Annotated in this window: 107 protein-coding genes, 2 tRNA genes, 1 pseudogene and 1 riboswitch (2 of these 111 running past the window's edge); of the genes and pseudogenes, 65 read left to right on the top strand and 45 right to left on the bottom strand. The window is 47.1% G+C overall.

Annotated elements, in window-relative coordinates; translation table 11 throughout:
- The 4 genes in view from ACESON_RS10440 to ACESON_RS10455 are tightly spaced (at most 15 nt apart) and all read right to left on the bottom strand, a layout consistent with a single transcriptional unit that may run on beyond the window.
- Window positions 1-390: the start of a TRAP transporter large permease subunit gene (locus tag ACESON_RS10440; protein ID WP_177958078.1), read on the bottom strand. Its footprint begins 912 nt before the window's first position; 390 of the gene's 1,302 nt are visible here — the first part of the coding sequence; it begins with the start codon at window positions 388-390; its stop codon lies off the left edge, out of view.
- Entirely contained in the window at window positions 387-890 is a 504-nt protein-coding gene (locus ACESON_RS10445; protein WP_177958079.1) for a TRAP transporter small permease subunit, read from the bottom strand. The genes ACESON_RS10440 and ACESON_RS10445 overlap by 4 nt, the downstream gene beginning before the upstream one ends.
- A 15-nt stretch (window positions 891-905) precedes the next feature.
- Window positions 906-1,928: a TRAP transporter substrate-binding protein DctP gene (locus ACESON_RS10450; protein ID WP_177958080.1), complete on the bottom strand. Its 1,023-nt coding sequence runs from the start codon at window positions 1,926-1,928 to the stop codon at window positions 906-908.
- Window positions 1,929-1,943: 15 nt separating this feature from the next.
- On the bottom strand, window positions 1,944-4,445 hold the full coding sequence (locus ACESON_RS10455) for a TIM-barrel domain-containing protein (RefSeq protein WP_373109721.1): 2,502 nt from the start codon (window positions 4,443-4,445) through the stop codon (window positions 1,944-1,946).
- 184 nt (window positions 4,446-4,629) lie between these two features.
- Between ACESON_RS10455 and ACESON_RS10460 the strand changes: the two genes are divergently transcribed.
- From ACESON_RS10460 to ACESON_RS10470, 3 genes are all read left to right on the top strand, one after another.
- On the top strand, window positions 4,630-5,502 hold the full coding sequence (locus tag ACESON_RS10460; protein WP_177958082.1) for a helix-turn-helix domain-containing protein: 873 nt from the start codon (window positions 4,630-4,632) through the stop codon (window positions 5,500-5,502).
- Between the two features lie 93 nt (window positions 5,503-5,595).
- Complete coding sequence (locus tag ACESON_RS10465; RefSeq protein WP_373109723.1) at window positions 5,596-6,762, top strand: DHHA1 domain-containing protein; 1,167 nt, start codon at window positions 5,596-5,598, stop codon at window positions 6,760-6,762.
- Between the two features lie 14 nt (window positions 6,763-6,776).
- On the top strand, window positions 6,777-7,832 hold the full coding sequence (locus ACESON_RS10470) for an exonuclease domain-containing protein (protein WP_373109725.1): 1,056 nt from the start codon (window positions 6,777-6,779) through the stop codon (window positions 7,830-7,832).
- Between the two features lie 23 nt (window positions 7,833-7,855).
- Here the strand turns inward: ACESON_RS10470 and ACESON_RS10475 are convergent, their stop codons facing one another.
- Genes ACESON_RS10475 through ACESON_RS10485 form a run of 3 tightly spaced genes read right to left on the bottom strand, consistent with a single transcriptional unit; the run spans window position 7,856 to window position 11,272 of the window.
- Window positions 7,856-9,433: a D-alanyl-D-alanine carboxypeptidase family protein gene (locus ACESON_RS10475; protein ID WP_373109727.1), complete on the bottom strand. Its 1,578-nt coding sequence runs from the start codon at window positions 9,431-9,433 to the stop codon at window positions 7,856-7,858.
- 42 nt (window positions 9,434-9,475) lie between these two features.
- Window positions 9,476-10,546, bottom strand: coding sequence for an NADH:flavin oxidoreductase (locus ACESON_RS10480; RefSeq protein ID WP_373109729.1), 1,071 nt, complete (start codon window positions 10,544-10,546; stop codon window positions 9,476-9,478).
- Between the two features lie 36 nt (window positions 10,547-10,582).
- Window positions 10,583-11,272 carry a TIGR01906 family membrane protein gene (locus tag ACESON_RS10485; protein WP_177958087.1) on the bottom strand — a complete coding sequence of 230 codons (690 nt, stop codon included), beginning with the start codon at window positions 11,270-11,272 and terminating at the stop codon, window positions 10,583-10,585.
- Window positions 11,273-11,469: 197 nt separating this feature from the next.
- Between ACESON_RS10485 and ACESON_RS10490 the strand changes: the two genes are divergently transcribed.
- Together ACESON_RS10490 and ACESON_RS10495 are read left to right on the top strand one after the other, a co-directional pair.
- Window positions 11,470-12,111: a trimeric intracellular cation channel family protein gene (locus ACESON_RS10490; protein WP_373109732.1), complete on the top strand. Its 642-nt coding sequence runs from the start codon at window positions 11,470-11,472 to the stop codon at window positions 12,109-12,111.
- Between the two features lie 92 nt (window positions 12,112-12,203).
- Entirely contained in the window at window positions 12,204-13,418 is a 1,215-nt protein-coding gene (locus tag ACESON_RS10495; protein WP_177958924.1) for an aminotransferase class I/II-fold pyridoxal phosphate-dependent enzyme, read from the top strand.
- Window positions 13,419-13,472: 54 nt separating this feature from the next.
- Here ACESON_RS10495 and ACESON_RS10500 read toward each other — a convergent pair whose 3' ends face one another.
- From ACESON_RS10500 to ACESON_RS10545, 10 genes are all read right to left on the bottom strand, one after another.
- Window positions 13,473-14,096 (bottom strand): V-type ATP synthase subunit D, encoded by a 624-nt coding sequence (locus tag ACESON_RS10500; protein WP_373109734.1) that lies wholly within the window; start codon window positions 14,094-14,096, stop codon window positions 13,473-13,475.
- A 15-nt stretch (window positions 14,097-14,111) separates the two neighbouring features.
- Window positions 14,112-15,524 carry a V-type ATP synthase subunit B gene (locus tag ACESON_RS10505; protein ID WP_373109736.1) on the bottom strand — a complete coding sequence of 471 codons (1,413 nt, stop codon included), beginning with the start codon at window positions 15,522-15,524 and terminating at the stop codon, window positions 14,112-14,114.
- A 13-nt stretch (window positions 15,525-15,537) separates the two neighbouring features.
- Window positions 15,538-17,304: a V-type ATP synthase subunit A gene (locus ACESON_RS10510; RefSeq protein WP_177958647.1), complete on the bottom strand. Its 1,767-nt coding sequence runs from the start codon at window positions 17,302-17,304 to the stop codon at window positions 15,538-15,540.
- Window positions 17,297-17,902, bottom strand: coding sequence for an ORF6C domain-containing protein (locus ACESON_RS10515; RefSeq protein ID WP_177958646.1), 606 nt, complete (start codon window positions 17,900-17,902; stop codon window positions 17,297-17,299). The genes ACESON_RS10510 and ACESON_RS10515 overlap by 8 nt, the downstream gene beginning before the upstream one ends.
- A 26-nt stretch (window positions 17,903-17,928) precedes the next feature.
- On the bottom strand, window positions 17,929-18,237 hold the full coding sequence (locus tag ACESON_RS10520; protein WP_177958645.1) for a V-type ATP synthase subunit F: 309 nt from the start codon (window positions 18,235-18,237) through the stop codon (window positions 17,929-17,931).
- A 3-nt stretch (window positions 18,238-18,240) separates the two neighbouring features.
- Window positions 18,241-18,669, bottom strand: a complete 429-nt coding sequence (locus ACESON_RS10525) for an ATPase (protein ID WP_177958644.1) — start codon at window positions 18,667-18,669, stop codon at window positions 18,241-18,243.
- Between the two features lie 42 nt (window positions 18,670-18,711).
- Complete coding sequence (locus tag ACESON_RS10530) at window positions 18,712-20,649, bottom strand: V-type ATP synthase subunit I (RefSeq protein WP_373109739.1); 1,938 nt, start codon at window positions 20,647-20,649, stop codon at window positions 18,712-18,714.
- 13 nt (window positions 20,650-20,662) lie between these two features.
- Window positions 20,663-21,706: a V-type ATPase subunit gene (locus tag ACESON_RS10535; protein ID WP_177958642.1), complete on the bottom strand. Its 1,044-nt coding sequence runs from the start codon at window positions 21,704-21,706 to the stop codon at window positions 20,663-20,665.
- 2 nt (window positions 21,707-21,708) lie between these two features.
- Window positions 21,709-22,020, bottom strand: coding sequence for an ATPase (locus tag ACESON_RS10540; RefSeq protein WP_177958641.1), 312 nt, complete (start codon window positions 22,018-22,020; stop codon window positions 21,709-21,711).
- A 320-nt stretch (window positions 22,021-22,340) separates the two neighbouring features.
- Complete coding sequence (locus tag ACESON_RS10545; protein ID WP_177958640.1) at window positions 22,341-23,435, bottom strand: SH3 domain-containing protein; 1,095 nt, start codon at window positions 23,433-23,435, stop codon at window positions 22,341-22,343.
- Between the two features lie 274 nt (window positions 23,436-23,709).
- Between ACESON_RS10545 and trmB the strand changes: the two genes are divergently transcribed.
- The 6 genes from trmB to ACESON_RS10575 all read left to right on the top strand — a co-directional run bounded on the left by trmB (window position 23,710) and on the right by ACESON_RS10575 (window position 25,515).
- Window positions 23,710-24,345, top strand: coding sequence for a tRNA (guanosine(46)-N7)-methyltransferase TrmB (gene trmB, locus ACESON_RS10550; protein ID WP_177958639.1), 636 nt, complete (start codon window positions 23,710-23,712; stop codon window positions 24,343-24,345).
- 41 nt (window positions 24,346-24,386) lie between these two features.
- Entirely contained in the window at window positions 24,387-24,524 is a 138-nt protein-coding gene (locus ACESON_RS10555; protein WP_177958638.1) for a hypothetical protein, read from the top strand.
- Between the two features lie 22 nt (window positions 24,525-24,546).
- A complete protein-coding gene (gene trxA / locus ACESON_RS10560; protein WP_177958637.1) occupies window positions 24,547-24,861 on the top strand; it encodes a thioredoxin in 315 nt (104 codons plus the stop codon).
- Between the two features lie 35 nt (window positions 24,862-24,896).
- Complete coding sequence (locus tag ACESON_RS10565) at window positions 24,897-25,019, top strand: hypothetical protein (protein WP_373109742.1); 123 nt, start codon at window positions 24,897-24,899, stop codon at window positions 25,017-25,019.
- A gap of 101 nt (window positions 25,020-25,120) precedes the next feature.
- A tRNA-Lys gene (locus ACESON_RS10570) sits at window positions 25,121-25,193 on the top strand.
- A gap of 249 nt (window positions 25,194-25,442) precedes the next feature.
- A tRNA-Lys gene (locus tag ACESON_RS10575) sits at window positions 25,443-25,515 on the top strand.
- 176 nt (window positions 25,516-25,691) lie between these two features.
- On the opposite strand, the gene ACESON_RS10580 is transcribed toward ACESON_RS10575, so the two are convergent.
- Entirely contained in the window at window positions 25,692-26,408 is a 717-nt protein-coding gene (locus ACESON_RS10580; protein ID WP_373109744.1) for a FadR/GntR family transcriptional regulator, read from the bottom strand.
- A gap of 319 nt (window positions 26,409-26,727) precedes the next feature.
- On the opposite strand from ACESON_RS10580, the gene ilvD reads away from it, so the two are divergent.
- The 4 genes and pseudogenes from ilvD (at window position 26,728) to ACESON_RS10600 (ending at window position 31,029) form a co-directional block, all read left to right on the top strand.
- The gene (gene ilvD, locus ACESON_RS10585; protein ID WP_373109746.1) at window positions 26,728-28,515 is read left to right on the top strand and encodes a dihydroxy-acid dehydratase; all 1,788 of its coding nucleotides are present in this window, start codon (window positions 26,728-26,730) and stop codon (window positions 28,513-28,515) included.
- Window positions 28,516-28,713: 198 nt separating this feature from the next.
- A pseudogene (locus tag ACESON_RS10590) lies at window positions 28,714-29,054 on the top strand (gluconate permease); the annotation flags it as partial.
- A gap of 19 nt (window positions 29,055-29,073) precedes the next feature.
- Window positions 29,074-29,172, top strand: coding sequence for a hypothetical protein (locus tag ACESON_RS10595; RefSeq protein WP_373109748.1), 99 nt, complete (start codon window positions 29,074-29,076; stop codon window positions 29,170-29,172).
- Window positions 29,173-29,394: 222 nt separating this feature from the next.
- The gene (locus ACESON_RS10600) at window positions 29,395-31,029 is read left to right on the top strand and encodes a peptidoglycan-binding protein (RefSeq protein ID WP_373109831.1); all 1,635 of its coding nucleotides are present in this window, start codon (window positions 29,395-29,397) and stop codon (window positions 31,027-31,029) included.
- A 57-nt stretch (window positions 31,030-31,086) separates the two neighbouring features.
- Here ACESON_RS10600 and ACESON_RS10605 read toward each other — a convergent pair whose 3' ends face one another.
- From ACESON_RS10605 to nagE, 8 genes are all read right to left on the bottom strand, one after another.
- Window positions 31,087-33,390 (bottom strand): histidine kinase dimerization/phospho-acceptor domain-containing protein, encoded by a 2,304-nt coding sequence (locus ACESON_RS10605; protein ID WP_177959812.1) that lies wholly within the window; start codon window positions 33,388-33,390, stop codon window positions 31,087-31,089.
- 8 nt (window positions 33,391-33,398) lie between these two features.
- Window positions 33,399-34,094, bottom strand: coding sequence for a response regulator (locus ACESON_RS10610; protein ID WP_177959811.1), 696 nt, complete (start codon window positions 34,092-34,094; stop codon window positions 33,399-33,401).
- A gap of 114 nt (window positions 34,095-34,208) precedes the next feature.
- Entirely contained in the window at window positions 34,209-34,961 is a 753-nt protein-coding gene (locus ACESON_RS10615; RefSeq protein WP_177959810.1) for a phosphotransferase, read from the bottom strand.
- A gap of 180 nt (window positions 34,962-35,141) precedes the next feature.
- Complete coding sequence (gene glgB / locus ACESON_RS10620) at window positions 35,142-37,058, bottom strand: 1,4-alpha-glucan branching protein GlgB (protein WP_373109750.1); 1,917 nt, start codon at window positions 37,056-37,058, stop codon at window positions 35,142-35,144.
- 4 nt (window positions 37,059-37,062) lie between these two features.
- Window positions 37,063-38,400, bottom strand: coding sequence for an alpha-amylase family glycosyl hydrolase (locus ACESON_RS10625; RefSeq protein WP_373109752.1), 1,338 nt, complete (start codon window positions 38,398-38,400; stop codon window positions 37,063-37,065).
- Window positions 38,401-38,441: 41 nt separating this feature from the next.
- Window positions 38,442-38,678, bottom strand: coding sequence for a DUF2508 family protein (locus tag ACESON_RS10630; RefSeq protein WP_177959807.1), 237 nt, complete (start codon window positions 38,676-38,678; stop codon window positions 38,442-38,444).
- A gap of 96 nt (window positions 38,679-38,774) precedes the next feature.
- On the bottom strand, window positions 38,775-39,107 hold the full coding sequence (locus ACESON_RS10635; protein WP_373109753.1) for an ArsR/SmtB family transcription factor: 333 nt from the start codon (window positions 39,105-39,107) through the stop codon (window positions 38,775-38,777).
- 201 nt (window positions 39,108-39,308) lie between these two features.
- The gene (gene nagE / locus ACESON_RS10640) at window positions 39,309-40,778 is read right to left on the bottom strand and encodes an N-acetylglucosamine-specific PTS transporter subunit IIBC (protein ID WP_373109754.1); all 1,470 of its coding nucleotides are present in this window, start codon (window positions 40,776-40,778) and stop codon (window positions 39,309-39,311) included.
- A 556-nt stretch (window positions 40,779-41,334) separates the two neighbouring features.
- Between nagE and ACESON_RS10645 the strand changes: the two genes are divergently transcribed.
- The 14 genes from ACESON_RS10645 (at window position 41,335) to ACESON_RS10710 (ending at window position 53,282) form a co-directional block, all read left to right on the top strand.
- A complete protein-coding gene (locus ACESON_RS10645) occupies window positions 41,335-41,832 on the top strand; it encodes a prepilin peptidase (RefSeq protein ID WP_373109756.1) in 498 nt (165 codons plus the stop codon).
- Window positions 41,829-42,836 (top strand): hypothetical protein, encoded by a 1,008-nt coding sequence (locus tag ACESON_RS10650; protein ID WP_373109757.1) that lies wholly within the window; start codon window positions 41,829-41,831, stop codon window positions 42,834-42,836. The genes ACESON_RS10645 and ACESON_RS10650 overlap by 4 nt, the downstream gene beginning before the upstream one ends.
- 18 nt (window positions 42,837-42,854) lie before the next feature.
- The gene (locus ACESON_RS10655; protein ID WP_373109758.1) at window positions 42,855-44,105 is read left to right on the top strand and encodes a CpaF family protein; all 1,251 of its coding nucleotides are present in this window, start codon (window positions 42,855-42,857) and stop codon (window positions 44,103-44,105) included.
- Window positions 44,106-44,115: 10 nt separating this feature from the next.
- On the top strand, window positions 44,116-44,835 hold the full coding sequence (locus ACESON_RS10660; protein WP_177959803.1) for a type II secretion system F family protein: 720 nt from the start codon (window positions 44,116-44,118) through the stop codon (window positions 44,833-44,835).
- Between the two features lie 29 nt (window positions 44,836-44,864).
- Window positions 44,865-46,088 (top strand): hypothetical protein, encoded by a 1,224-nt coding sequence (locus ACESON_RS10665; protein ID WP_373109759.1) that lies wholly within the window; start codon window positions 44,865-44,867, stop codon window positions 46,086-46,088.
- A 13-nt stretch (window positions 46,089-46,101) separates the two neighbouring features.
- Window positions 46,102-46,278 carry a Flp1 family type IVb pilin gene (locus tag ACESON_RS10670; RefSeq protein ID WP_177959801.1) on the top strand — a complete coding sequence of 59 codons (177 nt, stop codon included), beginning with the start codon at window positions 46,102-46,104 and terminating at the stop codon, window positions 46,276-46,278.
- 30 nt (window positions 46,279-46,308) lie between these two features.
- The gene (locus ACESON_RS10675; protein ID WP_373109761.1) at window positions 46,309-48,246 is read left to right on the top strand and encodes a DUF5702 domain-containing protein; all 1,938 of its coding nucleotides are present in this window, start codon (window positions 46,309-46,311) and stop codon (window positions 48,244-48,246) included.
- 48 nt (window positions 48,247-48,294) lie between these two features.
- Window positions 48,295-49,275: a hypothetical protein gene (locus ACESON_RS10680; RefSeq protein ID WP_373109763.1), complete on the top strand. Its 981-nt coding sequence runs from the start codon at window positions 48,295-48,297 to the stop codon at window positions 49,273-49,275.
- Window positions 49,276-49,306: 31 nt separating this feature from the next.
- Entirely contained in the window at window positions 49,307-49,786 is a 480-nt protein-coding gene (locus tag ACESON_RS10685; protein ID WP_373109764.1) for a pilus assembly protein CpaA, read from the top strand.
- 6 nt (window positions 49,787-49,792) lie between these two features.
- On the top strand, window positions 49,793-50,119 hold the full coding sequence (locus ACESON_RS10690; protein ID WP_373109765.1) for a hypothetical protein: 327 nt from the start codon (window positions 49,793-49,795) through the stop codon (window positions 50,117-50,119).
- Window positions 50,116-51,444: a DUF6382 domain-containing protein gene (locus tag ACESON_RS10695; protein ID WP_373109767.1), complete on the top strand. Its 1,329-nt coding sequence runs from the start codon at window positions 50,116-50,118 to the stop codon at window positions 51,442-51,444. Before ACESON_RS10690 ends, ACESON_RS10695 begins: the two co-directional genes overlap by 4 nt.
- 137 nt (window positions 51,445-51,581) lie before the next feature.
- On the top strand, window positions 51,582-52,217 hold the full coding sequence (locus ACESON_RS10700; RefSeq protein ID WP_373109832.1) for a rhomboid family intramembrane serine protease: 636 nt from the start codon (window positions 51,582-51,584) through the stop codon (window positions 52,215-52,217).
- Between the two features lie 28 nt (window positions 52,218-52,245).
- Window positions 52,246-52,689, top strand: a complete 444-nt coding sequence (locus tag ACESON_RS10705) for an HIT family protein (RefSeq protein WP_373109768.1) — start codon at window positions 52,246-52,248, stop codon at window positions 52,687-52,689.
- Window positions 52,686-53,282 carry an RNA polymerase sigma factor gene (locus tag ACESON_RS10710; RefSeq protein WP_373109770.1) on the top strand — a complete coding sequence of 199 codons (597 nt, stop codon included), beginning with the start codon at window positions 52,686-52,688 and terminating at the stop codon, window positions 53,280-53,282. The genes ACESON_RS10705 and ACESON_RS10710 overlap by 4 nt, the downstream gene beginning before the upstream one ends.
- Window positions 53,283-53,343: 61 nt before the next feature.
- Here the strand turns inward: ACESON_RS10710 and ACESON_RS10715 are convergent, their stop codons facing one another.
- Window positions 53,344-54,417 carry an undecaprenyldiphospho-muramoylpentapeptide beta-N-acetylglucosaminyltransferase gene (locus tag ACESON_RS10715; protein ID WP_177959793.1) on the bottom strand — a complete coding sequence of 358 codons (1,074 nt, stop codon included), beginning with the start codon at window positions 54,415-54,417 and terminating at the stop codon, window positions 53,344-53,346.
- A 168-nt stretch (window positions 54,418-54,585) separates the two neighbouring features.
- Between ACESON_RS10715 and ACESON_RS10720 the strand changes: the two genes are divergently transcribed.
- The 5 genes from ACESON_RS10720 to ACESON_RS10740 all read left to right on the top strand — a co-directional run bounded on the left by ACESON_RS10720 (window position 54,586) and on the right by ACESON_RS10740 (window position 58,899).
- Window positions 54,586-54,957: a hypothetical protein gene (locus ACESON_RS10720; RefSeq protein ID WP_177959792.1), complete on the top strand. Its 372-nt coding sequence runs from the start codon at window positions 54,586-54,588 to the stop codon at window positions 54,955-54,957.
- Window positions 54,958-55,003: 46 nt separating this feature from the next.
- Entirely contained in the window at window positions 55,004-55,165 is a 162-nt protein-coding gene (gene rd, locus ACESON_RS10725; RefSeq protein ID WP_177959815.1) for a rubredoxin, read from the top strand.
- 212 nt (window positions 55,166-55,377) lie between these two features.
- Window positions 55,378-56,070: a 5'-methylthioadenosine/adenosylhomocysteine nucleosidase gene (locus ACESON_RS10730; RefSeq protein ID WP_373109772.1), complete on the top strand. Its 693-nt coding sequence runs from the start codon at window positions 55,378-55,380 to the stop codon at window positions 56,068-56,070.
- Between the two features lie 157 nt (window positions 56,071-56,227).
- A complete protein-coding gene (locus ACESON_RS10735) occupies window positions 56,228-57,439 on the top strand; it encodes a hypothetical protein (protein WP_177960038.1) in 1,212 nt (403 codons plus the stop codon).
- Window positions 57,440-57,549: 110 nt separating this feature from the next.
- Window positions 57,550-58,899, top strand: a complete 1,350-nt coding sequence (locus tag ACESON_RS10740) for a glucose-6-phosphate isomerase (protein ID WP_177960037.1) — start codon at window positions 57,550-57,552, stop codon at window positions 58,897-58,899.
- A gap of 175 nt (window positions 58,900-59,074) precedes the next feature.
- Here the strand turns inward: ACESON_RS10740 and ACESON_RS10745 are convergent, their stop codons facing one another.
- Window positions 59,075-59,341: a hypothetical protein gene (locus tag ACESON_RS10745; protein ID WP_373109774.1), complete on the bottom strand. Its 267-nt coding sequence runs from the start codon at window positions 59,339-59,341 to the stop codon at window positions 59,075-59,077.
- Window positions 59,342-59,550: 209 nt separating this feature from the next.
- On the opposite strand from ACESON_RS10745, the gene ACESON_RS10750 reads away from it, so the two are divergent.
- A complete protein-coding gene (locus ACESON_RS10750; protein WP_373109776.1) occupies window positions 59,551-60,891 on the top strand; it encodes an MATE family efflux transporter in 1,341 nt (446 codons plus the stop codon).
- Here ACESON_RS10750 and ACESON_RS10755 read toward each other — a convergent pair.
- Complete coding sequence (locus tag ACESON_RS10755; protein WP_373109778.1) at window positions 60,839-61,987, bottom strand: DUF4317 domain-containing protein; 1,149 nt, start codon at window positions 61,985-61,987, stop codon at window positions 60,839-60,841. The genes ACESON_RS10750 and ACESON_RS10755 overlap by 53 nt on opposite strands.
- A 270-nt stretch (window positions 61,988-62,257) precedes the next feature.
- On the opposite strand from ACESON_RS10755, the gene ACESON_RS10760 reads away from it, so the two are divergent.
- From ACESON_RS10760 to dnaB, 3 genes are all read left to right on the top strand, one after another.
- The gene (locus ACESON_RS10760; protein ID WP_177960034.1) at window positions 62,258-64,300 is read left to right on the top strand and encodes a DHH family phosphoesterase; all 2,043 of its coding nucleotides are present in this window, start codon (window positions 62,258-62,260) and stop codon (window positions 64,298-64,300) included.
- Complete coding sequence (rplI, locus tag ACESON_RS10765; RefSeq protein WP_177960033.1) at window positions 64,300-64,746, top strand: 50S ribosomal protein L9; 447 nt, start codon at window positions 64,300-64,302, stop codon at window positions 64,744-64,746. Before ACESON_RS10760 ends, rplI begins: the two co-directional genes overlap by 1 nt.
- Before the next feature lie 76 nt (window positions 64,747-64,822).
- Window positions 64,823-66,157 (top strand): replicative DNA helicase, encoded by a 1,335-nt coding sequence (gene dnaB / locus ACESON_RS10770; RefSeq protein WP_177990217.1) that lies wholly within the window; start codon window positions 64,823-64,825, stop codon window positions 66,155-66,157.
- Between the two features lie 31 nt (window positions 66,158-66,188).
- On the opposite strand, the gene ACESON_RS10775 is transcribed toward dnaB, so the two are convergent.
- The gene (locus ACESON_RS10775) at window positions 66,189-67,100 is read right to left on the bottom strand and encodes a LysR substrate-binding domain-containing protein (RefSeq protein ID WP_373109781.1); all 912 of its coding nucleotides are present in this window, start codon (window positions 67,098-67,100) and stop codon (window positions 66,189-66,191) included.
- A 156-nt stretch (window positions 67,101-67,256) separates the two neighbouring features.
- Between ACESON_RS10775 and ACESON_RS10780 the strand changes: the two genes are divergently transcribed.
- The 3 genes from ACESON_RS10780 to ACESON_RS10790 all read left to right on the top strand — a co-directional run bounded on the left by ACESON_RS10780 (window position 67,257) and on the right by ACESON_RS10790 (window position 70,193).
- Entirely contained in the window at window positions 67,257-68,114 is an 858-nt protein-coding gene (locus ACESON_RS10780) for a DUF6282 family protein (protein ID WP_177960030.1), read from the top strand.
- A gap of 18 nt (window positions 68,115-68,132) precedes the next feature.
- A complete protein-coding gene (locus ACESON_RS10785; RefSeq protein WP_373109783.1) occupies window positions 68,133-69,428 on the top strand; it encodes an SLC13 family permease in 1,296 nt (431 codons plus the stop codon).
- A gap of 93 nt (window positions 69,429-69,521) precedes the next feature.
- Complete coding sequence (locus ACESON_RS10790; RefSeq protein ID WP_177960028.1) at window positions 69,522-70,193, top strand: MerR family transcriptional regulator; 672 nt, start codon at window positions 69,522-69,524, stop codon at window positions 70,191-70,193.
- Between the two features lie 60 nt (window positions 70,194-70,253).
- Here ACESON_RS10790 and ACESON_RS10795 read toward each other — a convergent pair whose 3' ends face one another.
- The 5 genes from ACESON_RS10795 to pflB all read right to left on the bottom strand — a co-directional run bounded on the left by ACESON_RS10795 (window position 70,254) and on the right by pflB (window position 74,631).
- Entirely contained in the window at window positions 70,254-70,982 is a 729-nt protein-coding gene (locus tag ACESON_RS10795) for a gamma-glutamyl-gamma-aminobutyrate hydrolase family protein (protein ID WP_373109786.1), read from the bottom strand.
- A gap of 88 nt (window positions 70,983-71,070) precedes the next feature.
- Window positions 71,071-71,241, bottom strand: a complete 171-nt coding sequence (locus ACESON_RS10800; protein WP_177960026.1) for a 4Fe-4S binding protein — start codon at window positions 71,239-71,241, stop codon at window positions 71,071-71,073.
- Window positions 71,242-71,364: 123 nt separating this feature from the next.
- Entirely contained in the window at window positions 71,365-72,126 is a 762-nt protein-coding gene (pflA, locus tag ACESON_RS10805; RefSeq protein WP_373109787.1) for a pyruvate formate-lyase-activating protein, read from the bottom strand.
- Window positions 72,127-72,218: 92 nt separating this feature from the next.
- Entirely contained in the window at window positions 72,219-72,464 is a 246-nt protein-coding gene (gene grcA3, locus ACESON_RS10810; RefSeq protein WP_177960024.1) for an autonomous glycyl radical cofactor GrcA3, read from the bottom strand.
- 70 nt (window positions 72,465-72,534) lie between these two features.
- The gene (gene pflB, locus ACESON_RS10815) at window positions 72,535-74,631 is read right to left on the bottom strand and encodes a formate C-acetyltransferase (RefSeq protein WP_177960023.1); all 2,097 of its coding nucleotides are present in this window, start codon (window positions 74,629-74,631) and stop codon (window positions 72,535-72,537) included.
- A gap of 573 nt (window positions 74,632-75,204) precedes the next feature.
- On the opposite strand from pflB, the gene ACESON_RS10820 reads away from it, so the two are divergent.
- Window positions 75,205-75,405 carry a DUF1858 domain-containing protein gene (locus tag ACESON_RS10820; protein WP_177960022.1) on the top strand — a complete coding sequence of 67 codons (201 nt, stop codon included), beginning with the start codon at window positions 75,205-75,207 and terminating at the stop codon, window positions 75,403-75,405.
- Between the two features lie 126 nt (window positions 75,406-75,531).
- Here the strand turns inward: ACESON_RS10820 and ACESON_RS10825 are convergent, their stop codons facing one another.
- The gene (locus ACESON_RS10825; RefSeq protein WP_177960021.1) at window positions 75,532-76,308 is read right to left on the bottom strand and encodes an adaptor protein MecA; all 777 of its coding nucleotides are present in this window, start codon (window positions 76,306-76,308) and stop codon (window positions 75,532-75,534) included.
- A gap of 285 nt (window positions 76,309-76,593) precedes the next feature.
- On the opposite strand from ACESON_RS10825, the gene ACESON_RS10830 reads away from it, so the two are divergent.
- From ACESON_RS10830 to ACESON_RS10865, 8 genes are all read left to right on the top strand, one after another.
- On the top strand, window positions 76,594-78,057 hold the full coding sequence (locus ACESON_RS10830) for a serine/threonine protein kinase (protein ID WP_373109788.1): 1,464 nt from the start codon (window positions 76,594-76,596) through the stop codon (window positions 78,055-78,057).
- 128 nt (window positions 78,058-78,185) lie between these two features.
- A complete protein-coding gene (locus ACESON_RS10835) occupies window positions 78,186-78,689 on the top strand; it encodes a hypothetical protein (RefSeq protein WP_373109789.1) in 504 nt (167 codons plus the stop codon).
- 116 nt (window positions 78,690-78,805) lie between these two features.
- A complete protein-coding gene (locus ACESON_RS10840; RefSeq protein ID WP_373109791.1) occupies window positions 78,806-79,120 on the top strand; it encodes a hypothetical protein in 315 nt (104 codons plus the stop codon).
- A 210-nt stretch (window positions 79,121-79,330) separates the two neighbouring features.
- Window positions 79,331-80,992, top strand: a complete 1,662-nt coding sequence (locus ACESON_RS10845) for a glycosyl hydrolase family 18 protein (protein ID WP_177960017.1) — start codon at window positions 79,331-79,333, stop codon at window positions 80,990-80,992.
- A 20-nt stretch (window positions 80,993-81,012) separates the two neighbouring features.
- Window positions 81,013-82,530 carry a metallophosphoesterase gene (locus ACESON_RS10850; protein ID WP_373109793.1) on the top strand — a complete coding sequence of 506 codons (1,518 nt, stop codon included), beginning with the start codon at window positions 81,013-81,015 and terminating at the stop codon, window positions 82,528-82,530.
- 62 nt (window positions 82,531-82,592) lie between these two features.
- A complete protein-coding gene (locus ACESON_RS10855; protein WP_177960015.1) occupies window positions 82,593-83,291 on the top strand; it encodes an N-acetylmuramoyl-L-alanine amidase in 699 nt (232 codons plus the stop codon).
- A gap of 91 nt (window positions 83,292-83,382) precedes the next feature.
- Complete coding sequence (gene nrdI / locus ACESON_RS10860; protein ID WP_177960014.1) at window positions 83,383-83,745, top strand: class Ib ribonucleoside-diphosphate reductase assembly flavoprotein NrdI; 363 nt, start codon at window positions 83,383-83,385, stop codon at window positions 83,743-83,745.
- A gap of 82 nt (window positions 83,746-83,827) precedes the next feature.
- A riboswitch (FMN riboswitch) is annotated at window positions 83,828-83,946 on the top strand.
- A 182-nt stretch (window positions 83,947-84,128) separates the two neighbouring features.
- Window positions 84,129-84,770: an ECF transporter S component gene (locus tag ACESON_RS10865; protein ID WP_177960013.1), complete on the top strand. Its 642-nt coding sequence runs from the start codon at window positions 84,129-84,131 to the stop codon at window positions 84,768-84,770.
- A 203-nt stretch (window positions 84,771-84,973) separates the two neighbouring features.
- Here ACESON_RS10865 and ACESON_RS10870 read toward each other — a convergent pair whose 3' ends face one another.
- Window positions 84,974-86,527 carry a BCCT family transporter gene (locus ACESON_RS10870; protein WP_177960012.1) on the bottom strand — a complete coding sequence of 518 codons (1,554 nt, stop codon included), beginning with the start codon at window positions 86,525-86,527 and terminating at the stop codon, window positions 84,974-84,976.
- Between the two features lie 194 nt (window positions 86,528-86,721).
- Here ACESON_RS10870 and ACESON_RS10875 point away from each other — a divergent pair, with 194 nt between their 5' ends.
- A complete protein-coding gene (locus ACESON_RS10875) occupies window positions 86,722-87,813 on the top strand; it encodes a ComEC/Rec2 family competence protein (RefSeq protein ID WP_373109796.1) in 1,092 nt (363 codons plus the stop codon).
- 74 nt (window positions 87,814-87,887) lie between these two features.
- On the opposite strand, the gene ACESON_RS10880 is transcribed toward ACESON_RS10875, so the two are convergent.
- Window positions 87,888-88,868, bottom strand: coding sequence for a zinc dependent phospholipase C family protein (locus ACESON_RS10880; RefSeq protein WP_177960010.1), 981 nt, complete (start codon window positions 88,866-88,868; stop codon window positions 87,888-87,890).
- A 212-nt stretch (window positions 88,869-89,080) separates the two neighbouring features.
- On the opposite strand from ACESON_RS10880, the gene ACESON_RS10885 reads away from it, so the two are divergent.
- The 4 genes from ACESON_RS10885 to ACESON_RS10900 all read left to right on the top strand — a co-directional run bounded on the left by ACESON_RS10885 (window position 89,081) and on the right by ACESON_RS10900 (window position 93,576).
- The gene (locus ACESON_RS10885) at window positions 89,081-90,493 is read left to right on the top strand and encodes an alanine/glycine:cation symporter family protein (protein WP_373109798.1); all 1,413 of its coding nucleotides are present in this window, start codon (window positions 89,081-89,083) and stop codon (window positions 90,491-90,493) included.
- A gap of 394 nt (window positions 90,494-90,887) precedes the next feature.
- Complete coding sequence (locus tag ACESON_RS10890) at window positions 90,888-91,808, top strand: calcium/sodium antiporter (protein WP_373109799.1); 921 nt, start codon at window positions 90,888-90,890, stop codon at window positions 91,806-91,808.
- A gap of 362 nt (window positions 91,809-92,170) precedes the next feature.
- Entirely contained in the window at window positions 92,171-92,689 is a 519-nt protein-coding gene (locus ACESON_RS10895) for a peptidylprolyl isomerase (RefSeq protein ID WP_373109801.1), read from the top strand.
- 68 nt (window positions 92,690-92,757) lie between these two features.
- A complete protein-coding gene (locus ACESON_RS10900; protein ID WP_373109802.1) occupies window positions 92,758-93,576 on the top strand; it encodes a GNAT family N-acetyltransferase in 819 nt (272 codons plus the stop codon).
- On the opposite strand, the gene ACESON_RS10905 is transcribed toward ACESON_RS10900, so the two are convergent.
- On the bottom strand, window positions 93,546-94,301 hold the full coding sequence (locus ACESON_RS10905; RefSeq protein WP_373109805.1) for a hypothetical protein: 756 nt from the start codon (window positions 94,299-94,301) through the stop codon (window positions 93,546-93,548). The genes ACESON_RS10900 and ACESON_RS10905 overlap by 31 nt on opposite strands.
- 221 nt (window positions 94,302-94,522) lie before the next feature.
- Between ACESON_RS10905 and ACESON_RS10910 the strand changes: the two genes are divergently transcribed.
- Window positions 94,523-95,218 (top strand): YesL family protein, encoded by a 696-nt coding sequence (locus ACESON_RS10910; protein WP_373109806.1) that lies wholly within the window; start codon window positions 94,523-94,525, stop codon window positions 95,216-95,218.
- A gap of 65 nt (window positions 95,219-95,283) precedes the next feature.
- On the opposite strand, the gene ACESON_RS10915 is transcribed toward ACESON_RS10910, so the two are convergent.
- The 4 genes from ACESON_RS10915 to ACESON_RS10930 all read right to left on the bottom strand — a co-directional run bounded on the left by ACESON_RS10915 (window position 95,284) and on the right by ACESON_RS10930 (window position 99,739).
- Window positions 95,284-95,958, bottom strand: coding sequence for an FCD domain-containing protein (locus ACESON_RS10915; protein ID WP_177958554.1), 675 nt, complete (start codon window positions 95,956-95,958; stop codon window positions 95,284-95,286).
- Window positions 95,936-96,856: a 4-(cytidine 5'-diphospho)-2-C-methyl-D-erythritol kinase gene (gene ispE, locus ACESON_RS10920; protein ID WP_177958555.1), complete on the bottom strand. Its 921-nt coding sequence runs from the start codon at window positions 96,854-96,856 to the stop codon at window positions 95,936-95,938. Before ispE ends, ACESON_RS10915 begins: the two co-directional genes overlap by 23 nt.
- Before the next feature lie 193 nt (window positions 96,857-97,049).
- Window positions 97,050-98,318, bottom strand: coding sequence for a diaminopimelate decarboxylase (gene lysA / locus ACESON_RS10925; protein ID WP_373109808.1), 1,269 nt, complete (start codon window positions 98,316-98,318; stop codon window positions 97,050-97,052).
- Between the two features lie 140 nt (window positions 98,319-98,458).
- Entirely contained in the window at window positions 98,459-99,739 is a 1,281-nt protein-coding gene (locus ACESON_RS10930; protein ID WP_373109810.1) for a serine dehydratase subunit alpha family protein, read from the bottom strand.
- Window positions 99,740-99,862: 123 nt separating this feature from the next.
- On the opposite strand from ACESON_RS10930, the gene ACESON_RS10935 reads away from it, so the two are divergent.
- The 9 genes from ACESON_RS10935 to ACESON_RS10975 all read left to right on the top strand — a co-directional run bounded on the left by ACESON_RS10935 (window position 99,863) and on the right by ACESON_RS10975 (window position 113,123).
- Window positions 99,863-100,822 carry a LysR family transcriptional regulator gene (locus tag ACESON_RS10935; RefSeq protein WP_373109812.1) on the top strand — a complete coding sequence of 320 codons (960 nt, stop codon included), beginning with the start codon at window positions 99,863-99,865 and terminating at the stop codon, window positions 100,820-100,822.
- On the top strand, window positions 100,819-101,958 hold the full coding sequence (locus tag ACESON_RS10940; protein WP_373109814.1) for an exonuclease SbcCD subunit D: 1,140 nt from the start codon (window positions 100,819-100,821) through the stop codon (window positions 101,956-101,958). Before ACESON_RS10935 ends, ACESON_RS10940 begins: the two co-directional genes overlap by 4 nt.
- Window positions 101,955-105,266, top strand: a complete 3,312-nt coding sequence (locus tag ACESON_RS10945; RefSeq protein WP_373109815.1) for an SbcC/MukB-like Walker B domain-containing protein — start codon at window positions 101,955-101,957, stop codon at window positions 105,264-105,266. The genes ACESON_RS10940 and ACESON_RS10945 overlap by 4 nt, the downstream gene beginning before the upstream one ends.
- Before the next feature lie 32 nt (window positions 105,267-105,298).
- Window positions 105,299-107,194 (top strand): PrpR N-terminal domain-containing protein, encoded by a 1,896-nt coding sequence (locus tag ACESON_RS10950; RefSeq protein ID WP_177958559.1) that lies wholly within the window; start codon window positions 105,299-105,301, stop codon window positions 107,192-107,194.
- A 177-nt stretch (window positions 107,195-107,371) separates the two neighbouring features.
- Window positions 107,372-108,256 (top strand): 2-hydroxy-3-oxopropionate reductase, encoded by an 885-nt coding sequence (gene garR / locus ACESON_RS10955; protein ID WP_373109818.1) that lies wholly within the window; start codon window positions 107,372-107,374, stop codon window positions 108,254-108,256.
- A gap of 24 nt (window positions 108,257-108,280) precedes the next feature.
- On the top strand, window positions 108,281-109,180 hold the full coding sequence (locus ACESON_RS10960; protein WP_373109819.1) for a dihydrodipicolinate synthase family protein: 900 nt from the start codon (window positions 108,281-108,283) through the stop codon (window positions 109,178-109,180).
- 121 nt (window positions 109,181-109,301) lie between these two features.
- The gene (locus ACESON_RS10965; protein WP_177958562.1) at window positions 109,302-110,450 is read left to right on the top strand and encodes a glycerate kinase; all 1,149 of its coding nucleotides are present in this window, start codon (window positions 109,302-109,304) and stop codon (window positions 110,448-110,450) included.
- Between the two features lie 28 nt (window positions 110,451-110,478).
- Window positions 110,479-111,333 carry an aldo/keto reductase gene (locus ACESON_RS10970; RefSeq protein WP_373109822.1) on the top strand — a complete coding sequence of 285 codons (855 nt, stop codon included), beginning with the start codon at window positions 110,479-110,481 and terminating at the stop codon, window positions 111,331-111,333.
- A gap of 131 nt (window positions 111,334-111,464) precedes the next feature.
- Window positions 111,465-113,123: an SEC-C metal-binding domain-containing protein gene (locus ACESON_RS10975; RefSeq protein ID WP_373109824.1), complete on the top strand. Its 1,659-nt coding sequence runs from the start codon at window positions 111,465-111,467 to the stop codon at window positions 113,121-113,123.
- Between the two features lie 86 nt (window positions 113,124-113,209).
- Here the strand turns inward: ACESON_RS10975 and ACESON_RS10980 are convergent, their stop codons facing one another.
- Window positions 113,210-114,364, bottom strand: coding sequence for a DHHW family protein (locus ACESON_RS10980; RefSeq protein WP_373109826.1), 1,155 nt, complete (start codon window positions 114,362-114,364; stop codon window positions 113,210-113,212).
- Window positions 114,365-114,387: 23 nt separating this feature from the next.
- Window positions 114,388-115,343, bottom strand: partial view of an MBOAT family protein gene (locus ACESON_RS10985; RefSeq protein WP_177958565.1) — the 3' portion only. It continues 448 nt past the right edge of the window; only the last 956 of its 1,404 coding nucleotides appear in the window; its start codon lies off the right edge, out of view — the gene reads right to left on this strand; it ends in the stop codon at window positions 114,388-114,390.

Consider the following 115,343-nt stretch of genomic DNA (forward strand, 5'->3'; position numbering starts at 1 on the left):
AGGGTAAATGCAGCCGCCCATAGCGGAGGCTGCGGCAACAGAGGAGCCGGACAGAGCGCCGAAAAGCATGTTTCCCACAATGTTGGCCTGAGCCAGAGAGCCGGGAATCCAGCCAACGAAGAGCTTGGCAAAGTTTACGAGACGTCTGGCAATACCGCCGTTATTCATAATGTTGCCGGCCAGAATAAACAGAGGAATGGCCAGCAGGGAAAAACTCTCCACACCGCTGTTCATTTTCTGCATGGTAATAAAGGTAATCTGATCCCAGGACAGGGAGGAGATTGCGGCAACAATGGAAGAAATTACAATACTTACGGAAATAGGGCAGCTTGCAAACAAAAGCAGTGCAAAAACTGCAAACAGGATAATGGCAGTTACTCCGATACTCATGCTTCATTCCCTCCTTCAATGGTAATTCCGGTAATATCTTCGTACAGATTGATAATCTGTGCGGCAATCATGAACAGGCCGGAGACAGGGGCCATGGCATAAACCAGACTTCTGGGAATACCCAGCAGAGCGGAATATACCTTTTCAGCGCTCAGCGCCAGTTTAAAGCCGCCGATGGTAATAACAAACAGTGCAAACAGAAGAATCAGCAGATCCACAAGGGTCATAAGAATCCTCCGGCCCGCAGGATTTAGGCTGTCACGAACCAGTACCAGGCACATATGCTGTCTGGTAAAAAACGCGTAGGCTGCGCCGATAAATCCGGTCCAGATCAGGAAGTAGCGCACCAGTTCTTCTGTAAAAGCAGCCGGACTGTTCAGGACATATCTGGTAAATACCTGATACAGAACCAGGAGAGTCATGGCAGACAAAAGGACAGTGGCAATACCGGCAAGAAGCTTTATCATGAATTTTTTTACAGTAGTTAACAGTTCTTTCATGGAAATCCTCCCCCTTTATTTAACGGAATTGATAATATCGATCAGGTTCTGAACACCCGGATATTCCTGGCAGTATTCATTTACCATGCCGCTTGTTGCATTTCGGAAAGCGTCTTTATCTACATCATTGACAAATTCCACATTCATCTGAGTGGATGCTTCCTGAATGGCTTCCTCAATGGCTGCATCCCAGGCGATCTTGTGGCTTTCTGTGGATGCATAGGCTGCATCCAGAATGACCTTCTGATCCTCAGGGCTGATGGAAGTCCATGTTTTGGCGCTCATAACCAGAACATCAGGAATCATGGCATGCTGATCGGTAGAATACACCTTGCAGATTTCGCCGTGCTTTCCTGTAGTCAGGGCAGTTTCATTATTTTCAGTTCCGTCAATAATTCCTGTCTGAAGAGAGGTATAAACATCTCCGTAGGACATGGCAACAGGAATGCCGCCCAGAGCCTTTAACATATCAGTCTGGGATTTCATATCCTGAACACGGATTTTTAATCCCTTTAAATCCTCCGGAGTCCGGATTGGCTTATTAATAGTATAAAAAGAACGGGCGCCGGAGGTGTAGTAGGTCAGAGTAACAAAGCCGTCATCGGCAGTGGACAGGAAAAAGTCACGCATGGGCTGGGAATCCATGACATGATAGAAATTTTCCGTATCGTCAAAAATATAGGGAAGGCCAAAGGTGTGATAGGCCTCGTTGTAGGTAGCCAGACCAGGGGCAGATACCTTAGTCATGGAAATAACGCCAGCCATAAGCTGCTCCATATTTTCATTTTCAGATCCCAGCTGGCCGTTGGGAAGAATCCGAATCTGGATTCTTCCGTCTGTGCCTTCTTCTACTTTTTCTGCAAACTCGGTCATGGCAATATGTACGGTATGGGTTTCACTTAGGCCGTGAGCCAGAGTCAGAACCATGGGATTTTCTGCGGTTGCCTGGGCGCTTGTGGCGGCTCCGCCAGAGGCGCAGCCTGTGAGGGAAGCTGCTGCAAGGCTCAGTGTCAGTGCAAATGCTGCTAATTTTTTCATAAAACAAGTACCCCCTTACATTCCAATTAAATCAAACTGTTCAAAGGAAACCAGAAGACGGTAATCCTTTTTCGGGTTTTTGTATTTGATCTGAACGGATTTCAGCCGCTGGCTGTAGTACCATCCGCATTCTGCCTCTTCAAATTTTCTTCTGTGAAGGAAATGAGGAAGCTCTTTGCCGTCAAGGGTTACCCAGTAGGGCGCTTTTTCTCTGTGAATCATGTCAATGGCCATGGTTTCCACAGCTGTCTCATAATGTCCTTCCTGCGTAAAGTCCAGACAGGTTCTTTCGCCGGTTTTCATGGAAATATGAGTTCTCAGACAGCCGCCCTGTTCGTAATCCATGGAAACACCGTCATCCTCGTAAAGCTCAAATTCGCCGTCCTTATCTGCCGCGCAGAGAATGGTCAGACCGGTGGCCTGCTGAGTGGCAAGATTGGTCATGGGATTCGTTGCCATGGGCAGGATGGCTCCGCTTTTTACAAAGAGAGGAATGCTGCTTAAGGTAACAGGAATTTCGATAGTCTGTCCGCCTTCATAGGGGGTTCTGGTATAAAAATCGTAAAAGGTATTGCCCTCCGGAAGATAGATGCTTCTGGAAGACGCGCCTTTTTCTACTACGTTTGCAACCAGGAGGGAATCTCCCAGCATAAAGTCAACGCCTTCATCATAGCAGTTAGGATCATTCTGGAATGCGCTGCACATGGCTTCCATAATGGGAAGTCCGATTCTGTGGGCCCGGTCTGTCAGAGAATACAGATAGGGGCTTAACTGATAACGGAATTCAATGGCGCGGCGGATCTCATCTTTGTAATCACTATACATCCAGGGCTCTGTTACGGTGTTGTCCGTATTGGTAGAGTGGATGGAGAAGCGGGGCTGGAAAATTCCGTTCTGAACCCAGCGCAGGAAGAGCTCGCCTTCCGGAGCCGGACCGTAAAAGCCGCCGATGTCGCAGCCCTGACTGGCTACGCCGGACAGACCCATGCCAAGAATAGTGGCAATGTTGTATTTCAGGGAATCCCAGCAGGTCAGGTTATCGCCTGCCCAGGTCTGGGCATACCGCTGGATTCCGCAGTGGCCGGAACGGCAGACAATATAGGGTCTGGTATTTTCAAAGGTCTCGTGAATGGCTTCGTCTGTAACGTGGCACATAATATTGGACATAACGGATTTCAGCTGTCCGATGGTGCCTCCCTTGCCCTCGAAATCACAGCGGCAGTCCTTATCTACCATACTGTCATATTCACAGTTATCATTCCAGATAGAGCAGGTTCCGTAATCCAGCACATTTTCCTTCAGCAGAGACTTCCAGTCTTCGCGGGCAGATTCTTTGGTAAAATCCACAAACACACCCTGTCCGCCCCACCAGGTTCCTACGCCTGGTTCTTCACTGGTGCTGGACTTGACAAACATGTTTTTCTTCTTCATTTCTTCCAGCATGGGGTGAATCAGAAGAATACCGGGTTTTATGTTGGGGGTTACGGTAACACCCCGGATCTTCATCTGATGGAAGAAATCCTTAGGATCCTTAAATCTTTTTTTATTCCAGGTAAATACACAGCGTTTTACGCCTTTGTCCGTTTCTACAGTACAGTATCCGGAGGAAAGCTGGAATCCATCTACGGGAATGCCCTCTTCTCTGGTTGTATCAATGAATTCTGTGATAGCGTCATCACAGTCCTTTTCCAGTTCCGGGTAGTACATGGAGGAACCAAGATAACCCAGGGCATAGCGGGGGAGCAGAGCGGATTTTCCGGTCAGGTCGGTATAGCGTTCCACAACCTGACGGACAGAGGGACCGGCGATTAAAAAGAGATCAATGTCACCGCCGTCTGTACGGTAGCGGCTGTGCATTTTCCAGTAATTGCTTTTTTCACGTCCCATGTCAAAATCGCATTCGCAGGTATTGTGGTAAAAATAGCCGACAGCCTTTCTGGTATCCCGGTTCAGTTTAATATAAAAGGGAATGTGCTTGTAAAGGGAGTCGGTTTCCTTCGGGTTGTAGCCCATAGCGTCCTTGGGGCTCATGCCCATGAATTTTTGCGCTTTATTGAAGTCACCGCTTTTTTCGCCAAATCCATAGAAGCAGTCCTGGGGGGTGATTTCGCTGGTATGAATACGGCGGCGGTTGGAGTCTTCCTGGTAGGCCAGATCCACAATATCGGCATGAAGCAGAGTATTGTCCTGATCATATACGCAGATGCGGAATGGGGATTTTTCGATAACTACGGTCAGTTCTTTTCCGCGGATGACTGCTTTTTCTTCTCCGTCCTCCAGAATTGCGTCAGCAGGCTGGATCCGCTTTCTGTAATTTTTCAGAAAACCATCCATGCGATCTTCCCATGCAGTCATAACAAGACTGTAGGATTCTTCTGCAAAATCTCCTTCAAAACCGGCCCGGATCCGCAGAATGGAATCTGTCAGAAACAGCAGGCGGATTTCCACACAGTTGGTTGCGATGGAAAAGCCGGAGCCCTGTTTTGTTACGGCAAATGCAGTAGTGCAAACTTTCATTTTGTAAACCTCCTTGGTAAATCTTTTGAAGTCGATGTGCCTGTATTATAAGAAATTGAAAGCATCAAAACTAGACAGATTTTGCGTAGAATAGTATAATATTTTACATATCTTGCTTTTGCATTGACAGAAATTACAAATTTTAACAGTGTTTTTATGCAGATACTGCTGAGGAGAAAGGGCTATGATTGATCAGGCGGGAATTATGATGGCGCAGGGGGCGGAGATTGCCTGTGAGCGGATTGCAGGGGTCAATGACAATATGACCCAGCCCCATTATCACAATTATTATGAGCTGTATTATCTGGAAAAAGGAGAGAGGTATCAGCGTCTTCAGGATGAGCTCTATGTGCTTAAGCCGGGGGAGCTGATGTTGTTTTCTCCCTACATTATGCATTATTCTTATGGAAAAAAGGATATGCCTTTCCGGAGAATTGTGCTGTATTTTCGCAGGGAGGACGTGGATGTACCGGAGCTGGCCTCGTTGCTGGATCAGGCCAACGGCATGTACAGTATGGGGCTCAGAGACAGCCAGATGATACACCGAATTCTCGGAGAGCTTTTGCGGGAACAGGAGGAGGAAGCGGATTTCAAAAGAGAATGTCAGCACTCTCTTTTGAATCTTCTTCTGTATCTGTTGGCCCGTCAAAAGCGGGTGGCGGAACCGGTAAAAACAGAGCAGAAAACAAGAATGGGGCAGGTAATGCATTATATTCACCGCCATTTTGATGAGAATATTACTCTGGAAAGTCTGGCGGAACGCTTTTATGTGAGCAGCTATTATCTCTGCCGGGAATTTAAGGCATATACCAACAGTACGGTGATTCAGTATGTGAATGTTACCAGAATCATGAATGCTCAGAGAAGGATTATGGAGACAGATAAGAGTATTACGGAGATCAGCAGAGAAATGGGGTTTTCTAATCTGACGCATTTTAACCGGGTGTTTAAAGCTGTGACGGGAATGACGCCTTCCGGATACCGCAAGAGCCATAAAAATCTGGAGATTTATGTCGGAGGCATCAGGAAGCGTAAGGGAGGGCAGGATAACCGTTAAGGGATAGGTCTGGACGGAACGGCTCCTGCCTGCTACAATAGAAAGAAGCGATTCTGCAGAAGCAGAGGCATGGCGAGATATGGAGAAAAGATTATGACAGAGAAATTATATTATCAGGACAGCCACAGAAAAGAATTTGAGGCTCAGGTGGTATCCTGTCAGTGGAATGAAAAAAAGGAATGGTATGAGGTGATTCTGGACCGGACGGTATTTTTTCCGGAGGGCGGAGGCCAGTATGCGGATCCCGGTGTAATTGACGGTATTCCCGTAGAGGATGTAAAGGAGCGGGAGGGTGAGGTGATTCATATGATGAAGAAGCCTCTGATGCCGGGACAAACGGTACATGGCGAAATCGACTACAAGGAAAGATTTTCCAGAATGCAGCAGCACTCCGGCGAGCATATTGTATCTGGTCTGGTGCACCGGTATTTTGGATATGACAATGTGGGCTTTCATCTGGGCAATGAAGCGGTGACTCTGGATTTTAACGGAACTTTTGAGCCGGGGCAGCTGCGCCGCATTGAGACAGAGGCCAATGAGGCTGTGGCTGCCAATCTGGAGATCCGGGTGGAGTATCCCACTAGGGAAGAGCTGGCGGCTCTGGAGTACAGGAGTAAAAAAGAACTGGCCGGACAGGTGCGGATTGTGACGGTACCTGGATACGATGTATGCGCCTGCTGTGCACCCCACGTATCCCGAACCGGTGAAATTGGCCTGATTAAGCTGGTGGATGCAGTCAATTACAAGGGCGGAACCCGTGTGACAATGGTATGCGGTTTCCGGTCTCTGGAGGATTACCGGATGAAGGAGGACAATGTGCGGGAGATTTCCCGGCTTTTGTCTGCAAAGCCCTATGAGGCGGCGGAAGCGGTTGAACGTCTCCGGGAGGAGGCGCTTCTCTGGAAGGGAAGGGCAATTCAGATGCAGACCCGGTATCTGGAGAAAAAGCTGGAGGATCTTCCGGAAGGAACCGTCAACTATTTTGTATTTGAAGAGGATCTGGACAAGAATGCGGTCCGCCGTTTTGTAGATGCAGGAAAAGAAAAATGCAGCGGCGTCTGCGGGATTTTCCTGGGAAAGGAAGAGGGCGGATACCAGTTTACTCTGGGAAGCAATTCCATAGATTTAAAGCAGGTTTTAAAGGAGTTTTACAGCCATTTTGAAGGAAGAGGAGGCGGCAAGGGACCAATGGTTCAGGGTACGGTTCAGGGAGATCCGAAAGCCATTGAGGACTGCCTATGCAAAATCATTTCTTTATGATATAATCGTCCATTATGAAGAATTATATTATATTTGATTTAGAGTGGAATCAGAGTCCCCGGGGACGGGAGGATTCGGTAGCAGATTTCCCTTTTGAGATTATTGAGATTGGTGCAGTAAAGCTGGATGAGAATTTTCAGATGGTGGATGAGTTTCACCGACTGATTCGGCCTCAGGTCTATGGCCAGATGCATCATATGATATCAGAAGTGACTCATATGAATATGGAGGAGCTGAAGGCCCGGGGGATGGATTTTCCCGAGGCAGCCAGACAGTTTCTCTGCTGGTGCGGTGAAGAGCCGGTATATGGTACCTGGGGTTCCATGGATCTGACAGAGCTGCAGAGAAATATGGCATATTACGGAATGGAAGCTCCCTTTCCCTTCCCTTTGTTTTATTATGATGTGCAGAAGCTGTACGGACTATTTACAGCAGAGGGAGCTAGACTGTCTCTGGATGCGGCAGTGGAACAGGAGGGGCTTTTAGAGAAACGGCCGTTTCACAGGGCTTTGGATGATGCCTATTACACCGGTCGGGTTCTGGCCTGTCTGGTGGAAAAAACAGGGGCAGAAGCTCTCCTTCCTTTTCAGTCGGTTGATTATTACCGGCTTCCGGGAAACAAAAAAGAGGAGATCCAGGTAACATTTCCCGGCTATTCCAAATATGTGTCCCGTGTGTTTGAGTCCCGTGAGGATGCCATGAAGGATCGGGGAGTCACCTCCACGAAATGTTATCTCTGCGGCAAAAGCCTGCGAAAAAAGATCCGGTGGTTTACGGCCAACCAGAAAATGTATTTTTCTCTGGCAGTCTGTCCGGAGCATGGATATTTGAAAGGAAAAATCCGCATCAAAAAGGCAGACAGGGATCGGGTGTTTGTAGTAAAGACTCTGAAGCTGACAGATGAGGAAGGCGCAGCCTTTGTTATCAATAAAAAAGAGGAGCTGAAAAAGAAGCGGGCTGAGCGCAGCAGGGCAAAGCGTCAGCGTCAGCGCCAGGAGGCGGCGGCCAATAAAACAAGAAAGAAAAAAGGTAAAAAAGCAAAAAAAGAAAGAGGAATTCCGAATCAGTAACAGGTTTGGAATTCCTCTTTCTTTTAATTTTTTCTGTCCAGAAAGGACGGATGATTTCGTGGTCTTTTCTTTGGCTGACTTTGTTTCAGAGCTGAATCAGTCCGCTTTTTTTCCATGAGAAGATCAAATTCTGCAGTGGACATGCCAATATCCTCCAGGCGTTTCTGACGGCGCTGATAGCGGGTGGCCCGTTCAACGGCTTCCTGTTTTTCAATATGGAATTTCAGAACAAGAAGTCCTCCGCCCACAATTCCCAGAACGACAAACAGAATCAGCCCGGTTTTCATGCCCTGAGGAATGTACAGCTGGAAAGCGGGAGTGTCCGGCGGTTCGGTACTGCCGGATTCCTCTTCTTCGGAAGATACGGGAAGATCTCCAGAAAGAGCTGCCGGAGCGTTGTCTTCGCCTGTTGGAGAAAGGGCGGCAGTTTCATCAAAGGTCATGGCTCTTGCCATGGCGATATCAGCTTCCCGTGCAGCAGTATCCGGCTCCTGGCGGATTAGATAGGCGGCGCCAACGGCGTGTCCTCCGTATTCGTAGGAAATCTGTGCTACTGCATCCTGAGGCGCTGCAGGAGGAAGCTCGTAGGAGATGGAGGAGGTAATATCAGCCGGATCGGCAAGCTTCGGAAGGGAAATCCGGCAGTCTTTCTGAATAGAGAGTACGGACAGATCCGTAGTAGGCAGTCCGGCAATCGTCATATCATTAGCCACGGATGAATGGGCAGTATCTATTTCTGCGGCTTTCAGAGACTGAAAGCTGGAAAATCCAAAATCCAGCAGTGCCTTGGTATCTGTATAGTGAGTCTGATGTCCATTTAAAACAACAGCAATCAGGCGAGTGTTGTTTTTTTCCGCGCAGGTGACCAGAGTATTTCCTGCCAGAGAGGTGTAGCCAGTTTTCCCGCCAATGATTCCGGGATAATACTGAGGCGCATTTTTTTTCATCATCCGGTGTCCCGGATAAATACGAAAGCCGTCAGGATTCCGCTTGGTGGGCGGAAGATCATAGTACAATGTGGAATCAATGGTGACAAAGGCCTCATTCTGAAAGGCGGCCTGAGCAATCAGAGCCATGTCATAGGCCGATGTATAGTGATTTGGGTTATTTAGTCCGCTGGGGTTACAGAAATGGGAATCTGTGCAGCCTAAGGAGGCGGCACGTTCATTCATCATATCAGCAAAGGCTTCTATGGAACCGGCAGTGTGCTCTGCCAGGGCATTGGCCACTTCATTGGCAGAGCGGAGAACCAGGGCATACAGACAGTCACGGACAGTCAGCTGATCGCCCACATCCATACCGGCGCTGGTGCTTCCCGGCTCTACATTGTGAACCGCATTGCGGGAAAAGGTTACAATATCGTCCATATCGCAGTTTTCAATCACAATCAGCGCAGTCAGTATTTTCGTAATACTGGCGGGAAAATAGGCGGTATGGATATTTTTCCCGTAGAGGACAGCGCCGGAGCCGGCGTCCATAACAATTCCGCCCTCTGCGGAAATGGAAATATTGTCCGGCCATTCTGCCGCGGCAAAGGCTGTGCTGCAGAAGGAACTGCACAGAAGGACCAGACTCAGAAAAAAGGCTGTAAATCGTTTCATCGTTATTCTCCATAAGACAAACCGGAGACAGCAGCGATTCTATCAGGAATGAAGGACACATCCCACTGTCTGTCCGGTTTTTAAAGCCCCTACACATTTTTTGTTGCAATAGAGGCAGCGGGTAATCTCTCCGGCGCGGCCGGTGCGGACCTTTTCCGGCCACTGAGGATCTGCAATCAGCTGACGGCACATGCCAATCAGCTCAATTCCTTCCTCGCAGAGGGCCTCGGCAGTTTCCGGGGACTGGATTTTTCCAACACAGCAGACCGGCTTTTCGGTGTGCTTTTTAACCAGACGGGCAAGGAAGGAAAAGCAGGCTTCGCCCTGGAAATACGGATGCTTTGCCGGGGGAATGGTATCCTCGGTGACTGTATGATTAGCCAGAGAAACATGGAAGCAGTCAATGGATGCTTCCTCCAGGCTGCGGACAAATTCAGGCACCTGGGCCATGGATATTCCGCCGCGCCCATAAGCCGGATCCTCAGTGCGGACAGTCAGCTTGTAGTCCAGCGGAAGCGCCGGAGCGCCGCGCCGCACAGCCCGGACTGCTTCCAGGGCAAACCGATCCCAGGCGCCCCATTCATCAGTCCGGTGATTGAAATTGGGGGAGGTAAAGCTTCCGGTCAGCCGATCGCCGTGAATCTGAATCATATCAAAGCCCAGGTCCGCTGCCCGACGGGCAGCAGCCTCGTAGGCAGCGAGGATATCCTGAATATGTTCCGGGGAAACCGTATCACAGAAGGTCTTAGTGCTGAGAGCCAGCTCGGCCCGTACCTTCTGCGGGTTTGTCCGCCCTTCCAGGCGATAGAGCTCTCGGATTTTTATAACGTCATACTCGGGATGAAACAGCTGGGCGGAAATTTTGCAGCCATACTGGTGACAGATTTCTATGGCCTTTCGGAGAGGTGCAGCTGAGGCGTCGCTGTCCAGAGCAATTCCCCCAAACATAGAGGGGACTACGGACAGATCTGCTGCAACAATCATGCCGCAGCCGCCTTTCGCCAGAGCTTCGTACCACTCTGCACCGCCGGGGCCAAAACTGGAGGGGGCAAAAACAATTCTGTTCTTTAAGGTAGTATTGCCAATGGTAATCGGGTCAAACAAATGGGTCATAACAGCACCTCCTTGGTGAAAACAGGTTTTTCTTTCTTATTTTTGTTTTTTCTGTTTTTTCAGCCAAATAACGCAGGCAGAAAAAACGGCAATGACGGAAATTCCGTAAGTTACGGCAATCCGTACTGCAGTATCCACAAAAAACGGCTCCGGAACAATGTTTATCAACAAATCTGTAGCGGGATCCAGAATCCACAGGTCATTGGTGAAGAAGATTTTGTGGAAAATAATAAAATATTTACTGAAATCTGTGGATATGATGCCTGCCAACAGCGCCAGGATGGTAAAAAAAAGAACGGTACCTCCACAGATCATCCGCGGCAGAATCCGCTTTGTCTCTGCCTTCAGAACAATCAGAAGAGCTGCACAGGCGGCCATAACCAGAAAACAGATGCGGCGGATGGTAATGGCCGCAAGAAAAAGTCCCCGAACGTCTTCCATATGGGCAATTTCCCGTTCATTGAAAAATTCCCGGGGCTGGCCAGCTACAATCGTGGGAACATGGAGATCCTTTCGGTCTCCCCGCAGGTAGGCCATCATTTCATCGGTAACCTCCAGCAGATCGTCCATTTCCATGTCAACAGCTTCTAAAACCTGATATTTTGTGTATTCTTTCTCATAATAGCCAGGAGTCCAGTAGGTAACTGCCTCAATGGAGGTAATCAGAAGAACCGCCATGAGAGCAAAGGAAAAGATCAGTCCCAGCAGATTGTGGAAAAGCTTCATGAGCAAGTATTCCTTTCCTAATTTTCATTCCAAGTATACTATATTTTTTAATCATCGTCTACCAAAACGGCGGCAGGGGACCTTAAGGATCCATGAAGAAAAACGAACAATATCGGCAAAAGCCGGGTTGACTTTTCAGAAAGGGAACTATATATTGAACAGAGAGATGGGAAATTAATACATCAGGAGAGTATGAGATGGAAACAATTACAGTATTTTTTATTGTTGAGATTATCGGAACTGTGGCCTTTGCCTGTTCCGGAGCAATGGTGGCAATTAAGAAAAATCTGGATTTGCTTGGAATTATTGTGCTGGGTGTGACAACAGCAGTAGGGGGAGGCATGATCCGCGATATTCTGATAGGGATTCATCCGCCGGCTCTGTTTACGAATCCGGTTTATGTGATGGCCGCGTTTGTTGCTGTCCTTTGCCTGTTTCTGATTATTAAGTGCCGCCGTATTACCATAGAGGCGTTAAGCTCTCTCTGGTATGAGCGGGTTATGAATATTCTGGATGCTGTTGGCCTGGGAGCTTTTACGGTAGTGGGAATTGATACAGCAATTACGGCAGGCTTTGGGGAATATAACTTCTTGATGATTTTCCTGGGAGTGATTACCGGTGTGGGCGGAGGCGTTCTCCGTGATATTATGGCGGGAGAAACTCCGGCTGTGCTGCGCCGCCATGTGTATGCCTGCGCGTCTCTGGCAGGGGCGGTCAGCTATATGCTTTTGCAGAAGGTTCTGGAAAGCGAATGGGATCTGATTCTCAGTGCATCCCTGGTGGTGGTGATCCGAGTTCTGGCCCGCCATTATAAGTGGAATCTGCCGCGGGCGCTATGAAAAATAGCTGCGGGAGAAGTGGTCCCCTCTCCTATCTGTTGACAGCTGCAAAAGGGACATTTATCATATAGACATATGAGGAGGACGCGAGGATGAAGTACGATTTTACATCAATTATGGATCGCCACGGAAAAGATGCAATCGCAGTGGACGGGCTGGGAACAAGAGATGGATTTGCACCGGAAAAGCCGGAGGAAGGCTTTGATGTAATCCCCATGTGGGTAGCAGATATGAATTTCCCGACTGTACCGACGGTTCCAGAGGCAATTATCAGGAGGGCAGAGCATCCGGCATACGGATATTTTGATCCGACAGACGAATATTTTGATGCAATTATTCAATGGCAGGAGAAACGAAATGGAGTAACCGGCCTGAGACCGGAGCATATTGGCTATGAAAATGGCGTGTTAGGAGGCGTTATCAGCGCTCTGAATGTATTCTGTTCCAGAGGCGACAATGTGTTGGTTCATCAGCCGACCTATATTGGTTTTACCAAATCTCTCAAAAATAACGGCTACAACATTGTTCACAGCCCGCTGGTTCAGGATGAAAACGGCGTATGGCGCATGGACTATGCGGACATGGAGAAAAAGATTGTTGAGAACAGAATCCATGCGGCAATTTTGTGTAGCCCTCATAATCCATGCGGCCGTGTATGGGAGAGATGGGAACTGGAACGGGCAATGGAACTGTATCAGAAGCACGATGTTTACGTTGTTTCTGACGAGATCTGGTCTGACTTGATTCTGGACGGACATAGACATATTCCAACTCAGTCGGTCAGTGAGGATGCCCGCAGCCGTACTGTCGCTGTGTATGCGCCTTCAAAGACCTTCAATCTGGCAGGTCTGGTAGGAAGCTATCATATTATTTATAATCCGTGGATTCGAGAGCGTGTGGAGAAGGAGTCTTCTTTGAGTCATTACAACAGCATGAACGTGCTTTCCATGCATGCGCTGCTGGGGGCTTACCAGCCAGAAGGATATGAGTGGGTTGATGAGCTTCGTCAGGTGCTGGCAGAAAATGTAGACTATGCCTGTAATTATATCAAAGAGCATTTTGAGGGACTGGAGGTCAGCAGGCCGGAGGGAACCTATATGCTGTTTATCGATTGTACCAGGTGGTGTGAAGCTCATGGCAAGACCATTGATGAGGTTGAGCAGGCGGCCTGGAAGGTGGGAGTAGCGGTTCAGGATGGACGGATGTTCCATGGTCCCTTCCATCTGCGTATGAATCTGGCTCTGCCTCTTTCTCGTGTTAAAGAAGCTTTTGAACGTCTGGATAAGTATGTGTTCAATGCAGGATAAAATCTGAGGGCGAAGCCCAATCAACCGTGAATTGATTGGGCTTCGCCCTCATTTTTAATTATCTGAAGACTTGCTTCTTTTAATGACCTTCAGTCTGGTAAATTCCTCTCTGTCCTTTTCCTCCAGCGCATTGCTGATGGTAGTGACAAGATTCTGATAGGTCGGAATGGTAATGTTTTTCAGAGCATTGGCCCGTTTCTGGGTTTTGCGGATACTGCTGGCAAGCCGGTAGGCGGAATTTTCTACCATAGACAGCTTGATAGTCAGTTCCTTTACCTTTTCAAAATTCATCCGGGCCCGATCCAGAGCCTCCGATGAACTGTAAAAGGCATAGGTCAGATTGGGCCAGTCAGACTGGGACTGAACCAGGGGAATTTCAGTGCCCATAATACTGCGGGTTTTGATGCGGATAGACTGTTCTAAGGGAACAGAGGCCGCAATATCCTGCACATAATGAATTCCCAGTTCAATATTGGCCTTCTGAAGAGCCTGATAGGCTTCGCGGAAGGTAGAGTCGATCTCAGACTGGATGTCCTTTGCCTGATCGATTAAGCCCATCAGCTCCCGCAGAAGAATATTTCTCTTCTTGTCCATCAGTTCATATCCCTGGCTGGCAAGAGCCAGGGAATTTTTTGCAAGAATCAGATTTCCTTTTGTTGGAAATGTATTCGGATTCATGGCGATCCCTCCTGCTTACCGGACATCGGAAGAACCGTCCTGTTCCTCCGGGGAAGCCGGCTGATAATACTGATCCAGAATCTTGGTGTCAATCCGGTCAAGCTCTTCTCTGGGAAGGAGGCCTAAAAGCTTCCAGCCAATATCCAGAGTTTTGATAATATTCCGGTTGTCATGGGGATCCTGTCCCACAAACTGTTCCTCAAAGGCTTTTCCGAAAACAAGGTATTTTTTATCCAGAGGCGACAGCTCATCCTCACCGATAACGGAAGCCAGAGCACGGGCATCGCCTACCTTGGCGTAGCAGGAAAAGAGCTGGTTGGCTACAGCCTGATGATCGGCTCTGGTAAAGCCCTCGCCGATACCGTCCTTCATCAGACGGGACAGGCTGGGCAGTACGTTAATGGGCGGATAGATGGACTGTCCATTTAAGGAGCGATCCAGAACAATCTGTCCTTCTGTAATGTAACCGGTCAGGTCCGGAATAGGATGGGTAATATCATCATTGGGCATGGTCAGAATGGGGATCTGGGTGACAGAGCCGTTGATGCCCTTTACAATTCCGGCACGCTCGTACAGAGCGGCCAGCTCACTGTAGAGATATCCGGGGAAGCCCTTTCGGGAAGGAATCTCTCCCTTGGAGGAGGAAACCTCACGCATGGCTTCGGCAAAGGAGGTCATATCCGTCAGGATTACCAGAATGTGCATATTCTTTTCAAAGGCCAGATATTCAGCCAGGGTCAGGGCAACCTTGGGAGTAATCAGACGCTCTACCACCGGGTCGTTGGCCAGGTTTAAAAACATGGCTACATGGGAGGAAACACCGCTTTCCTCAAAGGTCCGGCGGAAGAAATCCGCCACATCATGCTTAACACCCATGGCGGCAAAGACAATGGCAAATTCCTCGTCAGAGTCATCGCCCAGAGAAGCCTGCTGCACAATCTGGGCAGCCAGCTGATCATGGGGCAGACCGTTTCCGGAGAAAATCGGAAGCTTCTGTCCCCGGATCAGAGTCATCAGTCCGTCAATCGCAGAGATACCGGTCCGGATATAGTTTCTGGGATATTCCCGCGTAACCGGGTTTAAGGGCTGGCCATTTACATCCAGCATTTTCTCCGGAACAATTTCACCCAGTCCGTCAATGGGAACGCCGATTCCGTTCATGGTGCGGCCCAGCATATCCTCGGAAACGCCCAGAACCATAGGATGTCCGGTCAGGCGGGTGTGAACATTGCGCAGTCCCAGTCCCTCTGTGCCTTCAAATACCTGAATGATGGCCTTGTCCTCATAAACCTCAATGACACGGCCCAGCTTCTTTTTGTTTCCGTCTACGACCATTTCCACAATTTCATCGTAGGCGGCGCCGGAAACGCCTTCCAGCACTACCATGGGGCCGTTAATTGCACTTAAACCTAAATATTCAATTGCCATTTCTAACCCCTCCTTACGCATTCCTCTCTACGACATCATCGTAGAAGGCGTCAATCTGTTTTTTATAATCATCCAGCATAGCCAGATTGTCATTGGGAACATCATATTTGATGGCAATGACTTTATCGAAAATCGGATTCTCCTTTAATACAGACATGGGCATTCCCATGGAAATCAGAGAACGTGATTTCTTGTACAGGTACAGAATCACTTCCATCATTTTAAACTGCTTTTCCATAGGGACGCAGGTATCATCTTTGTGGAAGGCATTCTGCTGAAGGAAGCCGACACGGATCACTTTTGCAATTTCCAGAATCAGTTTCTGGTCATCTGGAAGTACGTCTCCGCCGATCAGCTTTACAATTTCCATCAGGCTGCTTTCCTGGGAAAGAAGATAGACAATCCGGTTGCGGTAATCCACAAACTTTTTATCCACATGCTCAGTGTACCAGGGCCCCAGATCGTTTAAATACTCTGAATAACTGGTAAGCCAGGAAATAGCCGGGAAATGTCTGGCATAAGCCAGGCTCTTGTCCAGACCCCAGAAGCAGCGGACAAAACGCTTGGTGTTCTGGGTTACAGGCTCGGAGAAGTCTCCGCCCTGGGGAGATACGGCGCCGATGATAGTAACGCTGCCCTCGGTTCCGTTTAAGTTCTGCATCATTCCGGCTCTCTCATAGAAAGCGGAAAGCTTGGAGGCCAGGTAAGCCGGGAAGCCTTCCTCAGCAGGCATTTCCTCCAGACGTCCGGAAAGCTCACGGAGGGCCTCTGCCCATCGGGAGGTGGAGTCAGCCATAATGGCAACATGGTAACCCATGTCCCGGTAATACTCAGCCAGGGTCAGACCAGCATACAGACTGGCTTCACGGGCAGCTACCGGCATATTGGAGGTATTGGCAATCAGGGTGGTTCGATCCATCAGAGGCCGTCCTGTTTTCGGGTCGATCAGCTCTGAGAATTCTTCCAGAACCTGAGTCATCTCATTGCCTCGCTCGCCGCAGCCGATGTAGATAATGATATTTGCATCAGACCACTTGGCAATCTGGTGCTGGGTCATGGTTTTTCCTGTACCGAAGCCGCCGGGAATAGCAGCGGTACCGCCCTTTGCCAGGGGGAACAGGGTATCCAGGATTCTCTGTCCGGTAATCAACGGCTGGGAAGCTGGAAAACGCCGGCTGGTGGGACGGGCCACACGGATGGGCCATTTTTGAGTCATAGTAAGCTTTGTCTCTGTACCGTCCGGTTCCTGAATGGTAACCAGAGGCTCGTTGATTGTATATTCCCCGTCAGAAACTACATCCAGTACATAGCCCTCCTTGTCCGGAGGAACCATTACCTTGTGTACAATGGCGGGAGTTTCTGGTACCTCGGCAATGATGGTGCCGCCGTATACAAGGTCGCCTTTTTTGACTGTCATGTGAGCCTGCCATTTTTTCTCTGTATCCAGGGAATCTACGCTGACGCCGCGGTTAATGTAAGCGCCGCCTGTTTTTGCAATTTCACTTAAAGGACGCTCGATGCCGTCAAAAATGTTGGTCAGGATACCAGGGGCCAGGGTAACAGATACCGGCGCACCGGTTCCGGTCACGATCTCTCCCGGCTTGATTCCTGTAGTCTCCTCATAAACCTGAATGGTAGTACCCTTGGAGGTCAGGCCGATTACCTCACCTACCAGGTTTTCTTTGCCGACATAGACCATTTCATTCATGGTAAATCCGGGATCGCCCTTCAAATAGACAATGGGGCCGTTGATTCCGTAGATAACACCGGTCTTAGTCATGAACCGTACCTCCCTCCGCAAGACTTAAATCAAAATGAAAGTTTTCCCGGGCCTCTTCCAGCTTGGTCCGGAATGAATTGTCAATCAGAATATGACGGCTGGGAATTACTGCCCGGCAGCCGCCGGAAAAGGAATATTCACTGATCTGGATATCAGCTGCTCCGTGGTGAAGGGCCAGACGGTTCAGCTTGTCGCTGTCAGCCGGATCCAGATAAATCGTAATGGGAGCGCCGTCTGCAAACTCTACAGCTGCCTGAATCTGTTTTTCCAAAAGCTTTTGATAATCTGGAGTTTCCATAAAGGAAGCCAGTTTATCTTTTAATTCCACAAAGAGCTTATCTTTTAACTCTTCCTGTTTCATACCCAATGTGCGCTTAATTCCTATCTGCTCGAAGGAAAGCTTTTTGTTGATTTCCCGCTGGTTTTTTTCCGTTTCCTGACGCAGAAGCATGTCTGCATGGCGGCGGGCATCGGCCTTGTGTTCCTCAAAGGTCTGCTCCAGCGCGGTCATATATTCATCCAGCATCCGGTTACTTCTGGTTCTGGCATCCTCCATACAGGTATCCAGAAAATGCTGTAATTTTTCCTCAGTTGTCAAAACAGTCACCTGCTTTCTGTCAATAATCAGAGCTTCAGCCCAATGGCTTCGTTTACATAGGAGGTGATAAAATCCGGCTTGCGGCCGGTGCCATGGCGATCGGGAATTTCTACAAATAACGGCTGACGGTGATTTAACCGGACTTCGTTTACCAGATCCGGGAAATCCCGTCCGAATTTTTCCGTCAGAAGAACAATTCCGATGTCCCTGTCGGCCAGAACCTTATCTAACTCCTGCTTCAGTTCTTCTTTTTCATGGACAACAGCGCCATCCACCCCGGCCAGCTTCATGCCGGTCCAGGTGTCGATGTTGTCGCTGATGAGATACATTTTCATAAATTACAGTTTACCAAGGATCATAAAGGAAATGATCAGTCCGTACAGACAAACACCTTCGGCAAGACCTACGAAGATGAGGGATTTACCAAGAATGGAACCGTCCTCGCTGATAGCGCCCAGAGCTGCGGAAGCTGCTGCAGATACGGCAATACCGCCGCCGATACAGGACATTCCAGTAGAAAGAGCGGCTGCCAGATAACCCCAGCCGGCTGCATTAGAGGCAGTGGAAGCAGTTTCTGCTGCAAATGCATTTCCGGTAAACATCAGGGTACCGGCTGTAACCAGAGTGCCTACAAACAGAAGTGCGTTGATGCCAAGAGCGGTTTTATAGCGTCCCTTTGTTTTTTCCCCTGCGGCAAAGGCGCCAAAGGGAATGGCAATGCTTAAAAGTAATGCGGCTGCTAATGTAATTTTTGCTAATAAGGTCATGATTTTAATCTCCTTTACTATGTGTAAAATAAATAAGTGCAGTTACTGTGCCTGTTCTTTTTTGCCGTAGGGGCGGAACTCCCGTCCGGTTCCCTTGTAGAAACGGCTGAACAGCTCGTAATATTCCAGACGAAGAACCTGAATTCCTACAATCAGGCCCTCCATGCCGCAGACAAACAGGTTGCCCAGAATGACAATCAGCCAGTTGGGATTGCCTGCTTCAGCGCCTGACAGCATTAAAACAACCTCCATCATGGCGGCGTGGCTGACAGCGAAAGCGCCTACACGGACAAAGGACAGGGTGTTGGAGAAGTAGCTTAAGCATACCTCAAACAGTTCAAAAAATCCCTGAACAAAAAACATTCCCTTTTCTTTCGGCATAACCTGCGCCTTCTTTTCTATCAGAGCGGCCAGAGGCTCCTTGAAGAAAATGACAGCCAGAGGCAGTACAAACATTACCACCAGAACAGCAGTGGCAGGCAGGGCGTGACCGGTCATATAAAGGGTCACAGTAGCGGCCAGGGCCCCGTAAAAGACGATTCCGGCAACGCCGTTGGTATCAAACCAGGCGTTTTCTGTGTCGTGGCACCGGAGACGGTTAATAACATTGATGATCATGGTCATCAGCACAATGCCCATACCCATAGCTACGGCAACCACAAATACAGTATTCAGATTGCCGATAAAGGGCAGCTTCGTCATAGCTGTTTTGGGATGGAGCCACAATGGTTCCAGAATGGTTTCAAATCCAAATAAACTGCCGAACATGAAGCCAAAAATTGTGGAAAAGAAGCCACAGCAGGAAATAATCGCTGCCAGATTCATTTTCTTTGCCCGATATAACAGAAAACCGCCAATCATCAGGCAGAGTCCCTGTCCGACATCTCCAAACATGAATCCGAAAAGGAAGGAATAGGTCAGTCCCAGAATGATCGTTGGATCGATTTCGTCATAGGAGGGAAGACCATACATTCGAATAAACATTTCGAAAGGCTTGAAGAGCTTTGGATTTTTCAGCTTAGTCGGTGGCTTGCTGACAATATTTTCATGCTGATCCTCTACGAAGCAGAAGGTATCCTCATCCTGCTCCACCTCCTGCTGAAAGGCGTTTGCGTCGGACTGGCTCATCCACCCGCAGAGAATGTAGAAGGTGTGGTTATCCTGCTTGGTGCAGGCTGCCATCTTTCTTACATCAAAGTTGGTGGAATAGGTACTGAGCTTTTCGTAGGCAGCTGCCAGCTGCTCCTTCTGCTCATCAATGGCAGAGACAATCTGCTGCTCCACAGAGCGGATGCTTTCACAGATGTCGGACAGGCGGCTTTCCAGGGTGTGGGTGGCAACCTCAGGTGTACCTTCATATTCATCGGCCAAAAAGAAGCGCTCAAAGTGCATGGAAGCATAGATGGCGTCGATTTTGTCGCAGAGGGCCTGGGGAACAAAATAAACGGCCCAGATGTAATCGGCATCTTCCATACAGGGATGAATCACCGTGTCTATAGTGTTGTAAATATAGGTCATAAATTTGTTGTAATAATCCCGGGGCATTCTGCCGAAGCGGAATTTTACATACTTAAAGTGAAGAATATCTTTTAAATTGTAGTTTAAATTGGCAAACGGGATGACATTGTTGATGGAGTTGCGGATAACATCAGCTTCTTTTTCCAGCTCCTCCTTCTGTTTTGTCAGCGTCTGCAATTTTCCGTCCAGGCTGTGAACCGTTTCCACGGCTTCCTTCAGAGAAAGCTTTTTGGAAGAGGTCTGAGTCAGATGGCTGTGATAGCTTTCCATAAGCCCGGCTGCCGTCTGAAGTTCAGCCTTGTACGGATTGGTTTCCGTGTAGGGTCTTAAGCTGGCGACGGTCTTTAACTCAGACAGGGCATTTTCCAGATGAATTTCATATTTGGAAAGATATTGCTCAACAACCCTGTCAATATCGTCCTTGGGACCGGCGATGCTTAAAAACTTCATTTTTTCAATCACAGGTAAAACCTCCTTATTGTTTTGCTGCAAGCCCTTCTATTTCGCTGGCGCTCAGCCCATAGCGGATTCCCTCCAGAATGGTAATGATTCTGTGCATTTCCCGTTCCTTAAAGAAAAGATAGGAATTGAGAATAGCAATAGAATAGGGATTTTTTCTTCCTGCCGTACTGTAAATCCGCGCCATGATTTGGCGGTAGAGCCCATCGGCATCCGGATTTTTCTGAAGAAAGGTATTGGCCAGATTTCCGTAAACGGTCTGACTGGCTGCTGCCAGAAATTCTTCTCTTGTGGATGCCTCCGCCATCCGGTTGATCTGTTCCGGCTTCAGCCGGTAACGAATGGGAATCAGCAGAGAATAAATATCTGCTGCCGGAAGGTGATAATACTGAGTGGATCGATACATCCACTGAATGTTCAGCAGATCAATTTTAGAGCCAAAGCACTCGTCCAGAATTTTCAATTCTTTTTTCGATAAAATCTTATTTTTGATTTTCCAGAGAGATTTAAAGTAGAACAAATCAAGCTGAAGCTCATAGTCAAAGCTGCTGCATTTTCCGTTTTCCGCCAGTCCGGCAAGCAGGTCATAATAAATAGAACCTTTCAGACTGCTTAAAAATTCTTCCAGACTTTCTGACTGGGAAAGGGCAACCAGATCAATCGAGGAATGCTTTTCAAAGAATTCCCGGAATTCGGATAAATCCATTTCTGCAGGCTGTTTACTGTACACATGCCGCAGAGCCCGTTTCATAATATCAATTTCGTAATGCATGAAGTAGAGATCCAGGAAACGCCGTTGTTTCAGGCTGCCGAACCGGTAAAGGCTGGCAAAATCCCGGTAGAGGGAAAGGGTCAGAAGCCGCTCGATATTGCCCCTGTGCAGCATGGAGTCGTCAAGACCGGAAAATATACCGGCATAGGCGGGCTGCTGCTTCAAATAATCGGCGGCGCTGTGAACGTCCTCCAGGGCAGCCATTTCACGAAACTGTTCTTCTGTGAAAAGGCGGCTTTCCATGGCTCGTACTTTTGTGGTAATTCCACTGTAGGTCAGCAGACTCATAGCTACTCCTTTATCATGGACTGAAACAGCTGTATGACATATTCTGTGTGATGGTTTTCATAATTTTTTTCCATCCATGCCAATACCTTCTTTGCATCGGATTTTTGTTTTGACAACTTGGAATCCATTTCAACTTCCATTTCTGCCCGAATTTTTTGCAGCTTGGCTTCGGTTTCCGAATCCAGTTCCCGGTCAAAGGCAGCAGTTTTTTCCGCCATTTCTTCGGCAAAGGCTTTTTTTCGCCCATTGGCCGCATCCATGACAGCGGCGGCTGCGGACTCAATTTCCGATATTTGCTTAATGACAGTGTCCATCGCAATCCTCCTTGTCTTATTATTGTTTTCCTGCAGAGAGACATTCTCTATCTAAAAGAAGCGCTATAGATCTGTCCCTATACAGGGTATTATGTAGTACACGTATCATCATACTCGTTTTTCTTTGAATTACCATAGTGAAAACGAAAGAAAAACAAAATTTTAACAAGGCATTTTCATTCATTATGTATAAGGAAAGAAAATACGGTGAAAGACCGCGGAGAATTGGAAGAAAGATAAAGGGGCCGCGGCGCCGGAATATGACGGCCGCGGCCCAGAAGGAAATTGTGCAGCTTATTAAGCTGCGGGGGGAGCAAATCCTATTCTGCTGACAGATACTGGCTGGCAACATAGGCTTCCTGTCCGTTGTAAAGAATTACTGCCCATTCGGCATCATGCGCCCTGATATACTCGACTGTGGTTCCGGCAGCCAGCTGGCCGATTCGCTCTCCGTCGGTATTGGGCTGGGAGCGGACGTTCAGAGTGTCGGTGGTTTTGTATACAGGAGCAGCGTTGTCTGCTGCAGTAGTGTCAGGAACTGCATCTGCAGAGGTGGACTCTGTCATATACTCTACGGGAGGAGTGGTTGCTGCGGTGGTATCCTTTGTATCTTCACCTGGTTTAAACAGACGGATAACAAAAAACAGGAGAATGATACAGAGAACAGGGACCAGAAGCTTTAATAAATCGTATAGAGTAATGGTCTGACGTTTCTGTGGGGTGCGCCGCCTGCTTGGAGAAGAGCTTCGCCTGTTGTTTTGCGAAGAGCGAGCATTCTGGGAAGAACGGGCTGGCTGAGTGCTTCGGGAGGAAGCAGAGCGTCCCGCCTGAGTGGAGCTGGCGCCGGATAAAATCTGTGCGCCGCCCTGGGCGGAAGCGGAGCCGTAGCGCCCAGCCGAAGGGCTCTGAGAGGGCCTAGAGCCATAGCGTCCAGTTGAAGAACTCTGGCCGGAGCCGTAACGAGCAGCCGAGTTGTTCTGAGAAGAGCCGGAGCTGTAACGGCCAGAGGCAGGGGCAGCTTTCGATGGCTGGAAAGAACGTCCCGTTGTACGTCCGGCATTTTTACTGTCTGTAAAAGCATAAACTTCCTGAGAAAGCATATGATATGCCTGGTTGGCACTGTATGCATTGGAATCGCCGTCGTGAACGGCGGCATTGCCGATAATCCGTATTTTATGGTAGTGCTCGCAGGCAGACTTGCTGATCCAGCGGTTTTGGTAGAGCAGATCAATTTGGGTTTTCAGATCGCAGCCATCATCCAGTCCGGCCCGTTCACTAAGCAGCTTAACCATAAATTCCAGAGTCTGGCGAGCTTTGATCATAGAAGCGTTGTATTCCTTCTGACCAATCAGCCGCTCTGTATCACTGACACCCTGCTGGATTCTCTCCCAGCTAGTATTGGTATTGTTTGCCATGGGAACCTCCTTTGTATGGGAATGTGCTGTGGGAACACATTTTTTTGATTCTTTATATAAGCGGTCGTGCTTTTGTGAATATTATACTACATTAGTTAGAATTGCGCACTCAAAAAATGAAAAACTATTGAATTTTAAAGATATTGTAACATTTTAAGGATTTTTAACTTGTGATAGGGAGAAAGTTCTTCAGTTTTCTTTCTGCTTGCAAAGAATATTTTCGTCTGGTAGAATAAAACCACAGCATGAAAGCAGGTTTGGAGGAAACACAGATATGAGATTACGTCACATTCCCGGGGCAGAAGAAGCCATTGCTTCCAGTCCCTATGTGATTCAGCAGCCGGCAGAGTACCGCGGCCGGTTTCATGAATTATTTGGCAACCACAATCCCATCCGCATTGAGGTAGGCATGGGAAAAGGCCGTTTTATTATGGAAATGGCTGCCAGAAATCCCCAGGTGAATTTTATCGGGATCGAGCGGTATTCCAGCGTATTGCTGCGGGCGCTGCAGAAACGGGCAGAGCTGGAGCTTCCAAATATTTTCTTTATGTGTGTGGATGCAAAGGAGCTGGCAGAAATTTTTGAACCAGGGGAGATAGAAAAGATCTATCTGAACTTTTCTGATCCATGGCCAAAGGATCGCCATGCAAAACGCCGTCTGACATCGCCGGATTTTATGAAGGTGTATGATCAGGTTCTCTGTGGAGATGGAACTGTAGAGTTTAAAACGGATAATCAGGGACTGTTCGCTTATTCCCTGGAGGCAATTCCGGAAGCAGGCTGGAGAATTGATGCATTTACAGAGGATCTTCATCACAGCCCTATGGCAGAGGGAAATGTGATGACAGAATATGAAATGAAGTTTTCTGCCATGGGAAATCCTATCTGCAAGCTGATAGCCAGCCGTTAAACTGCATATAATGATAGTAAAAGGATTTCCCGGAGCCGCAGATGGACTTCAAAACAAAGATAACCCGCAGCCTGCAAAGCGCTACCTGTGATAAGGAAGCCTTAAACCGGAAGATTTTAAACTGGTGCCGGTGCTTCCGAGAGGTGGAAAGGATTCTGAATCGGGGACGGTGCAGGTAAGGGGCTGAAAGGAGTAGAAAATATGGAAAAGACATTTACAACTGCGAATTTTGACAACGAGGTGCTGCAGGCAGATAAACCGGTGCTGGTAGATTTTTATGCAGACTGGTGTGGCCCTTGTAAAATGATGGCTCCGGTTGTGGAGCAGCTGGCTGGCGAATTAGACGGCATTGCCTATGTTGGAAAGCTGAATGTAGATGACAATGAAGAGATTGCCATGAAGTATGGGGTTATGACAATTCCCACGCTGATGGTATTTAAAAATGGACTTCCGGCAGGCAAGCTGATTGGCGTACAGCCGAAGGATACAGTAGCAAAGCTGGTGAAGGAGGCGTAAGCCTGTTATTCCGAAAAATGGAGGGCTGCAGCCTTTTGGAATGCAGCATGGATTCTGGACTGCGGCAGGGAAAGGCGTTTTCGCCGGAATTCCCTGCTGCAGCCAGCCTGAAAGAGGCAGAGCGTCCGGGAAAATATACAAAAAAGAAGAAAATATAAAAATAATTAAAAAAACATGAAAATAAGTGTTGACATTTAAAAAAATTAGATGTAAAATAATATTCGTCTTGTTGATGAGGACATCAAACAATTATAGACATGCGCCCTTAGCTCAGTTGGTAGAGCAGTAGACTCTTAATCTATTTGTCCGGGGTTCGAGCCCCCGAGGGCGCATTTTAAAGTACTGGTTTTGCAGATAGAAAGCTGTGGGGCCGGTGCTTTTTTGTTTCATAGAAAATTACGTCCTATGAAACAAAAATGCTTCGCAAGGATCGCTATGGGTTGGAAGAAAATTTTGGAATGGTATAAACGTTGTGAATTTAAAAAAAGTGAATTTTATAGTTGACTTTTGTCGAAGAATGAGGTATGATATTAATCGTGCCGGTAATACAGGAAGTTATCCGGTAAAAGAAAATAGGATATGCGCCCTTAGCTCAGTTGGTAGAGCAGTAGACTCTTAATCTATTTGTCCGGGGTTCGAGCCCCCGAGGGCGCATGATAAGGTACTGGTTTTGCAGACAAGAAGCTGCGGGGCTGGTACTTTTTTTATTCCATAGGAAATTACGTCCTATAAAATAAAAACGCTCTGCGGGGATCGCCATGGGTTGGAAGAGAATTTTGTCGCAGAAGCGACCCGCTGCAAGCGGAGAAGCTCGCGAGCTTCTTTCTTTTTTAGGCAAGAGGCGGCTGAGCTTTCTCCTTCATTAGCTTTCGGATCATGTTTCGGTTAAAGGTCATGTGCATCATCATGGCAGACCGGGCTCCGATGGAATCGTGATCTGCAATGGCGTCAACAACAGCCCGGTGGGTCATAATAGTTTCTTCTTTTAATCGAGTGTGAGTGACGTTGACAAACATCAGTACAGCCGTATCAATAATAGGAATCAGCTGTTCCACCACTTTGTTTTTGGCACATTCTGCCACACAGGTGTGGAAGGCGATATCTTCCTTGATGTAGCTGGAACCATTTTTTATGCGGATTTCTACCTGATCGCAGAGGTCGCGAAGCTTTTTGATATCCTCTGGAGTGGCGTTTAAGGCAGCCATTTCTGCAATGCCTGGTTCCAGCATAATGCGTACATTTACCAGATCCAGGGCCAGAGCCATTTTGTCTTCGATCTTCTGAAGGCCCAGAGGATCCAGATCAGCAGGGGTTGTGCTGATGACGTAGGTTCCGGAGCCTCGCCGCACCTCCAGCACGCCTTTAGATATAAGAAGCTTTACAGCTTCCCGGATGGTGCTTCTTCCTACTCCAAAATATCTTGCCAGTTCAAATTCGTTGGGGATTTTCGTCCCGATTTCATAATGATTATCAAGAATATATTGATACAGCTGTTCCTGTACCTGCTCTGCCAGGAGTGTGCTTTTGATATTGGACAGTTCGCTCATAAAAGGTGTCTCCGTTTCTCTGTGATGTAGTAAGATGTCTATAAATTCAGTATACGCATTTCCCTGGGAAAATCAAGTCGAAGATAAGACGTCTGATGTATTTATGCCAAAAATAAGACATCAGACAATTAAAAAGAGGATAAAAGACGGAAAAACACACGATATTTGTAAGATATACACAATAGAAATAGAGAAAACCTGTAAATATAGTAGAAATAATGTCTGATGGCTTGTAATAAAAACAAAGAAATGGTAGAATCTAGGCATAAGACATCAGATGATTTTGGAGAAGTTTTTACTTAATCGAGGAGGTTTACGAATGGAACTGCACAGCCAGAAAATCAGAGTACTTGCACCGGAAAATGACCCGCTGAAAATCGGTATGGGATGGACGGTAGAGGATTTGTTCAAGCCGCAGATTCTTGTGGAAAGCACATTTGGAGACAGTCATCCGGGAAGCGCCCACCTGGATCAGTTTGTGGAAGAGGGAATGCGGGCAATTGCCGATAACGGAGGAAAAGGAGCACGCAATTATGTAACCGATATCTGCGATGGAATCGCCCAGGGCCATGACGGAATCAATTATTCCCTGGCTCATCGGGATATGATGGCGAATATGGTGGAAATTCATGGAAATGCAACCGGTTATGACGGCGGTCTGTTTATTGCAAGCTGCGATAAATCCATGCCGGCCATGTTGATGGGAATCGGAAAATTAAAGGATATGAGCGCGATTGTAGTAACCGGCGGAGTTATGGAGGCGCATACCATTCCGGCTAAATATGTGGAACAGGATCCCTCATGCGCCATTAATGAGCTGTTGACTCTGGAGCAAATTGGAAAGTTTGACGCGCAGGAAAAGAGAGGAGAGATTCCCAAGGAGCAGCTGGATTATTACAAACAGCATGCATGTCCCAGCTGCGGAGCATGTTCCTTTATGGGAACTGCTTCTACGATGCAGATTATGGCAGAAGCGCTGGGCCTGATGCTTCCGGGAACGGCTCTGATGCCGGCAACAGCTCCGGAACTGAAGCAGGCAGCTTATGATGCCGGCGTGCAGCTGATGAAGCTGGTGGAGCAGGGAATCAAGGCGAAGGACATTGTGACAATGAAGAGTTTTGAAAATGCCATTATGGTTCATGCAGCGATTTCCGGCTCAACCAATGCTACCATGCATATTCCGGCCATTGCCCATGAGTTTGGATTTGAGATTGATGCAGATACCTTTGATCGGATGCACAGAGGCGCTCACTATCTGCTGAATATCCGTCCCTCCGGTGACTGGCCTGCTCAGTATTTCTACTATGCAGGAGGCGTCCCCAGAGTAATGGAGGAGATTAAGGGAATGCTTCATCTGGATGTTATGACAGTAACCGGAAAGACCCTGGGAGAGAATCTGGAGGAGTTAAAGCACAATGGCTTTTATGAGCACTGTGATGCCATCCTGAAAGAAAAGGCGAAGCTGCTGGGTCGCGAGATTAAACGGACAGAGATTATCCATGATTTTGACGATGCGAAGGGAACGGACGGAAGCATTGCTATTCTGAAGGGAAATCTGGCTCCAGAGGGATGCGTAATCAAGCATACGGCATGTCCGAATAATATGTTTGAGGCAACTCTGAATGCAAAACCCTTTGACAGTGAGGAGGAGTGTATTGACGCAGTCCTGAAGGGACGGGTGAAACCGGGCGACGCTATCTTTATCCGTTATGAAGGCCCCAAGGGAAGCGGTATGCCGGAAATGTTCTATACTGGTGAGGCAATCTGCTCAGATCCGGAGCTGGCTTCCAGCGTAGCGCTGATTACAGACGGCCGTTTCTCAGGCGCATCCCGGGGACCGGTTATCGGCCATGTCAGCCCGGAGGCGGCAGCAGGCGGCCCCATTGCTCTGGTTGAGGATGGAGATCTGATTCATATTGATGTGGTAAACAGAAAGCTGGAAATTGTAGGCGTGAAGGGCGAGAAGCTGTCAGAGGCTGAGATGGAAAAGGTTCTGGCGGAGAGAAAGGCGAAATGGCAGCCAAAGCCGGCTAAGTATACCAGGGGCGTGATGAAGATTTATTCTCAGCACGCAGTATCTCCCATGAAGGGCGGATATATGGAATAAATCCTTCAGCCGCCCGGAGCTTCTTGTCCGCTGTAGGCGGCAAGAAGAACCATGGCGGAACTATTACAATAAATAATAAGGCTTTTGAAAACGGTCCGCCGGATTCTGATAAAAGGCAGTTGTCCGGCGGAAGGGGAAAACGGGAAAACGAATAAGGAAAGGGGTACACAAATGGAAACAGCATTAAATCCGACAAGGCTGGTTGGTCTTGGTTCCATGTTTGGAGCGATACTGGAAACCTCAGGCGGTGTCCAGAGTATCGCTGTAACTATGGTAAAGAAATTTGGAGATGAAAAAGCGGTCTGGGCTCTTGGAATTACTGGTCTGGTCATTGCTATGCCGGTATTCTGTGCGGTACGGTTGCCATGATTGTGGCAGGCCCTGTGTTTGGCGCTTTCTGCGGGAAAAAATATAACATTGCGATTCCGGAGCATGTAGCAAATCAGGCAGATTTTGATGAGTCTAAGCTGCCGTCCTTTGGAACGATTGTAGGCATTATTATGATTCCTCTGGTACTGATTATTCTGGACTCCCTGGCTGGTGAAGTCTCTGATTGGCATGGATGAGAAGACAACTCTGAAAACCTGGACCATTATGGAGACACTGGTAGGAGGAACCGGCTTCATCGCAGCATTGATTATTTCATTTTTCGCATAAAAAGGAAACAGAGATTTCCGAAGCCCTTTTAGCAGCTGGCGCTGAAGGGGCTTTTTTCATACAAGCTTTCAATGTATTTTCCTGCCTGAAGTTTCCCATATCTGAACGAAGATGGAAAGTTCTTTCAATTTTCCTTCACACGTTGAAACGAAATGTGAAATGTGCTAAAATGTTGTTTATTCGACAAAGGAAGTGAGGAATCAGGCCTTTATGACATTACATATGAATATGAAAAAAAGGAGAAAACACAGAGACAGCCTGCGTCGGTTCTTTCTTGCCGGCGCAGTCCTTTTGAGTGCCGGAGCGCTGTCAGCCTGCGGCAGCAAGGAAGCTGCGTTAAATGAGTCAACGTCCTTGGCTCCTCCAGTGGTTCTGATGGAAGAGACTCTGCCTCAGACAGCTGCAGATGAAACAGTTATGGCGCTGACGCCGGATGGACCGCTGCTGCCCTCTGTAGCAGGAGTGGATGCAGAGTATACGGATCCGATTCCTGATTATCTGCGGATTGGCGAGCACCATCCGATTGTGGCAAAGCTGCAGCAGAGATTGATGGATCTGGGATTTATGGACAACGATGAACCAACGGATTTTTACGGTGAGGTAACACAGAGTGCCGTGAAGATTTATCAGCGGCAGAATAAGCTGGCTCAGGACGGGATTATCGGTCCGGAGACGCTGGAGGCCATTCTGTCGCCGGATGCCAAATATTACGCAGCTCAGATGGGAGATGTGGGCGATGATATTAAGCGGATTCAGGATCGTCTGTATCAGATGGGATATCTGGCTTATGGAAACCAGGTAACTGGCAATTTTGGAGAAGCCACAGAGGCTGCTGTGAAAAAGATGCAGAGTGTCAATGGGCTGGAGCAGGACGGCAAGGTAGGCCGGAAAACTATGAACCTGCTGTACAGCGATGAGGTAAAGCCCAACCTGCTTTCCTACGGTGAGAAAAGTGATGTGGTGCTGGAAGCGCAGAAACGTCTGAAGCTTTTGGGGTATATGACAACAGAGCCGGACGGAACCTATGGAAATGATACAATTATGGCAGTGAAGCAGTTCCAGTCAAGAAATGACCAGGTTGTAGACGGCTTCCTGGGACCAGATACCCGTATTGCCTTAAACAGTGATTCCGCAGTACCAAACGGCATAAGCCTTGGTGACAGCGGCGAGAGTGTTCAGAGAGTCCAGAGCCTTCTGAGCGGACTTGGATACTTAAATTCAGGAAATGCAACTGGCTATTATGGTGAGATTACGGAGGATGCAGTAAAATCCTTCCAGCGGACCAACGGCCTCAGCGCAGACGGAACCGTAGGCGCCATGACGATGGCAAAGCTGACCAGCAGCGATGCCAAGAAAGCGCCGTCTGGCTCCAGGGGAGGAAGCACCTCCAGCGGAGGAAACAGAAGACCCAGCACAGGCGGTTCCAGCCAGAGCGGCAATTCCGGCGGAGGCTCCTCCGGAGGCGGTGGAGTTCCCAGTACAGGAACAGCCAGCGGAAGTGCCAGCGCTTTGATTTCTGTAGCCAGCTCCAAGCTGGGCTGTCCTTATGTATGGGGCGCTAAGGGGCCAAATGCATTTGACTGTTCCGGTTTTGTATACTGGTGTCTGAATCAGGTTGGAGTCCGTCAGAGTTATCTGACCTCCTCCGGCTGGCGCAGTGTTGGAAAGTATCAGAAGATTACCAGTTTTTCCAATCTGCGGGCAGGAGATATTATTGTAGTAAGCGGCCATGTAGGTATTGTTGCCAATGGCGGAACGGTGATTGACGCATCTTCCGGTAACGGCAAGGTGGTACATCGTTCTTTAAGTTCCTGGTGGGCCAATAATTTTATCTGCGGCTGGCGTATTTTTGGATAAAGAAAAAAGAATCGTCCCATTTTCCGGTGCTGAACCGGAGCTGGACGATTCTTTTTTTTAGGATTGTTTTTCCACTACCTCAAAGCCGATTTGAACTTTAAACAGATCTCCGTCAATAAGAATTTCAAAGGTTCCGCCTTGAAGTCTTGTCAGACTTTGAGCGATAGAGAGACCAAGTCCGCTTCCCTCGGTGGTTCGGGATACATCACCCCGGACAAAACGTTCTGTCAGTTCGGAGCCCTGTACGTTTAAGGGAGATTCGGAAACATTTTTTATAGTGAAAAACACATGATTTTCTTTCTGAATCACTTCTGTGTATACACGGCTGTGTTCCATAGCATACTTAAATGCATTGTTATATACATTTTCCAGAACGCGCCACAGATGGCGCCCGTCAGCGTGAATCAGAATGCTCTGAGCCGGGAGGGCGGCAATCAGCTCCAGCTGGCGCTGGGCAAATTTTTCTTCAAATTCTCCGTTGGTCTGCCAGATCATTTCCACCAGATCCAGGGTTGCCATTTCCAGCTTGACATTGCCGGAGCTGGCCTTAGAGGCCTCTACCAGATCCTCTGTCAGGTTTTTCAGCCGCTGGGACTTCTGATCCAGGACATTCAGATATTCCTGAACCTTTTCACCAGGCAGCTTTTCCCGTTTCAGCAAATCTACATAGTTTATAATTGAGGTGAGAGGCGTTTTGATATCATGCGATACATTGGTAATCAGATCCGCCTTCAGCCGTTCACTTTTTACCTGTTCCTGAAGCGCCTGTTCCAGACCGGTTCCGATGCTGTTAATCATTTTTCCCATCTGGAGCTCCTTGCCGGAAAGCCCCTGCAGATCCATCTGATAAGACGTATCTCCGCCTGCAATTTTTGCAATGGCATCGGCAATTCGGTCATGCTGTCCGGAAATGCAGAACAGCTTGTGAAAGACCAGGTAATCCAGAATACAAAGTCCTGCAAGAAGAAGCAGGAGAGCGGCTTTTGCAGCCGCATAAATACGGAAGTGAAAGGCTGCGGCCATCAATCCCAGAAGGAGTAAGTGAGCTCCAATAAAGCCAGAATAAACACATAACAGACGCCAGGAAAAGCTTCTGTCTGTGAAATAAAGCTCCAGGTTTTTCTTTAACTGGCAGGCCGTGCTGCCGCTCCAGAGAGTTCTGCATTTGTAGCGCCGCAGCAGGCTGAAAGCGCTGATCATACAGCAGCCATAAATAAGAACTGCCCGCAGCATCCGTTCCAGAAAACTCCAGCTTGCCTCTGCTGTAACAAGATGAATCAGCCGGTATCCGATTTTTTCGCCGAGAAACAGGGCGAATAAAGTGGAAACCCCAGTCATAATCAGGCACGCCTCTGTAGAGATTCCATCAAAGCCGTGGAGATAGGGAATCGCTTTGTCTGCAGTCCTGTAACCTGAGTTAATAACCAGATAGTAGAGGGTTGCAAGGCATCCGATGATGCCAAGGGCCAGTCCCAGAAGAGATTCTGCAAATCGGCTTCTAAGATGGCGGTAGGCAATAGACTGATCAGAATAAAGATCATCAGCCAGATAATCGGTATCTACCGCAACAGTAATATAATAGCGATCCGAATTGGAGGTATTATTCTGCTCCATAGAGGTAGCAATGTTTTTTGGAATTTCTGACAGGTTGGTATCAATAATAATGGACTCGCTGGTCAGGGAACAGTAGCGGCCCAGCTCCATCAGCTCTTCGGGCGTAATGCCGGAGGCATTGGTATAAAGAGCATCTGGGGTATCTCCGTCCAGATAGGCAATGGAATAGTACAGGTTGGACGGATTAGCCATAAACCGATAGGTGGCCGTATAGTAGTCGCTTAAACAGTCCAGAACCTCTCTGGACAGATCCAGCAGGGAGGAGTAAGCATCTCCCGGCTCTGTCAAAATCGGATTGGGCTCGTAGGCCCGCCAGATCACGCGCTGATCCCGGGTGGTGGAGACGTTGTCATAAATGAAAAGATCATTGACTACTTCAAACTGATCGTTTAAGTAAAAGCCCTGACTTTTGGCGTAGCGGAGTACTTCCTCCAGGGTATAGGTGATTTCCGGGCCGTCGCCGTGAGATACGGCAAACATTTCTTTGGATAAATCCAGAGAGCCGTCTGTCTCAAAAATGTCACGGTAAGATACGTACTTGAATATCAGATCCAGATCTGACTGAAACTGCTGCTGAAACTGAGGTGTGTCCTCATACTGTCGTTCCAGGATCCAGCCAAGGCCGCTTCCGATTCGGGTATGCAGATACATAAAACTGATGCTGGATACGGTCAGAGTCAGAAATATCAGATGGAGCAGCACAGCAAGAGTTTTGCGGATCTGCAGAGAATAGGTTTTCCGCTTCATAATTTCTCCTATTGTTTTTCGATTTTATAGCCAACGCCCCAGACAACCTTCAGGTAGCGTGGTTCCCGCGGGTTGATTTCAATTTTTTCGCGGATATGCCGGATGTGGACAGCTACGGTATTATCTGCGCCAATAGCCTCCTCATTCCAGATCTGTTCATAAATCTCATCAATGGAAAATACTTTTCCTGCATTTTTTACCAGAAGCAGCAGGATGTTGTACTCAATAGGAGTCAGGCGGATAGGCTCTTCGTCTACCCAGACCTCCTTGGTATCATCATTGATCATCAGTCCGCCGCATTTGAAAACCTGATCGCTGGTCTGCTGGTTAAGATTGCCCAGCTGAGTGTAGCGGCGCAGCTGGGATTTGACTCTGGCTACCAGCTCCAGGGGATTGAAGGGCTTGGAAATATAATCATCTGCGCCAATATTCAGTCCCAGAATCTTATCCGTGTCTTCGGATTTTGCAGAGAGGATAATAATGGGAACGCTGCTGGTTTCTCTTATCTTCAGTGTGGTTCGTATTCCGTCCAGTCCTGGCATCATAACATCCATAATAACCAGATCTACATGATTTTTTTCCAGAAGAGCCAGGGCATCATAGCCGTCATATGCCTTGATCACCTGAAAGCCTTCTCCGGTCAGGTAAATATCTATGGCATCTACAATTTCCTTATCATCGTCACAAACTAAAATGGTCTGCATAAGTTCCTCCTTTTCTAATGTTTATACAGCAGGAAAACAATCCCCTGCTGGTATCAGTATACAACAAAAGAGGCCCTGCCGCAATCGGCAAGACCTCGAATTGTAACAACCTGGTTATTGATAATCGCAGACATTCAGCCAGCTGTGAAGCAGCTCTGCCTCTTCTGGCCGTTTCTTTGTAAGCTGAGCGGCAGCTACCAGAGGAAGCCACTGCTGTACATATCGTTTGTCGGTACCTGTTTTTTTGCAGAACAGATCCATGTATTTGTCTGCCGCCTCCTGGTTGTCCAGGCAGAACAGCAGATAGGTTCTGGCCACATCCGCACTGGCATTACCCTGGGTTGCATGAACCCAGTCCAGAACGTACATGGTGCCGTCTTCCTTCACGATAATGTTTTCAGGCTGGAAATCACCATGACACAGCTTTATATGCTTGGGGGTGCTGTCCAGCCGGGTGAGAAGATCGTAGCGGTTGACAGGGTTCAATTCCTCAATCTCAGAGATCTGCCGCGCCATTTTGTCTTTTAACTTGTTCAGTAATGGACAGGTCTTAGAATGAATCGTCAACTGTAAGTCAACCATTTGATTCAGATACTCGTCCAGCTTGTCAGGATTCTCATCCATCAGCTGTTTGAGGGTCTTGCCGTTGATGAATTCCTTGTAAATAGCCCAACAGCCATCATCATCTACTTCTACCTTCAGAGTAGCAGGGATATTGATACCGCCGATTTCTTCGATACGGGCACTGACAAGTGCTTCGTTCAGTACTTCTGCTTTAGGAAAACCCTTACAGAAAACCTTAATTGCCATATCACCATCACGGTAGACACTTTTGGTCGCGTTCTTGGATATTAACTCTCTTGCCATACGAAACTCTCCTTCCTTTTTTTGGTGTTGATTACTCAACCAGGTCGATCCTTATTCTACTACAAAAGTTTCAGAATGTCATCCACTTTTTGATAATTTTTTAACAATTCTTTTTTCTCATTAAATTCCATGCTTTTGCGAATACCAATGCCTGCGTTCGGCGGCGTCTGCTTAGAAGCTTCAGGAAAAACGCAGAATTGCGGTTCCGTAGGCTGAGAGAGGCAGGCTGATGGAGAAGGGCTGTCCGTCGCATTCCTTTTTGACTGCCCGGAAAACAGGACATTCTGATGGGGCATAAGCTCCGTGGCCGTTATCTAACAGCAGAGTATAATTTCCGCGTTTGGGAACACCGACCCGGTACTCAGGTCTCTCCATGGGCGTAAAGTTGCAGACAAAGAGCAGGCTTTTCCGCTTGTTTTTTGCGTAGCGGACAAAGCTGAAAATACTCCGATCCCCGTCGTTGGCATTGATCCACTGGAAACCGTCCCAGTCATCATCAGACTCATAGAGTGCAGGATATTTCTGGTAAATATGAAGCAGATCACGGACATAGTGCTGGAGATCGCTGTGGAGCTCTTCTTCGGTCAGATACCAGTCCAGACTGACCTTTTCATCCCATTCGTGGAGCTGTCCGAAGTCCTGTCCCATAAACAGAAGTTTTTTTCCGGGATGTCCCATCATATAGGTGTAGCCTGCTTTCAGGTTGGCAAATTTATCAGGGAAATATCCGGGCATCTTGTTGATCATGGAGCATTTTAAGTGAACCACCTCATCATGGGAAAGCACCAGAATAAAGTTTTCACTGTTAAAGTATGTAAGTCCAAAGGTCATCTTGTTGTGATTGAATTTGCGGAAATAGGGATCCAGCTTCATATATTCTAGGAAATCATGCATCCATCCCATGTTCCACTTAAAGGTAAAGCCAAGGCCGCCGTCTTTGGGATCGTGTGTTACCAGAGGCCATGCGGTAGATTCCTCGGCAATTACCATGGCTCCCTGTCCGCGAGAGGCCATGATGCTGTTCAGATGGCGGAAAAATTCAATGGCTTCCAGATTCTGATTGCCGCCGTATTGGTTGGCAATCCACTCGCCGTCTTTGCGGCCATAGTCCAGATATAGCATGGAGGCAACGGCATCGACACGAAGTCCGTCTACATGGAATTTGTCTACCCAGTACAGGGCGTTGGCAATGAGGAAGTTGGAAACCTCATGCTTTCCATAATCAAATACCTTGGTTCCCCAGTCCGGATGTTCCCCTTTGCGCGGATCCGCGTATTCATACAAAGCCTGTCCGTCAAAATCAGCCAGTCCGTGGGCATCTCGGGGGAAATGAGCCGGAACCCAGTCCAGAATTACGCCAATGCCTTTTTTATGAAGGTAGTTAACAAAATACTGGAAGTCTTCGGGGGTACCGTAACGGGAGGTGGGAGCGTAATAGCCGGTGACCTGGTAGCCCCAGGAGCCGTCAAAGGGATGCTCAGCAATACCCATCAGCTCTACATGGGTATAGCCCATGTCCTTCACATATTCAGCCAGCTCAACAGCAGCCTCCCGGTATGTATAAAATCCATTTTTTTCTTCTCTGTCTTTTTTTCTCCAGGAGCCCAGATGAACCTCATAAATACTCATGGCAGCTTCTCTGGGATTGGTGGTCCGGCGTTTTTGCAGCCAGGCGGAATCAGACCATTTATACGGGGTGTCAGAAGCGACAGCCGAGGCGGTTCCGGGGCGGAATTCGGCGCTTCTGGCGTAGGGATCCGCTTTAAACAGGAGCTTTCCGGTCTGGGTAACAATGGCAAATTTGTAGAGATTGCCTTCTTTCAAACCTGGTACAAAGATTTCATAAATTCCGGAGGTTTCCAGAAGGGTCATGGGATGAGATTCCGGCTCCCAGTTGTTAAAATCGCCTACCAGGCTGACAGAAGCAGCGTGGGGGGCCCAGACAGCAAAATAAACGCCTCTTTTTCCATCCAGTGTCATGGGGTGAGCGCCCAGTTTTTCATAGATCTCATAGTGTGTTCCCTGTCCGAACAGGTATCGATCCATCTCTGAAATGATACCTGTGGCAGAGGTTCCTTTTTTGGTATTGGCAGCCATAATCCTAATCCTCCCTGATTTCCAGGACAGCGCCGCTGTTGCCCGGTAATGTAAGTGTGAGTCTTCCGTTCTCAAAAGGAATGCTTGTGCCGTCTATCAGATTGACAGCTTGACCGGCAGAGACCCCAACTGGTATGGAAAGCGTGCTTTCTCCGTCATCACTGTTGGCGGCGGTGATTGTAAGCGAATTTTCGCTGCTCCTGGAAAATGCATACTGGCGATTGGTCAGAAGCAGCTCCTGATACTGTCCGCCGTGAAAGCATTCGTGCTCTGTGTGGATCTGGCCCAGCTGGCGAATCAGCTCTGTCAGCTCACAGTCCAGCTTCTGACCGTTTTCCATGGAAATAGCCGGACGCAGCGCTCTGTCGCTGTCTCTGGTGCGGACTCCTTCTATGGCCCACTCATCTCCGTAATAAACAGAGGGAATGCCCGGAAGCGTGTAAAGCAGCAGCCATGCCAGAGGAAGGTGAGCTTTTTCTTTTAATTTGCTGGCGATCCGGTTTTCATCGTGATTGTCTAAAAAGGTATAAAGTCTGGCGCCGATATTCTGAAGGCGTCGTACATTGTGGGCAATTTCAAAAAAGTTGTGATCATTCAGACCGGAATAGAGGCTTTTGTGCAGCTCGTAATTGGTCACAGAATGAAGCATTTCATCATTGACCCATCGAGAGTATTCTCCGTGAATAACTTCTCCCATCAGCCAGAAATCTTTTTTCATGGGAGCAGTGGCTGCACGCATCTCCTTCATAAACTGGAAATCCATTACATTGGCGCAGTCCAGACGGATTCCGTCAATATCAAAGGTATCAATCCAATAACGAATCACATCAAATAAATACTGTTTTACCTCCGGATTCTGCAGATTCAAACAGGGAAGCTCATAGTGGCCCTGCCAGGCTTCGTAGCTGAAGCCATCGTGGAAGGGATTGTCCCAGCCGAAATTTACACCCCTGTACCATCCGCAGTAGGGGGAGTGTTCCCGTTTTTCCTGAATATCGCGGAAAGCAAAAAATTCACGTCCTGTATGATTGAAGACTCCGTCTACTACAACGCGGATGCCGGCCTGATGGCATAGTTTGACAAAATGGATAAAATCTTCATTATCCCCCAGGCGGCGATCGGTCAGGCGGTAATCCCGGGTGTCATAGCCGTGGGAAGAGGATTCGAACAGCGGCCCAATATAGAGGGCGGTGCAGCCTAAATCCTTCATATGGGGAACCCATTTGTTCAGCTCTTCAAAACGGTGAACAACGGGAGTATTCGGGCTGTTTTCAAGGGGAGCCCCTGTCATCCCCAGAGGATACATGTGATAAAATACCGCTTTTTCATACCAAGTAACCATAGCTTCAGTAAAGTCCTCCTGATGTATTGATTTTGCGGTGTTTAAGAGTTTTCCAGAAGCTTAAACCGCCGCAGAAGAAACTGATACCGCAGCTGAACGGCTTTCAGTTCATAAATATAACAGTCGATTAAGGTGGGATCCACCACCTCCTCAAACTGGTTCCGAACCGATTCCAGCCGGTGTCTGGTCCGGTCGATTTCCGCTTTCAGTTCCAGATTTTCCAGTGTGTCGGTCGATTTTGTGCGCTGTCGCTTCTGATAACCTGATTTTGTTTTCATAAAATGCTGCCTCCAAAGACGTAGATTGCAGATAATATCTGGCTTTGGTTTCAGTATCACCGGAAACTGGAAAACTATACAGAAAGAGGAAATGCTTCAGTCCTGCCTGAAAAAATCCTCCACGAGAGCGCCCATCTGCATCAGCCTGCGGGTGGCGCTTAAAAGTCTTGGACTGTAGTAGTTGGAGGTGCCTCTGCGGCGAACCTCCACAAGCCCGGAGTCTTTTAATATTTTCAGGTGATGGGAGATTGCAGGCCGGGACAGGCTTGTCTGGCGTGTAATCTCGTTGACATTCAGTCCCTCCGGATGATCCGTCCGGACGGCATGGGCCAGTGTCTTTATGATGGTAAGCCGCATCTCATCGCCAAGAGCAATGAAAAGGGGCATACAGTCATGAAACTGCTGTTCCAGATCCTTGCCGCCTGCCATAATAATCCTCCTTGGTTTAAAAATTTAAACTAATGCCATTCTAGCACGGTTTTCTGAACATGTCAACGAAAAATAGGGGGATTAAAAGGATAAAATCAGACATTATTCACAAAAGAAAAGGGAAATAAATGGGAGAAAACAAAAACAGGAGGACCGTTTCTGCAGTCCTCCTGTTTTAAAAAGATAGAAAAAGGATATGTATTAAAGCATTTTCTTCATGGCATCAGCTACAAACTGTACCTTGGTGCCTACAATAACCTGAACGGCAGTCTTGCTGGGACGGATAACGCCTGCAATGCCTGCAGATTTAATCTTTTTCTCATTTACCTGAGTATGATCTTTTACCTCCAGACGGAGACGGGTAATGCAGTTGTCCAGAGAAACAACGTTTTCTTTACCGCCAAGACCCTCCAGGATAATAGCTGCTACACCGTCAAAATCGCTGGTGTCCAGAACAGCCTTTGCATCCAACTCGTCATCATCGTCCTCACGACCCGGGGTTTTTAAGTCAAATGCAGTAATAGCAAAGCGGAATACCAGGTAGAATACTACAAATGCTGCTGCGCCCAGAGGAAGAATCAGCCAGGTTTTCTGTGCTGCCGGAAGGGAAGCAGAGAATACCAGGTCGGTTAAACCAGCGGAGAAGGAGAAGCCTGCCCGGAAGCCCAGGAGTACAGTGATGGTGGTGAAAATACCGTACAGCAGAGCGTAAATAACGTACAGAATCGGAGCAAGGAACATAAAGCCAAACTCGAAGGGCTCGGTAACACCGCAGATAAAGGAGCAGACTGCTGCGGAAGCTACAAGACCAACGGCAATTTTTTTCTTATTGTCCTTTGCGGTCTGAATCATTGCCAGTGCAGCGCCAGGGATACCGAACATCATACAGGGGAAGAATCCGGACATGTACATACCAAGATCCCAGGTAACATCAGCAGAGGTTTTGCCTGCCCAGAAGTTAGACAGATCGCCCAGACCGATGGTATCAAACCAGAATACGTTGTTCAGTGCGTGGTGCAGACCAGTAGGAATCAGAAGTCTGTTTAAGAATGCGTAGATACCTGCACCTACAGCTCCCATGCCTACGATACCCTTGCCCAGTGCAACCAGTCCGCCGAAAATAAGCGGCCAAGCAAAGAGCAGGATTGCTGCAGCTGCGATGGAAACAACAGCAGTGATAATTGCGACAGAACGCTTGCCGGAGAAGAAGGAAAGCGCATCGGGAAGACGGGTGTTCTTAAATCTGTTGTAGCAGGAAGCACCAATCAGACCGGCAATAATACCGATAAATGCGTTTTCAATTTTTCCGAAAGCCAGCATGGAGTTGGCATTGTCTGCGATAGACGGCATGATGGTGGTTACTACGCCGGGATTTAACAGCTTGGTAATCATCAGCCAGGAAACAAGACCTGCCAGTCCGGCAGTACCATCGTGGTCATCCGTCATGCCGACGGCAACACCAATAACAAACAGCCAGTGCATGTTGTCAATCAGAGCTCCGCCTGCTTTTACAAGAAAGAAGCCAATAATCTCTACAAGACCATTTACTTCACCACCCTGCATGGTAGACGGACAGAGTGCATATCCAATACCCATCAGAATACCGCAGATGGGAAGACATGCCACTGGAAGCATCAATGCTTTACCAAGTTTTTGCAGATACTTCATCATAAAAAATTCCTCCTTTTTTCTTTCCTTTTCTTGATAAAAGGTATTATTTTTGGAAAATTAATGTGAGAAAGGATAAAAGCAAGAATAAAAAACAAAATTTCCCATTTCGTGGTACGAACATAAAATAATTTTCCATTTGTCTTCATGATACGTTGTTTATGTACAAAAGTCAATACAATTTTTTTATAAAAAGTTTATGATTTTTTTATATTGTTTAAGATTTTGTTGATTTTGTGAAGAAATTTGCAGTATTGATATCAGGTAACTGAACTGTTACGATATCAGAGGATTGATTCCTGGAGGGGTGTCGAAATTTGACGATCGAAAAACGGTTTGATAGAATTGACATCCGGGTTATTTTTGGGTATGATTAGTGTACAGTCAACGCCAGTTCAGGCGGTGTGATTCAATTTCATTTATGCTTCTGTGTCGGATCTGTTGATTCGAAAAAGAAAGCATCAGCCAATCGGCAAAATATTTTCAACACAGTTTTATGAGAAAGATTTAGAAGAGAGGAGGGGAAGGTCTGTCTGAGGAATTATTTTCCAGATGCATCTTGTGTATCGTTCTGACAGGCACAGGAATTACGGATCTGAGGGACGGAAAGGTGTATAACTGGTGGCTTGTTTTAGGCCTGGCTGCAGGTGTTTTATGCAGAGGGGCTGTATTTTTTACCGGAGCTGTATTTTTTCTGATACCATCCTTTTTGCTGTTTTGTTTCCGCATGATTGGAGCTGGAGACGGAAAACTGGCAGCTGTTACAGGAGGGTTTCTGGGAATTCAGGACGGTCTGTTCGTGATAATGATCGGGCTGTTTCTGGGAGCTTTGTGGTCAGTGGGGCGTATGTGGAGAGACAGAAGCTTTGGACTGCGTATGGGGTATTTGCTTCACTATGCAGAGAGTCTGATGGGACAGAGAACCTGTTTCAGTTACGATGATTTAACAGGGCTGGAGGCCAGACACAGAATTCCTCTGGCAGCGTGTCTGTCAGCTGGGGGATATTTGTATCTGCTTGGTTCAGCGGCAGTCAGATTGGGAGGATGTGTTTTATGAAACGGATTATGGCAGTGTATGATGCAGATCCATTTTATGCAGATCGTTTTGCAGAATTTGTAAATCAGAAGGAGGCGGCGTTTCATGCTGTGGCATTTACCAGTCTGGCCCGTCTTCGGGCATTTTCTGAACAGCAGAGAATAGAGATGCTTCTGGTTGGTGATGAGGTGGAGGAGGAAGCTTTGGAAGGAATACGGGCGGAGCAGCTTATTCGTCTCGGAGAAACAGGGTTTCCGGGAAAGGAGGCGAAAACAGTTTACAAATATCAGGCCACAGACAGTGTCCTGAGAGAGGTTATGTCCTGCTATCAGGTGAAGGAACAGCCGGTACGGATGGTAACTGGAAGCCAGAAGAGCAGGATAATCGGCGTTTATTCTCCTGTAGGCAGATGCGGCAAGACAGCGTTTGCATTTACACTGGGACAGGATTTGTCTCGAAGCAGCAAGACGCTTTTTTTGACACTGGAGGAGTGCTGTGCATTGTCTGTGCTTACAGGAACGGAATATGAAGCTGGTCTGTCGGAGCTGCTTTATTATTACCGGCAGGGAGAATACAGCCATCTTCGCCTGCGGGGAGTAACATACAGCTGGGGAGAGCTGGATTATGTTCCTCCTGCAGAATATCCAGAAGATTTGGCGCAGATGAAAGGAGAGGAACTGGCTAGTTTGATTGATTTGATTGCTTCAGAAGGGCTTTATGAGACGATTGTTGTAGATCTAGGACATTTTTTCTGGGGGACGGAACTGTTTTTGTCCTTGTGCGATGTGGTTTACACACCAGTCCAGGAGGATCCGGTATCCCTGGTAAAGCTGGAGCAATGGCAAAAATATATAGAAGTCTCTGGATATGGAGGGCTTTTGGAGCGGATTCGAAGGATTCGCCTGCCATATCAGAAAAATCTCGTCCAGCAGGGACATTATCTGGAGCAATTGTTATGGGGAGAGATGGGGGACTTTGTGCGGAGTCTCACCGGACGGGGAGAATCAGGAAAGGAGGAAGCTTAACTGCAGATATTACCAAGAATGGAAAAAGACGGGCAGAGAGAAAGCAGGACAGTGCAGGAGCGTCTGAAGCAGGAGATTCGTATGGAGCTTCAGGGGATCAGCCAGATAGAGGAGGAAAATCTGCAGGAGTGTATTGATCGGGCAATTCGCAGGGAAGGCCAGAGACAATATCTGCCTTTGCAGCGGCGGCTGGAATTAAAAACACGGCTGTACGACAGCTTTCGCCGGCTTGATATTCTTCAGGAGCTGGTAGATGATCCAGAAGTGACGGAGATTATGGTCAATGGAAAAGATCGGATTTTTGTGGAGAAAAAAGGGAGAATCAGCCAATGGGAACGGACATTTGACCAGGTGGAGGAGCTGGAGGATTTGATTCAGCAGATTGTCAGCCGTATTAACCGGTCTGTGAATGTTGCGCATCCTATTGCAGATGCAAGACTGGAGGATGGTTCCAGAGTTCATGTGGTCTTGCCGCCGGTTGCCCTGGATGGTCCGGTTGTGACAATCCGAAAATTTCCGGATCCGATTACAGCAGAGAAGCTGGTTTCCATAGGTTCTTTAACAGAGGAAGCTGCACAGTTTTTGAAAAATCTGGTACAGGCAGGATACAATCTGTTTATCTGCGGCGGAACTGGTTCCGGCAAGACAACCTTTCTCAATGCTATGTCAGGATTTATTCCGAACACAGAGCGTGTCATTACGATAGAGGATTCAGCGGAGCTGCAGATTCGCCAGGTTCCGAATCTGGTTCGCCTGGAAACTCGTAACGCCAATGGAGAGGGAGAGGGGGCCATTGAAATCAGCGATTTGATTCGGGCAGCTTTGCGGATGAGGCCGGATCGGATTATTGTAGGAGAGGTGAGGGGGAAGGAGTGTCTCGATATGCTTCAGGCGTTAAATACCGGACATGCAGGCAGTTTGTCTACAGGACATGGAAACAGTCCCAGAGATATGCTTTCCAGGCTGGAAACTATGACGCTTATGGGGGCGGATTTGCCCTTAGCAGCAGTGCGGAGCCAAATTTCCTCAGCGATTGATATTCTGGTGCATTTGGGACGTCTGCGGGATAAAAGCCGTCGGGTTCTGGAGATTGCTGAAGTAGGGGCAGTGGAAGAAGGAATCATCCAGTTGAATTCTCTGTTCCGTTTTCAGGAAGAGGAGGGAAGTGTCGATGAGGAAAGGAAAACAGGGCGGGTCAGGGGGCATCTTATCAAAACAGGAACTCTGCAGTCAGTGGAAAAACTCAAAGCAGCAGGTTATCCAGTATGAGAAATACAGGATGACGACGGCAGAACTGCTTCAGGCAGTGGGAAAGGGGGTGGCTGCCTGCGGACTGTTTGCGACAGTGTTTTACAGAAGCATGAAGGCATTCTGGATGATGATTCCTGTTGGGGTGACGGTGGCTCTTGTTTCGGAAAGAAAAAGACTGAAAAACAGGAGATGGAATCTTTTGGCTGTTCAGTTTAAGGAGAGCATGGTGATTCTGGCATCGGCTTTAAGTTCTGGATATGCCATGGAAAACGCATTGGCAGTGAGCAGGGAGGAACTGTCTATGCTTTATGGGGAAGATGGACTGATTACAAGAGAATTTTCCTATATGATCGCTCAGCTGAAAACAAACAGAACCGTAGAGGAGGTGCTGAATGATTTTGCAGAGAGAAGCGGTTTGGAGGATGTGAAAAATTTTTCTGAGGTATTTTCTGTAGCCAAGCGCAGCGGTGGAGATTTAAGCGGGATTATGCGTCATACGGCAGAAGTGATTCGGGACAAAATGCAGGTGAGGGAGGAAATCCGGACAATGACAGCATCGCGGCAGTTCGAACAGAAAATTATGGGAATGATACCATTTCTGATTGCATTTTATGTGGAAGGTTCTTCACCAGGTTTTTTTTCACAGATGTATGAAACAGGACTGGGAAGAATTTTGATGACCGGATGTATGGCAGGATATCTGATCTCAGTGGTTTTATCCAGAAGAATTCTGGATATCCGCATATAGGCTGCCTGAAAAAGGAGGGATGGGGACTTTTGATTACTAGAAAAAGTCAGTGGATTTTGCCGGCAGTTTGTATAGTCGGAAGTATGACGCTTTATGGAGTCCTGGAAATTTCTAACAGCAGTTCATCAGAAAGCCTGCCGGGAAACAGAATTCTTCGAGATGGATATGCAGGACTTGAGGAGCAGTATGAGTTGCTGGTAGACGGAGTGGCTCAGAAAGCGGTTCCTGTTACGGTACAGGTCAGTCCCAGAGCGTATACTCAGGAAGAAGCTATGGAGGCCTTTTATCATCTGATGGATGATATTGAAAACAGAATCCGGGGAGAAAACCGTTCTCTGACGGAGGTGGAATCGGATTTGGAATTGATTTCCAGGGATAAAGAAACAGGGATTTCTATTCGGTGGCAGTCCTCAGAACCGGAACTGCTTTCTTCTATGGGAAAAATTATGAAATCAACAGAAACGCCCAGACAGGTGATTCTCTCTGCAAGATTGACTGTGGATGGTTATCATGCAGATTTCCAGATTCCTATTCGTCTGGTTCCCAGAACGCTTTCTCCAGATGAGCAGCTTTTGGCAGGACTTCAGCAGGAGATAGAGAAAAGGAATGAGGAACAGAAGACGGATGAGTATCTGGTTCTTCCGGAGCGTGTGGATGGCAGAACAATTTCCTACCGCAGGGAAAAGAAAGAGAATTATTTTGCGCTGCCTTTTTTAGGAATTTTTCTTGCATTCTTACTGGTAATCCGGGAGAGGGAGGCAGAAAAGGTAAGGGAGAAACGTCGGGAGAAGGAATTGCTTCTGGACTATGCAGAACTGGTATCAAAGCTGATGATCCTGGTTGGAGCAGGAATGACGATTCGCAGCGCGTGGGAACGAATGGTAAAGGACTATGAACACGCAAGAGAAATGGGAAAGCAGAAGCAGCAGGCGGCAGGAGAGGAAATGTGCCGTACATATTACCAGCTGGTAAATGGAATGCCGGAGGGGACTGCTTACCGGGAATTTGGCCGCAGATGTAAGCTTCAGCCTTACCTGAAGCTGAGCAGCGTATTGGAGCAGAACAGAAAGGCGGGAACAAAAAATTTAAGAGCCATACTCAGAACAGAGATGGAGGATGCTTTTGAAATGAGAAAAAACCTGGCCCGCCGTATGGGAGAGGAGGCAGGAACAAAGCTGCTTGCGCCGCTGTTTTTGATGCTTGGCATTGTAATGGTAATGATCATGGCTCCGGCCATGATGACGATGGGATAAGGAGGATATCGATATGTTGAGAAATGAAATCTGTGAATTTTTCCATCAGGAGGATGGAGTTGGCGTAATTGAGATCGTTTTGATTCTGGTGGTTCTGATTGGACTGGTGATTATTTTCAAGTCCCAGATTACGGAACTGTTAAATAATATTTTTAGTGAAATAAGCAAGCAGTCAAAAGAGGTTTACTGATGAAGATGCAACAGGAAGAGCAGGGACAGAATGAGAAGAACGGCAGACGGGCAGATAACGGTATTTTTTAGTCTGATCATGATGTGTATGTTTGCTTTTTTCTGCGTGATTCTGGAGTCTGCAAGGACAGCAGGAGCCCGCTTGTATCTGCAGACGGCAGCTTCATCAGCGATGGATTCTGTATTCAGTCAGTATCATCGAAAGCTTTGGGACACTTACCGGGTTCTGTTTGCAGAGTATGATACTCCGGAAGATATTACAGATGCCTTTGGCGGATTTATTCTTCCATATTTGGAAATGGAAAACTGGTATCCGATTCAGTATACAGGGGCGCAGACAGAGGAAATTATAAGAGCAACGGAAGGACAGGGGGCTTATTTTGAGAAAGAGGTTCTTGACTATATGAAGTTTGGAATCTGGCATATGGATTTTGATGTGGATACTGTTCAGAATCTGTGGGACAGTGCAAAGGAAGCAGCATCTGTAAAGAACATGGCAGAGAGCTATCGGGGACATGCCCGGGAGGCCCTGAAGCTGGAAAAAGCCCTGGAAGCAATCAGTGAAAATCTGGATGAACAGCAGAAGCTGAAAAATAGCGGAATGTCTGCATTAAACAGTTATGACGGAGCTGATTTTCGGAGGAATGCAGAGAAGATGATTGGAAAGCTGGAGCAGATACCCGGGCTGGTAAAGAGTTACCGGAGAAAGGCAGATGCTCTGGCCAAGGGAATGGAAATCAGCAGGGCAAAATATGAGAAGGAAAGCGGAGACTGCAGGGATGAGATCCAGGGACTTCTGGAGCAGGAAATCCAACAGTATGAATCTTACGTAAATGCCGACGGAGAAAGGCGGCAGGAGATAGAGTCTCTGGAACCCTGGTCAAAGCAAATGCTTGTGGAACTGAAGCAACTCATTGAGGAATCTTTTGAGGTAGAAGAAATTATTGATGAGTGGGAGGATGATGAGGAAGAGGGCGGTGAAGGTCCGGATTTAGATGCTTTGTGGTCACCGCTGGAGCACAGATTAGGCTCTCTTTCTATTCATAAGCTTTCCTTTGTTCATGGAGTAAAAGATAAGAAAAAGGAGGGCTGGCTGGAGCAGGTATCATCTATGTATCAGGAGGGATTTTTAGAACTGGTGGTTCCGGAAGGAAGAGAAGTTTCTAATAGGGCTTCTGGACTGGAAGATGTGCCATCACACCAGGATATGGAGCCGGATGCAGTTAGAACAGTGAATTTTTTAGATCATCTTTTGATTGATGAATACTGCGGAATGAATTTTGGAAATTTTCTGGAAGAGGAGGAGCAGAAAGAAGGCGAAACCGTTCTTGCCTATGAAATGGAATATTTTCTGGGAGGAAAGGAATCTGACCGTGAAAATCTTTCGGATGCAGTTCACAGACTCCTGGCTGTTCGGGAAGGGCTGAATTTGGTACACATTCTGACAGATTCTCAGAAAAGGACGGAGGCAAGAGGTTTGGCAATGGCCATTACAGGAGCAGGGGCTTTGACTCCACTTCTTATGATAACAACATTTTTTGTAATGTCTGTGTGGGCATTAGGAGAATCTCTGATGGATGTTCGGGGACTTTTGGCCGGAAAGAAAATTCCTCTGCTAAAAGCAAAAGCAGACTGGCAGCTGGAGCTGGAACAGCTTTTGTCAATGGGGAAGGAACGGATTGTTGGGGCCGGAGAATGTGATACAGGGCTCTCCTATTTGTCCTGGCTGAAAATACTTTTATTTATGAGTAATATTGTACTTCAGGAGTTTCGCATGATGGACCTGATTCAGATGAATCTGAGGCAGGGACAGGACAGCTTTCGAATGCGCCGCTGCGTTTATCAGATACGGATCCAGGGAGACTTTTATGGAAAGCATGTATTTTTTTCTCCTGGCTTTGTAGGAAATCTGACGGGCGGCTCTGATCTCGTATATCCGATGACGGTGTCTGTGGAGAGGAGATATTAAGGCGAAGACGGCAAACTGAAAAAATAAGAAGAAAGGAGGCGGACAGGAATGCCTTTTTCCATGGCAGCTGTGCAGAAGCATAATCGAAGTATTCTGCAGTTCTACAAAAAAATCCCTTATAAAAAAATGAAAAAAATCGTGACTCTCCAAGTACGAATCCTCGCTGTTTATTTACATGAATGTGTACACTGTCATGGCAGAAAGGCATTCCTGTCCGTCCCCGCCGGGATGACGCTGGAAGCTGCGCTTGTACTCCCGCTGTTTATTTTTGCGTCAGTCAGTCTGATTCTTCCAATGAAAATTATGAATACAGAGAGGAAAATACAGGCAGGTTTGGAGACAGCAGGAGAAGAATTAAGTCAGTATGCATACCTTCAGGATGTAATATTAAAGGGGGAAGAAGAACAGATTCCAGGAGCGGATAATTACGCGAAGGACTTCTGTAAAAATCTTGCAGGTGCTGCTGCCGGGATTTATGCACAGCTTCGGGTGCAGGATCATGTGGATACGAGGCAGGTGATTTTTATGAATGCCTTACAGTCCTCTGTACTGGAGGATGGAGAAATGCTGGATCTGGTTTTGAATTATCAGATACAGATGCCGTTTCCAGTTCTGGGGCTGGAGCATATCAGCCGTACTGCAAGGAGCCGCAGAAGAGCATGGATTGGAAGAGAGGGGCATGATGGAACGGCAGGGGGAGGAGAAAACGGGACCGATGAGGATGAGATTGTTTATGTAGGAAGAAACAGTACACGCTATCACAGAAGCCGTTCCTGTCACTATCTGGTAAATAATTTAAGCCCTGTAGCATTTTCGGAGATAGAAGGTTTGAGGAATAAAAGTGGAGGAAAATATTATGCCTGTAAGGTTTGCGGAGACGGTGCAGCAGCTGGTTCCACAGTTTATATTATGCCAGAAGGAAGCAGTTATCACAGAACGAAAAACTGCAGCGCCATTGTATCCTATGTGCGGGCAGTTAAGCTCAGAGAAGTGGCCCACCTTGGTCCCTGCTCTTATTGTGGAAAATAGAAGATAATTAAGAAAGAAAGGCGGGGGAGGAATGAAGCTGGAGACAGCAGTGCTTGCAGGTTTTACCGCTTTGGCAGCAGGACAGGATCTGCGAAAAAAGCAGGTCGATATCAATCTTTATCGGATATTTGGAATGATAGCCGGGGCAGTCTTGGTTTTTCGGATGTGGGAGAATCAAAATATAATGTGGGAGAAGGCTGCAGAAGGACTTTTTGGTTTTTTGCCGGGACTGGTGCTGCTGGGATTGGGAAAGGTCAGCAGAGGAAGCATAGGAGCCGGAGACGGATGCTATTTTCTGATCAGCGGTCTTTTGCTGGGATTCTGGAGAAATCTGGCAGTGCTGTTTTATGGAACCTTATGCTGCGGTCTGTTCTGTCTGGTATATTTTGTCTGGGGAAATTTTAAGAAGAAAGATAATCTGAGGAAACAGACAGTTCCATTTCTTCCTTTTGCTGCTGTGCCTGTTTTCTGGATGATCATAGGAGAAGCAGCAGGAGGATGGAAAGGGTGAAATGGGATGAGGAAGAAAGGACGCAGAGGAAAGCAGGAGACACGAGGGGCTCTGCCGGCTGCATATACAGTAGAGGCTGCCGGAGTTATGGCTGTTGTGCTTTTTACGATTATGACGCTGATTGGTCAGGCCTTTCGTATACAGGCGGAAACTCTTGGAAATTTTGGACTCCACCTACAGGTTGAAACAGAGCGGCACAAAATTGAAAACTCTGAAGAGTTTAAAATTATAGAGGTTGTAGAAGGAAATGGATGGAGTCTGGAAATTTCTGCTCCGGTATATCGGCCGGAAAAATTTCTGAGGATGTGGAGTCTGACGGAGGGATTGTCATGAAGATTAGTTATCGGAGAGAGATGAAGCATAACTATATGATTGTGGAACCGAAGGAGTCAGACTGGTGCAGCTATGAATGTCGGATGCTGGAAGTTAATGCAGTAGAAGGAATTTTAGAGTTTAAGCTGAATCAGACCGATGGGCAGCCAAGATTTTATTATGAAATTTCTTCTAAACAGCCGTTGGCACGGCTTTTAGAAAATCAGAAGCTCCGGGAAGTACAGCTGCGTCGTCTGATTCTTTCCCTAATTCAGGTACTTGACAGAATGGAACGGTATCTTCTTCCAGAGGGAAGTATTCTTCTGGATCCGGAGTATGTATATATTGAACCGGAAACTTTTTCTGTCTGGCTTTGCCTGATTCCTGGACGTAAAGCGCTATTTTCAGAGGATTTTGGAAAATTGCTTGAGTATTTGTTGGGAAAGGTGGATCACCAGGACAAAGACGGTGTCGTTCTTGCCTATGGACTGTTTCAAGAAAGCCGCAGAGAAAACTATGGAATGAGGGATATTTTGCGTCTGCTGGAACGAGGCGGACAAAATAATGAGGAATGCAGACTTGAGAAGCCGGATGAAAAGCGGATTCTGAAACGCAGCGAAGAACAATCAGAAACTGGGACTGCCGCAGCGGAAGGTGTTCCGAGTGTGCGGGAAGAAGGCAGCCAGGGGGAAAGAAATTATCTGGGCAGCCGAAAAACTCAAAATTCACGAGAGAAGCTGGAGCGGGCAAAATCAAAAACTATGTTTTGGGGGCTTTGGGAGGCAATAAGAGAACTTTGGGGTAAGTTGATTCAACTAAGGGAAGTACCTGGAAGAAAGAGACAGGCAGAACAGGAAAAAAGTCCGGTTCAGGTTTCCTGGGAGAATATGTTTGGTTCTGAGGAATATGAGGATTCGAAGGATGACGAAGACAGTGAGGGGATTTTAAAAGAAAATCGGCAAAAGACAGAAATACCAGCCTTTGATGGTACAAAAGAGCCGGAAGAAGGGCGGGATACGGTATTGCTGACAGATCTGGGAACAGAAGAAAGCAAAAATTTACACAGACTATGTTCTCTGGACGGAGAGTCTGAGGATATTGTTCTTTCATATTATCCATTTATAATCGGCAAACAGGAAAATCTGGTAGATTACATTTTGCAGAAAGAAACCGTAAGCAGGCTTCACCTTAAAATTGAACAGATAGAAGAGGAGTATTTCATCCAGGATTTAAACTCAACAAACGGTACCTCTGTGGCAGGCCGTATGCTGGAGAATAATGAGGCAGCACGGCTGCATCCGGGAGATGAGGTTTGTATTGCCCGATATCGATACCGATTTGAGTAAAAAGCCCGTTATAAAAGACAAAAATCGTGAAAAAAGCTGGAAAAAACAGGAAAGAGACAATAGAATACCTTAACAAACGGGGCGGACTATGCTAAAATAGCCGTGAAACAGATACATAAGGAAAAGAATTCATGGAAATGAAAAGAATGGAAAATTACGGACAAAGGCAGCAGAAGGCCTGGATAACAATGACTTTGATCGTATTGAATATCCTTTATTTTGTGTACCTGGAAGCGGTCGGTTCCAGTGAGGACGTTTTGTTTATGCTGGAACACGGAGCGATGTTTGGTCCTCTGGTTTTGGATGGTCATGAGTATTACCGGCTTTTGACTGCTGTATTTATGCATTTTGGAATTAATCATATTGTCAATAATATGCTGGTGCTGTTTGTGCTGGGAGATAATTTGGAAAGGGCGCTTGGAAAAATCAAGTATCTGCTTTTCTATTTATTATGTGGTGTGGGAGCGAATGCTGTGTCAATGCTTTTTGATATGGGGCAGCAGACCCATGCAGTCAGTGTAGGTGCATCAGGAGCTATTTTTGGCGTTATAGGCGGTTTGCTTTATGCAGTACTGGTAAACCGTGGAAGACTGGAGGATTTAAGCAGCAGTCAGTTAATTATTATGATTATATTTTCCCTGTATTTTGGTTTTACAAGTACGGGTGTCGATAACGTGGCTCATGTGGCCGGTCTGGTTATCGGAATTGTGCTGGCGATGTTGTTGTATCGAAAGCCGAAAGCACACTGTACTTCTGAATATTGGGAAATATAATAAACATTAAGAAAGGGGGGGATTGGGAATGAGAGATGAAAACTGTATTTTCTGTAAAATTGCGAATGGGGAGATTCCATCATCCACAGTTTATGAGGACGATGATTTTCGGGTTATTCTGGATTTGGGGCCTGCTTCAAAGGGGCACGCTCTGATTCTGCCCAAACAACATTACAAGGACATCTGTGAAGCAGACATGGCAGTGACGGGAAAGATTTTACCTCTGGCAGCAAAAATTGGCAGTGCCATGAAAAAAGGACTGGGAGCCAGTGGATTTAATGTAGTTCAGAACAATGGAACAAGCGCAGGACAGACAGTATTCCATCTGCATGTACATGTAATTCCGCGATATGAGAATGGTCCAGTCATGGTGGCATGGAATCCGGGGAAGGCTGAGAGCAGAGAGTTGGAAGAAACGGCAGGAATTTTAAAGAATGCGCTGGCAGAAGAGTTATTTACGGAGGAAAAATGAGAGAATATATAAAATCTCAGGATGAATGTTTCTACTCTATACACAGCCGTTATTATCCGCTGCTGCGTACAATAGCCCAAAGAAAAGGGATTCCTTATGATGAAATTGATGATGTGCTTCAGGATGCATTTCTGGCATTTTATGAGCATTATCCATTAACGTGGCCAGATTCCAAAATAAGGGCAACTTTGATTAAGACGCTGAAGAATTTGTGCATTGATTATTGGAGAAAGCGTGAAAATCGCAGTGTTGCCAGTATGGATCCGGCAGAGCTGCAGGTGATCAGATATGAACTGAGCATACTGTCAGGAAAGGATCTCAGCACAGTTATAGTTCAAAAAGAGCTATATAAAGATGTTATGAATGCATTGATGACAATGAAGAGGGACTGGGCTGTAGTATTCTTTTTGTATATCATCGAAGGAAGACCAATGGATGAGGTGAGTAGAATCCTCGGAGTTTCAGGGGCTGCGTGCAGAATGAGGCTGATGAGAGGAAGAAAGTACCTTCGGGAAAAATTGGAGAAGACTGAGGAAAACAGCCTGCACGAAGCGTCCGGGCATCTGAAAAAATTGCCTGAGGCTTCAGAGTGAGAAGCTTCAGGCAAATCTGCAAACAGATATCAGATATTATGAAGAAACAGAACGTACAAAACTATGCGGATGTTTCTGCATAAGAGGCAATCAGATTCATAACAATGTCTACAGCATCGGATAAGGTGCTCTGATTCATGGCACTTATGAATTCCTGACGGTGTTCATAAGTGTCATGAATAGTCTGATATAGGGTTTCGTCGGTCATCTGTTCTTCTTCTAGCACAGCAGAGAAGCCCTGCTTTTTAAAAGAGCGTGCATTGAGAATCTGATCGCCCCGGCTTGCTGCCGCAGACAAAGGAACCAGTATATTCGGCTTGCGAAGGGCAAGGATTTCACAGATGGAATTGGCGCCAGCGCGGGACAGGATTAAGTCAGCTGCAGCAAAAAGATGACGCAATGGGGCATCAACATATTCAAACTGTACATATCCTTTTTGGCTAATCAGGGAATCATCCAGATGCCCTTTCCCACAGATATGTATAACCTGATAGGTTTCCAGCAGCTTGGGAAGAATACTGCGTACAGCATTGTTGACAGCCACAGCGCCAAGGCTTCCGCCAATAACCAGGATAACAGGTTTTTCTGCGGACAGTCCGGCATACTGCAGTCCGGTCAGGCGATCGCCTTCCAGCAGTTCCCTCCGGATGGGGGAGCCGGTCAGGACGGCCTTTTCCTCGGGAAGGTAGGGAAGTGTTTCTGGAAAGTTACAGCATACCTTTGCAGCAGAGGGAATACAAATTTTATTAGCCAGTCCAGGAGTCATATCAGATTCGTGGATAATGGCCGGGATTTTAAAGTGCTTTGCGGCCAATACAACGGGGACGGAAACAAATCCGCCCTTGGAAAAAACTACATCCGGACGATATTTTTTCAGAAGACGACGTGCTTCAGCATAGCCTTTGATAACACGGAAGGGATCAGAAAAATTTTTTAAATCAAAGTAACGGCGAAGCTTGCCAGAGGAAATTCCATCATAAGGAATACCAGCACCTTCAATCAGCTTACGCTCAATACCGTTGTAGGAGCCGATATAATGAATTTCATAACCGCGTTCTTTCAGAGATGGAAGCAGCGCGAGATTAGGGGTAACATGTCCGGCAGTACCGCCGCCGGTCAAAACAATTTTTTTCATAAAAGTTGCCTCCTAAAATAGTCTTATTAGGGTATGGTTGCCCATAAGTGGTACTTTATTATTAATTATTATACTAACCGCAATGTTTAAAAAGTCAACCCCGAATCGAATGGAAAACAGGGAAAACAGCGGGTGCAGCAGAAAATCCATGAGTAAAGAGGATGGCCAGTGAGACAGAATAAACGAGCAGACAATTTGTATACGATAGAACAAAAGGCCCAGAAACTTTTCAGCAGCGATGAAGCCAGCCTGCTGGAGGAAATGGATGAGGCAGAACGCATCTGGGCAGAAGAGAAGATTCGGGATCCTAATGCAATTTCCAGCATGGAAACGGCTGCAGCGAATCACTATGAAAAACTGATAGAGCAGATTCGAATAAGAGGAATCAAACCGGTAACGGAAGAAGAATATGAGCGAAGAAGAAGAAAAGAGCTGGGAGAGGATGAAGATTCAAAACCGGTAATGAAAAAAATCGGATGGAAAATCAGGAAAAATTTGATCTTGAATAATCGTAAAAAATATAGTAAAACATATACGTAAGAAGTATTTAAAAGGTATGAAAATCAATAGACAGGAGGAGTTTATGATGCAGAAATATGTTTGCGGCCCCTGTGGCTATGTATACGATCCTGAGGTGGGTGATCCGGATAATGGAATTGCACCGGGAACAGCATTTGAAGATCTTCCCGAGGATTGGGTATGCCCGCTTTGCGGACTTGGAAAAGATGTATTTGAGCCAGAAGATTAAGCTCAGAGTTTGATTGATTTTATGAGGGAAAGAATGGTGCCGCTGGCTGAAAAGCAGACGAAAGGCAGCACCATTCTTTTTCTTTCATTGAAGACGTGCATGATGCGTCAGAGGAAATCACTTCTGATGCAGCTGTGTTTTGGTGGGGGAATGCGCCCGCAGGTCATATACTTTCTTATTTATGGACAGAGAAGAAGGAGATTTAAGCAATTATGTTAGGAATTATCGGGGCAATGGCAGATGAGGTTTCTCAGTTAAAGCAGGAAATGAGCAATGTAAAAATTGTACAGGCAGCAGGGATGGAATTTTACCAGGGAACCATTGGCGGAAAAGAGGCTGTGGTTGTAAGATCCGGTATTGGAAAAGTAAATGCGGCTATGTGTGTACAGATTCTGGCAGATCGGTTCCAGGTGGACGGAATTGTAAATACAGGAATTGCGGGTTCCCTGAGAGCAGAGATTAATATCGGAGATATGGTTCTTTCTACAGATGCAGTTCAGCATGATGTCGATGCGGTAGCATTCGGATATCCGGTTGGTCAGATTCCTCAGATGGATGTTTTTTCATTCGAGGCGGACGAAAAACTGAGAAAAATGGCTCTTGCCTGCAGCCAGAAAGTAAACCCGGATCTGGGAGTTTTTGAAGGCCGGATTGTGACTGGAGATCAGTTTATTTCTGATAAAGAAAAAAAGCAGTGGCTGACAGATACCTTCCAGGGATTCTGTACTGAGATGGAAGGAGCAGCTATTGCCCAGGCAGCATATTTAAACGGGATTCCGTTTCTGATTGTTCGGGCAATTTCCGACAAGGCAGATGACAGCGCATCTATGGATTACCCGGAATTTGAGCGTCAGGCTATTCTTCACAGCACCAGATTGACAAAAGCTCTTATTGAGGCATATTAAAATTGACAAAATTTTCCATGAAAGAATATTCAATATGAAGTTAAGAATCGAATTTTAGCAGAATTTGATGATCGATTCTAGGCTCCCTGAACTTTCCAAAAGTGATTTTGCCCGGTATAATGGGGATGTCATCAAGAAAGAAAGGGGAGCTGTTTTTATGTTACAATTACTGGAAACAGGAAAGGCACTGTATGTGCTGGCAGGAATCTGCGTACTCGGCATTATGACGAGAGCGATTACCAAACGCTTCTACAAAAGACTGATAAAAGAAAGTACAAATCTGGCGCTGACAAAAAATAAGAGCCTGAAGGAGCTGCGGCAGAAAGCAGAAAATACATATCGGATGAACCAGGGGATGTCTGACAGTGGAGCATGGCTGGAGCACCAGCTGTATGAAATGAAGATTATGGGCGTGAATCTGTCAGGCTGGAGTAACCTGTGTATGCAGTGGACCTGGCTTTGCCTTTTGGCAGGAGGTCTTGGAGCATTTCTTTCTTACTGGTATCGGCTGGATACTTTTTACATTGTTCTGTACGGAGGAGGCTCAGTCCTCTTGGCAATGCTCACCATGCTTTTTGATAACGGTGTGACAGGCGGCTGGAGAGAACAGCTGCAGGCAGCGCTTCAGGACTATCTGGAGAATGTGATGTATCCCAGAATGGCACGGAGTATGTCTGGAGAAGGCAGTCAGCGAGACAAAACGGCACAGGAGCGTTCCGGGCTGCGAGGGGTCAGAACGGTAGGAAAACGGGAAGGAAAACTGGTTCGAAGAACCCAGACTGCAGCAGACGCAGAACAGGAGGTTTCAGGCAGCAATGCATTTTCCGGAACGGCTTCAGAGCGAGCAGAGCTTGAAGGGCAGATGGAAGCAGCGGGAGCGCGGGAAGAGAAACTGTCTGGAGGCAGGAAGACAGAGACTGTGGCTGCAGAGAGTCTGACAGAGTCAAGGCGTGCTTTGTTTGGCGGGCTTCGTGGAAATGGGAAAAACAGAAGCAGCCAGAAGCTTTCTGAGGGAATCCATGGAGAATCGGGGACTTTAGACAGAGAAAGTAGAGTGTCGGAGCATGGAGGACGGAGTGATTCCAGAGTCAGAACGGGAATCCAGGCTGACAGCGAGGCAGATGGATTTGAAGGAAGAGGTGCAGGAGGAAAGGCAGCTGCAGGCGGCTATGGAAATAGCGGGACAGGAGAGCAGGGCGAAAATTCGGGACTGAAGACCATTCGCGATTTGGATTATCTGAGGAAGAGCCTGGAGCAGATTGCAGCCTGTCGTGAAAAAAGCCGTGCAGCCGATGAAAACTGGCTGAGGGATTTGAGACCAGAGGAGGTAGAGCTGATCGGAGATATTTTAAAGCAGTATTTGGTGTGAAATTGTGTCGCATTTTTGTGGAGAATATGGTATAATTAATTCAATAATGGTTCTCGGAAAGAGGCATTGTGGGAATTGGACCGGGGAACAGAAGAAAAGGAGAGAAAATTATGGGCAAGACTGTAACATTTGATTATTCCAAGGTTGCTGATTTTGTATCTGCAGAGGAATTGGCAAATTTTAAGAGTACTGTTATGGGGGCAAAAGAGACTCTGATCAGTAAGTCAGGAGCTGGAAATGATTTTGTCGGCTGGATTGATCTTCCGGTAGATTACGATAAGGAAGAGTTTGAACGAATCAAAGCAGCAGCAAAGAAGATTCAGAGCGATTCAGACGTACTTCTGGTTGTAGGAATCGGCGGTTCCTATCTGGGCGCCCGTGCAGCGATTGAATTTTTAAGCCACAGCTTCCACAATGTTTTGGATAAGAGCAAGAGAAAGGTTCCTGAGATCTATTTTGTAGGAAACAGCATCAGCAGCAAGTATATCCATGATTTAAAGGACGTACTGGAGGGAAAAGATTTCTCTATCAATATTATTTCCAAATCCGGAACAACCACAGAGCCGGCTATCGCATTCCGTGTATTTAAGGAAATGCTGATTGAAAAATATGGCCGCGAAGAAGCAAACAAGCGTATTTACGCAACCACAGACAAGGCAAGAGGAGCCCTGAAGAACCTGGCTAACGAAGAAGGCTATGAGTCCTTTGTAGTTCCGGATGATGTAGGCGGTCGTTTCTCCGTGCTGACAGCAGTAGGTCTTCTTCCCATCGCAGCAGCAGGTCTGGACATTGACAAGCTGATGGAGGGCGCTGCTTCCGGAAGAAAGAAAGCACTGGAAGATCCATATGAGTCTAACGGCGCTCTGCTGTATGCCGCAATCCGCAATATTCTTCTGAGAAAAGGTAAAAACGTAGAGATCGTAGCCAACTATGAGCCCAGCCTGCATTATGTATCTGAGTGGTGGAAGCAGCTGTTCGGAGAAAGTGAAGGCAAGGATCAGAAGGGTATTTTCCCGGCAGCAGTAGATCTGACCACAGATCTGCACTCTATGGGACAGTTTATTCAGGACGGCGCAAGAATTATGTTCGAGACTGTTATGAGTGTAGAAGAGTCTCCGGCAGAGATTCTGCTGAATAAAGAAGATGTTGATACAGACGGTATGAACTATCTGGCAGGAAAGAGCGTTGACTTTGTAAATAAGAGTGCTATGAACGGAACGATCCTTGCTCATACAGACGGCAACGTTCCGAACCTGATGGTTCGCATTCCGGAACAGAATGAATTCTATCTGGGCGAGCTGTTCTATTTCTTTGAGTTTGCCTGCGGTGTCAGCGGATATATTCTGGGTGTGAATCCGTTTAACCAGCCTGGAGTAGAAAGCTACAAGCGTAATATGTTCGCGCTGCTTGGCAAGCCGGGATATGAGGATGAGAGAGAAAAACTGCTGGCCAGACTGTAATTGAAAGCAGAAGCCTTTGTAAAAACAGCGGCAGTTAAAAAATGACCATAAACAGAATACAATAAAAGAGAAAGAGAGCAGGTGCTGCCCATTGGGGGCGGTATCTGCTCTCTGCAATTTGACCTGTGAAGAGTTTTCCAAAATGACCGTTTCAGAAAGGCGTTTTTCGGCATTTCTACTCCTCAAGTACCTGAATTTCCAGATAATCAAATTCAATTTCTTCAATAAAATTATCCTGGCTGAACCGTGTTTTATCGTGGCGTTTGAAGTCTGTAATATTGGAATCCAGCCAGATGGGTTTGCTCAAATCAAACTGACAGCAGATATCATCCAGAGACTGGAAGACCATCTGTGTGCGGGACATCCGATAATCTGTCATGCAGATGACAGTATCCTGAAGCATACGGTTGTTTTTCCAGATTTTTCCCCACATACGAAACATGAAAAGGCCTCCTTCGTTCTAAGTGATTTTCAGTATATCGGATTTTTATGTAAATGTAAATCCCTGGAGAAAAATACAGAAGTATAACCGGATTTTTATTGTCTTTTTCTGCGGCGGCAGTATAATGAAAAGAGTTCGTTCAAAAGCTGGTTAGGCAGGCACAGCAGACAGGGTTTTGAGAAAAAGAGAACGGTCAGGAGTGAATGATAATGGGAAAAAAGACAGTGGCAATGGATATGACACAGGGATCCATTACCCGGCAGTTAATCAGATATTCTGTGCCTCTGATTCTGGGTAATTTGTTTCAGTTGACTTACAATGCAGTAGATTCTATCATTGCAGGCCGGTTTATTGGAAAAGAGGCATTGGCGGCAGAGGGAATGGCTAGCCCGGTGATGAATCTTGTAATATTAGGTATTTCCGGAATCTGTATGGGGGCCGGTGTGCTGATGAGTGAATTTTTTGGGGCAAAACATCTGGAAAAGCTGAAAAGAGAAATGTCTACGGCAGTCCTGTTTGGCCTGTATTTTTCTTTGGCTGTGACAGGGATGGGAATCATCTTTACTCCGGCGCTTCTGAGATTGCTTCATGTGCCGGAGGAGCTGATGAAAATGACTGCGGTGTATTTAAGAATTATTTTTATTGGCGCGCCCTTTACTTATTTTTATAATGCACTGTCATCTGCGCTCAAAAGCGTAGGAGATTCGAAAACGCCGCTGAAATTTCTGATGTTTTCCTCGGTGCTTAATGGAGTGCTGGATTTGATCTTTATCGGAGGTCTGGGCTTTGGAATTGTGTGTTCGGCTGTTACCACAGTGGCGGCAGAGGCAGTATCTGCGGGCTTGTCTGTCTGGTATGTGTATCAGAAGATTCCTTTGCTCCGGCTGGAGAGAGGCGAATTTGTAATGGATCGGGGGCTGCTGAAAACGACGCTGCAGTATGGTTCCGTTACAGCGCTGCAGCAGTCCTGTCAGCCGGTTGGAAAGGTGCTGATTCAGGGGGCCGTCAATACCCTTGGAGTGGACGTGATTGCCGCCTACAATGCAGTAACCAGGATCGATGATTTTGCATGTCTTCCAGAACAGAGCATTTCTCATGGAATTACTACGTTTGTGGCCCAGAATCGGGGAGCGCAAAAGCCGGAGCGGATGAAAAAAGGCTTTGGCCGCGGGCTTTTGCTGGAGTTTGGATACTGGATTGGAATTTGTGCAGTGGTGCTTTTGATTCGAAATACGGTATTAAAGCTGTTTGTCACCGGAGAAAGCGCAGAGGCCATTGCAGTCATTGGCGGTCAGTATCTTGCAATTATGGCATTTTTTTATATTTTTCCCGCCTTTACCAATGGATTTCAGGGCTTTTACCGGGGCATGGGCATGATGAAAATGACCCTTCTGGGAACCTTTATTCAGACCAGTCTGCGGGTCATTTTCACATGGCTCCTCACGCCTTCTATGGGAATCAGCGGAGTAGCCTTTGCCTGCGCCGCCGGGTGGAGCGTTATGCTTCTTGTTGAGATCCCTTATTATTTTCATTTACAACGATCCCGTTGACCTCTACGCCTCCGTCAATGGCAATGACAAGGCACTGGCGTCCGTCGATTTCGCGGGTTTCTATCAGGTCAGCCCGTTCCGGGTTGATCTTTATAATTACATCTGGTGTTTTTACTTCAAGAGCCCGGGTATTTACGACATTTCCGGCAAAAATAGAAGCACCTGGTCCTGCGGTTTCATCAAAGGTTTCGTCAAAGTGGGAAAGCTGCTCTTCCTCGACTCCGCTTTGCTCCAGCAGGGACTTAACCTGATACTTATCCAGTATCAGAGGCTCCGGCTGATCCTTGTGCTCCTCCAGCATTTCACTAAGATTTTCGTGAATGCTTTTAACCGTTTCGTAGTCACAGGCATCTCCCAGGGTTTCCTCAATAATTGCCTGGAAGGATTCCTTCTGAAACTGGGCAGGCAGAGGAAGGGGGCAGCCTAACAGCTGTTCCATAAAGGAATCATGAAGGTCATTGACATTTTTGGAGTAATACAGGGCTCCGTGGAGATCCGTGGAGCGGTCATTGAAGGCCGGGAAAAGGAAGCCAAGCTCCGGCTTTCCCACCACCCAGTCGCGGACCCGATTCTGGAAAAGGTTTTCCAGCTCATTGTAGCTTAATCCTGGCTTTGACAGATCAACGGGGCAGATGCTGCAGAGAATGTAGCTGTAGACTTCATCAGAGGCATCATCCATTTCCAGTCCGTCTGAGGTTTTTCCGGGAATATCATAAGCATCGTGAATCAGCAGGATCAGATAATTGCCTACATATTCATAGGTTTCTATAATCCGATCATAAAAAGCTTCCAGAAGAGCCTCGTCCTGAAGCCGGCTGTTTCTCAGCTTCAGAAGAAATTCGTGGGGGCCTCCTTCTTTTTCTGCTTCCAGAGGAAACTCCAGATTCATGAGATTTTTTCCCAGAGTGCCGGAAAGATTTTTCCGAAGAATTTCAAAGTATTTAAACATATCTTCTTCCGGAAGGGAAAGAAAGGCTTCTTTGAACAGGGCTTTTTTATTTTTTTCTCCGTCCACATAACAGCCGCAGATACGGGTAATGGAACAGTTGGAGGGGGTAAACTGACGTTTGATTTCTGAAATTTCTTTTTTTGTCATAGCTGCTGTCTCCTTGTTTTTATATGTCACTTCAAGTGCTGTCATATAGGAATTGTAAAATGTTTCTGATCAATCTTTTTCATTTTATAATAAAAACAGGAAAAAAACAATGGAGGAACTGCCTGAGAAAGTGCGCTTTCATCCTCCCTGTGGCCGCCTCTTCCTGCTGCCAAGCATTTTCCCGCTGTAGACGAAAAGGGCTTCCTATGATATAATTATAAGTCAGATGGCTGTTTTTAGGATACTGGGAATTCGGTAAGGAGAACGGTTATGAAAGAGAATATGAAAGTACGAGGACAGTTGAAGTGGTATCTGGCCTGGCCGCTGCTTCTATCGCTGTTTCTGATGTTTGCCAATGTGGCAGTACTTCTTGTAAGCTGGCAGGCGGCATGTATGATGCTGCCGTTTACTATCACATATATTGCGATGTCTGCCTGGCTGAGAGTTTACAGCCGCAAGCGGGTACTGGGCGGTCTGGTGGAGTTTTCCGCCGAATATGCCTGGATTCAGAAGCAGCTGCTGACAGAGATGGCGCTTCCCTATGCCCTGGCAGATGATGATGGAAGAATTGTCTGGATGAATCAGGCCTTTCAGGAAATCATTGCCCTGGAAAAAGGCACAAGAAAAAATCTGCTTTCACTGTTTCCAGAGGTAACAAAGACAGATCTTGCTGTGGATAATGAAACAGCGCAGGTACATACTTCTTTTGGGGAGTATAAGTTCCGTCTGGATCTGCAGCCCATATTTGTAAGCGGAACAGAGGAGGAGGATATTGAGGCTCTGGTCAGCCGCCAGAAGCTGCTGGCTGTATATCTGTTTGACGAGACAGAGATTCTTCGTTATCGTCAGGAGATTACAGATGAGCGTATGGTGGCGGGACTGATTTATCTGGATAACTATGATGAGGCGCTGGAAAGTGTGGAGGAGGTTCGCCGCTCTCTGTTGACGGCTTTGATTGATCGGAAAATCAATAAGGCTATTGGTTCCATTGAGGGTGTGGTGAAGAAACTGGAAAAGGATAAGTATTTCTTTACCATCAAGCAGAAGTATATGGAACAGCTGGAGGAGGAGCGCTTCTCCATTCTGGAAGAGGTAAAGGCGGTTAATATTGGAAATGAGATGGCCGTGACCTTAAGTATCGGAATCGGTATGGGCGGAGACAGCTACAGCCAGAATTATGATTTTGCCCGGGCTGCCATTGATATGGCTTTGGGACGGGGCGGTGATCAGGCGGTAGTGAAAGATGGAAGCCGGATTCAGTATTATGGCGGAAAATCTCAGCAGCTGGAAAAGGCAACCCGCGTTAAGGCCCGTGTCAAGGCCCATGCACTTCGGGAACTGGTGGAAACGAAGGATCGCCTGCTGATTATGGGACACCAGATGAGCGATATTGATTCTTTTGGCGCAGCCATCGGTATTTACCGGATAGCTGTGGCATTGAATAAAAAAGCCCACATTGTAATTAACCAGGTAACCTCGTCCGTACAGCCTATGATGGATCGCTTTTTGGATAATCCGGAATATCCGGAGGATCTGTTCCTGAAAGGGCCTCAGGCTGCGGAGCTGGTAGATAACAATACCATGCTGGTGGTAGTCGATGTGAACCGCCCCAGTATTACGGATGCACCGGAGCTTTTAAAAATGGTAAAGACGATTGTTGTTCTGGATCACCATCGCCAGAGCAGTGAGGTGATTACCAACGCAGTGCTTTCCTACGTGGAGCCCTATGCATCCTCTACCTGTGAAATGGTTGCAGAGGTGCTTCAGTACATTGCAGACGGAATCCGGATTAAGCCGGCAGAGGCAGATACCATGTATGCGGGAATTGTAATTGACACCAACAATTTCACCAATCAGACCGGGGTGCGGACATTTGAAGCGGCAGCTTATCTGCGGCGCAGCGGAGCTGACGTAACAAGGGTGAGGAAGCTGTTCCGGGACGATATGGCAGATTATAAGGCGAAAGCATACACCATTACTTCGGCAGAGGTTTACCGTGACAGCTTTTCCATTGGTGTATGTCCGGCAGAAGGGCTTCACAGTCCCACGATTGTTGGCGCACAGGCGGCTAATGAGCTGTTGGAAATTAAGGGAATCAAGGCCTCTGTAGTTCTGACAGAATATCAGAATACCATTTATGTCAGCGCCAGATCCATTGACGAAGTAAATGTTCAGGTTATGATGGAGCAGCTGGGGGGCGGCGGCCACCGAACGATTGCAGGTGCCCAGCTGAAGGATGGAACCATTGAAGACGCAAAACGCCGCGTAAAAGAAGTAATTGATCAAATGCTGCAGAAGGGAGATATATCATAATGGAAATCGTATTATTAGAGGATGTAAAGGCTCTGGGAAAAAAGGGCCAGATTGTAAAGGTAAATGACGGCTATGCAAGAAACTTTATTCTGCCCAAAAAGCTGGGCGTGGAGGCTACTGCCAAGAATCTAAATGATTTAAAGCTGCAGAAAGCCAATGCTGCCAAGGTTGCAGCAGAACAGCTGGCCGCAGCGAAGGAGCTGGCAGAAAAGATTGAGAGCGGTCAGGTTGTGCTGAAGATGAAAGCAGGCGAAGGCGGAAAAGCATTTGGCTCTGTATCTGGAAAGGAAATTGCCGCTGCGGCATCAGAGCAGCTGGGTCTGGATATCGATAAGAAGAAGCTGGTTCTGCCGGATCCGATTAAAACCTTTGGAAACCATGAGGTGCCGGTAAAGCTGCATAAAGATGTAACAGCAAAACTGACTGTAAAGGTGACAGAAGCGTAAGAGACAATGGCTGCCAGTAAAAAGGGCAGCCATTTTGTTCTATGGAAAGTAAAAAAGACAGGAGACGAGCAAAATCATGGATGAAGCTTTGATGAAACGGGTACTTCCCCACAGTATAGAGGCAGAGCAGTCTGTTATTGGTTCCATGCTGATGGACAAGGAAGCGATAATTGCGGCCTCTGAGATTGTAACTGCCAGGGATTTTTATCAGCAGCAGTATGGAATTATGTTTGAAACCATGGTAGAGCTGTTTAACGAGGGAAAACCAGTGGATCTGGTCACTCTTCAGGATCGTCTGAAGGAGAAGGACGTTCCTCCGGAGGTGAGCAGCCTTGATTTTGTCCGGGATATTATTACCACAGTTCCCACATCAGCCAATGTAAAATCCTATGCAAATATTGTTCGGGAAAAGGCAGTTCTGCGGAGGTTGATTAAAGTAAACGAAGAAATTGCCAATACCTGCTATGCGGGAAAAGAGCCTCTGGAGCAGATTCTGGCATCAACGGAAAAATCCGTATTTGATTTGCTTCAGAGCCGCAGCTCCGGCGAATTTGTTCCTATCAGGCAGGTGGCCTTAAATGTACTGGAAAAAATAGAAGCTGCCTCGAAAACCCAGGGAACGGTAACGGGTATTCCTACAGGATTTATTGATCTGGATTATAAAACCTCAGGCATGCAGCCTTCGGATTTTGTTCTGATTGCGGCTCGCCCTTCAATGGGAAAAACAGCATTTGTCCTGAATCTGGTTGATCATGTGGCTGTGCGCAAGGGGCTGCCCTGTATGATATTCAGCCTGGAGATGTCTAAGGAACAGCTGGTAAACCGTATGCTGGCTATGGAGTCTAATGTAGATTCTCAGAAGCTGAGAACTGGAAACCTGACAGATTCAGACTGGGATGCTATTGTGGAAGGAATCGGTGTGATTGGAAATTCCAAGCTGGTCATTGACGATACGCCGGGTATTTCGATTACAGAGCTGCGATCCAAATGCAGGAAAATGAAGCTTGAGCAGGGGCTCAGCATGATTATTATCGACTATCTTCAGCTGATGTCCGGAAGCGGCGGAAAAAGCAGCGAAAGCCGTCAGCAGGAGATTTCGGAGATTTCCCGTTCCTTAAAAGCCCTGGCCAGAGAGATGAATGCACCTGTGGTGGCCCTGTCCCAGCTGAGCCGTGCCTGTGAGACGAGAACAGACCATCGGCCCATGCTGTCGGATTTGCGTGAGTCAGGGGCTATTGAGCAGGACGCAGACGTAGTAATGTTTCTTTACCGTGATGATTACTATAACAAGGATACGGATATGCCTAACATTGCAGAGGTAATTATTGCAAAACAGCGTAACGGCCCTATTGGAACCGTGAATCTGCTGTGGCAGCCGGAATTTACAAAATTTGTGAATTTGGAAAAGTAAGAATATTTGAGAAACCTTTCCTGTGGAAAAATCAGACTTCTTTAGGGAAGGTTTCTCGAATGATTTTTTCCATTGCCTTTACAGCATTGGATTGATAGGTTGCATAAGGGTGAGCAAGTGCCAATTCCAAAAACACACCTTTCTGGCCAATAGAAAAGTAACTGGCATGGGGGTATTCCTCAATACAGGACTGATAAGTAAAGGCCAGTCCCAGGCCGGCTCTTGCCATAGCCGCAGCCAGATCAGCAGTAATATTCGTATTTGCAGCCCGGAATTTGATTCCGGCTTTTTTAAATTCCTGACGGCTGATATTCCCCAGCATGGTATCATAGGGACTGAGAATAAATTCATAGGATTCTGCATCTTTTAAATCCAGCCAAAAGCCGTGTCCGTTGTCCTTGGGATGAGCATATTTTTGAATGGGGTGATCAGAGTCAGCTACAATGAGAATTTCATCTTTTTTAAATATTTCTACTTCGTGAGTTAAACGGGACAATGGAAGCGCAATAATAGCCAGATCAATGGTTCCATCAATGAGTTTTTCTTCTAACGCCTTGCTGTTGGCTTCTATAATTTCTACATTTACATTTGGGTAAAGGGCATAAAATCGTTTCAAAATTTTGGGAATCATATATTTTCCGCGGAAAGAACTGATTCCAAGAATAATACTTCCACTTTTTAACTGGGCCATGTCGTCCAGTTTATTTTGAATTAACCGATAATGTCCAAGGATAATGCGGGCATTATCAATAAACATAGAGCCAGCAGCAGTTGGGCGGATACCTTTTGAGGTTCTTACAAACAACGAAATACCTAATTCTGTTTCATATTGAAGAAGGAACTGGCTTAAACTGGATTGGGCCATATAAAGACGTTCTGCTGCCCTGGAGATACTTCCCTCATCAGCCAGCGCAACAATATATTTTAACTCTTTTAACTGCATTGGTTTTTCCTCTTTTTGGTAATAATAGAACCATAAGTTACTATATCGGATTTTCCGATATAGTATATAAGTTATTTTCGGTTTCATCAATATATCTTTTATTATATGCTTAGATCATAAAAATTACAACAATTTCACTAAAAAGGAGGAGAGCGAATGGGAAAAATTTCTTTAAAAGGGGTTATTGATATGCATGTGCATTCAAATCCAGATATCCGCCATCGCGCTTATGACGATTTTGAGCTAATGGAAGCTGCAATCCGGGTGGGGGCCAGGGCGATTGTTATTAAAACGCATCAGGGGACAACGGTAGATCGCGCCTACCTATGCAATCGTCATAATGAAATCATACATCATGGTGATAATGATTTTACGATGTTTGGAAGTGTCACCTTAAATCGTCAAATGGGAGGACTGAATGCAGCAGCAGTAGAAAGCGGACTGAAGCTTGGTGCTAAGGTGATCTGGCTTCCAACCCAATCAGCCAGAAATAATCTGGAAAAGCAAAAGGGGGATTTGTCAAAAGCGGTTGAGGTTATTAGAGACGGTAAAATCGTTCCTGAGCTGCAGGATATATTTCAGCTGATAAAGGATTTTGATGTGGTATTGGGAACAGGACATCTTTCTCCAGAGGAAATTTTCAGGGTTGTAGAGGCCGCAAGAAATGCAGGTGTGAGAAAAATTGTTGTGACTCATCCAGAGTGGTGGATGGTTGGGATGAGTTTAGAAGATCAGGTGAGACTTGTACAGGATTATGACATTATTCTGGAACATTGTTTCGCACAGCCTATGGGAGGAGGAAAATATAAGAGTAATCTTCCTTTGAATTTGGAGGCGATTCAGGCTTGTGGTTATAAGAATGTTATGGTGAGCACAGATGGAGGACAGGTAGAAAATCCTTTCTGGGAAGCTGCACTGGAGCAATATATACAATATCTGGCAGATCATGGAATTTCTGAAGAACAGATTTTTTATATGACTCATGAGATTCAGACAAGACTTCTAAATTTATAGTATTCAGGAGGTAGGGATATGATCAGTTTATTTATTGTAGCGGCGATTGCTTTGTCAGTTGCAATTGGGTATAAAACAAAATATAACACAGGTCTTTTTGCAATAGTATTTGCATATGTAATCGGCTGCTTTGTTATGATGATGAAACCGAAGGAAGTAATCAGCGGGTGGCCAGTGAGTACGATGTTTGTTATTATGGCTGTGTCATTGTTCTATAATTTTGCTCTGGTAAACGGAACTCTGGAAAAGGCAGCCCGATATCTTCTTTATTTTTGCAGGCGTTTTCCTGGACTTCTTCCCTTTGCTCTTTATGCGGCAAGTGCCGGAATTGCCATGCTGGGAGCGGGGTTTTTTACTGTGATGGCATTCATGGTGCCGATTACACTTCTCATTTGTAAGGAAGCAAAAATGGACCCGCTGACCGGCGCAGCTGCAGTTAATTGCGGGGCATTATCAGGTGCCAATTTTATGACCAGTGGAAGCGGGATTATTTTCCGAGGCTTGATGGAGGAAAGCGGTCATGGAGATATGGCATTTTCTTCAACAGCAGTCATTTTTATTGCCAGTGTAGTGTTTTCGCTTCTTTTGATTGCTGGATTTCGCTATATTCCCAAAGTGAACCGTCATATTGGGAAAGGGGTATCCTTTGAAAAACCGGATCCATTCACAAAGAAACAGAAGCAGAATCTGTATCTGATGCTGATCATGATTATAATTGTACTGCTGTTTCCTGTATTAAATGTAATTGTGCCAGAAAATGAGGCAATAGCATTTATTAACAGTAAGCTTGATGTGGGTCTGGTAGCAATTGTATTTTCTGTGATTGCTCTGTTTTTGGATCTGGCTCCGCAGAAGGAGGTAATTGCCCGAATTCCATGGAATACGATTCTTATGATATGTGGAGTAGGAATGCTGATTCAGGTTGCAGTAAAGGCGGGAACTTTGGATCAGATGGCAGCATGGGCCGGAAGCAGCCTTCCTGCTTGGATCATTCCAGTTGCATTTAGTTTGATCGGGGCAATTATGAGCTTTTTTTCCAGTACATTGGGCGTTGTTTGCCCTGCATTGTTTCCGCTTGTGCCAGGACTTTCCGAAGCAGCTGGTCTAAATCCGTTGATTTTGTACACCTGTATTGTTGTAGGAGCCCAGAGCTCGGCTATTTCTCCGTTTTCATCTGGAGGAAGTCTGGTCATGGGTGCATGTTCAACAGAAGAGGAACGCAATCGTATGTTTCCACGTCTGCTGTTTTTGGCAGTTCCTGTCAGTGTAGCTTCTGCAACGGTATTTAATTTTGTGTTATCCATAATTCTTTAAGGTTAGTTTTTATGGTTAATCATAAATCTCAACCACTCCTCATAAACTATAAGTAGGCTATGAAATTAAAAAGAACATAAGGGGAGGAAGGGAATGGACGATACACATTATTCCATATCAGAGGCCGGTAAGCTGGTCGGTGTGGAATCCCATGTGCTCAGGTACTGGGAGGACGAGCTGCAGCTGAATATACCAAGAAATGGAAAAAGTCACCGGTACTATACGGGGCTTCATATTCGTTTATTTCAGAAGATAAAAGAGCTGAAGGAAAAAGGATATCAGCTGAAAGCCATCGAACAGGTTCTTAATAAAATGCTTGAAGGAGATGAGAACGTGGATGTGGACGAGATTTTAGAGAAGAATGCAGTTCATATTTTAAAGGAGGGAAGCACAGAGAAGCTGGATGAGAAAGCGCCTGGACTTCGCGTCCTTCCAAAGCCCAGTGAGGAGGGCACTGTAATCAATCAGGAAAAACTGGATCAGTTCCAGGAGCTCATGAACCACATTATCGGCAATGCGATTGGACAGGCCATGAAGCAGAGCAGCGAGGCGATGAGCAGCGAGATTAGCCGCCAGGTCAGCAATCATATGGTTCAGGAGCTGGAGTATATGATGCGTGTAAACGATGAGCGGGAGGAAGATAGGTTTAAGATGCTGGATGAAACCCTGAGAACCTATCAGAGAGAAAGCAAGGGAAAAGCGGAGGCAGCTGCCACAAAGCTTCCGTTTTTCAGAAGGCGGAAATCAGGGAGAAAAAGCGGATAAATAGAAGGATAAGGGAAACGGGCGCTGCGGAACAGGATTCAGAGCGCCCGTTTGGTGTATCTATTCTTCTAACTCGCTGCAGGCTTTTACAAAGGCTGTAAACAGGCGGCAGGCAGCCGGATCCTGCTCCCAGAGATATTCCGGGTGCCACTGAACTCCTATCAGGAAGGGATATTCCGGCATTTCCACACATTCTACCAGGCCCTCCGGGCCGTGTCCGGAAGCAATCAGTCCTGGCGCTACGGTACGGACAGCCTGATGATGCATACTGTTTACCTTCAGGGTATCACACTGGGAAATTTCTGCCAGAAGGGTTCCCGGAGTAACTGTTACCGTATGAGAAGGAATCTCATATCCAAAGGGCTGGGTGTGGGCTACAGGAAATTTCTGGGGAAACTGACTGGGAATATCCTGGTAAATGTCACCGCCCAGACCGATATTTAAAACTTGTGCGCCGCGGCATACGCCGAGAATTGGTTTGCGGGCAGCCATGGCCAGCTTCAGGAGAGAAAACTCCATCTGATCCCTCCGAAGACAGACGTTTCCGCAGTGATGCTGGGTTTCTTCTCCAAAGAAAAAGGGATGAACGTCCGGGCCGCCGGTAAATAAAACGCCATCGGCAGTTTTCAGCAGAAGCGCCAAATCTTCTTCCTCCAGATCCAGAGGAAGGATGACGGGGACGGCACCGGCATGGCGGACTGCTTTTAAAAATGCCGGACGCATGTAGGGTTCGTCGCGTTCTGTATTGAAATAGGGTGTCAGAAGGATAACAGGTTTTTTTGATGTCATTGCAATAATCTCCTAATATTAGATTTCCATAGATAGAAAAAGAAATACCCCCTCCGCATATACGGAAGGGGTATCTGGTGTCTTTTAATTATTCCTCGCTGATAGCGCCGGTCGGGCAAACGCCTGCACAGGTTCCGCAGGAAATGCAAGCATCAGCATCGATAACGTACTGGCTGTCACCCTGAGAAATAGCACTTACCGGGCACTCACCCTCACAGGTACCGCAGCTAACGCAAGAATCAGAAATTACATATGCCATGATTTTATCCTCCTTGAGTATTCTATAACTTTCGTTGTTCTTTCATTCTATACTATCTCAGCAAAATATTCAAGTGGAAAATCATGTGTCTGTGAACAAAATAAGGAACAATTGGCAGTCTTGTTATTTCAGGGATTGGCTGGAGGCTCTGGTTTTACGGATGGCGCTTAAAATCAGCTGTCTGGCAGCCAGAGCCTGTGATTTTTCCAGAGGAGGAGTATCCTTTAAAACATAATCGATACCCAGTTTTTCGTACTTTGTCTTTCCCATATCATGATAGGGAAGTACATCCAGAGCTTTTACATTGTTCAGACTGGCAATAAACTGGCCCAGGCGAGACAGCTCTGTCTGATCAAAGGTAATGCCCGGTACAACTACATGGCGAATCCAGACAGGAATATTGTGCTCATCCAGATAACGGGCAAATGCAAGGATAGGTTCTAAGGGCTGTCCTGTCAGCTTTCTGTGTCCCTCGGGATCAATGTGTTTAATATCCAGCATGACCAGATCTGTAACGGAAATTAACTGATCGAACAGGTTCATCCGTTTTTTATTTTCCGGCTGAAAGGTAATGCCGGAGGTGTCCAGACAGGTGTGAATTCCCCGTTTTTTTGCTTCGGAAAACAGTTCTGTCACAAATTCAATCTGAACCAGCGGATCGCCGCCGGTTGCTGTTATACCGCCTTTTTGATAAAAGGAACGGTTTTTTTCATACTGTTCCATAATCTGCGGCACTGTTATTTCTGTGCCGCCGCCTATTTTCCAGGTGTCCGGATTATGACAGTACTGACACCTCATGGGACAGCCCTGAAAAAAGACAACGAGACGGACACCTGGTCCGTCTACAGTGCCGAAGCTTTCAATGGAGTGGATATGTCCAACCATAGAATTTGCCTCCTGGTAAATTATGATAAAACGTAACTATTCAGGACAAGAAGATGCCCCGTCCTGAACAGTTACGATAAAACCGACTTTAATTAGATGTTGCCGTGGAAGGTACGGGAAATAACCTCGTCCTGCTGTTCCTTGGTCAGCTTATTAAAGTTTACTGCATAACCGGATACACGAACGGTCAGCTGAGGATATTTTTCCGGATGAGCCTGTGCGTCCAGCAGAGTTTCTTTAGTAAATACATTTACATTCAGGTGATGTCCGCCCTTGACTGCGTAGCCGTCTAACAGGGATACCAGGTTATCAATCTGTGCGTCGCTTGCATGTGTCATAAGAATAGTCCTCCTTTTATCTGAAATCATTATCAGGTATGAATGATGAACAATCAGCTGTGACTGATGTTTAATCTCTGTCGCCGATTCCGTCCATCAGATTGGGAATGGAGCAGGCAGTATCAATGCCGCATTCCAGATCCACATCAATATCACCCATAAACAACTGGTCCTCTTTTCCAAGTGCGCCGGGGATAATGGAGAAGGTATTGGAAATACCATCCTGCGCGTCCTTAAAGGGCAGCTTGGCTACAGAAGCAAGGGATGCGACTGCGCCGTGGGTATCCCGGTGATGCATGGGATTTGCGCCGGGAGCGAAGGGCTGTCCGCCTTTTCTTCCGTCCGGTGTGGAGCCGGTTGCCTTTCCGTAAACAACATTGGAAGTAATGGTCAGGATAGAAGTAGTGGGGATACCGCCGCGGTAGCAGTGATTCCGTTTTACATAGTTCATAAAATCATGGACAATGTCAACAGCAATCTGGTCTACCCGGTCGTCATCGTTTCCGTATTTGGGGAAGTCTCCTTCTACTTCGTAGTCAACTACGATGCCGTTTTCATCACGAACGGTTTTTACTTTGGCATATTTGATGGCAGACAGGGAGTCTGCAACAACAGACAGGCCGGCAATACCGGTTGCAAACCAGCGGGTTACCTTATGATCGTGAAGAGCCATCTGCAGACGCTCGTAGCAGTATTTGTCATGCATATAGTGGATGATGTTCAGGCTGTTTACATAAACACCGGCCAGCCACTGCATCATATCGTGGTAGCGATCCATAACCTCATCGTAATCCAGATACTCAGAGGTAATCGGACGGTATTTCGGTCCTACCTGCTTTTTGCTGACCTCATCTACACCGCCGTTGATTGCGTACAGAAGACATTTGGCCAGGTTGGCACGGGCTCCGAAGAACTGCATTTCTTTTCCGATCCGCATGGAGGATACGCAGCAGGCAATCGCATAATCATCGCCGTGGGTAACACGCATCAGGTCATCATTTTCATACTGGATGGAGGATGACTCAATGGAGGTCTTTGCACAGAAACGCTTAAAGTTTTCCGGAAGACGTACAGACCAGAGTACAGTCAGGTTTGGTTCCGGAGCAGTGCCCAGGTTCTGCAGAGTATGCAGATAACGGAAGGACATCTTTGTTACCATGTGGCGTCCGTCAATACCTACACCGCCTACAGATTCAGTTACCCAGGTAGGATCGCCGGAGAACAGCTCGTTGTATTCCGGGGTACGGGCAAATTTTACAAGGCGCAGCTTCATAATAAAATGATCCACGAATTCCTGAATCTGCTCCTCTGTATAGCGTCCTTCTGCCAGATCGCGCTCTGCGTAGATGTCAATAAAGGTGGAGGTACGTCCTAAGGACATGGCAGCTCCGTTCTGCTCCTTAACAGCAGCCAGATAGCCAAAATAGGTCCACTGGATAGCTTCTTTTACATCAGTTGCCGGCTTGGAAATATCAAAGCCGTAGATGCGTCCCAGCTCCTTCAGCTCTTTTAAGGCACGAATCTGCTCGGACAACTCCTCGCGGTCGCGGATAATAGTAGAATACATGGTGCTGCGGGTGGTGGATTTCTGTTCCTCTTTATCTTCAATCAGGCGGTCTACACCATACAGGGCAATCCGGCGATAGTCGCCGATAATCCGTCCGCGTCCGTATGCATCGGGAAGTCCGGTGATAATATGGCTGGAACGGCATGCGCGCATTTCGGGAGTGTAGGCATCAAATACGCCTGCGTTATGGGTTTTTCTGTGTTTGGTGAAGAAGTCAACGATCTCCGGATCAACCTCATAGCCATTGTCAGCGCAGGCTTTTACAGCCATGCGGATGCCGCCGTAGGGCTGAAGAGAACGTTTGAAGGGCTTATCTGTCTGGAATCCCACAATCGTTTCCTTTTCCTTGTCCAGATATCCGGGACCATGGGAAGTAATGGTGGAAATAATTTTGGTGTCCATATCCAGAACTCCGCCGGCTTCCCGCTCCTTCTGGTTCAGCTCCATAACCTGATCCCACAGCTTTTTGGTGTTCTCAGTCGGGCCGGCCAGGAAGGAATCGTCGCCGTCGTAAGGGGTGTAGTTTGCCTGAATAAAGTTGCGGACATTGATTTCGCGCATCCATACTCCAGGCTGGAATGTTCTCCACTGCTCTTTCATATCAGTTACCTCCTGCGTAGATTAAAATTATGCGTAACTCTTCAGGACGGCGGGAAATCTCCGATAGTTCTTGTCCTGAACAGCTACAACTATATAGAATATAAATAAAAACAACTACATATTGCAGAATTTTCTCTGCACTGGCATTATATCTTGTGGTATAGGCTGTCGTCAAGGCAATTAAGGAGAATAATTCTCATGTTTTTGATTTTGTACAGGAACGAGATCCCATTTCCGGCATTTTTGTGTAATTTGGGTAACTCTTCAGGATGGCGGGAGAACTGGAAGAAAAATTCTTGTCAAGCTTGCTTGCAAAGGGATTTTCCTGCCAGCTCTCACATCGGAGGAATTTCCGATACTTCTTGTTCGGCTTTGCCGGACAAGAAGATGCCCCGTCCCGAACAGTTACAATTTAGGTAACAGCTCCTGGTGCTGAGTGTCCGCTGCAAGTGGGCAGGGAGATACATGGCTGAACCATTGATCATTTGGATAAAAGGAAGAAGAGATATCTTGCCAATTTGCGGGAAAAGTATTATAGTATTAACAAGTATGTCCAATAAGGAGGAAAATAATATGCAGATTAGCAAAGATATGTTGATTGGCGAGCTGATTCAGATGGACGAGCTGATTGCTCCCATGCTGATGCGCGCAGGAATGCACTGCCTGGGATGTCCGTCTTCTCAGGGCGAAAGTCTGGAAGAGGCATGCATGGTTCACGGTATTGACTGTGACACCCTGGTTGCCGGCATCAATGAAGTTCTGGCAAGCCGCTAATTGAGAAATATAGAAAGCCGCAGGCATCCGTGGATTCTGCTGGGGAATGAAACTCTTCCAGAATCCGCAAAGCCTGCGGCTTTTGCTTTAAAACAGCTATTTGTTGTTTGGGGTCATAGAAGGGACTCAGCCATTGACCAGAGCCAGCTTCTGAAGAGCCTGGTTTCTGATAATGATTTCATAATGCTCCTGATAGTACGCCTCCGTGGCAGCTTCCGGCTTTACCTTTTCTCCATACTCGGCAAGAATATTGCAGAGACGGCTGAAGGTCAGGGGATCGCAGCCCTCGCTGGAGAGAACCAGATAATAGCTGGAGGTCTGCGGGCGTTTGTAAAGAGAGTTCTTCCCTTCACAGATGCCGTTTACGATTCGGGCAGCGTCGGTAACCTGATCCAGGCTGCCGAAACGGTAAATTCGAATCTGTACTGCCGGTGCTTCTGAAGCAGTCTGTCCGTCAGCGGAAGCAGCAGCGCCGCTTTCCTTGGCCGGGGCAGAATCTGTCTGACCGGAGGAAAGTCCCAGAAGGTCGTTTTTCAAAAATTCCATCAAACCATCTGCGCCTTCCAGAAATTCGCTGGTGATACTATTATAAAGTCCTTCCTGTTCGTCCTCTGAGAGAGGAGAAAATTTGGAAAAACGAGTATCCAGCTCTTCCGGATCTTCTATTTTTGTGATGACCAGCATCACACTTTCGTTGGAAAGCGGGATTGCCTCGACCATCAGCGGAATATCCTCTGCATCAAAACCAACTTCATTGGAGGCCTTCTGAATCATTTCACGAAACAGACTGCGGGCTTTTTCACTTCCATAGGCCAGCTCTCCCAGATTCATATTGCGGACACTTAAGTCAAAGCTGGTCAGCGTACATCGTATCTGGTTTTCATTAATCCGTTCTATCTTCATAAGACCACTCCTTCCGTATTTTCCTGAGAAGCTGGGAAAAAGTCCTGCTTCCCTAATTTAATTATAGTATATGATATAGGGAAAAAGCAATTCCTATGTAACATTTTTTATAAAATTTTCCTGCGGGATTTCAATTTTTCCGGGAGGGGTGTCGAAATTAGTCGATGGATTTTATCTGCAGGCTACTTGTAAAACAGCAGAATATGTATTAGAATATGCCTACAGAGATGACGGGAAGAAAGGAGGAACGAGACGGCAGACGAAACTCTGTTTGGAAAGTATCAGATGTGCCGGATTTTGGGACGGGGACGAAGCGGAACCGTATATCTGGCCAGACACATGGAACTGGAGGAATACCGTGCCATTAAGCAGGTTGCCAAGACCTGTACGGATTACAGCCAGTTTCGAAAGGAAGCACTGATTTTAAAAACCATTCGCCATCCGGGGATACCAATTGTGTATGACTTGGAGGAGGATGAGGATTACAGTTATTTGATAGAAGAATATCTGGAGGGAAATTCTCTATATGCCCTTATTTCTGAGACAGGGCATTTTTCAAAGGCAATGACGATTCGTTATGGAATTCAGATTTGCCATCTGGTAAATATCTTGCATTCAGCAAGACCAACCCCTATTTTATATCTGGATTTACAGCCAAAGAACCTCATAATTTGCCATGACACGGTAAAGCTGATTGATTTTGATCATGCAGTTCATTTGAGTGATGCAAAAAATTTGTCACAGCGTTACGGAACAGTGGGCTGTGCAGCGCCGGAACAGTATACGGGAGATGTTTTGGACGAAAGGACGGATATCTATGCCATTGGTGCTGTTCTCCATTATATGCTGACTGGGCATTATCCCGGAGAGGGTGACGGAAAACCGCTGCAGGTGTCTGACAGTACAGGCCGAAATCTTATGCGGATTATTCGCAGATGTCTTAGTGAGGACAGGGAAAAGCGGTATGAGACAGCAGACCAGCTCTGTAGAGCCATGGAAAGGGCAGAGGCGCAGTTACAAAAGCTGGAAAAACAAAGACAGGGTATTTGGAGAAGCCATCCCGTATCATCTCTAACCATTGCCGTAGCAGGAAGCCGGCCGGGGGTCGGAACAACACATACGGCAATAGGGCTTGCAGCCTATTTAAGACGGCAGGGGATTTCTGCTGTGTATGAGGAACACAATGAGACAGGTGCCATAAGACAGCTTACTGACTGGTTTGGCGCTGGTCATGACCGCTGGGGGATTTTTGTGATACGGGGATTGCCGGTCCGTCCCTGGTATGGTTCCTGTGTTCAGCTTGAGGAGACGCCGTATCCGGTGAGAATTCTGGATTACGGATGCAGCAGAAAACAGCTTTTTAACGAACAGGCGGATTTGGAAATTCTTGTCTGTGGGGCAAAGCCATGGGAGCAGGCATCTGCTTATGAGGCCTACGGAGAATTAAAGAACTGTCCGGGTCTTATCCTTCTGATGAATCATTTCAGCAGGCAGGCTGCAGGAGGAGCATCAGGAGCAAGGTACAGAAAATCTGTTTGGGCAAAGGAAAAGCCAGTTTGCTTTCTGATGCCGGATTTCCCGGATCCCTTTTCTGGTGACAGGGCGGCAGATCAGGTGTATCAGGCAATGATGAACAGAAACGCAGCGGAAAGAAGAAAGGAAAGAGCAGGAGGAGGCATACGAAAACTGTACGGAAAAGGAAAAAATCTGTTTTTTCTTATTCTTCGGCAGCTGACTGGAAAACCTTAGGGATTATCAGCGCCGGAGGAAGAACCGGGGCAACCCATCTGGCAGTATGGACTGCCAATTATCTGACCGGAGTTCGAGGAGAAAAAACTGCAGTTCTGGAATGGAACAGTCATGGCGATTTTGAATCTATGGAGGGATTCTGCGAAGGAGAATTTACAGACAGAAAGAATAATTTTTGCGAAATCCGTCTGTGGGGCGGAAAAAAGAATGCCGGAAGTGGAAAAAAGGCTGGAAACAGAGGAAAATTGTCTTTCTGTCGAATTTTGGATGCAGATTATTATAAGCGGGCAGGAGCGGAAACCATGGCGGCCTGTCTCAATGGAAAATACCGAAGGATTATCGCTGATTATGGGGAACTGACAGGGGAAAGCTTCTGTGAATGTACCCGTTGTGATAAAAAAGTGCTGGTGGGCGCATTTAGTGAGTGGCAGATGGAGGCGTTTCTGGAAGCGGTCAGGATGATACCGGAGCATGATGAGAGCTGGCAGTGTGCGGCCGTTTTTGGCAGCGAAGAGACCAGAAAAGAATGGGAAAGACAGCTTCGGATATCCTGTATTCGCATTCCGGTTTCAGCAGATGCCTTTGCAGTGACAGCTTCAGACATGAGGTTTTTTAAACAGCTGCTGTTTTAATGGCCGCTGAAATAAAATACATAGAAAATAGCCGGCAGAGGCGGCGAAGGGGATTTGTGTCACGGCTTATACCTTCCAAAACAGTGCTGCCTCTCCGGCATTAGTGGAGGAAAAGAGTGGATAGGAAAAAAAGGCTGAATCCGGAAAGCCGCAGGGCTTATCTGGAGGGCTTAAGAAAGTACCGGGAAAAAGGAGTGCCGATACTGATAGATGGAAAAGAGGCAGATGAAAGTCAGTGGGATAAAATTTTTGAAATCCGCGAGGATGGAAGCTTTTATATGGGAGATTATGTTCTGGAGGAGGTGATGGACTGTCAGGAGCAGAAAGCAGTAAATAGGGCGGATCAGGAGTTTATAGGGGAGCCTTCTGCTGGTTATGGAAAAAGAAAGCGCTTGAAGGAAATTCGATTTGATCTGGTTTATTATCGTTAAGCAGATAAAACAGCAGTGCTTTGTGCACAGATACGGGGCGGGGCTTCAGGAGAGAATTCCAATTCAGCCTGGAAACTGAAGTCGGGGCGGGAAAATATCAGAAAAATTTAAGAGAAGACATCAGGGTTTTGTGGTATACTTTTTCCATAGGAAATATGACAGGAAAGGGAATTTTATTCTCTGGAATACAGACAGGAGGAAGTACCACAGATGAAAAAATTTATGGTCACAAGTTTGACAGTGCTGGCGACGGTTTTTCTTATCGGAGCGGCGGCAGCGGGTGTTTTTCTGTATCAGAAATTGTCTCCCTCTAAGGATATGGCGGATCAGAGCCTGTGGTATGGGGTCAGCGGCGATGAGATTGCGGTGATTTTGAATAATGAGCAGGCGGAGGGGGTTACAGGACGTGATATCAATGGTCAGGCATATTTTCCTCTGACCTGGGTGAATGATACTTTGAATGAGCGGTTTTACTGGGATCAGGAAAATCATCAGCTGATTTATGCCCTGCCGGATTCTATTGTTTATGCAGATGCGTCAACTATGGGAAGCAGCGGAAAGCCGCTGCTTGTGGAACAGGAGGATGAGGTATGGCTGACTGCCGGCTTGGTATCAGCTTATACAGATATCAGAACTTCTTTCTTTAAAGACGGAGATGCAAAAAGGGTGTTTGTGGATACCAGCTGGGAACCGGAGCAGGTTGCTGCAGTAAAAAAAGATGGAAGTGTCCGTGTACGCGGAGGAGTGAAAAGTGATATTCTTACGGCAGTGGAAAAGGACAGTACAGTTGTAGTGCTGGAAACGCTGGAAAAGTGGAGCAGAGTGCGGACCGAGGACGGTCAGGTGGGATACATTCAGAATCGCTGTCTAAAGGAGCCGGAAGTCCGGACTCTGATCAGTACCTTTCAGGCTCCGGAGTATACATCGATTTCCATGGAGGAGCCGGTAGTTATGGTGTGGCATCAGGTGACTCAGGCAGCAGCCAATAAGACAATGGAAACACTGATTTCCAATACCAGGGGAGTCAATGTTATCGCGCCTACCTGGTTTATGCTGACGGAAAATGACGGGACATACGAATCTCTTGCGAATCAGGATTATGTAAATAAAGCGCACAGCCTGGGACTTCAGGTGTGGGCAGTTCTGGATAATTTTAACAGAGGAACCAATGTGCAGTCAGAGATTCTGTTTGCCAGCACAGCAGCCAGGAAGAAGCTGATTACCAGCCTGATTGCAGATGTAGAAAAATACGGTATTGATGGAATCAATCTGGATATCGAGGGAATTAAGCCGGAGGCAGGACCGCATTATGTCCAGTTTATCAGGGAGCTGTCTGTAGAATGCCGAAACAAGGGAATTATTTTGTCTGTGGATTCTTATGTGCCTTCTGCCTATACTTCTTTTTATAACAGAGCAGAGCAGGGACAGGTGGCTGATTATGTAGTGATGATGGGATATGATGAGCATTATGCCGGAGGAGATCCGGGTTCTGTAGCATCTTTGGGGTATGAGAAAAAGGGAATTGAGGATACGCTGAAGGAGGTACCAAGAGAAAAAATTATCAGCGCAGTTCCATTTTACACCAGAATCTGGAAGGAGGAAGGTGGAAAGGTTACTTCCGATGCTATGGGAATTGCCAGAGCTCAGCAGTGGATTGCAGATAATAATGTGGAGCTTTACTGGCAGGAGGATCTGGGGCAGTATTATGGAGAAACGGTACGGGATGGAATCAAGTATACACTGTGGATGGAAGAGGCACGTTCTCTTGGGCTGAAGATGGAGCTGATCCGGAAGTACAATCTGGCAGGGGTTGCCTGTTGGAAGCTGGGATTTGAACCAGAGGAAATCTGGGATGTGATCAAACTGCCGTGAGGCATAAAGGGGGCGGTTTTATGAAAAGGAAACAGTGGAAGAGATTTTTGACCTGTGCCGGAGCGGCAGCACTTCTGACCTGCGGCGGCTGCAGCAGGACTGCCGGGATCAGTCCCTCCGATACAAAGCCCGAGGAGTCTCAGACGGAAGCCTCTGTATCAGGAACGGAAGCGGAAACAGGGACAAACATTGATGAAAGTGCAGGAGAAACAGTCGGAGAGACTGTTTTCAGTCCGACAGTTCCAGAAAGCAGTTCTGGTGAGCAGATTTTGGAAAAACCGAATGGAGAATCTGACGATGGAGGGCAGGAAGAGGAGGTTTCCTATCAGATTATTGAAAATATTATTCTGGCTACGGATATCCATTATTTTGATCCATCGCTTACAGATTATGGCCCCAGATTCCAGGAAATGGTGGAGTATGGTGACGGAAAAGTAGTTACCTATATCGATGAAATTACGGATGCTTTTTTAGAAGAAGTAATTCAGCTGCGTCCCAATGCTTTGATTCTCAGCGGAGATTTGACACTGGAGGGAGAGAAGAAAAGTCATGAAAGTCTGGCTGAAAAGCTTTATCGCGTAGAAGAGGCCGGGATTCCGGTTCTGGTGATTCCTGGCAATCACGATATCAATAATAAACGGGCGGCGCGGTATGAGGGAGAACAGAGACTTCCGGCAGAATATACCACACCGGAAGAGTTTCGCAGAATTTATCGGGATTTTGGATACGATGAAGCCATCAGCGAGGATGTGAGAAGTCTCAGCTATGTGTATCAGCTGGATGAGGAACATAGGATTATGATGCTGGATACCTGTCAGTATCGTCCGGTTGCCAAGGTGGGAGGTGCGATTTTAAGCGAGACCTATTATTGGATTGAGGAACAGCTGGAGGAGGCATGGGAGGAGGCAATGGACGTGATTCCTGTTGCACATCACAATCTGCTGGAGGAGAGCAAAATCTATGTGGATGACTGTACGATTGAGCATGGAGAACAGCTGGTGAATATTCTGGATGAATGGGATGTGAAGCTGTTTTTAAGCGGCCACCTTCATGTTCAGCATACAATGCGCTCTGAGGATAACAGAGGAGTGTGGGAGGCTGTGACTTCCTCTTTGGCAACGCCAGCCTGTCAATATGGAGTTTTAACCTGCCGGGATGATGGTTCTTATCAGTATGGAACCTGGTCTGTGGATGTGGAGTCCTGGGCCAGAGAGCATGGAAGAAAGGAACGGGATCTGCTGGAGTTTCGGAAGTTCCAGGAACCATTCCTTAGAAGGGTGTTTTATAATCAGTCAATGACGGCATTAAACGCAGTTCCTGATATTCCGGAGGACAGGAAAAAACAGATGTCGGATCTGTATGCAAGGCTTAATTATTATTATTATCAGGGAACAGCGTATCAGATTAAAAATGAAGTGCTTTCGGATCCAGCTTACCTTATGTGGCTGAATGAGGGAACTCTGACGGTGTTGGGAGAATATGTGGAATATATTGTGTCGGATGCGGTTCATGATTATAATCGTCTGATTGTGGACTGATTCTTTTTTCCGTTTCTTCAGGATATATTAGAATATAGTCTGAAGGGATGAGAGGGATTTTTGTGGAGAATCGGAAAGCGGAAATACTGATGGCGGCTATGCTGCTGACTTTTGTGTTTCTGATATCCAGGCATGCAGGGCTTATGGTATCCGGTCAGAATGTGACAGCGGGAAAAAAACAACCAGTGGTAGTTCTTGACAGTGGACATGGCGGCACGGATCCTGGAAAAATCGGAGTTGACGGAAGCCTGGAGAAGGATATTAATCTTCAGATTGCAGAAAAGGTAAAAGGCTTCCTGGAAGCATCGGATGTGACGGTTATTATGACAAGAGAGGATGATTGCGGGCTTTACCAGGAAGATGATGCCAATAAAAAAAGAGCAGATATGAAAAACCGGTGCGATAAAATCAACGAGGCGGCACCGATCCTGGCAGTCAGCATTCATCAGAACAGTTATCATGAAGAAGCCATATTTGGAGGCCAGGTATTTTATTATAAGGATTCTGCAGAAGGAAAGCGCCTGGCAGAAATCCTGCAGAAGCGTTTTGATTTTGTATTAGGAGAGAAAAACAGAAGGCTGGCAAAACCAAATGGCAATTATTATCTTCTGCTTCATGTGAAAGTACCTGTTGTGATTGTAGAGTGCGGATTTCTTTCAAACTGGGAAGAAGCAGCACGACTGAATTCAGAAGAGTATCAGCAGCGGCTGGCCTGGACTATCTATATGGGAATTATGGAATATATCAATACTTCCGGTTGACAAAATCATAGTAAAATGGTAGACTATAGGCGGTTAGATAATACTAATATCCAAACAGACATTTGAACAGATTACGAAAGGAAGAATTCTTATGAAATATATATATGCATCAAGAACAGGAAATGTAGAAAAACTGATTCAGTCTCTGGGACTGGAAGCAAAAAAACTGGCAGACGGTACAGAGAAGGCCGAGGGTGATTTTATTCTTTTTACCTATACGGACGGAAGAGGTATTGTACCTCCGGTAGTGGAGCAGTTTCTGAAAGAAAATCACAGCCTGCTAAAGGGTGTTGTAGTTTCTGGTAATATGCAGCGTCATGGAGATACGTTCTGTGCAGCCGGAGAGATTATTGCAAAAGAGTATCAGGTTCCTGTGATTGCCCAGGTTGATGGTGCCGGAAATGAATGGGATTATCGCCAGATTCGTTCCCGTCTGCAGGAGTGTGCGGAATAGGAAGAGTTGTTATATTAAAAATGGACAGATACCGGAAAGAACTTGAAAACTGGGGATTTCTATGTTATGATTCAGTTATAAATAAGTTCTTCGGGGCGGGGCGCAATTCCCCACCGGCGGTATAGTCCGCGAACCGCTTATGGCGGCTGATCCGGTGTGATTCCGGAACCGACAGTATAGTCTGGATGAGAGAAGAGATTGTGTGGCAGCAAAGCTGCTGTGATTGTCGATCAAAATATTGCCCCGGATCTTAGGATCCGGGGTTTTTGTTTTATGGGAAGTCTCTTTCCTGAAAAGCAAAAAAACGGCGGTACGGCGAAGGGGCAGACACATGATTCCTCTGGAGAATGAGCTTATATTATAATTTTCAGGAGGAAGTTATCATGAAGGAAAACAAATTAATGACAACAAAAAATGTTGTTCTGATGGGGATGTTCGGAGCTCTGGCAGGGGTGCTGATGGTATTTGAGATACCGCTGCCTTTCCTTGCTCCCAGCTTTTATGGTCTTGATATCAGTGAAGTTCCGGTTCTGGTAGGAACCTTTGCTTTAGGACCAGTGGCCGGGGCTGTTATTGAAGTTGTGAAAATCTTGGTTAAGCTGGTATTGAAGCCAACTAGCACAGGCTTTGTGGGAGAACTGGCCAATCTGACCTTTGGCTGTGCAATGGTTATTCCGGCAGGTCTGATTTATCAGTTTAAGAAAACCCGAAAAGGCGCTATGGCAGCTCTGACAGCAGGAACCCTTCTCATGTCAGCTGCAGCAATCGTGGGAAATGCGTTGGTTATGCTGCCTTTTTATTCCAATTTTATGCCATTGGAAAATATCATTGCGGCCGGGGCGGCTATTAACCCGGCAGTCAGCAATGTGTGGACTTTTGCTGTTATCTGTGTAGGGCCGTTTAATGTGATTAAGGGAATTGTGGTTTCCATGATTACGGTGCTGGTTTATAAGCATATCAGCGCTATGATTCACAGTATTGGAACAGAGAAGCGAAATGGCCAGAGCAGAAAACTGCGTGCTTAGAATTAAAAAAATAATATAAAAGAGAATCGCCAGAATAGCGGAATAGATACCGGCTTTGGCGATTCTCTTTTGTATTATAGAAAATTTGATCGAAAGATACAAAAATGTTCCGCGAGTATGCACACTGCTCGTTAGAGGAAAAGGGATGGTGACGCGACTTTGTTTCGGTTCGGCTGTGTGTCAAAGTGCTTTCTTTTTAGTGCTTATAAAGTCTTTTCATTCTGCTTTTCTTTTAGATAAGCATCGGCATCTTTAAAAAAGCTTCCCAGGATCAGGATGATAATGATTCCCAGAGGGAAGGCGGCAATGATGGATACTGTCTGCAGGTTTGCCATGGAATTTTCGGAAAAAATCAGGGCAATGGGAAGCAGAATCAGCATAATAGACCAGAACAGTTTAATGTTCCGGTTTGGTTCCTCGTTCGGCTTCAACTCCTTGTAGGAATAAGCGGCAGCCACCAGAGTAATGGAATCAAAGGATGTAGAGTAAAAGGTTACCATACAAAGGACCAGAAGAATCAGCACCAGTCCGGGAAGCGGAAGCTGTTCCAGAACGGAAACAATGGCAGCATATAAATCTCCGGTTTTTGTATATACAGAAAGCAGATCCAACCGTCCATGCATCTGCAGCCCCATTCCATAATTGCCGAGAATGATGAAGGAGGTAAAGGTTCCAGCCAGACCAAAGGAATATCCTCCCAGTACAACCTGGCGAACAGTTCTCCCTCGGCTGATAGAGCCAATGAAAAAAGGAGTTGCTACACACCATACAATCCAGTAGGACCAGTAAAAGATGGTCCAGTTCTGAGGGAAGGAGCTGGTGCGCAGGGCATCTGTCCAGGTGGACAGTCCGATAAAGTTCTGAACCAGATTACCAATGGAGCTTAGACCAGTTTCAATAATGTATCGGCTTTCTCCTCCCAGGAAAAATACATAGGCAAGGAGCATAAAAAACAGATAAACGCAGCAGGAGGCAGCTAGCTGTACACCTTTCATTCCAAGATAGACACAGAAGGTGTAAATACAGCAGATACTGATTAAAATAAAGATGGTAAGAGCGACGCTCTGAGGAATTCCGGTAACGCGGCTGATTGCCATGGAAAGCAGAGGTGTTGCCAGGGAAAAAGTAGTGGCAGTACCTGCAAGGAGAGCAATCACAGCAATGAAATCGATGATTTTACCACTCCACCCATCCACCCGCTTTCCAAGAATCGGACGACAGGACTCAGAAAATTTCTGCTTGGTTCTTTTGCGGACATGAAGCATAAAGCCGAACGCCACGGCCAGAACCAGATAAAAACTCCAGGGAATCGGTCCCCAGTGAAACAGAGGATAGGTAGAGGCCCATTCCTGAATTCCGCCCATTTCTTCAATGTGAGGTTCATTGGCATACAGGATCCATTCACAGCAGGAGTAAAAAAGAATATCTGCAGCCAGTCCGGCAGTAAACATCATGGAGCCCCACTGAAAAAAAGTATATTCCGGTTTTTCCAGATCTCCCAGCCGAATGTTTCCAAAGCGGGAAAAGGCCATATACAGGGAGCAGAAAAATACACCCAGGCCGATCAGCAGGTAATAACTGCCCATCTGATCCCCAAGGAGAGAGCGGATAGAAGCTAAAAGCTGGGAGGACTGTTCTGGATTGCGAACAAACCAGATACAGAGAATCACAATACAGAGAAAGGGAATCAGTGTAATAAACCAGTCCAGCCGGCGGGCCAGCGAAGTGTCGGAAGCCCGATTTTGTTCTTTTTTCATAATGCAAAATACCTCCTATAGCAGTTTTACAGAAATATCTGCGAGTAAAATGTTCAAAAATATTAAAAATTAAATTATATTGAACATATTAGCATTGCAGGAGAAAAAATGCAAGAGGGATTTCTTGCGAATTTCTTTCAGTTTAGGAGGGAGTCTATCAAAAAAGAAGGAATTCTGGTAAAATAGCAGAAAAAATGAAAGATGTGACGGCAGAAATGGAGAGAGAAAACAGAAGGGCAGGGGCAGGGAGAAGCAGGAGAAAACAGAAATCAGCAAGAGCCTTTGCTGGAAAAGGGCTGGTATCCGGGGGGATTGCAGTGCTGACAGTAGTGTTGGCTGCTACAGGATTTATGACATGGAGAAAAGAAAGCTATGCCAGGGGGACCGCAGAGCAGCCTGAAAATTCCGGCCAGCTTGTGACAGTCGGAGAGATGCAAAGCAGCGGAACCGGGGAAGAGAAGCCGATTCTGGGGGGAGCTGAACTGATGATGCTCTCCAATCAGACAAAAGGGCAGATGATGTCATTTTTAATAGAAACAAAAAATGGAAATCTGATTGTAATAGATGGCGGTCGTTGGGAAGATGGAGAGCACCTGATGGAGGAAATCCGTCGGAGAGGCGGTCATGTGGATGCCTGGTTTCTGACCCATACGCATACGGATCATGTAGGTGCTCTTTTGAATCTTTTGCAGACAGAGGCAGAAGGTGAAGATACGGGAATAGAAATTCAGCATATCTATTATAATTTTGCAGATTTGGACTGGTATGCGATTCATGAACCGGGAGATTATGGCACAGCGGCTGCAATTATTGGAGAATTGGAGAAGCTTCCAGATAGAGTATGCCAGATTGTAGAGAGGGGACAGACGATTACCGTAGATGATGTGACAGTGACGGTAATGAATGAACGCTATGAGCCAGGACCGGAGCAAATAGGAGAGCGGGACGGCAATGATGCAGGAATTGCTTATCGTATGGTAGTTCATGGGGTATCGATTTTGTTCCTTGGAGATTTGCAGAAGATTGGTGGCGATTTGCTCCTGGAGCAGGCAGGAGCAGAGGCATTAAAATCTGATGTTGTGCAGATGGCTCACCACGGACAGAATGGAGTCAGTGAAGCTGTTTATCAGGCCATAGATCCGGAAATCTGTCTTTGGCCTACGCCTGGATGGCTTTGGGATAATGAAGGCGGCGGCTACCAGACGCCGGAAACAAAAAGCTGGATGGAGAAGCTTCATGTAAAGCGGCATTACTGTATAAAAGATGGCGATCAGATTATGCGGTAAAAAAGAAAAACGAAAAGACAGCATTATTGTGGCAGCGGATAAATTCCGGCTGCCACATATTATTTAATAAAAAATCAGTCTGTTACAGCCAGTCCGCTGTGATAAGAATAGCTTCCCAGCTCGTGGAGAAGCCGTTCCAGTTCCTGGGCATCTGCCTGACGAGTGGAATGGATGCTGGTATTGATCAGCGCGTTTACGTTGCTGCATTTCAGCAAAGAATACCGGAATAGATCCGGGAAGGAGGCCCTTGAGGCAAGTCTTCGATCCCAGGGATTGCACCATAGCTCGTGATCCAGATTCAGGCACTGACGAGGATTCTTTACTTTATCTGTGACCAGTTTGGTGGAGGCTACCGGTTTTTTCAGCACAAGGTTCTCAACAAAGGCGATCCGGTCAGTTTTTTTGCCGGAGGGATCGGCCAGAGTGCGGCATCCAAACCGCAGAGCAAGAATGGAGCGGTAAATCATGGATGAAGATACCTGGAAGCTGTTTTCATAGGTAATGGGGTAATAGACCTCATTGATACATTTTGCCAGGAACTGGGAGATGAACTGCATTTCCATTCCGTTCAGGCAAATGGTTGCCGCTTGGTTAAACTGAGAAGGCTTTTTCTTTTTATATTTCCATAAAAGCAGGGCATCAATATCATTTTCCAGAGCGGCATGAAGGCCGTGAGTTTCCATAGTCGGATTTTTGGCATCATAGCCGATTCTGCCATATACATAAGGATGGCAAATGGAGTCGCCAATATAGTGGCAGACAAAGCCACAGAAATAGGAAAGCCCTTCCTCTCTCTGCTGCCGGGATTCAATATCCTGTAAATTTTCCAGATAGCAGCGGAAGAAATCCTGGATGTGATGCTCATGCATATAGGAGCCTACATTCCGGTAATCTCTGTGACGGAGAATAGGAATGTTGTAGAAAAACATATCTGGTCCCTGAAGCCCAAGCTGGTAAAGCCAACGATATTTGGCAATAATATATTTTAGCTGATTGTTGGGAAGATCATTGAAGGCCTTCATTCCCAGAATATAATGTGTGGTAAATCCAGGCATATAAACTGCCCCCTCTCTCTTAAAATTTCCCGTAGTGTTCCTTTCTATCATACCATATTCGGGCATGAAATGCGAGGGGACAAATAAAGGAAAAAGGGAAATAAAGAAGAACGGGAGATACAGAAGAAAGGGGAGAGGAGCACAGAATCTGTGTCCGGTATAGGAAAGAGACTTTGCTGCATAAACATAGAAAAAAGACATTGGGAGTAAGAATGCAGCAGTTGGCAGAAACGATACATGTGATTGTTTGGGGGCCGTGGACCATGATGATTTTTCTTGCTACAGGAATCTGGTTTACGGTAAAATCAGGCGGTTTTCAGTTTTTTGGCTTTTCACAGTGGTGGAGAGAAACCATTGGGAGTATCTGGGAGGAGGAACCGTTACAAGGCGACAGGGAGAATGAAGGGATGGCGGACTCCGGCATTACGCCGTTTCAGGCGGCCTGTACGGGGCTGGCAGCGACTATTGGGACAGGCAATATTGTAGGAGTGGCGACAGCATTGACTGCGGGAGGGCCGGGAGCTCTGTTCTGGATGTGGGTTTCTGCTTTTATGGGAATGATGACTGCCTATGCAGAAACGGCTTTGGGACAGAAATACCGTTACCGAAAGCAGGATGGACATTGGATGTGCGGGCCTATGGTATATATGGAGCGAGGAGTGGGGAGCAGATGCATGGGGATTTTTTATGCGGGTCTTGCCCTTCTTTCTTCACTGGGAATGGGAAGCATGGTACAGTCAAATTCTATGAGTACAACCTTAAACTTCAGTGCAGGGATCCGGCCCGGGACAAGCGCTGTACTTATAACGATTCTTACCGCACTGGTGATTCTGGGGGGTATCGGAAGAATTTCCAGGGTGACAGAAAAGCTGATGCCGGTGTCCGCGGGAATTTATGTTGCATTTTCTGTAATGGTTCTTTTTTTCTGCAGAGAAAGCATCTGGCCAGTATTACAGACGGTATTTTCTGAGGCATTTACTGCAGAGGCAGCAGGCGGAGGTGTAGGCGGCTTTCTCCTGAGCAGAAGTGTCCGGTACGGGATGTCCAGAGGTGTGTTTTCTAATGAAGCAGGTTTGGGAAGTATGGCTGTGCTTCATGGAGCGGCAGAGAATACCACACCGGAGAAACAGGGGATGTGGGCAATGTTTGAGGTGTTTTTTGATACCATTGTGATTTGCAGTCTGACTGGTCTTGTGATTCTCTGTGTTTGCCACAGAGTGGGAAGCGTACCGGCGGCTCTGGATGGAGCAAGGCTTACTGCCTGGTGTTTTTCCCGATGCCTGGGAGCTCTGGGGGAACGTCTGGTATCAGGAGCAATGACAGTCTTTGCATTTGCCACAATCATTGCCTGGTATTATCTGGGGCGGCAGACGGCGTCCTATCTGGGAACACGGATTTTTGGCCGGGAGATATGGATGGGCTGGTATCCGGTTCTGTATCTGGCAGCGGTTTTTGCTGGCTGTATCTGTCGTCTGGACGTGGTCTGGATGGTATCTGATGTGTGGAACGGGCTGATGGCGTGGCCTAACCTGGCTGCTCTTTGGATTTTATCCAGGCAGATTCCTTTTTGCCAAAGGGAAAATCATATTGACAAGAATGTGAAAAGAAAGTATCATACTACATAAATAAAATGTAAAACCGTATGGAAAAGGGAGTAGCTTGGCGGTTCCAGCCGCTGTGTACTGTCGTCATCTCGGCTGTCCGCATCAGGCGGAGTAAATATGGCCCGGCATGCATATAATAAGCGAGACTTTTACTGTGTCCTTGTGGTACAATAAAAGTCTCGCTGTTTTTATGTCATAGGAAATTACGTCCTATGACATAAAAACGCTCCGCGAGGATCGCCATGCGGCGGAAGAGAATTTTGTCGCAGAAGCGACCCGCCGCAGGCGGAGAAGCTCGCAAGCGAGCTTCTTTCTGTCATAGGAAATTACGTCCTATGACATAAAAACGCTCCGCAGGGATCGCCATGCGGCGGAATAGAGGGACATGAGGATTTACAAAAGGAGGAAAAGGAAAATGATTCTGACGTACGTACTTTTAGTTGTGGGATTTGTACTTCTGATCAAGGGCGCAGATTTTTTCGTGGAAGCGAGTTCTTCCATTGCAAAGACACTGCGGGTGCCCAGTATTATTATCGGGCTTACGATTGTTGCTTTTGGAACCAGTATGCCGGAGCTGGCAGTAAGCACTACGGCATCTTTAGCAGGAAATAATGAAATTGCTGTGGGAAACGTAATTGGTTCCAATATTTTTAATCTGCTGGTTGTGCTGGGAGCCTGCGGCGCGATTCGCCCATTTGCAGTGCAGCTGCGGTGGGATTATGCAGCTTCTGTAGGGGTGGCTGCCGCCCTGTTTTTTATGATTGTTGGTGATCATTTTGTGAGCCGAACAGAGGCCATTATTCTTCTGGTGCTGTTCGCGGTTTTTGTAGCGATGACAGTACGGGATGCATTGACAAACAGAATTGAAGAGGAAGAAGAGTATAAATCCATTACACCTCTGCGTTGCGCAATTTACATTGTAGGAGGTCTTACTGCGATTGTATGCGGTGGAGATCTTGTTGTGGAGTGTGCAAAGGAAATTGCACTTGCCTTAGGTATGAGCCAAACTTTGGTAGGATTGACTGTGGTAGCCCTGGGAACTTCTCTTCCGGAGCTGGTAACCTCTGTGGTTGCTTCCCGGAAAGGGGAAAATGGACTGGCTCTGGGAAATGTGATTGGTTCTAATATCTTTAATATTTTGATGGTTTTGGGTGCTTCTGCAGCAGTAAAACCAGTGCCGGTAAACGGACTGGCGGTTGTGGATGCGGCCTGCCTGATTGTATTCAGTTTGATCACCTGGCTTTTGTGCAGGAGCAAACTGCGGATCAGCCGTATGGAAGGTCTGATTATGCTGGGAATGTACACTGTGTACCTGATTTATATTTGTATTCGGTAACAGGATATGGTTAAAAGCAAAAAAGAATCTCTCCGGGAATAGAGAGATTCTTTTTTTAACATTATAAAGAGGTAAAAAAGGGAGGAGAGCTGATAATGTATATTATCAGCTCGAGTATTATGAAAAAAATCTTATAAGCGTTTCATAAACAACTGCGTCTTGTTGTTTATGGTTATAGTATACGGGGAAATCGTGAAGAAATCGTGTTCTTAATGTAAAAGGTTTTTGAATGAATTATGAACAGAATGTGAATGAGACGTTCTGCTGTTGACAATCCGGCAGACTTTCATTAAACTGGACATAGGGAAAGCGGACGGAACAGCCGTGGCTTTCGATTATCGTATCAGAAGGGAGATTTTACAATGAAAAATCCAGAAATTACTATCACCATGGAAAATGGAGATGTGATCCGCGCAGAGCTTTATCCGGAGATTGCACCGAATACAGTAAAGAATTTTATCAGTCTTGCAAATAAGGGCTTTTATGACGGACTGATTTTCCACAGAGTGATTGAAGGCTTTATGATTCAGGGCGGATGTCCTCAGGGAACCGGCATGGGCGGCCCGGGATATTCCATTAAGGGCGAATTTTCTCAGAATGGTTTCCAGAATGATCTGAAGCATACGGAGGGCGTACTTTCCATGGCAAGATCCATGATGCCCAACTCTGCAGGCTCCCAGTTCTTTATTATGCACAAGACTTCTCCGCATCTGGACGGCGCATACGCTGCTTTTGGTAAGGTTGTAGAGGGGATGGATGTGGTAAATAAGATCGCGGAAACCCGCACAGACTACAGCGACAGACCGCTGAAGGAGCAGAAAATCAAATCTATGACTGCTGAAACCTTTGGCGAAGAGTATGGCGAGCCGGAGAAGTGCTAATCTGTCCTGAGGGATACGCAGAAGATTTGTTTTTCAGTGAATAAAGAGAGAAAGGTGATCCGGAAACAATGAAAACAGAGCGGAAGGTTCTGGTTGACGGAGTTTTGTACCCGGTTATTCTTTCCGATGAGCAGGAGACTCTCCTTGCTGCGAAGGCGGCGGGGAGAGTCTTTGTTGGTTTAGCGGAAAAAGGCGGGGCGGCAAGACTGTGGGGAGCAGAATATGTGGCAGAGGCAGAGCCTGAGTGGGAGAGGGAAAATAACCAGAAGGATGCGGGAAGAGGAGCGGCTGGGACATTTGTGGGGGAAGAGCAGACAGCAGAAGACCTGATCAGGCGGGCAGGAGTGGACGACGTATATCTGGAGCGGATTGTCCGCCGCAGTCTGGGACTTCCGTGGAGAATTTGTGAGACAGAACGTCTTCTGATACGGGAGTTTACCAAAGAGGATGGGACAAGGGTTTTAAAGGAGCCAGAGGAGGAGACAGAAAGCGACAGGGTGTTTTATACACCGGAGCTTTTAGATGCCTATATCCGGCATCAGTATCGTTTTTGTGAATATGGAATCTGGGCAGTAGTGCGCAAATCCGACGGCGCTTTGGTGGGGACAGCCGGAGTATCGGCAGGACAGGAAGAGGACGGGCAGAAGAGTGCCGGAGAAGCAGAAGGAGAGGAAGAAGCGTGGCTGGAGCTGGGATATCATATTTTCCGCCCTTACAGGCGCAGAGGCTATGCCAGAGAAGCCTGTGAAGCCGTGATTGCTTATGCAGAGCAGGAGTTTTCCTGCCGGATCCGGGCAGCAGTAAAGCCGGACAACACAGCGTCTGTCCGGCTTTTAAAGAAGCTTGGAATACCTTATTATTTTGTCACAGAGGGATCAAAGATATAGCGGATCAGCGCGATGGAGTGATCGGTTCTCTGAGAACCGGCAACCAGACCAAGAAGCGGAGTATCCTGCGACAGATTGGAGCCTTCTGCAAATTCTGTGCCGCTTAAATCAATGGCACAGGCATATTCCTTGCCGTTTTCGTCTTTGGAATAATAAAGGCGATCCTGAACCAGCGCAAGCACATCTGGAGGAAGAATGGTTTCCAGGTTTTCGAAGCCGCCGATGGAAGCATAATGATCCGTGCTGGTTGTATCTCCGATCATGACATCCAGATCATGAGCCATAACAAGGGCTGTGATTTTTGCCATCATAGCATAGCTGTATTCTGTAGCCTTTTCACCAAAGGAAACAAAAGCTGTTTCTGTAACAACCAGCTCCTTCTTTCCGAACTGCATCCACTCTGCAAAGTCCTTTTCGATGGGCTCAGAATTAATATCAGATTCACCGCGGCTGTTCAGATACATACAGTGAAAGGCCGTATCAAAGGTGGTTCTGTAAATAGAGGATCCTACAATATACAGGGCGATAACAAGAAGAAGAGCGCCGAAAATATGAAATTTGTAATAGGTCCAGATATACCAGGCTTTATCCCTGGGAGACATGGCTTTCAGCTTTTCTTTTTCTGTAGGCTGATGGACAGGTGGAAGATCCGCGGGAGAGGTTTCCGTATTGCCGGAGGAGGAGCCAGCCTGCTGCTGGCGCATGGTTTCTTCTGTAATTTTCATAAGCAGTCATTCCTTTTCTGTAAAGCATTTTCTATCTTTCTTGTCTGCGGCAGAGCCGCCATGGGATAAGTATATCATAAACTGACCAGCGATGGCACAAAAAAATCTGAAATCAGAGGGAACGTTGCAATTTATGTTTTTTTTCGCTATAATACGTTCAGGCTCTTTGAGCAGAAAAGACACTCCGCAGAAGGATCGGAGTAGAAAACAGGAGGATAAGAATGCTTTCTTCACTATTTAATTACGACAACCCGGTCTGGCGGTTTATCGGAAAGTTTTTTGATGTTATGATTCTGAATCTTTTATGGGTGGTATGCAGTATTCCCATCGTTACTATGGGCGCTTCTACAACAGCGGTTTATTATGTTACGATGAAGCTGGTACGGGATGAAGACGGACCTACCATTCGTTCCTTTTTTAAATCCTTTAAGGAAAATTTTAAACAGGCAACGATTATCTGGCTGATACTTATGGTAATAGGTGCAATTATCGGCTTTGATCTGTATTTCTTTATGCGGGTGCAGACAGAAAGTTCAACCGTGCGTACCGTGATGATGGCTATTTTCCTGGCTTTTGGGATTATTTGGATTTGCGTTACCTTATTTGTATTTCCTCTTCAGGCCAAGTTTTATAACCCGGTTAAGAGAACCTTGTTTAATGCATTTTTCATGTCAATCCGTCACTTTTTTCACTCTGTAGGAATGCTGGCCATTGATGTGCTGCTGGTTGCAGCAGGACTTCTTGTTCCGATGCTTGCGGCATTGGTATTTCTGTTTGGATTTCCACTGCTGGCTTATGCAAATTCTTTTTTCTTTGTAGGAATCTTTGATAAGTATATTCCGAAAAAGGAGGAACGGGATGACGATGAGTTCCATCCCTTAGAGGATGAGCCGGCAGAGCAGCAGCCGGAGGAATAAAAAAGAAAAAGCGGGTGGTGAAAACAGGAATTGTTTTCATCACCCGCTTTTTCCTGCATAATCGGTTATTTCTGCTCCTTGATATTTTTGGAAACCGTGATTTCTTGATTGTCAATGTGCTCGCGGATTGCGGTTTTGGCTTCCGATGCTTTGCGTCCGCGGACAGCTTTTAGAATCTGTTCATGCTCGACTACAAGGATCTGACGTTTTTCGGCATCCTTGATGTATTCCAGGCGATAGCGGTACATCTGCTCCCGCAGGTTGTTGAGGATTTGGACAAGACGGTTATTTCCAGTGCCGTTGTAGATGATATCGTGGTAGTGCTCATCTGTTTCTGCAATGGTCATGGCATCTCCGGCTGTGACAGCTTCGCGGAATGCATTCTGAGCAAGCTCCAGATCCTCAATATCACTGTCGCTCATACGCTGGCAGGCAAGCTCGATGGCCAGCTCCTCCAGGGAACGGCGAACCTCCAATACGTCCCGCAGGCTTTTTTCAGAAATTTTGGCAACTTCGGCACCTTTTCTGGGAATCATTAAAACCAGGCCTTCCAGCTCCAGCTTGCGGATAGCCTCGCGGATAGGAGTTCGGCTGACGCCAAGGCGGTCAGCCAGCTGAATTTCCATCAGACGTTCTCCCGGCTCAAGCTCGCCCTTTAAAATTGCCTGGCGCAAAGTGTTGAAAACCACATCCCGAAGAGGAAGATATTCATTCATATTAACTTTCAGTTTCTGTTCCATGATTTGAAAGCTCCTTCTGATTATAGAAATTTGTAATATAAACCTGTTTGGCAAGGTGGGAGAAGGCGCCGAACCGCATCTCCTCATAGGCAGTCTGGGCGGCCTTTGGATTGGTAAATAAGCCGAAGACCGTGGGACCGCTGCCGCTCATGAGAGCGCCTATAGCTCCGCTTTCCAGCATGGTGTCTTTGATCTGCTGGATAATAGGATATTCTTTTATGGTAACTGTCTCCAGAACATTGCCCAGGCGTCCGGCGATTCCGTAAATATCCTGGTCACGGATGGCCTGGAGGATTCCATCAATATCTGGGTGCTGATCTGGTTTTAAAGCATTGGCGTGAAGATTGTCATAAACAAACTTGGTGGATACGCTGATGGCAGGTTTTGCAATCAGAACCTGGCACTGGGGTACTGGGGGAAGCGGTGTCAGAATTTCACCGATACCTTCAGAAAGCGCTGTTCCGCGGAGAATGCAGTAGGGAACATCAGCGCCGATTTTTACACCGCGCTCCATCAGCTGGGCAGTGTTCAGTCCCAAGCGGAACATTTTGTTTACTCCAAACAGGACAGCGGCTGCATCACTGCTTCCTCCAGCCATGCCGGCAGCTACAGGAATGAATTTTCTCAGACGGATCTGAACGCCCTCAGTAATCTGGAATTCATCCATCAGGAGCTTTGCAGCCTTGTAAACCAGATTGTTTTCATTGGTGGGAAGATAATACAGATTGGTTTCTACCTGAATGCCCGGTTCTGCAGTGCGAATCAGGTCAATCCGATCAAAAATTCCTACGGTCTGCATGATCATGCGGACTTCGTGATAGCCGTCTTCCCGTTTCCGGAGTACGTCCAGTCCCAGATTGATTTTGCCGTAGGCCTTCAGTCCAAGATGCTTAATCATGGCACTTCTCCTTTGCAGTTCATGAAAAATCGCAGAACAAAAATAGATTCTGGATTGTATTTTTGTATTATTTTGTATACAGTATATATTATACAAATAGGGGAGAAAATTTGCAATAGGAAAATCAGAAAAAGAAACTGCTTTTCCCGTCCGGTTTTGATGGAAGCTCCGGACGGGAAAGCGGATAATGTGATTATACAGATTCCAGGGGGATAACATGGCGCATCAGGTCTTCTAACTGCTCCCGTTCTCTGGTAAGGACAACCTGTCCATCCTCGCGAATGAGAATTTCGGCAGGGCGAAGACGATTATTATAATTGGAGGCCATGGTAAAGCCGTAGGCTCCGGTGTCAAGGATACACAGCGTATCGCCTTTCATAATCTCCGGCAGTGTTCGATCCTTGGCAAGAATATCGCCGCTTTCGCAGATATTGCCTACGATAGTAACGGTTTCCTCTTTTTCAGAGGGCTGATCTCCCGCCCGATAGATTTCCACACTGTGATAGGAATCGTACATAATGGGGCGCTGGAGTACATTGAAGCCGCAGTCGCAGCCTACAAACTTGCGGTCGTGGTTGTGTTTTACGGAGTGAACCGTAGAAAGAATGACACTGCTTTCTGCAGAAATATAGCGGCCCGGCTCAATACGGAAGGTAAGGGGACGTCCATATTCCTCAGAAAATGCATAGAGAGCCTTGTCAATAGCCGCGCCCAGCTCCTTTAAATCAAGAGGTGCCTCTCCGAATTCTTTTTTGTAGGGAATTCCGAAGCCGCCGCCCATATCTACGAATTCCAGATCCGGAAACTGTCTGGCAATGGCAAAGAGTGGTTCCAGACTGGCAGTGAAGGCATCTCCTGTCATAAACAGAGAGCCAATGTGCTGATTGATGCCAATCAGCTTCAGATCGTACTTTTTCAGGAGAGCTTTTACCTGGGGAATATCTTCAGGGTCAATGCCAAACTTGGTCAGCTTTCCGGCAGTAATTACCTTCTCATGATGTCCGGCTCCGACACCGGGATTAAACCGGACAGCAACCGAATGACCTGGCGCCAGCTGTCCAAACTGCTCCAGCTGACTTAAGGAATCTACACTGATCCGCACTCCGGCATCAATAGCATACTGCATTTCCTCTAGAGAAACATTGTTGCAGATATAGAAAATATCTTCTGGAGAAAATCCGGCCATCCGCTCCATATAGATCTCACCGGGAGACATGGCATCGACCTCTAGCCCTTCAGAGCGCACAATCTGAAGAAATGCCAGACCACAGTTGGCCTTGGCAGAATAATCAACGACAAAATGGGGATAAGTAACCATATTTTTTAAATCCCGGCAGCGCTGGCGGAGAATCCGCTCATTGTAAACGTACAAAGGAGTCTGGTACTGACGGGCCAGCTCTGTGGGATCGTTCCCCTCAAAAAAATTCATGTTTTCCGTGACTTTTGTATAAATCTTTTTCATTGAAGGTTCCTTTCGTGATAAGGTTGGGGATATCAGAGCTTTGGGCAGCGCCGGGTATGATGAAAACCGCGCCTGCGAAACTCTTTAACGTATTGTAGCACGAAAGGATAAAATGGGCAAGAAGATGCATGGAGGAACTGTCAGCAATCTCCAAGCATAATCCGGATAATTTCCTCATTGGTTTCTTTCATTCCGTCCTTGCCAAGACGGCCTACGTTCTGAAGGGTGGCTTCTATGCCCTTTGTAACAATACCGTCTCCGCCATGGAACTGCTGGCCGTTTTTGTACATGTGGTAGCCCAGAATTCCGGCGTCAATGGCAGAAGCGATTTTGGCGGCACAGGAGGCTTTGGCGCCGTCGCAGATAATACCGGATACGATGGCAAGGGCATTGACAACGGTGTGGGTAATATCTTTGTAGCTGCCTCCGCACAGGTATGCGATTCCGGCTCCGGCTCCGGCTCCGGCGCTGACAGCTCCGCAGTAGGCAGAAAGACGTCCGATGGGGGTTTTCTGGTGAATGGCAGTCAGGTTGGAAAGGGCGAGGGCCCGGTAAAGCTGCTCCTTGCTGCTGCCTAATTCTCTGGCATAAACGACAACGGGAACAGAAACGGTGATTCCCTGATTGCCGCTGCCGGAATTGATAATAACAGGCAGCTCGCAGCCGTTCATCCGGGCGTCAGAGCCGGCTGCTGCCATCGCCTTGGCGCGGACACGGATATTGGGCGGATCCATAGACAGGAGAACAGAGCCGATATTGGCGCCGTAATCGCCCCGGATTCCCTCCTCGGCAATGGCCATATTAAACGCGATCTGGCGGTCGAGAATTTCCCGGATATCGTCAATGTCAACAGTCTGGATGAAATCCCAGATTCCTTCCATGGAAAGCAGACTCCGATCGGTCAGCCCGTCTCCGGAATCGCCGGCATATTCTTTGTTCAGAAGGCTTTTCCCGTTTTTTTCAACGGAAACAATGTTGGTATGGTATCCGGCAATGCGGACGGAGGCAGAATCTTCCCCGGCAAAGGCTGTAATGACAATGTCAAAGGTGATGCCGTTGTCAATGTGCTCAACGGTGATTTCTGTCTGCTCCAGATAGGTTTTGATGGCTTCGGCCTGGTCGGGGGTAATTCCGGAAAGGACTTCCAGCTGTTTTTCCGGCTGTCCGACAATGGTTCCGGCGGCAATAGAGGCGGGGATTCCTTTTAAGTGATTGGTGTTGGGAACGATGACAGATTTTACATTTTTCAGAATACTTCCGCTGACTCCGGCATGGATGCGCCGGGGAAGCTGTCCAAGGGCTTTTCGTGCTGCTGCTGCTGCGTAGGCCAGTGCAATAGGCTCTGTGCATCCGAGAGCAGGAATCAGTTCTTCCTGTAAAATATGAAGATAGGCTTGGTATCTGGGATCTTTTTTCTCCATGGTAATCTCCTTTTTTTCTTGACGGTTTATTTAAATTCAGTGTATCATGAGGATATAGTTTTGTAAAATTTAATGATTTTATAATATGATTAAAAATTATTAAACAGACACAGGAGGATCGTCGTGGAACTGAGAGAAATGATTACCTTCCTTGAAGTGGCGAGACAGAGGAGCTTTTCCAGGGCAGCGAAAAATCTGGGCTATTCTCAGGCGGCAGTAACCATTCAGATTAAGCAGCTGGAGGCAGAACTGGGAGTCTACCTTTTTGACCGGATTGGAAAGCAGACCACCATGACCCATCAGGGAGTGATTTTTTATGAGTATGCGGCAGGGATTGTCCGGGATCTGGAAATGGCAAGACAGGCTGTGGCTCAGACAGGAGAGCTGACCGGGGAACTGTGTGTCGGTACGGTGGAATCGATTTGCGCGGCTATTTTTCCGGAGCTTCTTCAGACCTATCACAGGCTGCATCCGAAGGTGAATATCAGAGTGATTCTGGATACGCCTGAGAATCTGCTGAAGCGGATGGACCAGAATACTCTGGATTTTGTCTATCTGCTGGATAAGCGAGTCTGCAGTGGAACGTGGGTAAAGGCGCTGGAGGAAGCGGAAAATGTCCGTTTTCTGGCGGGGGTGGCTCATCCTCTGGCGGGGAAGCGGGGAATTAGACTGGAGGAGATGGTGCACCAGTCATTTCTTCTTACAGAGAAAGATGTCAGCTACCGTCTGATTCTGGATCAGTTTCTGGCCTCACAGGGACTGGAAATTACGCCGTTTCTGGAGATTGGCAATACGGATTATATTATTCGCCAGCTGATTCTGCAGGAGGGAGTATCTTTTCTTCCGGAATTTACCGTTCATGCCGAGGTCAGTGAGGGAAAGCTTGCCGTTCTGGATGTGAAGGATTTTCATATGCAGGTGTGGAGGCAGATTCTTTATCACAAGGATAAGTGGGTTACGCGGGAAATGGAGGAGTTTTTCCGGCTGGCAGGCGGAACGGACGGAAGAGCAGAAGCGGAGAAGACACACAAGGGGAAAGAATCATCAATACATAAAAAACAGAAAGTGGGTGCAGGATTATGAAATTGATCCATTTATCGGATCTTCATATTGGAAAACGGGTAAATGAGTTTTCCATGCTGGAGGATCAGAAATATATTCTGGCGCAGATCCTTGGCATTGTAAAGGACGAGCAGCCGGATGGAGTGATTCTGGCTGGAGATATTTATGACAAAGCAGTGCCGTCTGCAGAGGCAGTGCAGGTTTTTGACTACTTTCTTACGGAGCTTTCCAGATTAGGTACAGCTGTTTTTCTCATCAGCGGAAATCACGATTCAGCGGAGCGTCTGGCCTTTGGAAGCCGTCTGATGCGGGAAAGCCGTGTGTTTTCGGCACCGGTTTATGATGGGAAGCTTACCAGTGTGTGTCTGGAGGATTCCTGGGGGGAAGTGTGGATTCATCTTCTTCCCTTTTTAAAACCGGCAGCAGTACGCCATGTCTATGAAAATGAGCCGGCAGATACCAGTGAGGAGGCTGTTTCCACAGCTCTTTCTCATTTGAACCTGGATCCGCAAAAAAGGAATGTGCTGGCAGCTCATCAGTTTGTAACCGGGGCATCTCTCAGTGAATCAGAGGAGCTGGCTGTGGGCGGACTGGATCAGATTCGTGCAGAGCTGTTTGAGCCATTTGATTATGTGGCGCTGGGACATATTCACAGCCCGCAGCAGGTTGGCCGGGAAACAATCCGGTACTGCGGAACGCCATTAAAATATTCTTTTTCTGAGGCAGGGCAGCAAAAATCTGTGACAGTGGCGGAACTGAGGGAGAAAGGAAATATTCAGGTCAGAACCATTCCGCTGAAGCCGCTTCACGATATGAGAAGACTCAGGGGAACGTATCTGGAGGTAACGGCGAAATCGTTTTATGAGCAGTTTGATCGGGAGGACTATGTGCAGATTACTCTGACGGACGAAGAAGATGTGCCAGATGGAATGCAGAAGCTGAGGGTGGTTTATCCGAATCTGATGCGCCTGGAGTATGACAACAAAAGGACAAGGGAGGGTCATTTGATTGAGGCTGTAGAAAGGCTGGAGGAAAAAACAGGCCTGGAGTTGTTTGAAGAATTTTATGAGCTGCAGAATAACAGTCCTATGAGTGAAAGGCAGAGGGCCTTTGCAGGAAAACTGATGGAAGAGATTGACAAAGAGAGGGAAGTATGAGACCGGAATATTTGATTCTCAGTGGATTTGGCCCTTATGCAGGGCGGACAGAGCTTGATTTTCAAAAGTTTGGAAAGGGCGGGCTCTACCTGATTACAGGGGATACAGGAGCAGGAAAAACCACAATTTTTGATGCAATTACATTTGCGCTGTACGGAGAGGCCAGCGGGCAGGTCAGAGAGTCGGGAATGTTCCGAAGCAAATATGCAGCGCCGGAAACGCCAACCTTTGTGGAGCTGACCTTTTCCTATCAGGGAAAAACTTACCGGGTGCGTCGAAATCCGGAATATCTGCGGCCCAAGGGAAGAGGAAGTGGAATGACTGTTCAGAAGGCGGATGCAGAACTGACTTTCCCGGACGGGCGGCAGCCAGTTACAAAGGCCAGAGAGGTTACAAAAGCGATTACGGAGCTGACCGGACTGGATTACCGGCAGTTTACGCAGATTGCCATGATTGCTCAGGGAGATTTTCAGAAGCTTCTACTGGCGGGAACAGCGGAAAGAGGAGAGATTTTCAGACAGCTTTTTCATACGGGGCTGTATCGGGAGGTGCAGGACCGGCTGAAGGAAGAGGTGAAGAAGAGGTGGAAGCAGTATGATGAGCTGCGCCGAAGCATCAGCCAGTATCTGGATGGAGTAGATGCAGGGCAGGATGAAGAGCTGTCTTTGGAATTTCAGGAGCTGAAGAAGGAGCATTTTGACGGAAAAGCAGTCCGCGGTATGGAAATTTTAAGTCAGCTTCTGGGACGGGATGCAAAGCGTCTTCAGGAAATGGACAGTTCTTTAAGAAAGCTGGAGGAAACGATCAGGCGGGAAACAGGGCGGGCAGAAAAGCTTCAGCAGAGAAAAAAACTGGAGCAGGATCTGGAAGTTAAGATGGCTGACAGGAAACAGGCCGAGGAGGGGCTGAAGCTGGCACAGAGAGAAGCTGATGCTTCTTTGAAGGCTGCAGAGGACTGTGGGCTGCTGGAGACGCAGATTCGTCAGGCAAAAGAGCGTCTGCAAAAATGGAGTACCATGGAACAGCTGGAAAGACAGCTGGAAGATCTGGGGCAGGCGCTTACACAAGTGGAAAAGAAGGCGCAGGCAGAAGGACAGAAGCTAGGGAAGCTGGAGGAGGAAGCGGATTCTATAGAAAAGGCACTGGAACAGTTTCAGGGACTTGACGGCAGGAGAGAGCGCTTTTTGGCAGAAAAGGCGAGACTGGAGCAGCAGCAGGCAGAGCTGGGGAAGGGCAGGAATTTGTGGGAGCAGGCCAAGAAAAGGCTGAGCTTGACAGAGGAAAAGCTGTCTCTGCTTCAGAAGGAATCCTTTGAGGTTGGAGAAAGGCTGAGGCAGGACAGGGAGGAGTTTGAAAAGGCAAAGGCTGCGGAGCTTTCTCTGGAGCAGATTCAAAGGGAACAGCAGGTTTTGGAAAATAGGAAAATTCAGCTTTTTCATCTGACAGAACGGATCAGCAAATGGAAAACGGCAGCGGAAAATCTGAAACAGTTTCAGGCCAGGTATGGGACAGCAGCAGAAATCAGCCGCAGCCTGCGAAAACAGTACACAGAGCTGGAGCAGCTGTTTCTTGACGGACAGGCAGGCATTCTGGCCGCTCAGCTGAGGTCGGGGGAGGCATGTCCTGTATGTGGTTCTCTTCATCATCCTATGCCTGCCCGCGTACAGAAAAACGTACCAGGGAAGGAAGAACTGGAGAAAAAGGAAAAAGAAGTAAATCAGGCAGAAGGAAAAACAGAGCGGCTCAGCGGAGAAGCCGGACAGTGGAGAAAACGCCTTGAGGAGGAAGAAGAACAGCTTGCTCAGGCTGGTATGTCGCTGTATGGAGTGTCAGAGCCGGAGCAGCTGGAAGCGCTGGCAGAAAAGGAGCAACAGACGCTGATTTCTTTGGAAAAAGAAATCAGCTGCCGCCGAAGACAGGCTGAGGCAGAGAAAGAGCAGAAAGAGAAGCTGGAGGCATGTCTGAAGGCTGGGGAGGAGAAATTTCAGCAAAAGGAAAATGCTTTCCGGGAGATGGAGAAACAGAGAGCAGCAGATGAACGGGGGTGTCAGGAGCTTCAGAAGCGTTTAGAGGAGATTTGCAGACTGCGGGAGGAGGATGGAATGGAAAAGAACTCCGAAGAGCAGACTGTGCGGGCAGATGCGGAGGATTATGATACGGCAGAGCATGCCGCTGGACTTTTATCTGTTCTGGAGGAAAAACGGTGTCAGGTTATGGCAGAGCTTGAGAAAAACAGCATCTGGGAGAAACGAAGAAAAACTCTGGAGCAGCGCCGGGAGGAGACAGAGAAGAATCGGAAAGAGGCAGAGACGGTGATCCATAGCTGTGAAAAGCAGATGACAGAACAGAGAACTAAGCTTCAGGGATACCAGGAGAGAATTCTTGACTTGCAGGGAGAAACGGCAGGAGAGACGAAGGAGGCGCTGGAAACGGGAATCAGACTGTGGGCAGAGAAAAAGGCACAGCTGGAGTCTGCACGGGAGATGAGCGGACAGAGGTATCAGAGGCAGAAAGAGCTGCTGGCAGGATTGATTCAGGCAGAGAAGACGCTGAAAAGCCAGCTGGCGGAAAGCGAAGGTCTGGAGGAAGCTGGTATTTTGGAAGCGCTTGCGCTGGCAGAGGAACAAAAGCAGGAACTTTCCAGAGAAAGGGATGCTCAGTATGCAGCCGGAAAAAATAACAGGAATATTTATGATGCAGTCATTGGACGGCGGCAGGTTATGGAACAGGCCGAGCAGGAATATGTGTGGCTGAAGGATCTTTCTGATACTGCAAATGGAACGTTGAGCGGCAAGCAGAAAATCGAACTGGAAACTTATATACAAATGAATTATTTTGATCGGATTCTCAGGAAGGCAAATCTGCGGCTTATGACCATGAGCAGCGGGCAGTATGAGCTGAAACGCAGGGAGGACAGCGACAATAAAAAAGAAAAAGCAGGTCTGGAGCTGAATGTAATTGATCATTATAATGGTTCTGAGCGCAGTGTGAAGACTTTGTCCGGCGGGGAAACCTTTCAGGCATCCCTGTCTCTTGCTCTGGGGCTTTCGGATGAAATTCAGTCCAGAACCGGCGGAATCCGCCTGGATGCCATGTTTGTAGATGAGGGCTTTGGCTCACTGGATGAGGATGCCTTAAATCAGGCCCTGAAGGCACTGGAGGGATTGACAGAGGGAGAACGGCTGGTTGGAATTATCTCCCATGTTTCTGAGCTGAAGGAGAGGATTGATCATAAAATCATGGTAACCAGATGCAGAAACCGGGAAGGAACAGGAAGCAGGGCGGAGGTAATCGCAGGAGGAAGGTAGCGGAAGAAAAATACAGGGAGGATAGAAGACAGATGGGAAAGACAATACTTCTGGTGTCCAGAGAGGAAATGCTTCATCAGGCTCATAACATATTACAGGAGAAAAAATATACCATTCACGGAATGCGGGTAATCTCTACGGAGAATGCAGTTATGGAGGCCAGAAAAGCCATAGCGGACGGGGCATCCATTATCATTGCCAGAGGACTTCAGGCATCCCTGATCAAACAGTACACCGATATTCCTGTAGTGGAAATTGTTCTGACAGCACAGGAAATGGCTCTTTTGGTGATGAGAGCCAGACAGATTGTGGCGAAATCACGTCCGGTTATTGCTGTAGTGGGATTCCGGAATATGTTTTGTGACATGTCTTATTTTGACGAGCTTTACGGAATCGATCTTCGCATGTATTTTGCAGAGCAGGGGGCGCAGCTTCCAGGGATTGTGCGAAGGGCTGTGGAGGACGGTGTGGATCTGGTGATTGGAGGAGATACAGCAGTTTCCATTGCCACAGAGGCAGGGGTTCCCTCCCTATTTCTTTCCACCACAGAAGATTCCATGCGTCAGGCTATGGCGATGGCAGAGAATCTGGATTATGCCATGAAGGTGGAGAAAAAGACAGCAGCCCAGATGGAAACACTCCTGGATTATTCCTTTAGCGGAGTAATCCGTCTGGACAGTCAGGGGCTGATTACGGCAGTAAATCCTGTGATGGAGGATATTATTGGAAAAAAACAGGAACAGCTGAAAGGACTTTTCGTAGGAGAACTTGCACCCCTGCTGGGCGAGGAAGTGCTGCGGCAGGTTTTGAAGGAGGGGAAGGACTCTTCTCTGTTTCTGGAATGGAATCACACGCCTGTTTTTGCAGTAATTGCTCCCGTTCTCTATGAGGAACGGGTAGAAGGGGCAATTATTACCTGTCATAAAACAGCTCCCAGAGCAGGGACGAAGGAAAAACGGCAGGAGCAGAGGCGAAAGCAGGAGGAAAGGGGGCTTCCGCCTCTGGTGCGTTTTGAGGATATCCTTCAGGGGTCTCCTGCCATGCAGGAATGTGTGCGCCTTGCCAGTCTGTATGCCCTGTCACGGTATCCGGTAGTGCTGCGGGGAGAGCCGGGAACGGAAAAACGAATGCTGGCAGAAAGTATTCACAACAGCAGTCCCAGAAAAGAGGGGCCGTTTCTTGATATTCCCTGCCGGGGATTGTCCGGCGAGGAACAGAGGGACTTGATTTTTGGTTCCAGGGGGGCGGCCCTTCAGGCTCAGGGCGGAACCCTGCTTCTTAGGAATGCAGAGGAGCTGACTCTGGCAAACCAGTACCGTCTGTGTCAGTTGATCCGGTTTCAGGTATGCCACGGAGCAGACATTGCCCGTATGAGAAAGATCGATGTGCGCATTATGATAACAATAGAATGTCCTCTGCCGGAGCTGGAGGCAGAAGGAAAAATCAGCAGCGATTTGTATTTTCTTCTGTCTGGACTGGAGCTTTTCATACCGCCTCTGAGGGAGAGAAAAGAGGATTTGAAAAGAAAGCTGGATATGACACTGCAAAGCTGCTGTGAGCGGTATGGACGGTTTCATGTTCTGACGGCAGGAGCCAGGGCGGTGATGATGGAATATCCATGGAGAGGAAATCTGTTTCAGGTGGAGAACTTTTGTGAAAGGCTGATTTTAACAGCCGGAAAGCGTTCCATTGATGAGAACACAGTGAAAAGACTGCTTGGAGAATTGTATCCGGAACCTTCTGTCCCTGACCGCGCGCCAGGTCTAAATCTGCCAGGAGAAGGCACGTTAGAGGAAGAGCCGGAGGAACTGCGCCGGATTCGTGCTGCGCTGAAAAAGTACAATGGAAACCGGGAAAAAACAGCAGAAGCGCTGGGAATCAGCAAAACAACGCTGTGGAGAAAAATGAAACTGTGGGGGATTGCATAAAGAAATGAAATGCAATTATTTTGAAATGAATATGAAATAATAATGAAGGATTGTGGCAGATGAACAAGAAAAAATCCTGTTTTTATGAAATTCAACCATTGTTTCTTTTCGCTGTGATATCTATAATGCAGTCATAGATACCTGAGGCACAGGAATACAGGAAAGAGAGGAAATATCATGAAAATTGGATTTATTGGATTAGGAATTATGGGAAGACCCATGGCAAAAAATCTGTTAAAGGCAGGCTATGATCTGGTTGTATATGATTTTAACAAAGATGCAGTGGCTGATTTGGTTTCCTACGGCGCATCAGCTGCAGAAAGTGGAAAGGAACTGGCTTCCCAGGTTGAGGCAGTAATCACTATGGTTCCCAATTCTCCCCATGTAAGAGCAGCAGTTCTGGGAGAAAATGGTGTTGCAGAAGGTGCAAAGCCGGGACTGGTTGTTATTGACATGAGCTCAATTGACCCGACGGAGAGCAAGGCAATCGGCGCAGAACTGGCAAAAATGGGCATTGACATGATGGACTGCCCTGTATCTGGTGGAGAGCCAAAGGCAATTGACGGAACCATTTCTGTTATGTGCGGCGGCAAAAAAGAGTTGTTTGACAAATATTATGATATGTTGATGTCTATGGCAGGTTCTGTTGTTTATGTTGGCGAGCTGGGTTCCGGAAATGTAGCAAAGCTGGCAAACCAGATGATTGTCGCAATCAATATTTCTGCAGTGGCAGAGGCGCTGACCTTTGCAAAGAAGGCAGGAACGGATCCGGAGCTGGTATATCAGGCAATCCGCGGAGGACTGGCAGGTTCTACCGTTATGGATGCAAAGGCGCCAATGATGCTGGATGGCAATTACAAGCCGGGCTTCCGTATTGAACTGCATATTAAGGATCTGACCAACGCACTGAATGCAGCTCATGCTATCAGTTCTCCGGCTCCTCTGACTGCTCAGATGATGGAGGTTATGCAGTTCCTGAGAACAGAAGGCTGCGATAAAGAGGATCACGCAAGTATTGTGAAGTACTACGAGAAAATTTCCGGTACCAGCATTGTAAAATAATCCCAGGGGACGAAGGAGACGGGTATGAATACAGATTTTATCAAGGGAGTCGTTGTTCCGATGATTACACCCATTGATCAGGATGAACTGATTGATGAGAAGGCAATTCGCAGTCAAGTGGATTATGTGATTGACGGTGGAGTAAGCGGAATTTTGTTATATGGAAGCAACGGTGAGTTTTATGTGATTGAAGAAGACGAGATGGAGCGCGGTCTGAAAATCGTTGTGGATCAGGTGGCAGGGCGTGTCCCGGTATATTTTGGTATCGGAGCCATCAGCACCAAAAAGTGTATTCGTCTTGCTAAAATGGCAGCCGCAGGCGGCGCAGCAGGAATTTCAGTGCTGCAGCCCATGTTTTTAAAGCCGACGGAGACAGAGCTGTTTACCCATTTTAAGGCGATTGCAGATGCAGTGGAGGAACTTCCCGTGCTTTTGTATAATAACCCTGGACGTGTAGGATATACTCTGTCAGCTAATCTGGTAGAGCGTCTGGCCCATGAGGTTCCCAACATTGTAGGAATGAAGGATACCAGCGGAGACATTACCCAGACCTCTGAGTTTATCCGGAGAAACAGAGACATTGGATTCAAGGTATTCGGCGGAAAGGATACCCTGCTGTATGCTTCTCTGTGCCACGGAGCGGTAGGCGGTGTCTGCACTGCGGCAAATTTTATGCCTGAGCTGATTACAGACGTTTATAATAAGTATGTCGGGGGAGATCTGGAGGGATCTCTGGAGGCACAGTTTAAACTGAATCCGGTTCGCCTTTCCATGGACGGCGCAAGCTTCCCGGTAGCAGCAAAGGATATGGCTAACCTGCGGGGACGCAATATCGGTCTTCCCTACACTCCGAATCTTGCAACACCGGAGGGACCGGTTCTGGACAAGATCAAAGCAGAGATGACAAAAGCAGGACTGCTGTAATCGGAACGAACAAAAACAAGAAAAATTTACTGCCATATATTGATATCATAAACCGGCCATCCCCCACAATCTGGCCGGTTTATGTATTTTTACAGAATAAATTAATGGTTCAGGAGGGGCTATGAAATTATTATTTGCATCAGATTCATTTAAAGGAACCCTGTCATCCCAGCAGATTATCCGCCTTTTGAAAGCATCGGCAGAGAAAATATTTCCGGGCTGTGAAACCGTGGGAGTGCCTATAGCAGATGGAGGAGAAGGAACAGTTGAGGCGGTGATTACTGTAACCGGAGGCAAGTACCGTCAGGTAAAGGTTCACGGTCCTCTGATGGAGGAAACAACGGCTTCTTACGGTGTGTTCCACGGTGACAGAGCGGTGATTGAAATGGCTGCCGCGTCCGGTCTTCCTATGGTTCCGGTGGAAAAAAGAAATCCTCTGGAGACAACGACTTATGGAACAGGAGAGCTGATTCGTGATGCGTTAGAGCAGGGATACAGAAAGATTGCCGTAGCCATCGGCGGAAGCGCTACCAATGATGGCGGTATGGGCGCTATGAGGGCGTTGGGAGTACGTTTTTTGGATCAGGAGGGCCGGACACTGGAAGGTCGCGGACGGGATCTGGAAAAGGTGGATAAGATCGATGTGAGCGGTCTTCATCCAGCTGTATCAGAAGCAGAGATCACGGTTATGTGCGATGTGAATAATCCACTGACAGGACCGGACGGAGCAACTTATACCTTTGGAAAGCAAAAGGGAGGAACTCCGGATATTCTTGACCGTCTGGAGGCGGGAATGAAGCAGTATGCCGGCGTTATGAGAAGAAATGGAATGGATGTGGAGCAGATGGCCGGAGCCGGAGCAGCAGGAGGTCTGGGGGCAGCTCTCTGCGGATATCTTCATGCAAATCTGAAATCGGGAATTGAAACTGTGCTGGATTTGATGGATTTTGACAGTCTTCTGGAAGGAACGGATTTGGTCGTGACAGGAGAAGGCCGTATGGACTGGCAGTCAGCGTTTGGAAAGGTTCCCAGCGGAGTCGGATTAAGATGCAGGGCAAAGGGAATTCCAGCTGTAGCGATTGTTGGCGGTATCGGTGACGGCGCTGAAAAAATGTATGACTTTGGTGTGGAAAGCATAATGTCAACCATAAACGGAGCGATGGATCTGGAGGAAGCTCTCTCGCGGGCAGAGGAGCTGTATGCAGAGGCCGCAGACAGAACCTTCCGCATGGTGCGTACCGGAATGAAAATATCAGGAGTTTCAGAATAAAGTAACAGAGAAAGAAGTGGAGAATGCGATGGAACATTATGTAGTTCTGCCTGACGGGACGCAGGTTCCGGCCCTGGGTCAGGGAACCTGGTTTCTGGGGGAACAGAAGGCAGATGAGCTGCGAGAGCAGGAAGCGCTGACAGCAGGGATCAGCGCAGGTATGACACTGATTGACACAGCAGAAATGTATGGAAGCGGAAAGGCAGAGCTTTTGATTGGAAAGACCATAAGGGAGATGGACAGAAGTGACCTGTTTCTGGTTTCCAAGGTTTATCCTCACAATGCAGGACGGAAAAACATATTTAAAAGCTGTATGGCAAGTTTGGAGCGTATGGGAACGGATTATCTTGATTTGTACCTGCTTCACTGGAGAGGCGGAATTCCTCTGGAGGAGACGGTGGCATGTATGGAGCAGCTGAAAAAAGAGGGGAAGATCCGGCGCTGGGGAGTCTCCAATTTTGATACAGAAGATATGGAAGAGCTGTGGTCTGTGCCTGGAGGAAAAAACTGTGCAGTAAATCAGGTACTGTATCATGTGGCGTCCAGGGGAATCGAATATGATCTTCTGCCGTGGCTGAGACGGCATCAGATTCCTTTGATGGCATACTGTCCGTTGGCCCAGGGTGGGGATTTGCGCAGAGGGCTTTATGAATCTTCAGTTTTGAAGAAGGTGGCAAAAGCGCATAGAGCAAGCATTTCTCAGATTCTTCTGGCTTTTGCGATTCGTGATGGGAGTACGATTGCAATTCCCAGAAGCGGGAAAAAGGAGCATACGCTAGATAACGCAGGGGCAGACAGGATTGTGCTGTCGCAGGAAGAACTGGAGTGGATTGATCAGGAATTCCCCGCACCGTCACACAAGGTTTATCTGAATATTGTGTAAATTCCTCTTGTGATTTTTCTGGATACATATTAAAATCTAATGGGCAACAGTTGGGGACGGCCTTTTCAGACCGTTCTAAACTGTTGTTTTCATGGAATTATTATGTATAGAAAAAAGACGGAGGCCTGTTAATGAAAGCTTATCAGTTAAAAATTGCCATAAAAAATTCGAAGCCCCTGGTATGGAAACGGTGCCGGGTACCGGCGGGGATTACCTTTTCTCAGCTGGCTCCGATTCTGGAGGTTGTGACAGAGACGGCGGAAAATGCCTGGTATGAGTTTGAGTTTTTCCAGAAAAAGGTGCAGATTAGAGAATGGCAGGGAGATGCTTCGGCGGTTGCCAGACCCCCGTTCGAATATAAGGATGCTTCTGAAACCAGCATTGATCCTATGATGGAAACGGAAGCGTGGTTTACCTTCCGTCGAGAAACAAAGCCGGAATTTCGATGTGAGATCGAAAAGCTTCTGGAGGAGGAACCCTGTTTTCCTGCTGTTTTGAAGCAGAAGGATGATCCGGAAACATGGAAATGGACGGCTCCAGAGGAACTGAACCAGAAGCTGCAGGAAAGATTTTTCCTGGCAGACGGGGGGGACAGACAGGAAGAAGGCGAAGAGCAGAAGGAAGGCCTCAGCCAGGAGGATGCTTTCGGCCAGGAGGAAATGCGGAGAGGTCCGCTGCTTCGAGATTATCTGAATGCCTATGACAGAGAGGATCTGGAACATATTGCAGAAGAAATTTTCCTGGCAGGATACAGGATGATGGCAGATGCCGAGCTGGCTCAGAAGCTGGCTGAGGAGTTGCTGCGTCCTGAAGTAATGAAGGAACGTTTGATGACCGTTCCGGAGGAATCCATGGAAGCTATGGAGCGGGCATTGAACAGAGGATGTTTCTGCCCGGATAAGAAAGAGCTGGAACTTCTGCTTCCAATCTATGAGCTGGATTATCTGATTGCCTACGAGGATGAACAGACAGAGGTGGCTGCTGATGTCAGAGATGTGTTTTCCGCAATAAACACATCGGAATACCGGCTCCAGAGACGGGAACAGTACTGGATGTGGGTATGTGTGCGGATTGTGGAGTTGTTTTATGCATCAGCACCACAGGAAATTGTGTACCGAATGTATAAAAAATACAGCGGACTGGATGCAGGTTCTGCAGACTTCCAGAGGGTTTTTGAAAGCCTTCCGAAGAAATACAGAAGCTGCCAGCTTCAGAATGGAAAGGTAATTGCCATAGAAGCTCTGTTTAATGACGTGTATCAGGAAATTGAAAACAGCCAGAGCGGAAAGAGTTTTTATATTCCAGACGCAAAAGAGGCAGAGGATTACGCCCGTCATGGATATCCGTCCAGAGATATCTGGTATCGGAAGCTGGGAGAATATTTGGAGGAGACTTTTGGCGCCGGAGAGGAAATCCGGGAAACAGTATTGTCTGTTCTGTGGGATCATGCCTGCATGGGAGAGCCTTTGGCTGTCACTTTGGACTGGATGAAGAATTCCGGATTTGAATTTCCATCAGAGGAGGCATATCACAGATTTATCTCTCTTGAATCCAATGCTGCCAACAATACGCGGAAGCTGATTCTCAGAGGCCATACGCCGGTAGAGGTTCAGGGGGATGATTTTGTTTTAGGAAATGACGGAAGGATGCCGTTAGGTTCGTCAGGCTCCGTTTTGGCAGGAAATGTCAAAGCAGAAAAGGAAACAGCGGGAAGAAAAATTTATCCCAACGATCCCTGTCCCTGCGGCAGTGGAAAGAAGTATAAGAAATGCTGCGGAAAAAACAGATAATACCGTAAGAATTCAGCCATGTCTCCTGTCCGCTGTAAGCGGGCAAGAAGACGCATGGCCAAACAGTTACATCATATCAGCATGGCTTACCAGGTCAGCTTGCTGACATTCCGGTCTTTCAGAAAACCGGGAATCTGGTAGAGAACCAGAACATCGGTAATACCCTGTTCTTTTATGAAATTGCTGATTTTTCCATTATAGTAGCGCAGATCAATCATGTGCGTCTCTTCAAAATGAAGAGCTGCAAAGGGGGCAAAGCAGTGGGCGTAGGAATCCTTGATAATCAGGAGCTTGCTTCCGTCTGCCTGGCTGTGATTTTTGATTTTTGTCCAGCCATGATTGCCGTCTAAGAATACCCGGTACTGATCACGAGTATTTAACGCTTCCATAGAATAGAGGGAGGGAACCGGACTGTCAGAGCCGTCGTAATAGACGCTCCAGACCGGTTCTTTTTTTGGCCGGTAAAGAACAATGGAATCCGCCTGTACCGGAATATTCAGCTTGGAGTGAATGGTTCCGAGAAAGTGATCGGAAACGGTTTCCTGCTGAAAATCAGATGGCTTAAAGGAATCAAGTCCAAGAGATGCCGCCCAGGCCTGGTAGCCGGTAAAGGCTCCGAAGGAGGTCCAGTGGTGATCCGTGCGGTAATAGGGCTCCTGTTGCTCTTTGGCATCTGACAGGGCCTGCCGGACAGGAACCAGCATTTTGCCAATGCCCTTTTCTTCCAGGCGGTTCGTAATGGCGGCTTGGGAGAAGGGGGCGGCGAAGGACGGAAGTTTTTCCGTCATAATTTCAGAGGAAGACGGAACCAGCATTACCCGCACATGATCTTTTCCCATCAGGGACTCCTGGGTACTGACGAATTGACAAAGGCGATCCAGGTTTTTGCCGGAAAGCTCCGGATCCAGATCTTCCTGATAAAAGGTTTCTATAAGGTAATGATCCCTTCCGAGCCAGACTCCGTTAATTTCTTTTTTCTGCTGCAGCTGTTCTGCGGTAGTTTTTATGCCAATCCACTGATCACGGAAGGGAAACTGGTCGCTGAGGTAGGTTTCATATTCCGTGCCAAAGGCTCCGCTTTTCAGGCTTTGCCAGGTAAGAGAAGGCATCTGGGCCAGATAACGGTTTTCTGTTTCTGAAAAGCTCTTTTTCGGCATGAAAACTGAGGCAAGAGCTCCGCAGCCCAGAAAGGCGCAGAAAAGTCCCGTCAAAACGGCCGGGTATTTGTTTTTCTTTTTCATATAAGCTCCTTTCCAGGTTCCGGTTAAAAGCGGAAATACAAAAATGGGTTATAGGTTGCATCCACCAGGTAAGCAATGGACAGAAACAGAACAGCTCCTAAAAACAGAGGTTCCAGTATCGTACGGCCTTTTTTGCAGAACCGGTCTGCCAGTTTAGCTGGAAGCGGCGTAGAGCCGAATGCAGAAAATACCAGCAGAGACAGGCTTCCCAGCAGAAGAAACAGAGTTCTGTCATTGGAGAAGGGCAGACCGCTGACTCCCAACATTTGCAGCAGATAGGCCAGTCCGGCATGCAGATCTTCAAATGCAAACAGCACCCAGCCAAAGATCACGAGGAGACAGGCATATGTGTGCTGGAGCCAGGAAGGAAGTTTTTTCAAAATATTCTTCAAAATGAATTTTTCAAAAAGAAGCAAAATTCCGAAATATACTCCCCACATTAGAAAATTCAGGCTGGCACCGTGCCAGATTCCAGTCAGAAGCCATACTATCAAAATATTGCGAACCTGAAGCAGACCGCCTTTCCGGTTGCCGCCCAGAGGAATGTATACATATTCCTTAAACCAGGTTCCCAGGGAAATATGCCACCGTCTCCAGAACTCCGTAATGCTTTTGGAAATATATGGATAGTTGAAGTTTTCCGGGAACCGGAAGCCCAGCATATGGCCCATGCCGACTGCCATATCGGAATAGCCGGAAAAATCAAAATAAATCTGGAAGGAAAAGGCCAGAATTCCCAGCCATACCATAAGGACGCTGCGCTCCTCGGGCAAAATGCCATTGATTTCAGTCCAGAGGGCTCCGGCCTGATTGGCAAGAAGCACCTTTTTTCCCAAACCAATGATAAAATAACGGATACCCAGAGAGAATTGTTCCAGATTTTCCCGTCTGCAGTTTAATTCAGCGGCAATGTCCTGATAACGGACAATAGGACCGGCGATTAACTGAGGAAACATGGAAACATAGGCACCAAAAGAGA

Origin of the sequence: Lachnoclostridium sp. Marseille-P6806, assembly GCF_964238185.1 — a bacterium.
GTDB lineage: Bacteria > Bacillota > Clostridia > Lachnospirales > Lachnospiraceae > Brotaphodocola.

Excerpts from the sequence above, each read along its gene's own strand:
- ACESON_RS10675 (WP_373109761.1), top strand. The coding sequence starts at position 46,309 with ATGAGAAGAACGGCAGACGGGCAGATAACGGTATTTTTTAGTCTGATC.
- ACESON_RS10835 (WP_373109789.1), top strand. The coding sequence starts at position 78,186 with ATGGAGGGATTCTGCGAAGGAGAATTTACAGACAGAAAGAATAATTTT.
- ACESON_RS10790 (WP_177960028.1), top strand. The coding sequence starts at position 69,522 with ATGGACGATACACATTATTCCATATCAGAGGCCGGTAAGCTGGTCGGT.
- ACESON_RS10710 (WP_373109770.1), top strand. The coding sequence starts at position 52,686 with ATGAGAGAATATATAAAATCTCAGGATGAATGTTTCTACTCTATACAC.
- ACESON_RS10875 (WP_373109796.1), top strand. The coding sequence starts at position 86,722 with ATGAAAGATGTGACGGCAGAAATGGAGAGAGAAAACAGAAGGGCAGGG.
- ACESON_RS10900 (WP_373109802.1), top strand. The coding sequence starts at position 92,758 with ATGAAAACAGAGCGGAAGGTTCTGGTTGACGGAGTTTTGTACCCGGTT.
- ACESON_RS10700 (WP_373109832.1), top strand. The coding sequence starts at position 51,582 with ATGAAAAGAATGGAAAATTACGGACAAAGGCAGCAGAAGGCCTGGATA.
- ACESON_RS10600 (WP_373109831.1), top strand. The coding sequence starts at position 29,395 with ATGAATATGAAAAAAAGGAGAAAACACAGAGACAGCCTGCGTCGGTTC.
- ACESON_RS10495 (WP_177958924.1), top strand. The coding sequence starts at position 12,204 with ATGAAGTACGATTTTACATCAATTATGGATCGCCACGGAAAAGATGCA.
- ACESON_RS10850 (WP_373109793.1), top strand. The coding sequence starts at position 81,013 with ATGAAAAGGAAACAGTGGAAGAGATTTTTGACCTGTGCCGGAGCGGCA.
- ACESON_RS10865 (WP_177960013.1), top strand. The coding sequence starts at position 84,129 with ATGAAGGAAAACAAATTAATGACAACAAAAAATGTTGTTCTGATGGGG.
- ACESON_RS10975 (WP_373109824.1), top strand. The coding sequence starts at position 111,465 with ATGAAAGCTTATCAGTTAAAAATTGCCATAAAAAATTCGAAGCCCCTG.
- ACESON_RS10745 (WP_373109774.1), bottom strand. The coding sequence starts at position 59,341 with ATGTTTCGTATGTGGGGAAAAATCTGGAAAAACAACCGTATGCTTCAG.
- ACESON_RS10820 (WP_177960022.1), top strand. The coding sequence starts at position 75,205 with ATGCAGATTAGCAAAGATATGTTGATTGGCGAGCTGATTCAGATGGAC.
- ACESON_RS10780 (WP_177960030.1), top strand. The coding sequence starts at position 67,257 with ATGGGAAAAATTTCTTTAAAAGGGGTTATTGATATGCATGTGCATTCA.
- ACESON_RS10540 (WP_177958641.1), bottom strand. The coding sequence starts at position 22,020 with ATGGACACTGTCATTAAGCAAATATCGGAAATTGAGTCCGCAGCCGCC.
- ACESON_RS10545 (WP_177958640.1), bottom strand. The coding sequence starts at position 23,435 with ATGGCAAACAATACCAATACTAGCTGGGAGAGAATCCAGCAGGGTGTC.
- ACESON_RS10460 (WP_177958082.1), top strand. The coding sequence starts at position 4,630 with ATGATTGATCAGGCGGGAATTATGATGGCGCAGGGGGCGGAGATTGCC.
- ACESON_RS10760 (WP_177960034.1), top strand. The coding sequence starts at position 62,258 with ATGAAAGAGAATATGAAAGTACGAGGACAGTTGAAGTGGTATCTGGCC.
- ACESON_RS10945 (WP_373109815.1), top strand. The coding sequence starts at position 101,955 with ATGAGACCGGAATATTTGATTCTCAGTGGATTTGGCCCTTATGCAGGG.
- ACESON_RS10740 (WP_177960037.1), top strand. The coding sequence starts at position 57,550 with ATGGGCAAGACTGTAACATTTGATTATTCCAAGGTTGCTGATTTTGTA.
- ACESON_RS10685 (WP_373109764.1), top strand. The coding sequence starts at position 49,307 with ATGAAGCTGGAGACAGCAGTGCTTGCAGGTTTTACCGCTTTGGCAGCA.
- trmB (WP_177958639.1), top strand. The coding sequence starts at position 23,710 with ATGAGATTACGTCACATTCCCGGGGCAGAAGAAGCCATTGCTTCCAGT.
- nagE (WP_373109754.1), bottom strand. The coding sequence starts at position 40,778 with ATGATGAAGTATCTGCAAAAACTTGGTAAAGCATTGATGCTTCCAGTG.
- ACESON_RS10655 (WP_373109758.1), top strand. The coding sequence starts at position 42,855 with ATGGAAAAAGACGGGCAGAGAGAAAGCAGGACAGTGCAGGAGCGTCTG.
- grcA3 (WP_177960024.1), bottom strand. The coding sequence starts at position 72,464 with ATGACACATGCAAGCGACGCACAGATTGATAACCTGGTATCCCTGTTA.
- ACESON_RS10595 (WP_373109748.1), top strand. The coding sequence starts at position 29,074 with ATGGATGAGAAGACAACTCTGAAAACCTGGACCATTATGGAGACACTG.
- ACESON_RS10895 (WP_373109801.1), top strand. The coding sequence starts at position 92,171 with ATGAAAAATCCAGAAATTACTATCACCATGGAAAATGGAGATGTGATC.
- ACESON_RS10490 (WP_373109732.1), top strand. The coding sequence starts at position 11,470 with ATGGAAACAATTACAGTATTTTTTATTGTTGAGATTATCGGAACTGTG.
- ACESON_RS10960 (WP_373109819.1), top strand. The coding sequence starts at position 108,281 with ATGAATACAGATTTTATCAAGGGAGTCGTTGTTCCGATGATTACACCC.
- ACESON_RS10880 (WP_177960010.1), bottom strand. The coding sequence starts at position 88,868 with ATGCCTGGATTTACCACACATTATATTCTGGGAATGAAGGCCTTCAAT.
- ACESON_RS10605 (WP_177959812.1), bottom strand. The coding sequence starts at position 33,390 with ATGAAGCGGAAAACCTATTCTCTGCAGATCCGCAAAACTCTTGCTGTG.
- ACESON_RS10525 (WP_177958644.1), bottom strand. The coding sequence starts at position 18,669 with ATGACCTTATTAGCAAAAATTACATTAGCAGCCGCATTACTTTTAAGC.
- ACESON_RS10485 (WP_177958087.1), bottom strand. The coding sequence starts at position 11,272 with ATGAAGCTTTTCCACAATCTGCTGGGACTGATCTTTTCCTTTGCTCTC.
- ACESON_RS10680 (WP_373109763.1), top strand. The coding sequence starts at position 48,295 with ATGCCTTTTTCCATGGCAGCTGTGCAGAAGCATAATCGAAGTATTCTG.
- ACESON_RS10755 (WP_373109778.1), bottom strand. The coding sequence starts at position 61,987 with ATGACAAAAAAAGAAATTTCAGAAATCAAACGTCAGTTTACCCCCTCC.
- ACESON_RS10775 (WP_373109781.1), bottom strand. The coding sequence starts at position 67,100 with ATGCAGTTAAAAGAGTTAAAATATATTGTTGCGCTGGCTGATGAGGGA.
- ACESON_RS10785 (WP_373109783.1), top strand. The coding sequence starts at position 68,133 with ATGATCAGTTTATTTATTGTAGCGGCGATTGCTTTGTCAGTTGCAATT.
- ACESON_RS10650 (WP_373109757.1), top strand. The coding sequence starts at position 41,829 with ATGAAACGGATTATGGCAGTGTATGATGCAGATCCATTTTATGCAGAT.
- ACESON_RS10480 (WP_373109729.1), bottom strand. The coding sequence starts at position 10,546 with ATGACCCATTTGTTTGACCCGATTACCATTGGCAATACTACCTTAAAG.
- ACESON_RS10455 (WP_373109721.1), bottom strand. The coding sequence starts at position 4,445 with ATGAAAGTTTGCACTACTGCATTTGCCGTAACAAAACAGGGCTCCGGC.
- ACESON_RS10800 (WP_177960026.1), bottom strand. The coding sequence starts at position 71,241 with ATGGCATATGTAATTTCTGATTCTTGCGTTAGCTGCGGTACCTGTGAG.
- ACESON_RS10940 (WP_373109814.1), top strand. The coding sequence starts at position 100,819 with ATGAAATTGATCCATTTATCGGATCTTCATATTGGAAAACGGGTAAAT.
- ACESON_RS10870 (WP_177960012.1), bottom strand. The coding sequence starts at position 86,527 with ATGAAAAAAGAACAAAATCGGGCTTCCGACACTTCGCTGGCCCGCCGG.
- ACESON_RS10750 (WP_373109776.1), top strand. The coding sequence starts at position 59,551 with ATGGGAAAAAAGACAGTGGCAATGGATATGACACAGGGATCCATTACC.
- ACESON_RS10505 (WP_373109736.1), bottom strand. The coding sequence starts at position 15,524 with ATGGCAATTGAATATTTAGGTTTAAGTGCAATTAACGGCCCCATGGTA.
- ACESON_RS10580 (WP_373109744.1), bottom strand. The coding sequence starts at position 26,408 with ATGAGCGAACTGTCCAATATCAAAAGCACACTCCTGGCAGAGCAGGTA.
- ACESON_RS10830 (WP_373109788.1), top strand. The coding sequence starts at position 76,594 with ATGTGCCGGATTTTGGGACGGGGACGAAGCGGAACCGTATATCTGGCC.
- ACESON_RS10555 (WP_177958638.1), top strand. The coding sequence starts at position 24,387 with ATGGACTTCAAAACAAAGATAACCCGCAGCCTGCAAAGCGCTACCTGT.
- ACESON_RS10625 (WP_373109752.1), bottom strand. The coding sequence starts at position 38,400 with ATGGTTACTTGGTATGAAAAAGCGGTATTTTATCACATGTATCCTCTG.
- ACESON_RS10615 (WP_177959810.1), bottom strand. The coding sequence starts at position 34,961 with ATGGCAAGAGAGTTAATATCCAAGAACGCGACCAAAAGTGTCTACCGT.
- ACESON_RS10510 (WP_177958647.1), bottom strand. The coding sequence starts at position 17,304 with ATGACTAAGACCGGTGTTATCTACGGAATCAACGGCCCCATTGTCTAT.
- pflB (WP_177960023.1), bottom strand. The coding sequence starts at position 74,631 with ATGAAAGAGCAGTGGAGAACATTCCAGCCTGGAGTATGGATGCGCGAA.
- dnaB (WP_177990217.1), top strand. The coding sequence starts at position 64,823 with ATGGATGAAGCTTTGATGAAACGGGTACTTCCCCACAGTATAGAGGCA.
- ACESON_RS10520 (WP_177958645.1), bottom strand. The coding sequence starts at position 18,237 with ATGAAAATGTATCTCATCAGCGACAACATCGACACCTGGACCGGCATG.
- ACESON_RS10470 (WP_373109725.1), top strand. The coding sequence starts at position 6,777 with ATGAAGAATTATATTATATTTGATTTAGAGTGGAATCAGAGTCCCCGG.
- ACESON_RS10500 (WP_373109734.1), bottom strand. The coding sequence starts at position 14,096 with ATGAATCCGAATACATTTCCAACAAAAGGAAATCTGATTCTTGCAAAA.
- ACESON_RS10535 (WP_177958642.1), bottom strand. The coding sequence starts at position 21,706 with ATGAGTCTGCTGACCTACAGTGGAATTACCACAAAAGTACGAGCCATG.
- ACESON_RS10905 (WP_373109805.1), bottom strand. The coding sequence starts at position 94,301 with ATGAAAATTACAGAAGAAACCATGCGCCAGCAGCAGGCTGGCTCCTCC.
- rd (WP_177959815.1), top strand. The coding sequence starts at position 55,004 with ATGCAGAAATATGTTTGCGGCCCCTGTGGCTATGTATACGATCCTGAG.
- ACESON_RS10445 (WP_177958079.1), bottom strand. The coding sequence starts at position 890 with ATGAAAGAACTGTTAACTACTGTAAAAAAATTCATGATAAAGCTTCTT.
- ispE (WP_177958555.1), bottom strand. The coding sequence starts at position 96,856 with ATGATTAAGCATCTTGGACTGAAGGCCTACGGCAAAATCAATCTGGGA.
- ACESON_RS10690 (WP_373109765.1), top strand. The coding sequence starts at position 49,793 with ATGAGGAAGAAAGGACGCAGAGGAAAGCAGGAGACACGAGGGGCTCTG.
- ACESON_RS10610 (WP_177959811.1), bottom strand. The coding sequence starts at position 34,094 with ATGCAGACCATTTTAGTTTGTGACGATGATAAGGAAATTGTAGATGCC.
- ACESON_RS10475 (WP_373109727.1), bottom strand. The coding sequence starts at position 9,433 with ATGAAACGATTTACAGCCTTTTTTCTGAGTCTGGTCCTTCTGTGCAGT.
- nrdI (WP_177960014.1), top strand. The coding sequence starts at position 83,383 with ATGAAATATATATATGCATCAAGAACAGGAAATGTAGAAAAACTGATT.
- ACESON_RS10890 (WP_373109799.1), top strand. The coding sequence starts at position 90,888 with ATGATTCTGACGTACGTACTTTTAGTTGTGGGATTTGTACTTCTGATC.
- ACESON_RS10970 (WP_373109822.1), top strand. The coding sequence starts at position 110,479 with ATGGAACATTATGTAGTTCTGCCTGACGGGACGCAGGTTCCGGCCCTG.
- ACESON_RS10910 (WP_373109806.1), top strand. The coding sequence starts at position 94,523 with ATGCTTTCTTCACTATTTAATTACGACAACCCGGTCTGGCGGTTTATC.
- ACESON_RS10635 (WP_373109753.1), bottom strand. The coding sequence starts at position 39,107 with ATGGCAGGCGGCAAGGATCTGGAACAGCAGTTTCATGACTGTATGCCC.
- ACESON_RS10660 (WP_177959803.1), top strand. The coding sequence starts at position 44,116 with ATGACGACGGCAGAACTGCTTCAGGCAGTGGGAAAGGGGGTGGCTGCC.
- ACESON_RS10715 (WP_177959793.1), bottom strand. The coding sequence starts at position 54,417 with ATGAAAAAAATTGTTTTGACCGGCGGCGGTACTGCCGGACATGTTACC.
- pflA (WP_373109787.1), bottom strand. The coding sequence starts at position 72,126 with ATGGTTGGACATATCCACTCCATTGAAAGCTTCGGCACTGTAGACGGA.
- ACESON_RS10735 (WP_177960038.1), top strand. The coding sequence starts at position 56,228 with ATGTTACAATTACTGGAAACAGGAAAGGCACTGTATGTGCTGGCAGGA.
- garR (WP_373109818.1), top strand. The coding sequence starts at position 107,372 with ATGAAAATTGGATTTATTGGATTAGGAATTATGGGAAGACCCATGGCA.
- ACESON_RS10885 (WP_373109798.1), top strand. The coding sequence starts at position 89,081 with ATGCAGCAGTTGGCAGAAACGATACATGTGATTGTTTGGGGGCCGTGG.
- ACESON_RS10930 (WP_373109810.1), bottom strand. The coding sequence starts at position 99,739 with ATGGAGAAAAAAGATCCCAGATACCAAGCCTATCTTCATATTTTACAG.
- glgB (WP_373109750.1), bottom strand. The coding sequence starts at position 37,058 with ATGGCTGCCAATACCAAAAAAGGAACCTCTGCCACAGGTATCATTTCA.
- trxA (WP_177958637.1), top strand. The coding sequence starts at position 24,547 with ATGGAAAAGACATTTACAACTGCGAATTTTGACAACGAGGTGCTGCAG.
- ACESON_RS10730 (WP_373109772.1), top strand. The coding sequence starts at position 55,378 with ATGTTAGGAATTATCGGGGCAATGGCAGATGAGGTTTCTCAGTTAAAG.
- ilvD (WP_373109746.1), top strand. The coding sequence starts at position 26,728 with ATGGAACTGCACAGCCAGAAAATCAGAGTACTTGCACCGGAAAATGAC.
- ACESON_RS10950 (WP_177958559.1), top strand. The coding sequence starts at position 105,299 with ATGGGAAAGACAATACTTCTGGTGTCCAGAGAGGAAATGCTTCATCAG.
- lysA (WP_373109808.1), bottom strand. The coding sequence starts at position 98,318 with ATGAAAAAGATTTATACAAAAGTCACGGAAAACATGAATTTTTTTGAG.
- ACESON_RS10980 (WP_373109826.1), bottom strand. The coding sequence starts at position 114,364 with ATGAAAAAGAAAAACAAATACCCGGCCGTTTTGACGGGACTTTTCTGC.
- ACESON_RS10795 (WP_373109786.1), bottom strand. The coding sequence starts at position 70,982 with ATGACATCAAAAAAACCTGTTATCCTTCTGACACCCTATTTCAATACA.
- ACESON_RS10915 (WP_177958554.1), bottom strand. The coding sequence starts at position 95,958 with ATGGAACAGAAACTGAAAGTTAATATGAATGAATATCTTCCTCTTCGG.
- ACESON_RS10670 (WP_177959801.1), top strand. The coding sequence starts at position 46,102 with ATGTTGAGAAATGAAATCTGTGAATTTTTCCATCAGGAGGATGGAGTT.
- ACESON_RS10825 (WP_177960021.1), bottom strand. The coding sequence starts at position 76,308 with ATGAAGATAGAACGGATTAATGAAAACCAGATACGATGTACGCTGACC.
- ACESON_RS10845 (WP_177960017.1), top strand. The coding sequence starts at position 79,331 with ATGAAAAAATTTATGGTCACAAGTTTGACAGTGCTGGCGACGGTTTTT.
- ACESON_RS10695 (WP_373109767.1), top strand. The coding sequence starts at position 50,116 with ATGAAGATTAGTTATCGGAGAGAGATGAAGCATAACTATATGATTGTG.
- ACESON_RS10630 (WP_177959807.1), bottom strand. The coding sequence starts at position 38,678 with ATGAAAACAAAATCAGGTTATCAGAAGCGACAGCGCACAAAATCGACC.
- ACESON_RS10965 (WP_177958562.1), top strand. The coding sequence starts at position 109,302 with ATGAAATTATTATTTGCATCAGATTCATTTAAAGGAACCCTGTCATCC.
- rplI (WP_177960033.1), top strand. The coding sequence starts at position 64,300 with ATGGAAATCGTATTATTAGAGGATGTAAAGGCTCTGGGAAAAAAGGGC.
- ACESON_RS10465 (WP_373109723.1), top strand. The coding sequence starts at position 5,596 with ATGACAGAGAAATTATATTATCAGGACAGCCACAGAAAAGAATTTGAG.
- ACESON_RS10705 (WP_373109768.1), top strand. The coding sequence starts at position 52,246 with ATGAGAGATGAAAACTGTATTTTCTGTAAAATTGCGAATGGGGAGATT.
- ACESON_RS10450 (WP_177958080.1), bottom strand. The coding sequence starts at position 1,928 with ATGAAAAAATTAGCAGCATTTGCACTGACACTGAGCCTTGCAGCAGCT.